Origin of the sequence: Solidesulfovibrio carbinolicus, from assembly GCF_004135975.1 — a bacterium.
Classification (GTDB): Bacteria; Desulfobacterota; Desulfovibrionia; order Desulfovibrionales; family Desulfovibrionaceae; genus Solidesulfovibrio; species Solidesulfovibrio carbinolicus.
Genome location: NZ_CP026539.1, coordinates 1 through 115,343, shown reverse-complemented (window position 1 = coordinate 115,343; position 115,343 = coordinate 1). Strand labels below are relative to the sequence as shown.

Below are 115,343 nucleotides of genomic sequence, written 5' to 3'. Positions count from 1 at the left end.
TTAAGGGATAGAGTTCGTAGCCGGCGTAAATTTCGGCCACGTCCCGCAGCCACTGGGGCGTGAGGGCTTTTTGCACATGGCCGCAGCGCCGGCACAGGCGCAGCTCCCCGGCCCGGGGCCAGGGCTTGCAGTCCGAGGTGACCCCGACCAGGCCGGGTGGGGAGACGTCCAGAAAGGCGTCATGGGCGCACAGAAGGCAACGGCTGTGGGGCATAGGGATGCGGACTCCGCCGGTCAACGGCTTTGGCCGGCCTGGCGGCCGCGGGATTGGAGATAGTCGGCCAGGGCTTCGCGCCAGCCGCGCAAGGCGGGGAGTTTGACCGAGCGCATGGCCGTGCGCAAGGGCTTGGGCACGCGGGAAGGAAAATCCGCGTCCTTGGCCCGATGCAGGGTCGCCTGCAACCCGGTCATCTCGCGCACGGCGTCGATGAAGTCGTAATAGCTCACGCAGCCGTCGTTGGCGGCGTGGTAGAGGCCGTAAGGGGCCTTGTCCGAAAGCAGGCCGATGGCCGTTTCGGCCACGTCCAGGCTGTAGGTCGGCGAATCGATCTTGTCGTCGGCCACGCGCAGTTCGCGCCCCTGTTCCATGAAGGCGAGCATCTTGTCGACAAAGCCCAGGGAGTCGTTACGCCGGGGGCCGAACATGGCCGGCACGCGCAGGACGTAGTGGCTGGGGCACAGGGCGGCGTAGACCTCGCAGGCGTATTTCGACACGGCGTAGACGCTTTGGGGCCGGGGCACGTCGTCCTCGGTGTAAAAGCCTTCTTTCTGGCCGTCGAACACGGCATGGGAGCTGAACTGCACCATGGTCATGCCCCGGGCGGCCGCTTGGCGCGAGACGTAGAGCGCGCCCAGGGCGTTGACGGCGGTGCAGTGCTCGGGATCGTCCTCGCAGGGATTGATGCTGACGATGCCCGTGCAGTTGACGACCACGTCGGCGGGATGGGCGGCGAAGGCCGCCGCCACGGAGTCGGCCGATTCGATGCGCAAGTCCCGGTGCCCCAGGGGGGTGAAGGGAAGGCCTTTTTCGGCAAATTTAAAAGCAAAGGCCGTGCCGAGCATTCCCGTTGCGCCAAGAAGCAGGACGTGCATGGCTCCTCCCCTAGATGAAGTTGATGTGGTCGGGCTTGTCGGCCAGCATCTGCAGGAAGTTGTTGATGTAGTGCTGCCGGCAGTTGCTTTCGCAGTCCCTGTTGACGTTGACGTTCTTGATGGCCCGCTGGGCGTCGGCGTAGCGCTGGGACGCGACGATGTCGGAAAAACGCTGTTCGATGATGTTGCCCATCAGGTATTTGTCGTCGGCGTACTTGAACCAGTGGCCGCAGGGATAGACGTTGCCGTTGCCGCTGATGGCCAGCAGGAACTCCGTGCCGTAGCAGGTCCGGTAGGCTTTGACGCCCTTGTTGCCGATTTTCTGGCGCTTGACGATGACGTTGTAGCCCTCGCCCGAGAAGCCTTCGGCTTCGACGAAATCGGTTTCCAGCTGCTCGTAGGCGTCAAGGGGCGCGCCCAGGGCGCTGTCGTAGGTGTCGGAGCAGGGTTTGACGACCAGATAGTCCACGCCAAGCTCCCGGCCCAGCCGGGCCAGGGGGACCACTTCCTGGAGATTGCCTTGCAACAGCACGGCCTGCAGGCCGATGGCGACGCCAAGCCCCAGCGCGCGCTTGCGCTCCACGCAGGCCCGGATGTTGGCCAGCACCCGGGCGTGGTCGGCCGGGCCGACGCCGTGGATGGCGGCGTAGCCTTCGGGCGAGGCGGCGCTGATGTTGAACCGGATCCAGCGCAGCACGGACAGCGCCTCGTCCAGGCCGGCAAGGGGCAGCTCCAGGCCGTTGGTGGCCAGGCTCAGATCGAGGTCGATGCGGCCGGCGTGGGCGATGGCCGGATAGAGGGCGGGGTTGAGGGTGTTTTCCCCCTCGCCGATAAGCGCGATGGAGCGCACGCCCACGGCCTTGGCGTCGGTGAAAAAGCGCAGGATGGCGTCCTGGGGCATATGGAAGGCGTTTTTCTTGCCTTTTCGGCCCTGCAACATGCCGTAGCAATAGCGGCAGGCGAAGTTGCAGCCCGTGGTGATGCCGAAATCGATATGCAGCGGGGCGATAGGTTCACCGCGCTGCCAGGCCAGGACGCGGTCGAGGTGCCAGTAAAGCTTGTGGCCGTCCATGCGGTAGGCGTCGTTTGGGGTCGTGTGCTTAGACATAGACGTTCTCTTCCCAGGCGGTCAGGACCATGGCCCGGCCGGCGGCCAGGGCCGCCGCCTTTTGGCGCATGAGTTCCTTGTGGCTTGGATTCATGGTGCAGACGATGACGGCGAAATCGCCATGGGCAAGGCCCTGGTCCGGGGAGACGATGGGGATGCCGCGAAAGGCCTTGCCGATCTTGGAGGGCGTGTCGTCGAGAATGACCGGGCCGGCGGCCTCGAAGACGCCCGGGGGCAGGTGTTTTCGCAGTTCGGCCAGGACGCAGAAAAACACGTTGCCAAAGCCATAGAAGGCCGGCCGGCGTCCGGCCTCCACGGCCTGGCGGATGCGCTCGACGCAGTAGGCGATCTTGGCGGCGTAGCCGTCGATGTGGCGGCGCTCGATGGCCATGGCCTCGGGCAGGTCGTGGCGCGTGCGGCAGGCGGCGTCCTCCGGGGCCTGGGTCTTGCGGGCCAGCAGGCGCAAGCCCTCGGGCCGGGAGTCATCGATGTGGACAAGCTCCAGGCCCGAGCAGGACAGCAGGGTTTTAAGCGAATGCAGGGAAAAGTGGTGGATGTGTTCCGGGATGAAGTTCTCGATGCCGCGCGGCAGGTCGTAGTGGAGGTTGGGCACTTCGAGAAACAGCAGCCCGTCGTCGCGAAGGCAGCGCGCCGCCTGGGCCATGAAGGGGTGGGGCCTGGCCAGGTGCTCCACCACGTGCCGGGCGATGACGACGTCAAAGGGGGCGTCGAACCGGCAATCCTCGAAACATTGGTTGATGGTCGGCACGCCGTGGAAGGGCAGGGCCGAGGGCTCCACGCCCTGGACCCGGATGCGGGGCAGGGCCTCCTTGAGCAGGAAGAGGAAATCGCCCCGGTTGGAGCCCACGTCCAGGACGGACAAGGGCTTGTCTCCGGGGGCGGCTGCCTGGACGAAGAAATCCACGGCCGCCAAATAGTGGCGGTCGCGCTGGGGAAAGGGGCGCACGGCCTGCTCGAGCAGGGCGTAGCGTTGGTAGAGCCGGCGGGCCAGGGCCTCGTAGCGGGGATTGTCGTAGGCGGAGCGCAGGAAGATGTGGCAGCAGGTCGGGCAGAAGGCGAATTCCACGTCGATGCCGGGGATGTCCTCGTCGGCCAGGAAGATGCTGAGGAAATGGTCGGGCCGGTGCAGGAAGGGCGCGGCGTCCCGGGCGCTGCAGACAGGGCATGGAGTGGGGGAGGGCATGAATGGCTCGTCCTTTGGCGGTGGTGGAGTGTTCACGGCGCGTTGGCTCAAAGGAGCAGGCTTCGCACCTGGCGCGCCAGCCGCCGGGCTTCGGGCGCGAGTCCCGGGCCGTCCGCCTGGCGCAGGATGACCGTGTGGGCGCCGAGCAGCTTGTTGACGGGATCGATGGCGTGCCGCAGCCAGTTGGCGCAGGCCGCCATGGGGCATGGGCCGGGAATCTGCCGTTCGCCGGTGTCGGCGTGTTCGCTGGTGAGCTCCAGCAGCAGGAAGTCCGCCGTGTCCGTGACGTAGCGGAAATTGCCCAGGCCCCCGTCCGTGACGCTGTAGCCGAGATCCGCGTCCAGGGTGGCGGCGATGGACACGGCGGCAGGCTGCGGGGCGATGAAGATGGGGGTGGGGGCGAAGAAATGCTGGTAAATATTCCCGTCGGCGTCGGCGGCGAAGTAGGAATTGGGATGCAGCTCGGCATGGTCGCCGCGGATTTTGCGCTGATAGATGGGGTGAATGGCCTTGGCGGCGTGGGCAAAAAGGGTCTTGGCCGGGGCGATGATGGCGTCGTCGCGCGACAGCTGGGGAACGGCTTCCCGCAGCAGGCGCTCCTTGGCGTAGCGCATGCCGGCGAAAAAGATCGTGTCGTAGCCCGCCTCCAGCCACTCCAGGCCGCGCTGCAGGAAATGCGACGAGAACAGGAGATCGGCCAGGGGAAAAAAGGTGAACCGGTTTTCCCGGCCTGACGTCGCCAGGGCATGGTCCTGGCATCGGGACATGCGGTCGTAGCGGTTGCCGCCGGGGCCGTCGCTCTGGGCCAGGACGTCGTCGATGCGTTCCAGGCGGACGTCGGCCAGTTCGTTCAGGCGTCGCCACTCCGGATAAGCCCGGATGCGGTCGACGTCGGCGGGGTCGGTGTAGATGGTAAAGCGCACGGGGTGGCGCCCGACGGCGTAGGGGAGGTTGCCCGGCGCGAACAGCGAACGCAGCGTCACCCGCATGAAGAGATCGACAAAGGCCTCGCCCCAGACCGGCACGGCGCAGTGCAGGGCGACCTGGCGCGGCTGCAAGGGCGGGCGCAGGGGGCGGGCGCGCCATTTTCCGGCCACGGCCTCCCGGGGCTGGGCGGCCAGGAGCTCGTAGTCCCGGCGCAGCCGGGAACCCGAGGACACCAAGGGCGTGGCCCGGGCCGCGCACTGCCGGGCCTGTTCCCGGTCCCCGGCCAGCAGGTGCAGCTCGGCGAGCTTGGCCAGGGTCCGATGGCAATGGGGATAGCGCCGCACGGCCGGGGCCAGGGCGGCCACGGCCTGGCCGGGACGGTCAAGGCGCACCAGCAGGCAGGCGGCGGCGTCGCGGGCGATGGTGAAAAAAGGATGGCGGTCGGCCAGTTCCAGCAGCCGCCGGACTTTGCCCTGGTCGTCGTCGGCCTCGTCGCGCAGGATCGCTGAAAGGGTCCGGTCCAGGGTCTGGCCGAGATCGTCGCTCCCCTCCCCCTCGGGCGCGGCCGCCTCCCGCCACTGCCGGGAAGCGGCCGCCAGGTAACTGTGGCGCACGGCCGCGGCCAGGCTCGCGGCGGCGGGAGCGGGCTGGGGGGAGAGGGCCTCGAAATAGAGATCGTAGGCGTCGTGGGCCGTTTCGACGTACTCGTGGGGGTCGTGCCACAGGATCATGTCCGCGTCCGGGGCGGCCTGTTCGATGCAGGCCGTGGAGGCCAGGACGCCGCGCGGCGGGGCGCAGTTGACGACGACCCGGGGCGGCGGCGAAGCCAGCTCGGAGACGGGCAGGACGGCAAAGGCGTCGCTGGCCGCCGCGCCGCGCAGATCGTAGGCGGCGACGTCCCAGTGGGGGCGGTTTTCGGCCAGGTCGCGGCGGATGCGCCGGCCGGCCGGGCTCATGCCGTAGACGGCGACGCGCCGGGACGCCTGGCCAGCCGGCTCCGGCAAGCCGTCGAGCAGGCCGTCGAGCCGGTGGCGCAAGGCGGCCAGATCCTGGTCGGCGGGTTCGGCCAGCCGGTCAAAAGGAATGTTGAGGGCGTGTATCCGCATGGCGTGTCAAGGCCGGGTCCGGTGGCCGGCGGCGGCTGGTGCGTTTTTCCTGGTGCGGCGAAAACATAGCAAAAATCATTCCTGAGCCTGTCCGTCAACCGCCTCCGGGAGCAGGACCGGGGCGTGGCGGCGCAGAAAATCGGCCCCGATGCGGGCGACGAAGCAGCTGTTGTAGACCGAGGGCGTAAAAAGCCCCCAAAAGCGCTTTTGCAAGGCCGCGTCGCCGGGCTCTTCGACCCAGGTGCCCTCCAGCCGGCGGTGCATTTCCACGGCCGCCTCCCGGATCTCCTCGGGCGTGTTGCGCAGCGCCCGATAGCGCGTGCTTTCGGCGAACCGCTCCACCCCCCAGTCTCCCAGGCCCAGGGCCAGCACTTCATCGACGCGCAGGATACGTCCCAGTTCGTTGTCGCGGATCAGCTGCGGCAGCAGGATGTTTTGCGGCGAGCAGGCCTGGAGCAGTTCGAACTGGAAGCCGTTGATGAGCAGGCAGGGGACGCGGAAAATCACCGGCACTTCCTGCAGCCCGCTGCCCGAGCCGACAAAGAAGCGGCAGGTGGCCGAAAGATAGATGTCCATGAAATCCGAGCGGGCCGGATGCTTAGCGTAGTCGATGGCCCGGGGGTTGTCCGTGGCCAGGGCGGCCATGACCTTGGAGCCCATGCGCAGCACCGTGCAGCCGGCTCCGGCCAGGGCGTCGACGGTGGGGAGATAGTCGTTGATGTCGATGTTGCGCGGTTCCTGGAGCCGGCTGTCGTTGCCCAGGGGCTTGAGCCACTCCAGGTAGGCCGGGTCCCGGCCCAACAGGCAGACGTAGGGCCGGTCCCGGGGAATGCCGAGGGCGGCCATCTCCCGCGCGGCCCGGTCGTGCTCCCCGGGGCTGAAGGCGATATGGGGGGCGGTGGCCGGTATGAGGCACTCCGGGTCCCGGGCGGTCCCCAGGCGGCGGGTGACCAAGTGCAATTCGTGGCCCTCCAGGCCGTAGCGGCGGACAGCCTCGTGGATGTGGCGGGCCAGGGGGGTGATGCGCATGTGGCGGGCGAACAGGGCGAAAAGGGTCTGGTTGGCCGCCTGGCCGTCCTTGAGATGGAACAGGTCGAAACAGCCTTTGTGGTAGCCAAGCTCCCGTTCACACAGATAGATTTCGCAGTCGTAGGCCAGATGGCCGATCCGGGTGGAGAAGATTTCGCCGGCCCGGACCGTGGTCAGCGGAGCCAGAAGCCGGAGAGCCGCCGCGATGCCGAGGTGGAGCAGGGCGGTCAGCAGATGCCGCCACAGGGGCAGGCGCGGCAGGCGCGGCGGGTCGCAGAATTCCCGCTGGACGAACAGGGAGACCCGGGCCCGGCGTCCCATGGCGGCCAGCAGGGTTTCCACGGCCCCGACGACGTTGTCGTGGTCGTAGTACAGGCCGCAGACGATGCAGACATGGTCCGGCTTGGCCGCCGCCAGGGCCCGGGCCAGGGGCAGGGACAGGGGGTGCAGGGGCTTGGCGAAATAGTGGAGTCGGCCCACCCTGGGGTCCGGCTCGAAATGCCCCCGCTCCCGCTCCAGCAGGAGCAGGGACAGGCGCGAGCGGGGCTCGGCGGCGGCCACGGCCTTCAGGGCGTCCCGGATGTGTCCGTGTTTGGCGGTGGCGATAAGCAGCGTGCGTGTGGCCATGGCGAGGGGCGGCGTTTAGACGAGCAGTCCGGCGACGGCGCAGGACAGGTCGAGCTCGGCCTGGCCAAAGGCCGGGCGGTCTTCGGTGGCGGTGAAAAGGGTGGAAAAGGCGGCCAGATGCCGGTTCAGGGGGTCCATGTGGCGGTAGGCCCAATAGGCGTAGGCCTTGTGGTCGGGGGTGCCGGGAAAGTGGGTGGCGGCCTCTTCGTGTTCCTGGGTCAGTTCGAAAAACAGCATGTCGCGATTGTCCCGAACGATGTGGTGGTTGTCCAGGCCGGCGTCGGCGGAGTTGTAGCCGAGATCGACGTCCAGGGTCCGGTGGATTTCGACGTTCTCGTCGCAGGGGCCGACGAACATGGCGTTTTGGGCAAAGGTGTGCTGGATGACGTCGCCAGGAGCGGTGCGGGCGTAGAGGGAATTGGGGGTGCGCATCACCTGGCCGGGCAGGAAATGCTTGCGGTAGGCCGGGTGCAGGTGGCGCTCCCCCAGGCGAAACAGCTCCCGGGATGGCACGGCCAGGCGTCCATGCCGGGTGAACCCCGTGGCCAGGTCCTGGCGCATCTGGTCCTCGCAGGTGCGCAGGCTTTGGAAAAACAGCGTGTTTGCCCCCTGGTCCAACCGGGCCAGGACGCTGGTCAGGAATCGGTCGGACAGCACGAAGTCGGCCAGCAGCAGGAAGCTGTGGGCGCCCTCGCCAAGGGCGCGTTGCAGGCCGTCGGTCTGGAGCAGGGACATCAGGCCGTACTTGTGGTTGTGGCTCCACTGGGGCTGGGCCAGCACGTCCTCGATGCGCAGCAGGTCCACGGGCACGCAGTCGGTGAGGGCCTTGTAGTTGGGGTGGCGCTCCAGGGCGGCCACGTCGGCTTGGCGCGTGTACAGGGTGTAGCCGATGTCGTGGCCGGCCGCCGCCTGGGGCAGGTTGCCCTCGGCCAACAGCGAGGCCACGGTGACCTCCATGAAGGTCTCGATGTAGGCTTCCCCCCACACCGGCGTGATGATGCGCAGGCGCGTCTGGCGCGTGGCCGGCATCGGCCGTGCGCGGCGGGCCATCCAGCGGTTCAGGACGCGCTGGCGCGCCCGGCCCGCGTCCCGGGGCGAAGCCGTGTCCCGCATAAGGGCCGCGATGCGCCGGGAGCCGGGCATGGCGGCGGCGGCGCGGGCGAGCAAGGCCGCCGCCTGACCGGCGTCGTCGGCCAAAAGGGCCAGTTCGGCCGCCTTGGTCAGGGTGTGGTGGCAAAAGGGATAGCGCGTGAGCGCCGGGGCGAACAGGGCCGCCGCGTCCTTGGGCCGGCCGTCCTGCACGAGCTGCGTAGCCGCCGCGTCCCGGGGCAGGACGAAAAAGGGGAAGGCTTCGGCCAGGCGCTCCAGGGCGGCGATGCGTTGGTGCGGGGGCTGGGCCAGGGCCTGGCCCAGTTCTGCTTCCAGGTGGTCGCCGAAGCTGCGGCGCATTTGGGCCAGAATCGGGCGCAGGCGGTCCACGGCGACCGGGCCGGCCGCCTCGTGCCAGCCGTGCATGGCCGCCAGGGCGGCCTCAAGCAGCGTCTGGCCGAGCCGGGCGGCTTCGGGCGTGGTCTGGCGCGGGGTCAGGCAGGCGCACCAATATTCATAGTAGAGCCGCTCGGTGTGCATGTGGGCCAGGGGATCGTAGAGGCTTAGCATGTCGCAGCCGGGCAGGGCCCGGCCCACGGCCGCCGCCACGTCGAGCTGATGGATGGGCGGCGTGGTGTCGATGAGCAGTTCCAGGCCGCCAAAGGCGGACAGCCGGTCCGGGGCGTGGACGCCTTTCCCGGCCAGGGCCGGGCCGCGCGCGTCGAAACAGGCGGCCACGACGAACCGGGGATCACCCTCAAGGAGCCGGCGCACGATCTGGCCGGCCTGTCCCATGCCGTAGACGCCGACCGTGCGCCGGTTCGGCCCGGCCCAGGCGTCAAGGGCCGCCAGCAGGTCCGGGATGCGGGCTTCGGGGAGCCGGTCGGCGGAGTCGTAGTCGAGACGGACGTTTAAAAGCGTGGTCATGTCCGGGTTTCCCAGGGCCGGCGCGGTCAGGCCGCCAGCCGTTCGCAGATGAACAGGTCCGCCGCCTGCCGCCAGTCGCCGCAGGCGGGCCAGGTGACGGAGCGCAGCCCCTGGTCGGCCGGCGGGGCCAGGCCCGGGGCGTGGAAATCCGCGCCCCGGGCCGGCACGGGGCCGGGGCGCAGGCCCAGCCCGGCAAAGACGTAGGCCGCCAGATCGTACAGGGACACGAGGTCCCGGCTGGCGACGTGGACAACGCCGTTTGGCGCGTCGTCCCGGCAACATTGGGCCAGCATCCGGGCCGCCCAGGCGGCGTGGACCACCGAGGTGCGCTGGTCGGCCGCCGCCCGGACCGGCTCGCCGCGCGCCGCCAGTTCCAGCAGCCGGGGGATGAGCTGGCCGTGGGGGGCGCGGGGATTGAGGCCCAGGGCCATGCTGACGCGCACGATGCGGTAGCGCCCGGCCCGAAGTTCGCGGGCCACCAGCCGTTCGCCCAGATATTTGCTCAGGCCGTAGTCGTCGACCGGGCACGGCGGATCGTCCTCGGCAAAAGGGCCGACGCCCTGGCCGAAGACGCGGGCGGTGCTGATGAAGACCAGCCCCGCGCCATGGGCGGCGCAGGCCCGGGCCAGCTCCCCGGCGGCCAGGGCGTTGGCCCGCAGCTGGCTTTCCAGCCCGCCCCTGGCCGTGCCGGCGCAGTTGATGACCCAGTCCACATCGCCCCGGGCCAGCCGTCTTTCCACGGCGGCCGCGTCCGTGACGTCGAGCTCTTCCCGCGACGGATACCGGCCCGCCTCCCCGAGTTCGGCGCGCAAATAGCGGCCGAACAGGCCCTGGCCGCCGGTGACGAGAATGATTTTGTCCATGGCGCGTCCCGCTAGGCCCCGGCTCCGGGTTCGTGGACGGCCAAGACGCCGCCCGAGGCCGGGAACAGTTCGATAAAGGCCGTGCCGTTTTCGGTAAGGCCGGCGAAACGGCCCATGATGGCCGTTTCCACGGCCTTGCCGTTCATGGGAAAGAGCAGGCAGTAATCCGCTGGCTGGCGGCGCAGGGTTTCGCTTGGCAGGATGGGCAGCCGGCTGCCGGGCAGAAACCGGCCGGCCTTGTGGGGGCTGTCGTCCACCACGTAGTCGAGCAGGCCGCCCAGGCCGGCCAGGTTGATGACCATGGCCCCGCGTTCCCCGGCCCCGAAGCCGGCCAGGCGCTTGCCCTTGGCGCGCAGGCCGGCGGCCAGCTCGCCGATGGCCGCCGCGCTGTAAAGGACGTTGGCGGCCAGGGCCGTCCGGGAGACCGGGAGGGCCGGCGGCGGGGCGTCGCCGGCGGCGATCCGGCACAGCAGGGACCCGCCGCCAAAGGCGATCCGGCGGGCGTCGGCCACGGCCAGCCCATGCCGCCCGAGCAGGCGGCCCAAGGTGGGGAGGTCGAAATAGTTGACGTGCTGTTCCCAGATGACGCTGCAGTCGCCGCGTTCGGCCGTGGCCTCAAGGTCCGGGGTTTCCAGGATGAGGGCGGCGCCCCGGGCCAGGAGCGCGGCCAGCCCGGCCACGAAGTCGTCCAGGTCCTGGACGTGCTCGATGACGTGGCGGCACACGACCAGATCGGGATGGCCCCGGGCGGCGATGAAATCCCGGGCCCAGGCGTTGGTGAAGTAGCCGCCGGCCACGTCGAGGCCGAGTTCCCGGGCCGCCAGCCGCATGTCGGAGGGCTCGACGCCGTGCAGCGCGCCAAAGCCGGCCTGGCGCAGGCTGGCCAGCAGCCGGCCGTTGTTGGCCCCGATGTCGAGGATGCGGGCCGTGGTCGGCCAGGCGGCGGCGATCTCTCGTACCAGCTCGTCGAGGTGGGGCGGCGGCGAGGTCAGGGTGGGCTGCTGCACGCTGGTGTAGAAGGCGTCGGCCGGCATGGGGTCGGCGATGAAGACGAAGCCGCAGGCGGCGCAGGCCCACAGGACCAGGGGATGGGTCTGGAAGGGCTCGTCGGCGCGCGCCAGCAGGCGCATGGAATTGGGCTGTGGCCCGAAGTCGAGCAGGGGGGCGGCCCGGTCGGATCGGCACAGTCGGCAGGCGACGGTCATGGCGGCTACACGAAGGGCAGGTGCCGGGGGTCGGCGTCCAGGTATTCGTGGACCAGCCGGTTTTTGCCGTTGGCCACGCAGTGGTGGTTGCAGTCCCGGGCCGGGTTGATGGCGAAGAACTTGTCCTTGCCGTCGCGCCAGAAGTCGGCGAAACGCCGGTCGCGGATGGAGCCGAGCAGGCCGCAATCGAGGTTGTAGGCCTTGTCCTGGCAGGAATAGACCCGCTGGTCGGCCGCGATGACCGGCAGGATCTGCAGGTAGGGGCACCAGGAGTAGGATTTGGTGAATTTTTCGTCCAGCCGGTGGTAGGAGTCGAAGATTTCAAACCCCGCGTCGGCCAGCTCCGCGGCGGCGCGGGCGGTCTGCTCCTTGACCTTGTCGAAGATGGGAAGGTGGTAGGCGTTGTTTTCCCGGCCGTCGTTGCTCACCACGCAGGGCGAGTACTTGAGGCTGGCCACGCCGACGTCCTTGAGGCGGCGTCCCATCTCGAACACGTGGTCGGCGTTTTCCTGGCCGACGATGAAGCTCACTCCGAGAAAGCAGGAGCCGCCGCGCCTCTGGAAGGCCTCGATGTTGTCCATCACCCGGGCGAACTCGGTTTCGGGCACGTTGCGGTAGCGGGCGTAGCTCGGGCCGTCCCAGCCGTCCATGGACAGGCGCACCCAGACTCCGCGATGGGCGAACACGTCCGCCGCCGCGCCTTGCAGCAGCGCGCCGTTGGTCAGGGTGGCGATGCCCACGCCGCCGTCGGCCAGGGCGTTGGCGGTCTTGACGATGTGCGGGTAGCACAGCGGCTCCCCGCCGCCGCTGAAGGTCACGGCCTTGACGCCCAGGGCCACGCAGTCCTCGACGATCTCGGCCATCTTGGCTTCAGGGATGCGGTCGCGGATGTTCATGTGTTGGCCGAGCTGAAGATTGTCGGCCCGGTAGGCGCAGTAGGAACAGTTGTGGTTGCAGGCGTTGGTCGGCTTGATGCGGATGTGGATGGGCGGCAGGATCGCGGGCTGGTCTTGCGGCAGGGAATCCAGCTTGTTCTGGTAGTGGAAAATCTTGAGCCCCGTATACAGTCGCATGTCTTCTCCCGCTACTCGAAGTAGATGAATTCGTAATCGCCGGTGTAGCCGAAATGCTCGTAGAGCCAGACCCATTCCGCGTCGTCGAAAAAGGATTCGCAGGTCAAAGCCCAGCACTGGAGGTTGAACAATTCCTGCTCGTCGCGGTAGCTCTCCACCAGGACATAGGCGTTATCGGCCAGGCGCTGGATTTCCCCTAGGGCCGTGGACAGTTCGAAAACGCGCAGGTTGTGCAGGCAGCCCATGGACACCACGAGATCAAAGGCCTTGTCGCCAAAGGGCAGGGGGTCCTGGGCGCGGTGGTGGAAGAGGTCACCCCGGACCGATTCCGGGGCCTCCCGCAAGGCATGGCGCGAGATGTCGCAGCCGGCCAGCCGGATGCCGGGCAGCAGGGCGCGCAGCTCGTGGAGCAGGAAGGCCTTGCCGCAGCCCACGTCCAGCACGGCGCTGTCGTTGGTGAGGCCGTAGTGGTCGATGACGCGCCGGGCCAGGGGCTGCCAGCGGCCGTCGTAGCGGTAGCCGCCGTAGCCGTAGCGCCGGTCGCCGTCCCAGTAGTCGGCTTCGTATTCCTTGGCCTTGCGCATGCAATGGACTTTGTCGTCGATCATGCGCGGCAGGTATTCCCGTTTGGTGCGGGTATGCAGCGGCGTGAAAAAATCCAGGCGTTTGCCCATGGTCGGTTCTCCCTTGGCCTGGGGCGTGGTCAGGGCCGGTTCGGGGCGCGCCCCAGCAGGCCGAGCACGGCTGCGGCGATGCCTTCCCCGCTGATGCCGACACGGTCGAAATGGTCCTGCTGCGAGCCGTAATGCTTGGAAAAACGGTCTTCCAGGCCGATCCGTTTGAAGCGCAAGGGCCTCTCCAGGCAGGCTTCGGCCAAGAGTTCGGCCACCGCGCCGCCAAGGCCGCCAAGAACGGTGTTTTCCTCCACCGTCACCACGCAGGCCGCCCGGGCCGCCCGGGACAGCACCGCCTCGGCGTCCAGGGGCTTGATGGTGGGCAGGTGCAGCACGCCGGCCTCGACGCCCTGGGCGGCCAGCCGCTTGGCCGCCTCCTGCATGGGGCCAAGGACCACGCCGCAGCCGACGATCAGGGCGTCGCCGCCTTCGCGGTAGCTGTAGGCCCGGCCGATCTCGAAGGTCTCCTCCCGGGTCACGACGGGATCGTAGCCCTTGGCCAGCCGGATAAACAGCGGCCCCCGGTGGTCCAGGGTGGCCGGCATGAGCCGGGCCATTTCCTCGGCGTCGGCCGGGACCAGGACGGTCATGTTGGGGATGACGCGCAGGATGGAGAGGTCCTCCGTGGCCCAGTGGGTCGGTCCCAGGGGGGCGTAGACCATGCCGCCGCCGTTGCCGATGAAGCGGACGTTTAGGTTGTGCAGGCAGGCGTCCAGCACGATCTGCTCGTAACAGCGCCGGGTGAGGAAGCTTTGGATGGTGTTGAGGTAGACGATCTTGCCCTCGTGGGCCAGGCCGCTGGCCATGCCCACCACATGCCCCTCGGCGATGCCTTCCATGAAGAAGCGTTCGGGCATTTCCCGCCGGAACTGGTCCAGCACCCCGGCCCCGAGGTCGGAGCCGATAAACACCACCCGCTCGTCCCGGCAGGCCAGCTTGTAGACGTGATCGAGACAGGTTTTACGCATGGCGTCCCTCGATGCAGCAGACCATGTCGGCCAGTTCCTCGTCGGTCACCTTGGTCTTGTGGTGCCACTTGGGATTGTGTTCGGCAAAGGGCAGGCCCTTGCCCTTGACGGTGTGGCAGATGAGCAGGGACGGCTTGCCCCGGGTGAAGGGCAGCTCGGCCAGGTTCGCTTCCAGCTCGGCCACGTCGTGGCCGTCGGTTTCCCGCACGGCAAAGCCGAAGCTGGCCCATTTGGCCGCGAAGGGCTCCAGCCCCGACACGGCCTCGGTGTCCCCGTAGGACTGGAGCTTGTTGTAGTCCACCAGCGCCGTCAGGTTGTCCAGGCCGTGCTTGGCGGCCCCCATGGCCGCCTCCCAGATGGTGCCCTCGCCGCATTCGCCGTCGCCCAGGAGCACGAAGACCCGGTGGGCCGCCCGGTTGATCCGGGCGGCCAGGGCCATGCCCACGGCCAGGGACAGGCCGTGCCCCAGGCTGCCGGTGGCCATCTCCACGCCGGGGATATCGCCGGTGGGATGGCCGCCCAGGCAGCCGTCGTAGCGGCAAAAGCCGAACAGGGCGTCCTTGGAGACAAAGCCTTTGTCTTTTAAAAGCACATACTGGGCCAGACAGCCGTGCCCCTTGCTCAGGATGAACCGGTCCCGGTTGGGGTCGTCGGGCCGGGCCGGGTCGTAGCGCAGCACGGAATCGTAGAGCACGCGCAGGATCTCAACCAGGGACAGGGACGGGCCGACATGGCCGCGCCCCGCCGCGTGCAACACCTCGATGATCGTCTTTCGCAGCTCCCGTGATCGTTGGTCCAAGGTCGCATCCTCGCGCTGACGGCTGTCCCTGGTTCCCGTTTCGGAGCCTGGGCGGGAGGCCGCCGGCTGTGTCGCGGCGGGGTTCGGCCGGGCTGTCCGGCCGTCCCGCCGGGACGGTTGGGGGTCAGGCCGCGTCCTGGCGCAGCAGGGCGACGGCCTTTCGCAGCTGATCGCGGCGTATGGCCGCCGCGTCGGGCCGGTCGTCCCCGGCAAAGCGGCGGCGCTGGAGGTCGGCCGCGATGAATTCATTGAGCATGATGGTGCACCATTTAAGCCGGTACAGCGGAAAAAGGCAATCAAATCGGGCTGGCAGGCCGGGATCGTCGGCGTAGAGCCGGCCCGCGCCCCGGCGGAAGCGCCCGGCCAGCTCGGGCGGCAGGCACATGGCAGGATGGGGGTGGAGCAGGACGTCGGCCATGGTCTTGGCCGGGTCGTCCCAGCCGAAATACTCGAAATCCACGAACAGCAGCCGGCCCTCCGGGGCGCGCAGGGCGTTGTGGAAGCCGAAGTCCGAGGGGCTCAAGGCGCGGCGGGCTTGGGGCAGGGGCGCGTCGGGCAGCACGCGCCGGGCCGCCTCCACGGCCTGGTCGCGGCGCGCGGCAAATTCGCCGCCAAGCCAGTCCTGCATGTCGCGGGTGACGGCGTCGCCGGCCGGCAGGGCGGCCAGGCGGCGCACCCGCCCGTCGAGGCCGGCCACCACCTCGTCCAAGGTGAAGCAGGCATCGGCCGCCCGGTCCAGTTCCCGGGCCTCGGGGGTTTCTCCGGCCCGGCGCAGCCGCTTCAGGAAGCCGACCAGGGCGTCGATGTCTGTAGTACCCGGGGCCAGGGGCGCGACGCCGTCCAGGAAGCCCAGCACCGAGGCGTTGGCCTCGGGAAAGGTGGCCAGGGGTTCGGGCACGTTGTCGATGCCCTGGCCGCGCAGAAACGTCAGGGCGCGCCATTCGTTGGCGCGCCGGCATTTCCCCTCGGCCGTGGGCTGGCAATAGCACTTGACCACGTAGCGCCGCCCCGAGGCGCAGGCCACGGCGAAAAGCCGGCTGTTGCGGCCGGCCACGATGCGCCGGCAGTGGACCGGGGTTTCCCGGAAATGGGCGGCCACCAGGGCCTGGGCCTGATCGGGTTCCATGGGGCGTCCGGTCAGACGGCGGCCTCGCCCAGCACCGCCCGGGCGATGGCGGCGAAGGTGGGCAGCAGGCGCGCGTCCGCGGCCCGGGTCGTGGGGGCCGGAGAAAAAAGGATTTTGAGGACGCCCGGCGGAAAGCCGGGGTCCAGGAACACTTCCTCCAGGTCGTCGATGAACACCGTATGGCCCAGGCGGGCGATGGCGGCCGTTTTGTCGGCCCGGGTGTCGCAGAAATGGACGTCCCGGCGGTCCATGCCCAGGCCGTCGGCCCGGAAAAAGCCCTTGGCCTCCAGGAATTCCATGGCCTTTTGGCGCAGGTCCACGGTCTGGTCCCCGGCGGCCGGCCGGCGGGTCTTGTGGCTGACGATCTGGAAGGGCAGGCCGCGCCGGCGCAGTTCGGCCAGGAAATCCCAGACGCCGTCGTGGAGTTCGGCCTCGGCCACGGCCTCGCCGTAGAGGCGGGCCTGGAGTTCGCGCCAGGCCGTTTCCCCGTGGCGCTGGCGGACATGGTCCCGGATGGCCTGCTTGTTTTCGGGCATGGAGGGCGGAACGCGGCCCTGGGCCAGGGCCAGGCGGCGCAGCAGCCCGTCGTAGCGGATGATGGTGTTGTCCAGGTCGATTCCCACGTTCACGGCGGCCTCGTCGGTTGCGGCAAAAAGGGGGTCAGCGGGCCGGGGCGTCGGCCAGGGCCTGGCGGAGGTTTTCGGCGACGGCCCGGACGTCGGCTTCGGCCATGGCCGGATGCAGGGGCAGGCTGAGCAGCCGTTCGTAGGCGGCCTCGGCCGTGGGGCAAAGGCCCGGCCCGGTCTGGAAGGTGCGGCGGTAAAACGGGTGGAGGTGGACCGGAATGTAGTGGACGTTGACCCCGAAGCCCCGGCGGCGCATGTCCTCGAAAACGGCCTTGCGCCGGGCGGCGGGCAGGCGCGTCACATAGAGATGGTAGGCGTGGTCGATGCCGGGGCGGCGGGCCAGGGGTTCAATGCCGGGGCAGTCGGCGAAAAGGGCGTCGTAGAGCGCGGCGAAGCGGCGGCGAAGGGCCAAAAAGCCGTCGAGCTTGCGCAGCTGGCTGTGGCCCAGGGCGCATTGCAGGTCGGTGATGCGATAGTTGTAGCCCAGCTCCTCCATGGCGTACTCCCAGGTCCCGAAGGGGCCGTGGGCGCTGCGGGCGGCGGCGTCCTGGCTGATGCCGTGGCTGCGGAAGGCGCGGGCCCGGTCGGCCAGCGCCGGGTCGTTGGTGAGCACCATGCCGCCTTCGCCGGTGGTGATGTGCTTGACCGGGTGGAAGCTGAGCACCGAAACGTCGGCAATGGCCCCGGCCCGGACGCCGGCTTCGTCCCGGGCCCCCAGGGCGTGGCAGCAGTCGGCGACCAGGGCGATGCCGCGCGGGGCGCAAATGGCGCGCAGGGCGGCGTAGTCGCAGGTCTGGCCGGCGTAGTCCACGGCGATGACGGCCTTGGTCCTGGGCGTGATCCGGGCGGCGACCTGGCGCGGCGACAGCAGCAGGGTCTCGGGATCGACGTCGGCGAAGACGGGGGCGGCCCCGACGTAGACCGCGCAATTGGCGGTGGCGGCGAAGGTGATGGGCGGCACGACGACTTCGTCGCCCGGGCCGATCCCCAGGGCGTGCATGGCCGCGTGCAGGGCGGCCGTGCCGCTGGACACGGCCACGGCCTGGGACACGCCGACGTAGGCGGCCACGGCCCCCTCGAAGGCGGCCACGGCCGGTCCGGTGGTCAAAAAGTCCGAGCGCAGGGCCGAGACCACGGCGGCGACGTCGTCGTCGTCGAGGCATTGCCGGCCGTAGGGAATCATGATCCCTCGACCAGGCGCAGGAGCTCCTCCCGCGTCAGCCATGCCGTGTTGGTCTCGGAACTGTATTCGAAATTCTCAGGCACTTTCGTGCCGGCGAAAAATTCCGACGTGCGCTCGAAGAAACGGTAGGCGGGCTTGATGACGTAGTAGTTGTCGAACTCGTAGGCGTTGCGCGCCTCGTTTAAGGGAATCATGACCTCGTGGATTTTCTCCCCGGGCCGCACGCCGGTAATGACGCGCCGGCAGCCGGGGCACAGGGCGTCGGCCATGTCGCCGACGGTCATGCTGGGCAGCTTGGGGATGAAGATCTCGCCGCCGTGCATGACCTCGATGCACTGCAGGACGAAATCCACCGCCCGATCCAGGGTGATCCAGAACCGGGTCATGCTCGGGTCGGTGATGTGGACCACGCCTTCCTCCCGGGCCTTGATGAACCGGGGCACCACGCTGCCCCGGCTGCCCAGGACGTTGCCGTAGCGCACCACGGAAAATTTGGACCCTCCGGGGCCGGAATAGCTGTTGCCGTTGATAAAGAGCTTGTCGGAGCACAGCTTGGTGGCGCCGTAGAGGTTGATGGGGTTGGCCGCCTTGTCCGTGCTGAGGGCAAGCACGTGGGACACCCCTTCGTCGATGGCGGTTTCCACAATGTTCTGGCCGCCCAGGATGTTGGTCTTGATGGCCTCGTAGGGGTTGTACTCGCAGGCGGGCACCTGCTTGAGGGCGGCGGCGTGGACCACGACGTCGATCTTGCGAAAGGCGCGCTGGAGTCGGCCAGGGTCCCGGATGTCGCCGATGAAGTAGCGCAGGCAGGGATGCTTTTCCGGTGAAAGCGTTTGCTGCATCTCGTGCTGCTTGAGTTCGTCCCGACTAAGGATGACCAGCCGTTTGGGGCGATAGCGCGACAGCACGATTTCGACGAAACGCCGTCCGAAGGAGCCTGTGCCGCCGGTGATGAGGATGGATTTGTCGTTGAGCATGGATCACTGCCCTGTTGTGGTGTGCGGCGTCATGGAAAACCCCGTGGAAAAGGCAAAGCCGGCGGCCGGGCAGGTTGCGTATTCCCGGGTCTCGTCCAGCTCGTGGGAGGAAAAGGCGATGCGGACAAAGGGCGCGGGGGTGGCCTGGCGGCAGGTCGCCAGGGCCACGAAGGCATGTTCCGCGCAAAGCGGTTCTATGGCCACAACCCGTTCTTGGCCGTCCGCCAGGCGTCTCCCGCCAAGCAAGACTCGGGAATCCGTCATACCCACGGCCTGCTGGCAGGATACCAGGAACGAAACGTGATCGCCATGGTCAAAATCCTTGCCGGCCAGGGAAAAATATTCCCGCTGCCCGCCGTTGGCGGCGGCGTAAAATAAACTTTCCGGGTCCAGGGGGGCGGTGAGCAGGGTGACGTGGCCCAGGCGCAGATAGCCCGGGGGCGGCGCGGCCAGGCGCAGGCCGTAGAGGACGTCAAGGCGCTGGGCGTTTTTGTGCAGCCGCACGGCCTTGTCCAGCCGGCCCCCGGCTAGGGCCAAGGAACAGCAGACCTCGATATAGCTTTCCGTTTCCCTCAGCAAAGGCGTGATCGCCGCGAGATCGGTGGCCTTGGGCGCGCCCGGGCCTTCCATGACGAGATGGCCCGAGAAAAAATCGGCTCCGAGATGGATGTCGCGGAAAAAGCCGTGCTCAAGGGTGCCGAAGGCCGGATCGAAGTCGTGGTCGGCAAAGGCGGCTTCGTGGACGGCCAGGCCCTTGGCCAGGTTGAGCACGGCCCGCACGCCTGGGGCACGCACGGTCAGGAGCCGCCCTTGGACGGCGACCGGCTCGCCGGCGCAGACCACGGCGGGCTGGCGCACGACGGCGCCCGCCCGCCCGGCCAGGGCGTCGAGGCGCCGGGCGGCCTCGTCGAAGCGTTCCGGGGTGATGTGGGTGCGCAGGTCGCTGGACCAGCAAAAGCACAGTTCGCGCCACAAGGCGTCGTTTGCGACCGTCGGCTCGCCGGCGCATTCCTCCAGCCGGGCGGCCACGGCCCGGCACAGGGAGTTGAGGCGAAAGTCGTCGCGCCCGGTGACGGCCCAGCGCGTCACGTTGTACTTGCGCTGCTTCTTGACCGGGATCGGCTGTTCGGCCGACCCCAGGGACAGTAGCCGCCCCGGGTCCCCGGCGGTGAGATCGTCCAGGGCCCGGCCGGGCAGGCGAAAGACGTGGCCGCGCTCCCGCAGGGCACTAAAGGCCCGGGCCACGGCCGCCCATTCGCCGTCCGGGCGCAGCGGGGCTTCGGCCTCGAAGCGGCCCGGCCGGAAGTCGAAGATTTCCGAGTCGTTGCCGTACACCGGCAGCCAGCCCGGGCCTTGCTGCTCCAGGTAGTCGAGATACGCCTCGGCTTCCAGTTCGCCGTGGGCCAGGCGCTGGAGCTTTTGGAACACCATGGAGCGGCCCCAGATGACCGGAATGTTGTCCCCGGCCGCGCCCAGGGCCCGCTGGGGCCGGCGGGCCGTGGCCTCGGGCCAGGGCGGGGAGGCGTAGCGGGCCGGGTTGTCGTAGTCCATGAACACGCCCGCGTAGCCTGCTTCGCGGTAATGGGCGACAAGTCCGGCCGCCCAGGCCTGTTCGTTGACCAGGGCCAGACGCGGCCGGACCCCGAGGATGCGCTCGTAGGCCTCGTGGCCCAGGCGCAGATTGGCCCGGTTGACCGAGGCCGGGACCAGGGGGCCGATGAGCTGGCTGTAGCCGCTGCCGACGAGTTCGCAGGCCCCGCGCCCGATCAGGCCGCGCAGATCGGCGATCCAGTCCGGGGCGATCTCGGCCAGGAACTCCAGGGTCAGGCCCGTGGCCTCGATGCCCAGGGGAAAGCCATGCTCGCCGACCAGGGCCAGCAACGGCCGGTAGCAGCGCCGCACGACCTCTGGCCGCAGCCGCTCCGGGATGGAGGAAAACATCAGGTTGCAATGAAAGATGGCGAACAGCTTCATGGGTGAGGCTCGCTGACGAAGACGACGCGCGAAACGGCCTCCTCGGCGGCGGCCACGGCCTCGTCTCGGCTGTCGGCCACGGCCATGACGACCCCGGCCCGGGCCGGATGGCTGGTGACCCCTTCGATTCTCGCGCCGGGCCGAACCCGCAGCTCCACCAGGCGCACGCCGGCCACGGCCCGGGCCTGCTCCACGCCTTCGATGCGCGCAATGGTCCCCGTGGGCGCGAACAGGTAGCGCTGGGCCACGCCCCGGTCGTGGACCGGGGTCAGGTCGGCGGCCTGGGGCACTTCGCCCACGGCCAGGCGGATGGCCTGCTCCACGAAGCGCACGCCGGTATTCCAGGGGATTTCGTGGGTGCAGAAATAGCCGCCGGACAGCCGGGCCGCGATCTCGATGACGTAGGGCTTCCCCTGGTGCACCACCATGTCGCCCTTGTAGACCCCGTGGTCGATGCCCAGGGCCAGGGCGGCCCGGCCGGTGAGATCCTTGACCGCCTGCCGGACGTCGGGAGCCAGGACGGAAGGCAGCTCGCCGCCGTTTTCGATGACGCTCGGGGCGAAGCGGTCCAGGAATTCGTAGTTGCGGTCGGAAAAACCGGGCGTGTAGGGCGTGCCTTCCACGCACAGCCCTTCGGTGCTGACCTGGGGGCCGTCCAGATACGCTTCCACCATGACCCGGCCCGTGGGCGACTCCTTGGCGGCCGCGTCGTAGGCCTCCCGGGGCGAGGGCGTGCGGGGCGAGCCCGGAACCAGGCGCAGCACCCCGCGCGCCCCCCGGCTGTCCACGGGCTTGACGATGAGCGTGCCCGGGCGGGCGGCAATGATCTCGGCCAGCTCCTGCGGCCCCGAAACAGCCTGATACCAGGGCACGGGGATGCCCCGGGCGGCCAGCCGGGCCTTCATGGCCAGCTTGTCCGTGGCCAGGGCGGCGGTTTCCCGGCTCGCGGCGCGCAAGCCGAAGTATTCGGCCACGGCGGCCACGGTATGGGGGGCGTCCACCGCCGCGCACATGACGCCGTCGGGCCGGCCGCCCCGCCGGGCCCAGGCGGCCAGGGCGTCCACGCTTATTTGCGGGGTGTAGACGCAGCCGGCCACGGCTTCGTCGGCATGGGCGTAGCCCGGGGCGTTGGGGTCGGCGTCCACGGCGACCACGCGAAGCCCCAGCGCCTTGGCCTTGATGATGGCCGGAACCGTTTCCAGGCCCGCGCCGATCATGATGAGGGTTTTGGTCATGGCTTGCGGCTTTCGACTGCTTCCGGGGCCGGCCGGCGGCACAGGAGCATCGTGTTTTGCCCAAAGGGATCGCCGGGAAAGACGATGCGGCCCTGCTTCACGCCGATGACGGCCTCGACGGCAAAATGCGGCCGCACCAGGGCCAGCAGTTCGTCCAGGGAATATTCCCGCCGGTGCTGGGCGTTGACCGGGATATGGCCCAGCCGGTTTTGCGGGGTGCTCAGCGCCAGCAGCCCCCCCGGGCGCAGCGTGCGTCGAAGCTCCCGGAAATACGGGTCGGGCTCGACATGCTCCAGGGTCTCGAAGCTCGTGACCATGTCCAGGCAGGCGTCGGCCAGGGGCAGGGCGGTCACGTCGGCGGCCAGAAAGCCCAGGTTCGGGGGATCGCCCGGCCGGCGGGCCCAGGCGGCCACGGCCGCATCGAGGTCGGCCCCGAAGACGCGCCCGGCCCGGCCGGCCAGCATCCGGGAGCCGTAGCCCGGGCCGCAGGCCACGTCGAGGACGACGTCGCTTGCGGACACGTGCTCCAGGGCCAGCTCGTAGTGGAAGGTCAGTTGGTCGCCGGCGGCGATGCGGCTCCCGGCCTGACCGCCCTCGGCCACGCGCATGCGGCCTTCGGTGTAGACGTCGCGGGCGATATCCCGGCAGCGCCGCAGCCAGTCGTCGGGAACGGGCGGGGCGTCGGCCAGGCGCAGGCAGGCAAAGGCCTCGGGATGGGCCAGCATGAAGAATTTGGGGTGCACGTGGTAAAGCGCCGCCTGCCCATGCCCCTCAAGCAGGGCCAGGGCCCGGCGCAGCGCGCCGTGGCGGTAGACGTCGGCGGTGAGCTGGACCGGGTAGTCGTCGGGCATTTTCACGCAGTCCAGGCCCAGCTCCCGGGCGCGGGCGAGCATCAAGGCGGCGTGGTCGGGCCGCCAGCCGAAATGCAGCCCGTCGATGCGCAGGCACAAGGCGTCCTCGGGCCGGCCGGAAAGGACGGCCAGCATGCGCCGCAAGGGGCTGGCGTCATGGCCGTAGACCACGCCCAGGTCGGCCCCGGGAAACAGGGCCGGCAGGTCGTCGAGCCGGCCGCCGGCGTCGAAGGCCGGGGCGGCGACGCGCACCGCCGCCCCGGGGAAATGCTCCAGGACCCGGGCCACGGTCAGGGCCACCACCGGCCGGCCGTCCACCTCGTTGAGGCACCAGTCCGGCGCGCCGCTCCAGGCCCGGGAGGCGGCCTGCACCACAACGACCAAGCCCTCCATCTCAGCCCTTGCGCCGCAGGACCGCGCGCACGGCGGCCATGATGTGGTCGGTGGTCAGGCCGTACTTGGCGGCCAGGTCGTCCGGGTCGCCGGATTCGCCGTAGACGTCCTGGATGGCCACCCGCCGCAGGGGCACGGGATGGCCCTCGCCGACGATTTCCGCCACCGCTCCGCCCAGGCCGCCGTATTTGTTGTGGTCCTCGCAGGTGACCAGCGCCCCGGTCTCCCGGGCGGCGGCCAGCACGGCGGCCTCGTCCATGGGCTTAAGCCAGGACATGTTGAGCACCCGGCAGCCGACGCCTTCGTCTTGAAGGCGCCTGGCGGCCGCAACGGCCCGGTGAACCATGACGCCCACGGCCAGGATGGCGGTGTCGCGGCCTTCGTGGAGCACCTGGGCCCGGCCGTGGTCAAAGGCCGTGTCCGGGGCGAAAACGTCGGGCAGGGGGCTGCGGCCGGTGCGCAGGTAGACCGGGGAATCGCCGTCGAGCAGGCGAGGCAGGACCGAAGCCAGCTCGTGGGGGTCGGCCGGGGACACGACCTGGATGCCGGGCACGGCCCGGTAGATGGCGATGTCCTCCAGGGCCTGGTGGGTGGCCCCGTCGGGGCCGACGTCGAGCCCCAGGTGGCTGGCGGCGATGATGACCTTGAAGCCGGGATAGGCGATGGAGTTGCGGGCCTGTTCCAGGGCGCGCATGGAGGCGAACACGCCATAGCAGGTCACGATGGGGATGACGCCGGTGGAGGCCAGGCCGGCGGCCATGGAAAACATGTTCTGCTCGGCGATGGCGCACTGGATGAACCGGTCGGGATAGGCGGCGCGGAAATGGTGGGTTCCGGTGCCGCCGGCCACGTCGGCGTCGAGCACCACGAAATCGTCGCGTTGGCCGGCCAGCCGGGTCAGGGCCTTGCCGAAGGCGTCGCGCATGTTTTCCATCACAACGCCTCCGTCAGGCCGCATTCGCGCAGGGCGCAGGCCCGCTCCTCGCCGCTGGGACACAGGCTGCCGTGCCATTTGGGCACGCCTTCCATGAACGACACCCCCTTGCCCTTGACCGTGTGGGCGATGATGACCGTGGGCCGCCCCGCCATGGCCCGGGCCCGGGCAAAGGCGTTGGCGATCTCCCGAAAGTCGTGGCCGTCGATTTCCAGCACATGCCAGCCAAAGGCGGCGAACTTGGCGGCCAGGGGCTCCAGGGCGGTGATCCGGGTGCACAGGTCGTCGCTTTGGAATTTGTTGTAGTCCACCACGGCCACGAGGTTGTCCAGGGCGTGGTGGGCGGCGAACATGCAGGCTTCCCAGACTTGCCCCTCGCCCAGTTCGCCGTCGCCGAGCAAGGCGTAGGCGCGGCTGCGCCGGCCGGCCCGCTTGGCCCCCAGGGCGCAGCCCAGGGCAAAGGAAAAGCCCTGGCCCAGGGAGCCGGAATTGAATTCCACGCCCGGGGTCTTGAGCCGGTCGGGGTGGCCCTGGAGCATGCCGTCCACGTGGCGCAGGCTGCGGAAGGCGTCCTTGGAAAAAAAGCCTTTTTCGGCCAGGGCCGCGTAGAGCGCCAGGCAGGAGTGGCCCTTGGACAGGATGAAGCGGTCCCGGTCCGGATCGGCCATGTTTTCGGGAGAAAAGCGCATTTCCTGGTCGAACAGCCAGGAAACGATCTCCACGCAGGACAGCGAGCCGCCGGGATGGCCGGAGCCGGCGTGGCAGTTCATGACGATGATGGAGGCGCGCAGCTCGGCGGCAAACCGCCGCAGGCGCGCAAGCAGGTCGGGATTCATGGGCGCGTTGTCCTGTTGCGGCGGGCCTAGAAGTAGAGGCCGCCGTTGACGTTGATGGTCTGGGCCGTAATGTAGGCGGCCTCGTCCGAGGCCAGGAACACCACGGCGTCGGCCACTTCCTGCGGGGTTCCCAGGCGCTTGGCCAGCACGTTTTCCACGGCCTTTTGCACCACCGGGCTTTGCAGGCCCGCCTCGCCCATGTCCGAGGCGATGACGCCGGCGGCCACGGTGTTGCAGCGGATGCCCCACTGGGCCCCGAACCGGGCCGTCACCTGGCCCAGGGAGATCAGTCCGGCCTTGCTGGCCGCGTAATGGGCCGTACGGGGGCCGCCGTACTGGCCGCTGACCGAGCCGATGTTCACCACGCTGGCCCCGGCGCTTTGGCGCAAAAGGCCCAGGCAGCGCTGGGTGCACAAAAACGGCCCCCTGAGGTTGACGGCCATGACGGCGTCCCATTCCTCGGGGGTGATGCGGTCGAAATCGTTGGGATGGTTGATGCCGGCGTTGTTGACCAGGATGTCCAGCCGGCCTTCCCGGGCGGCGATGTCGGCGGCGGCGGCGTCGATGGAGGCGGGATCGACGACGTCAAGGGGCAGGGTCCGGGCCTGGCCGCCCCGGGCGGCGATGTCGGCCGCCGTGGCCTCGGCCCGGGCCGGGTCGGCGACCCAGGAGAGGATCACCGCGGCGCCCTGGCCGGCCAGGGCCAGGCTGACGGCCCGGCCGATGCCGCGTCCGCCGCCGGTCACCAGGGCGATCTTTCCTTGCAGTCTGTTCATGGCGCGTCCTGTTGTTGTTTGCGGCCGACCACAAGGAGCGTGCGGCCCATTCCGGCCCTGGCGAAACCTTCGTGCAGGGCCTCAAGAAGGCGGCTGTTGCCGCTGCCAAGAAGCGCCAGCTCCAGGGCTTTGCGCATGGCGTGACATTCCCTGCCCAGGGCCGGATCGTCCAGATAATTTTTGCCCATGAGCAAAAAGAGTTCCATGGGAAAGGAAACAGCGGCGTGGCAGGGCGCAAATCCCGTGCGGCGAAACAGTCCCTCAAGGCTGTCGCGGTCGAAATAGTTCAGGTGGTGCGGCGGGGCCACCCACCAGGGGCGAACGCCCAGATCCTGGTGCAGGACGCGCTGGACGGCGGTGTAGTCGTTGGGGACGCTGACGGCCAGCAATCCACCGGGATTAAGGGCCGTGCCGCACAGGCGCAACATGCCGGCGGGGTCGGGCAGATGCTCCAGCACCTCGCCCAGATGGACCACGTCGAACCGGCCAAGCCGGGCCGCGCAGGCCGGGCCGAAGGTCTCGCAGTCCACCGCCAGCCCCAGGGATCTGGCGTGGGCGGCGGCCTTGTCCGAGGGCTCGACGCCCCGGGCGGCCCAGCCCAGCGCCTTGGCCCGGGCCAGGAAAAACCCGTTGCCCGCGCCCACGTCCAGCAGCGAGCCGACCCGGCCCAGCAGCCGTTCCAGCACGGCCAGCCGGGCGTCGCCCGTGGCCTCCAGCCATTCCCGGTCCTCCAGCTGGTGCTGGAGCATGAGCGGCTTGTCCTTGACGTGGTAGTCGTGCTTGTAAATGTCGCGCAGGGCGTCCTCGTCGGGAATGGGCACGACATGGCGGAAGCCGCAGGCGGCGCAGTCGATGACGTCGAAGCCGTCCCGGCTGTGCAGCACCGGGCCGTGGTGGCCGTTCCAGCGCCGGGGCGCGTCAGGGTCGTTTGTCACACCCGTTCTCCAGATGCCGCGTCAGGGCGGCGGCGATGTTGGCCGCGCCGTCGCCAAGCCCCAGCGCCGCCGCGTTTTCGCGCAGCCGCGCCCGCAGGTCGGGCCGGCCGAGCAGCGCTTCCAGGGCGGCGGCGATCTCCCGGTCCGTGACCGTGTCGTGGCGGCCCAGGGACACGGCCGCGCCGGCCCGGTCCAGGGCCGAGGCGGACAGGGCGTGGTCGTCGGTCAGACACAGCAATAGTTGCGGGACGCGGCAGGCCGCCAGTTCGTAGGCGGTCATGCCGAAGGCGGCCACGGCCAGGTCGCTGGCCCGCATGAGCCCGGCCATGTCGCGCACATCGCGGCGCACCACGACGTCTGGCCCGGCCAGGGCGGCCAGCTCCCCGGCCCGGGCGTCCAGGGCCCCGGCCACCACGGTGGTTTGCCGGGGCTGGGACAGCGGCCCAAGCACGCGCAGCACGCGCCCGGCCAGGCCGCAGGGATCGCTGCCGCCCATGGCCACGAGCAGCCTGGGCCGCCCCGGATCGGGTTCGGCCGTCGGCGCGGGGTCCTTGGGGCGGGCAAACTCACGGCGCAGGGGAACATATTCCCAGCCGCGCAGCACGATCCCGGAAAATCCTGCCCAGTCCAGGGCTTGGGTTTGGGGCACGGGCGGATAAAAAACCAGGTCGCAACGTAACCTGTTGGCCGTGGGATCGTCGAGGGCGGCCAAAAAGACGCCCCGGGCCCGCAGCCGGTCGAAAAAAGCCGGGTCCAGGTCGTGGCGCAGGTCCAAAACCGCCGCCGCCGGGGCGCGGTCCGGGTTCCAGCGGGAAAAATCGTCCGCCCGTTCCAGGCGCGTCACGGCAAATTCCCCCAGCCTGGGCAGGACGTCGTCGTCCCCCCGGAACACGAACCGGCAGGCCGCGCCATGGCCGTCGCGAAGGGCCCGGGCCACGGCCAGGCAGCGTTCCACGTGGCCAAGGCCCAGGGCCCGGGAGCCTTCGCAGAAAAAGGCGACCTCGGGGCCGGGGGGGGCCGCCGCGTCAGGGCTGGCGGAAAGCCTGGAAGAGCCGTTCGGCAATGGTCCAGTCCTCTTCGGTGTCGATGTCCACGGCCATGTGGCGGGGCACGACGTAGGGGAGGTTGCGGGGCTTTGTCCGGTCGGGCGGAATGTCCGCGAGTTCGTGCCAGTAGAATTGGGCCGCGTCATGGTAGAACGTCGGCAGATCCTGGGACCGGCTTTCCCGGTATTCGGGAAAGGCGTAGCCCACGCCGCCGGCTTCGTCCAAGGCCAGGGCGCGCAGGATCGGGTAGGCGAAAGTCGTGACGGCCAGGACCACGTTGGCCCGTTCCCGGCGCAGCAGCGCCTGGCCGCCGGCGAGGTTTTCCGCCGTGACAAAGGGGTTGGCGTAGAGCTGGCAGAACCGGTCCGGCCGGCCCCAGTGGCGGGTGGCCCAATCCAGGGCGTGGTCCACCACCGGGGCCGTGGCCACGTAATCCCCGGCCAGCTCGGCCGGCCGCAGAAAGGGCGTTTCGGCCCCGTGCTCGCGGGCCACGGCGGCGAACTCCTCGCTGTCGGTGCTGACGAGCACATGGTCGAAAAGCCCGCTTTGCAGACAGGCCTCTATGGCATAAGCGATCAGGGGCTTGCCCAAAAAGGGGCGTATGGACTTGCGCGGGATGCGTTTGCTGCCGCCGCGCGCGGGGATGATGGCGATTTGCATGGCAAAGGGCTCCCTGCCGGTGGTTGTGCGGGCCTGCCTGGCCTGCCTATGCAATATCCGATCCGCGTAAAAAAGTGGCATTCGTTATGCATGTTGCGTAGCGGCCGACACGCCGGGCAGCCTGGCGGGCCGGCCGGGGCGGTTTGCCCCGGGCCCCAACAATCCGGCCGGACCTGGAGAGGCGCCATGCCGACGCCGATGTTTATCGCGGAAGTATCCAGCAACCACGCGCGCGACTTCAAGCGCTGCGTGGCGTTTATCGAGACGGCCGCCGCCATCGGCTGCGACGCCGTCAAGTTTCAATTGTTTAAAATTGATGCCTTGTTCGCGCCGGAAATTCTGTCGCGCAGCCCCGAGCACCGCCGCCGTCGGGAGTGGGAGCTGCCGGAATCGTTTATTCCCGACATCGCGGCCTGCTGTCAAAACCATGGCGTCGCTTTTTGGTGCACGCCCTTTTACCTGGAGGCCGTGGACCTGCTGGCCGGCCATGTGCAGGCCCTCAAGGTCGCGTCCTACGAACTGCTCTGGACGGACCTGCTGCGGCGCTGCGCCGCGACAGGCAAACCGGTGGTGCTGTCCACGGGCATGGCCGACCTGGAAGAGGTCGGCCGGGCGGTCGCCGCCCTGCGCGACGCCGGTTGCGACGACCTGTCCCTGCTGCACTGCGTGTCGGGCTATCCCGCCCCGGCGCGGCAGGCCAATCTTGCCGCCATCGCGACCCTGCGCGAGGCCTTTGGCTGTCCGGCCGGCTGGTCCGACCATACCGTGGAGGAAGGCGTGGTGCACCGCGCCGTCCACCGCTTCGGCGCAAGCCTTGTGGAATTTCATCTCGACCTGGACGCCGCCGGGGCCGAATACGCCGCCGGGCACTGCTGGCTGCCCCGGCAGGCCGAGGCCATGATCCGGGCCGTGCGCCTGGGCTGTCTGGCCGACGGGGACGGCGTCAAGGCCCCGGTCGCGGCGGAAGCGGCGGACAGGCAATGGCGGGCCGATCCCGTTGACGGGCTGCGGCCGCTGCCGTGCGTGCGCCAGCTTTGGACCTGAAGGCCGCCCGCAGGACGCGGGCGGCGCAACAAGGAGATTGAGGATGTCCGCTGTCGAAAGAAAGATCAAAACCATCGCGGAGCTGGGAGAGATCGCGGCGTCCTTGCGCAAACAGGGCAAGCGGGTGGTGCTGTGCCACGGCGTGTTCGACCTGCTGCACATCGGCCACATCCGCTACCTCACCCAGGCCAAGGAGCACGGCGACGTGCTCATGGTCAGCCTCACCCCGGACCGGTTCGTGGACAAGGGGCCGGACCGGCCGGCCTTCACGGAATCCCTGCGCGCCGAGGCGCTGGCGTCGCTTGGCGAGACCGACTATGTCGCCGTCAACGAATGGCCCACGGCCGAACAGACCCTGCGGATCATCCGGCCGGCGGTCTACGCCAAGGGCGACGAATTCAAGGACGTGGCCTCGGACCCGGCCGGCAAGATCGGCCCCGAGGCCGAGGTGGTGCGCGAAATCGGCGCCGAGCTCGTCTTCACCTCGGACATCGTGTTCAGCTCCTCCAACCTCATCAACAAATACATCGCCAAATACGGCGAGGAGATGGACGAATACCTGCGGATGTTCCGCAAGCGCTACCCCCTGGCCGAGCTGCTGGGCAAGCTTGAGGCCATGCGCGATCTCAAGGTGCTGGTGGTCGGCGACACCATTTTGGACGAATACCAGATCACCGCCGCCCTGGGGAAATCGTCCAAGGACCCCATCCTGGCGCTCAAGTACCTGTCCCATGACCTGTACGCCGGCGGGGCCCTGGCCGTGGCCAACCATGTGGCCGGATTTGCCGGCGAGGTGGGGCTTTTGACCATGCTCGGCGAGACCCAGCGGCACGAGGGCTTCATCCGGGACCGCCTGCGCCCCAACGTGACGCCGCATTTTTTCACCCGCCCCCAGGCCCCCACGACCCTCAAGCGTCGATTTATTGACGAAGGTTCCCTCAACAAGGTGCTGGAAATCTACGTCATGAAGGACGACCCGCTGCCGGCCGAGCTCGACGCGGCCCTGTGCGACAGGCTGCGCCAGCTTCTGGCCGGCTACGACATGGTCATTGTCGCGGATTTCGGCCACGGCATGGTGTCCTCGGCCATGGTCGAGGCGCTGGCCGCCCAGGCCCCGTTTCTGGCCGTCAACACCCAGGCCAACGCCGGCAACCGGGGGTTCAACACCATCGGGCGCTATCCGCGGGCGGATTTTTTCGCCCTGGCCGAGCACGAGCTGCGCCTGGAAACCCGCGACCAGGTCAGCGAGGTGCGCCCGCTGCTGGTCGAGGTCGGCGGCCGGCTGGGCGTGCGGGCCGCCCTGGTCACCCAGGGGGCGCGGGGCTGTTCGCTGTGGACGCCCCAGCGGGAGTTCGTCCGGGTGCCGTCATTTTCCTCCACCGTGGTGGACCGGGTCGGGGCCGGGGACGCCTTGTTCTCCGTGGCCGCCATGGCCTGCTTCATGGACGTGCACGAGGAGCTTGTGGCCTTTTTCGGCAATGTCGCCGGCTCCCTGGCCGTGCGCATCCTGGGCAACGACAAGTTCGTGGACCGCAGGTCCATGAAAAAATACATCACCGCCACCATGAAATAGGTTGCCGCCATGCCCAGCAAGTACTCGCGATTTGACCGCGACGCCCTGCGTCTTTTGCCCCTTTCGGAGCGCCGCAGCCTGCTTGGGGTCGATGTCGTCGCCGCGCCCACGGCCAGCGAATGCGTGCATCCCGCCTTTGAACGTGTGGCCGAGGCGCTTGGCGAGGCCCGGCGGCGCGGCGCGGCCCGCATCCTCATGCTCGGGGCCCACGTGCTGCGCTCGGGCATGCAGCGTTACCTGTTCGATCTGATGGAGCAGGGCTACGTCGACTGCGTCGCGGTCAACGGGGCCTGCGCCATCCATGACTTCGAATTCGCCCTGGCCGGGCGCACCACCGAATGCGTGGCCACGTACATCGCCCAGGGCCAGTTCGGCCTGTGGCGCGAGACGGGACGCCTCAACGACATCGTGGCCCAGGGCGTGGCCGACGGCCTGGGCTTCGGCGAGGCCGTCGGGCGGCACATCCTGGAAAGCGGCCTGCCCCACGCCGACCTGAGCCTTTTCGCCCGGGCCTACGCCCTGGACATTCCGGTCACCGTCCATGTCGGCATCGGCTACGACATCGTCCACGAGCACCCCAACTGCGACGGGGCCGCCCTGGGCCGGGCCAGCTACGACGATTTCCTGATTTTCGCCCACGCCGTCCAACGCCTGGAGCACGGGGCGGTCATGAATTTCGGCAGCGCCGTCATGGCCCCGGAAGTGTACCTCAAGGCCCTGGCCATGGCGCGCAACGCCGACCAGGCCCGGGGCGACGGCCAGGGCATCCGCCGCTTCACCACCCTTGTGTGCGACATGCACGAGCTTCCGGAAGACTTCGGCGTGGAAGCCCCGCGCACCAGCGCCGCCTACTATTTCAGGCCGTGGAAGACCATGTTGGTCAGAACCGTAGCCGACGGCGGGAGGAGTTATTATGTACGAGGACTGCATGCCCAAACCATCCCCCAACTGTGGACTGCCCTCAACGGCGGCTGACGCGGCCATGTGGCGGCAGCATACCGACTCCCTCCAGGCCTGCCTGGGCGCTCTGGAGGTCACCGGCGCGGCGGCCAGGCCCCTGGCCGGCGACGCGGCCTTTGCCCACTGGCGCGACGTGACCGTGAACCTGCGCCGGGCCGGCCGGGTGATCTATCTGGTCGGCAACGGGGCCAGCGCCTCCATGGCCAGCCATTTCGCCGCCGACCTGGCCAAGAACGCCCAGGTCCATACCCAGGTGTTCACCGACCTGGCCCTGCTCACCGCCGTGGCCAACGACGTGTCCTTTGACCAGGTCTTCGTGGAGCCGCTGCGCTCGCGTCTGGTGGCCGGGGACATGCTGGTGGCCATCAGCAGCTCGGGCAACTCGCCCAACGTGGTCAACGCCTGCCGGTACGCCAACGAGATCGGGGCCGCCGTGGTCACCATCTCGGCCATGGGGCCGGACAACGCCATCCGCGCCCTGGGCGACCTCAATTTCTGGATTCCGGCCAACAACTACGGCATGGCGGAAACGGGCCACGCCTGCATTCTCCACTACTGGATGGATTCCGTTTCGACGAAAAGCACCTTCTAGCCAGGACAGGGCCCAATGGCGCGCGATGCATTCCGGATAGACTCCCACAAGCTCTTGCTGCACCCCCGCCGCGTCGCCGACTGGCTCGAAGGCGAGGCCATCTATCCCCTGTACATGGAACTGAGCCCGGCCGGGGCCTGCAACCACCGCTGCCGGTTTTGCGGGCTGGACTTCGCCGGCTACCGCCCGGACTTCATGGACGCCGATATCCTGGGCCAACGCCTGGCCGAGATGGGGCGTCTTGGCGTCAAAAGCATCATGTACGCCGGCGAGGGCGAGCCGTTCATGCACCGGCGCATGGCCGACATCGTCCGCCAGACCAAGCAAGCCGGCATCGACTGCGCCATCACCACCAACGCCGTGCTCATGAAGCCCGCCGTCAGCGAGGCCATCCTCGGGGACACGAGCTGGATCAAGGTCAGCCTCAACGCGGGCAGCCCCGAGACCTACGCCGCCGTCCACGGGACCAAGGCCCGGGATTTCGACACGGTCATGGGCAACCTGGAGGCCGCCGTGGCCATCCGGGCCCGCCAGGGCGCGGCCTGCACCCTGGGCGCGCAGATCCTGCTGCTGCCGGAAAACGCGGCGGAAATCCCGTCCCTGGCCGGCCGCTGCCGGGATCTGGGCCTGGACTACCTGGTGGTCAAGCCCTATTCCCAGCATCCCCAGGGCGAACAGGCCGCCTACAAGGACATCGTCTACGGCCAATACGCCGCCCTGGCCGAGGAAGTGAACGCCTACGCCACCGACGCCTTTTCCGTGGTCTTCCGCCTCGACGCCATGCGCGCCTGGGACGCCAAGCGCCGCCGCTACGACCGTTGCCGCGCCCTGCCGTTCTGGTCCTACATCGATTCCCGGGGCAACGTCTGGGGATGCAGCGTCTACCTGGGGGACGAGCGCTTCCGCTACGGCAACATTTTCGAGGAAACCTTCGAGGCCATCTGGACCGGTGAAAAACGCGCCGCCTCCCTGGGCTGGTGCGCCGAGAGCCTTGATCCGGCCGCCTGCCGGGTCAATTGCCGGATGGACAAGATCAACGATTACCTGTGGGAACTGCGCCATCCCAACGCCCACGTGAATTTCATCTGAACCCGCGCCCGAGGGTTTCGCCAGCATGACCGGAGACCGCATGAACCTTGCCCTGATAAACGTCGTCATGGATGGAGACTACCAATACGAACAGGAAGTGCCGCTGGGCATTTGCAGCCTCGCCGCCTTCCTGCGCCAGAAGGGACGCCAGGCGTCCATCCACCAATGCTTCGCCAGCCGGGGCCAGGAGCAGATCGACCGGGCCGCCGCCGTGGAGGCCGACGTCTACGGCTTCCAGCTGACCATGGTCAATTTCGCCGCCGTGCGGCAGGTGGCCGCCGCCGTCAAGGCCCGCCGGCCCGAGGCCCGCGTGCTGGCCGGCGGCCCATTTTTGTCCATGCTCTACGAGGACATCCTGGCCAGCGAGTCCGCCATCGACGCCATCGTCATCGGCGAGGGCGAATACACCACCCTGGAATTCCTGGAGGCCCTGGACCGGGGCGAGACGGATTTTGCCGGCATCCAGGGCCTGGCCTGGCGCGACGGGCACGGCGGCGTGCAGACCAATCCCTTCCGCAAGCCCTGCGAGGATCTCGACGCCCTGCCGTTTCCGGCCCGGGACTTCCTGGAGCAAGGGCAAAAAGATCCGGTGGACGGCGGACTGCGCGAAAGCGTGCGGGTCATCACTTCGCGCGGCTGCATCGGCAAATGCAGCTTTTGCTGCGTCAACCTGTATTCGCGCATGTACAAGGGCAAACGCTGGCGGGGCCGTTCCCCGGGCCATGTGGTGGACGAGCTGGAACTGCTGGCGCGCGACTACAAGGCCAGGCTGTTCAATTTTTCCGACAGTTCCTTCGAGGACCCGGGCGAAGCGGGCAAGCGGCGGGCCAGGGCGATTTGCCAGGAAATCATCAGGCGCAAGCTTAAGATCTCCGCCAAGGTCTACATGCGCTGCGAAACCATGAAGACCGAGCAGGACATGGCGCTTTTGCGCCTGTACAAGCAGGCGGGCATCGACGTGGTCATCATCGGCGCGGAAGCCGGCTCGGACCAGGAGCTGGCCATCTACGAAAAGCACGCCAGCGCCGAGGACAACTACCGAACCGCCCTCATGCTCAAGGACATGGGCCTGTTCTATGTCCTGGTGGGCTTTATCATGTTCGGCCCGTACTCCACCGGGGAGACCCTGCGCGCCAACATCGAGTTTCTCCGCAAATGCGGCCTGGCCTGCAGCGTGCGCTCCCTCACCAACGTGCTCATGCTGGTGCGGGCCTCCAAGCTCTACCATCGCCTCAAAAGCGAGGGAAAGGTGATCGAGGCGAAAAACTACTGGGAACAGCCCACCTACGTCATCGAAGACCCCGTCGGCCGCCGGGTCTCCCTGCTGTGGGAAAACATGTTCGCCCGCTATCCCCACGTCCTGGAAATGGATTCCCTGCAAATCAACATCGGCAACCTCGTCGCCCGCATGACCAATCCCATGAACCGGGCGGTGCTCGACGCCTTCCGGGAGGAGTTCCAGGCCTTCAAGGCCAGCTTCAACCAGTACGAGCACGATCTGGGCGAGCGCAATTACCGCCATTTCCTGGCCGTGCTCGACGGCGTGGCCCGGGGCGACTCCGACGAAGCCTTAAACGCCCTGTTCCACCAGTTGTTCGTGGTCGAATACGCCGAGATCAAGCAGCGCTATGCCCGGCTCTACGAGGCGTTTTTGGGCAGGATCAGCGACGCCGGATTTGGCCTGAGCGGCCTGGTGTTTAAGAATTTCACCTCAGCCCTCAGCATGGACGACACCAAAAAAGTCGCCGCCGCCGGCTAGTGTCGCGCCCCTTAGAAAGTCCGAGTTTTTTTCAAGAAATTTACAGGACTTAGGCTGTTGTCCGCGAATTGTCCCCTGAGCCGTTCGTGGAAGCGGCACGAGACGCCGCCGCGCCCCCGGCCCCGGCCGACAAGGATGTCTGCATGAAAATCCTCTTTGTCTTCTATGAGATCCCGGCCGCGCCGCCGAGCTATCCCCTCGGGCCGGGGTTGCTCTCCGCCTTGCTGCGCCGCGAGGGGCACGAGACCCGCGGCCTGCACGTTCATGAGGAACTGACCGAAGAGGCCCTGGCCGGGATTGCCGAGCAGGCCGCCGCCTTTGGCCCGGACCTGCTGGCCTATTCGTTTTCCTCGCCGTCCTTCCCCTATATCGGCCTCATCGCCGAACGTCTGCGGGCGGCCCTGGATGTGCCTTCGGTGTGCGGCGGGGCCCATCCCACCCTGTATCCCGACGAAACCCTGGCCAGCGGGCTGTTCGACTACGTCGCCGTGGGCGAGGGCGAGATCTCCATGCCCGCCTTTGTCGACGCCCTGGCCTCGGGCCGGGACCCGGCCGGCGTTCCGGGCATCTGGTCCAGGCGCGACGGCCGGGAGGTGCGCAACCGCCTAAACCCCCTGGTGCAGGACCTGGACGGGCTGGCGCACACCGACTACGAACTTTTCGGACCCGAGTTTCTCGAAAAGACCACCAAGGACGGCTGGCTGCGGGCCATTTCCTCCCGGGGCTGCCCCTATTCGTGCAGCTACTGCCACACCCCCCTTTTCCGGGAACGCTATTCCCGCCACATCGGCCTGCCCCAGTCCAAGCTGGGCTACCTGCGGATGCGCGGCGTGGACGACATGATCGACGAGATCAACGCCCTGGCCGAGCGCTACGGGGTGACGGTGATCAATTTCATGGACGATCTGTTTTGCCTCAACCGGGAGCGCACCCTGCGTTTTTGCGACGCCTTCGAGACACGGGTTCCGGGGCACGTGGGCTACTCCATCCAGACCCATCTGCTGCACATGGATGAGGAGGTGGCCCTGCGGCTGCGGCAGTCCCGCTGTCTGCGCGTGGTCGTCGGGCTGGAAAGCGGCAGCGACAGGATTCTCAAGCTGCTGCGCCGCAAGGCCAACGTGGCCCAGTCCCGGGCCAAGCTCGAACTGCTGGCGGCCACGGGCTACCGCCTGGGCGTGTGGACCCTCAACATGCTCGGCATGCCCACGGAAACCCTGGACGAAATGCTCCAGACCCTGGCCCTGAACGCCCAGGTGCTGGCCGACCGGGTCAAGGCCAACGTCTTCACCCCCTACCCGGGCAGCGCCATGTACGCCTTTTGCGAGGAACACGACCTGTTTGACGGCAGCGGGTCGGTTGAATTCCAGGACCGCTGGGTCACCAAGCTGCGTTTTCCCCCGGCCGAATATGCCTTTTTGGAAAAATTCTACGACATCGGCCACTGGTACATGAACCGGCTCGCCCCCCTCGGCCTGGAACAGGAATTTTCGGCCCTGATCCATGAGGCGGAGCAGATCGGCCCCGGCCAATGGGACGGCGCGCGCCACGACCTGCTGCGGCGCGGCGACGCGGTCTGCGACCGGCTGGCCCGCCACGACAAGCAGCATTACCGCTTCGTGCTCCAGGGCAAGGTCACGGCCGGCACCATCGGCCTTTACGGCTGCCCCGAGCAGTGAGCCGGGCGGAGTCTCCATGCTGTTGCACCATTTCCATTTTCCTTACGACAGGGCCGTGCGCGTCACGGCAGAGCAGCTCGACGCCGTGGTGGACCACTGCCGTGCCCAGGGCTATCGCCGGATCGGCGTCTACGGCCTGGGCGAGGCGGGCCTGGCCCTGATCGCCCGGCTGGACCGGGAGGCGGACCTGGACGCGGCCGCCTGCTTCGACCAGCGCCACGACGTCGTGGCGGGCCAGACGCCGGGACGGACCGTGCTGCCGCCCGAGGCTCTGGCCACGGCCGGCCCCCTGGACTGCCTGGTCAACACGGTTCCGCCGACCTACCTCGTGGACGTGGCCGAAACCGTGGCCGCCCTCGCGCCCGGCCTGCCGTTGCTGAGCCTCTACGATCCGTGGCGCTACCTGGACGAAGCCCCCGACTATCCCTACAAACTCTATCTGCAGCTCTCCCGGCCCGTGGCCGGACCGCCGGAAGTCGCCGCCCTGGCCCGGGCCATGCGGGACAGGCTGCGCCGGGCCATCGCCCGGGCCCACGAGGCCAAATCGCCGCCGCCCGGACCGTTGGCCGCCGCCTGGGACGCTGTTGTCGCCGCCGAAGGCCGCTCCCTCGGGCAGCATCTGGAATCTCGTCTGCGCCAGTGCCTGGAAGCGCCGGACGGCCAGCGCGCGCCGGCCCTGCTGGCCCTGGCCGAGGCTTTTCCGTTTTTTGTCGTGGCCAGGGACGCGGCGGCCTGCCTGCTCGTCCAGGCCGGGGACCACGCCGGTGCGGCGGCGGCCTTCCTGCCGGCCCTGGACGAATATCCCTGTTGCCCCCGCACCCGGGCAAAGGCGGCCGAGCTGCTGCTGTTGGCCGGCGACGCCGACGGCGCGGCCCGGACGTCCCGCCAGGCCCTGGCCCTTGGCGCAAGTGCCGACGGCCCCCTTGCCCCGGACGACCGGCCGGCCGTGTTGGCCAAATGGCGGCGCCGGCGCGTCTCGCCGCCGCTGGAAAAGCGCGACGCCGTCAAGCTGCGCATCACCGCGCCGGTGTGGGGAGCGCCCTATCTCGACCTGTTCATGGGGGCCACCGTGCCCTCCTTGCTGGCCTCGGGCAACATCCCCCAGGCCGCCGCCCGCCACGACGTGTGCTTTACGCTCTACACCCGCCGCGCCGACCGAGGCCGCGTCGAGGCCTACCCCGCCTGGCGGGAGCTGGCCTCCCTGGTCCCGGCGGAAATCGTCGCCGTCGAGGAGGTGGCCGCCGCTCCGGGATTCGAGGCCGGCAAGTACGGCTCCATGTCGCTGTACCAGGCCGACGCCCTGCGGCGCTCCAGGGAGGAAGGCCGCTTCACCTTCCTGACCCTGGGCGATTTCCTGTTTTCCGACCGTTTCTTGGAACGCGCCCTGGACTATGTCCTGGACGGCTGCGACACGGTGTTTTTCCACTCCACCCGGTTCCGGCACGACGAGCTCATGGCCCGCGTCGCCGCCCGCCACATCCGGGGCAACCGCATCGAGATCTCCGCCGCCGAGCTCATGGCCCAGGCCCTGCCGCTGTTGCACCAAAGCCAGGTGAACTACCTGCGCCGGACCGACCTGCCCCATGTGCCCAACACCTATTACGCCGAGGGCGCCGGCGGGGCGCTTATCGCCCACGTGTTTTCCCGCACCCCCCTGCTGTTAGCCCCCCTGGCCGAGAACCTCCGGAGCCTTGTCGGCCTGGACGTGGATCTGCCCTATGCCGCAACCGACGGCGGCCTTGGCCGTTACGCCCTGGTCGGCGACACCGGCGAGCTGGCCTTTGTCGAACTTACGCCGTCCGAGGCCGAAACCGCGACCCACGCCCCAGGCGAACCCGACGACCGGGCCTGCGCCCGCTGGCTGCGCGACAACACCGATCCCTTGAGCCGCTATTTCGGGGCCCATGCCTTCGTGTACGCCCCCCAGCCCGGCCCGGCCGCCTTTAGCGCCGCCCTGGCCGCCCGCATCAACCGCCTGCTCGCCTAGGGCGGCATCCAAAGGACCGTCCAATCCATGGCCGACACGATAACGCCGCCCACGCTGCCCCCAAACGCGTCCATGATCCAAATGATCGAGGCCCTGTGGCGGTTGCCCCGCGACCTGGTGTCCGAGGGCTACGACGACGCCCTGCGCGCCCTGGCCGGCCAGCTGCCCATGACCATCCACGAGTATCCCACCGGCACGCCCTGCTTCACCTGGACCGTGCCCGAGAAATGGCATTGCCGCGAGGCCCGGCTGGAGACCCTGGACGGCCGGGTGCTGCTGACCAGCCGGGACAATCCCCTGCACGTCGCGTCCTATTCCACGCCCTTTCGCGGGGAAATCACGCGCGAGGAACTCCTGCCCCGGCTCCATGTCCATCCCCGGTTGCCCGACGCGGTGCCGTTCCGGTTTTTCTACTATACCCGGGACTGGGGCCTGTGCTGCACCCAGGCGCTCAAGGACTCCCTGGCCGAGGCGCGCTACCGCGTGGTCATCGACGCCGCCTTCTCGCCGGGAACCCTCAAGGTGGGCGAGGCCGTGCTGCCCGGCCAAAGCGACGACTGCTTCGTTTTCTGCGCCCACCTGTGCCATCCGGCCATGGTCAACGACGACCTCTCGGGGGTGGCGGTCGGCATCGACGTCATGCGCCGCCTGGCCCGGCTGCCGCGCCGCCGCTACACCTACCGGCTGGTGATCCTGCCGGAAACCATCGGCTCGGCGGCCTATCTCAGCCACAACGAGGCCTTGATTCCGACCATGCGGGGGGGATTGTTTCTGGAGATGCTCGGCACGGGGCACGGCCACGTCCTGCAGAAGTCCGCCCCCGGCGACTCGATCATGGACCGATGCGCCGCCCTGGCCCTGCGCGACGACGGCCGGGAGCACGCCGTCGGGGATTTCCTCACGGTCATTCTCAACGACGAGCGCATGTTCAACGCTCCCGGGATACGCGTGCCCATGGCGTCCTTGAGCCGGACCCTGCCCCAGGGGCACCCGGAGTATCCCTTCAACGAGTACCACACCAGCCTCGATTGCCCGGAACGTCTGGTCCCGGGCAGCCTGGAGGCCTCGCGGGATCTGGTCCTGGCCATCGTGGACATGCTCGAATACGACCATGTTCCGACGCCGCTTTTCAAGGGGGAGCTGTGCTTTTCCCGCTACGGCTTTGATTACGCCCGGCTCAAGATGAGCCTCATGCAGGTGCTGTTCAGCCTCGACGGCCAGACGTCGGCCGTGGACATCGCCCGCAAGACCGGGTCGCCCTTTGCCGTGGTCAGGGAATGTCTGGAAGGCATGGCGGCCCACGGCCTCATCGACAAGGCCTGGCCGACGCCGGTCTGACGGGAGTTTCGACGGCTACGTGCGGGGCAAGGCCTCGGCGCACAGGTCCTGCATCAGGCGCAGGAAACGGCCCTTGGCCAACACCGTGCCGCCCAGCCGCCGAAACGGCTCCAGCTGGGCCATGATGGCCCGCTGGTGGGCTTCGGAGGCCACGACCAGCACGTCGACCTCCTCGGCCAGGGTCGCGGCGTCCGGCAGCTGCCGCACCGTGATTCCCTCAAGGGTGGTTCCGGCCTTGGCCGGATCGTTGTCGTAGATCCGGCCAAGCCAGGTCTTGAGAACAGGCTGGCGCGCCAGCATGGCCGCCACCTCGCCGCCGGCGGGCAGGCAGGCCGCCCGGCCGGACAGGATGGCGCGCAGGACGTCGCCGTCCACCCAGGGCACGATGTCGGCCCGCCCCAGTCCCATGAGGACCGGATCGTCACGGTCGGCGATCACCAGGGTGGAGCAGGCGGCCTGGAGTTCGGCCAGGGTGCGCGGCGCGGGCCGGGTCGGAATCGGTCCCGCTTCCGGTCCGGCCGGGGCGCGGGTGGTCCACAGGCAACGCGTGCGCGCGGCGAGATGCGGAAAATCGGCCAGCAGGGCGCGGGCTTGGGGCCCGTCGGGGCCGATGGCCAGGCCGGCCCGAAGGCCGGGTTCCACGCCGATGAAGACATGGTCGCTTGGCGGGGCGAAGGGGACGTCGGCGTCCTTGCGCAAGGCGACGTGGATGGAGGCCTGGGAACAGGCGTGGGAGGCGGCGACGCGGTCGATATCCGGCTGGGAGGCGTTGTCGCGGATGATGGCGTCCAGGCGCTGGACAACGTCTTCGTCGGCCACCTGGAAATCGGTCACGGCATAGCCGTTGTGTTCGGCCAGGCGAAAAAAGAGCTTGGGCTGATAGTTGAAAAAGCCATGGTGCAGATAGCCGCTAAACGGCAGGATGTGCAGCATGACGCCGCCGACAGCGCACAGCTCGTGGACGGATTTAAAGAAATTATACTGATTAAGGATGTGTTCGGACGTGCCTAGATTGAAAATGAGATCGTATCGCCCCTGCTGATCCTCGGCCACGCTATCGCGGTTGAAGTCGAAAAACGTAAATGGCTGCTCGCCGCAAACCTCGTAGCAGACATAGTCGATGCCGAAACGCCGGCAAACGTCCCCAAGATAGCAATGCTCCAGAAACGGCGCGAGGTCGTCGGCCGCACGCCCCGTGTCCGGGGCCAGGGCGTCCAGGAATCCGGCCAGGGCCGCCGCGTCGCCATGGCAACGCAATTCGGAAAGCCCGATGTCGAGCAGACGCGCGCCCGGCCGCAATCCGAGGGCCGCCTGCTTCCCGGCGAGATAGCGAAGCGTGGCGTTGGTCAGTCCCATGGGCGTCTCCTTTGGCGGCGCTCGGCAACGGTTCGGGGCGTCGTCAGCCAGGGGCCGGCCTGCCGGGCGACGTGAAGCTCACTCCCCAAACGCCCCCCGACACGTGCCCTCCCGCAAAAAGGCATCCACGACAGGGAACCAGAGCTCGCCATGGCGCGTCAACCCTTCTGCGCCGAAATCGGCCACACCGACCCAGTCAGGATTGTCGCGGATGACGTCCGTATCCGGGCCGGCGCAGGCCAGGCCCTGGGCGGCCAGGGCCGCTTGGGCCTGACGCACTGGCTGCTGCGCGTAAGGTGTTTCGTTTTTTAAGGAATTATGGGCGACAAACCAGGGGATGCCCGGCGCAATTTTGCGGCTGGCGGTAATCAGGCTCTTGATGTTTTCAAAGCTCTTTTCCTGGGAAAAGTTCCACATCACATCGGATTCGCCCTGATGCCATAAAACAGCCCGATACGTTCCCCGGGCCAGGGTCTGTTCGAAAAGCGGCCAGCATTCCCCTGACGCCGGATTCCAGCAGTCGGAGTTGGTGGCGTCCCGGGCCACGTTCACGAATGCCACGGGAACCTGATATTTCGCAGCGAGCAGGTCGCCAAGGCGCATCCAGCAGACATTGGCGGTGATGGCGGCATCGGGTCCGGTAAAGACCAGGCGGTCGACGACGGGCTTGCCTTCCTCGGCTTTTACCTTGTCCAAATCCCCGTGGTAGTCGTTGACGGCCACCATGCCCGTCTGGCTGGCGTGGCGCTTGTGGCTCAGATCGGTGCTGACGGCGTTGGATTGGCCCGCCACCAAAAAGACTTCGCCGACGCCGACGCGCCGGCAATCCTTGGCGGCATCCGCCTTGTCCAGGGGCCGCGCGCACAGGTCGTAAAGCCCCCCGGAAACCTTGGGAAAAGTCCCCGTGGTCTTTCCCTTGCCCAGGGTTTGCCGCAATAGCGGCGGCTTTTGCCCGGGACGCGACAGCGTCACCTCGGTCTTGGGCCCACCTGGCGCAAGGGCGAAGCGCAAATCGGCGACGCCGTCGCCGTTTCGCTGCAAAATGGTGTTGGCTGGCGGGGTAGTCCACCCAGCGCCTGCGGCCGACGCACCCTGGGCCGCGAAAGAGAGAACAGCGACGAACAGCGCAAGGCCGGCGACGTATTTGTGAGCATGCTGCATGGGTTGCCTTCTCATTCGCCGTAGGAGTCCGGCGTCACGGATAGATCGAACAATCCGACGGTTTCCAGATTGCCGCCCCAATACTTAGGCTGGTTTTGCGGAGCGATCATTTTAATGGTCATGACATTTTAAAAAAATACTATATTATCCTTATGCCAAAGCTGCGCTCCCTGTCCCTGCAGCTCGATTTCCACGGTCACCTCGAACTCTTCGTCCGACCAGCCGTTTTCGACGCAGCGCAAACACAGGGACTGCTGTTCGCCGATCGCCGTCCAGCCTGCGTCGGTCCGGGACATCCGGAACAATTCCCGACGCATGTCGCCCATGGCCTCATTGACGGCGATCACCGCCCCGGGGCCGCGCAAACGCGGATAGAAAACGGCCCCCTCCGTGCTCTTGCGCAGCCGCACCCGCACGACCGCCTTGTCGCCGCGCGGTGAAAGCACCGACCAGCCGTTCTCCGAAGCCGGCGTGTCCACGGCGTCGAAGGCCTCGAAGTCCTGCTCAATGTTGGAGCAGGCCAAGAGCCTGGTCTTGGCCGTCGGCGCGCTCCGGCCGGGAAGGACCAGCAGACACCACGCCTCGTGCCATCCCGGTCCCGAGGCGGTCAGAAAGACCAGACCCACGACGAGCAACCCCAGCAGGAAAAAAGCTTGTCGCGTCGCCCTCACGTCCTGTCCCTCATTTCCCGGCAAAGCCGAATGCCACGTCGTTGCGGTACAATGCGCCGTGAGCGGTGTCGGCCACGTGCGTCAGGGCGTTGGCCTTGGCGGCCAGGGCATGGGCCTTGGCGTCCAGCAGCACGAAGCCAGCCCTAAGGGGCGCGTCCAGGCTGGACGGGACATAAACCTGAACGCCGTAGCAATCCGGGGCGGCCAGGGAAGGCAGGGTCTCATCTCCCGAGACAACAGCCAGGGTGCGCAGCCAGGGCGAGGGCGCGTCCTTGGACAGTAGCAGCGCCGGGGCCATATCCCGGCGAAGGGCGTCGATCCGGCGAGCGTAGCCAGCGTAGTCGTCATAGGCGGGACGCACGAAGATAACGAAGGATTTTAGTGACATGGGCAACATGCCCAGGCAGGCGGCCAAAATCGGCCCGGCCGCCCAGCGCGCCGCTCCGGCCGGCGCGCCAAGCAGGAACATGGCGAAAGACAGCAGGAAATGGGCGGAGAGCAGCCGCGTCAATTGATAGCCCGTGCCGTTGTAGGCGACGACATAGAGGGCCAGGGGTCCGAAAACGTTGCAGACATGAAAGGCCGCCAGGCCGAACCGGCGGGGCTTCCCCAGGCAGGAGACGGCGGCCAAAAGCCCCGTGCCTCCGGCGATGATGAGGAGATTGAGGGTGTTGACGGCATTGTCCTGGAAATTGAGCAGGCTGGCCAGATTGCCGCCGGCCTGGTGCAAGAGCGGTCCGAAATCCAGGCGGGCCAAGGCCTGGAGCATGCCCGGGCCGCTGGCGACGTGCCAGGGCGAGGCGAACAGGGAAAAGGCCCCGTACGTCGCCGCCAGCAACCCGCCGCCGCCGGCCAGGGACCAGGCCAACCCGCGCCAGCCCGGTTTGGCCCGGGCCCACAGCAGGGCCGGAAACAGCACCGCCCAGGTCGGGCGCGACAGGCCGGCGAGAAAGACTAGGCCCAGGGCCCAGGCCATGTCCCGGCCGCTGGCCGCGCCGGCGGCGGCCTTGAGCAGATAGCCGCTAAGGCCAAGGGCCAGCAGCAAGGCCACGGCGTATTGGAACGCCTCCTGATAGGACAGGGGCAGGTACAGCAGCGTCTGGGGGAACAGGCAGAAAAACGCCGTCAGACAGGCGAAGCGGCCCAGGGACAGCTTGCGGCCCAGGCCGAGCAAGGCCAGGGTGACAAAAGCCAAGTTCAGGACCGGAACCAGCCAGTCCCGCCAGCCGCCCAAAAGCTTGGCCAGGCCGCCGTAGACCAGCGCATGGACCGCGCCATGAGGGCCAAAGCGCAGCAACTTGGCGGTCTGGCCGCCGCTGCCGTAATAGCCGCCGGAAAACCCGGCCGCTGCAAACGTCCGCGCCTCGACGACGTACATGTATTGGTCCACGTCGTAGGCCGGACAAAAGGCCGTCAGATCGGCCTGGAAATAGTGCGCCACGAGCCCCATGGCGACAAGGGCCGGTACAAAGGCCAGCAGTACGGCGGCGAGACGGGCAAGCAGGCGTTTTTGCATGGCGTACGCGCCGTCAGGCGGGATCGACGAAGCGGCTTTGTCCTTCCTGATGGGTCTTGCGATGGTACCCCTTGATGCCCAGAAGGGTCAGGGCGCCTTTGGCGAACAGGGCCAGCTCGCCGAACCGGCGCACCCGCAGGAGCTTTCGCAGGATGGACAGGGGACGGAAATAAAAGCGCCGGTAGCACTGCTTGAGCAGTTGCGACAGTTCGGCCCTGGAGAGATGTTCCTCCCAGATGGGTTCGACGAAGTTGGGCACCGGCGCGGCGGCGTGCCCGCGCCAGATGTCGGGCGAGAAAAGGCCCTTGGCCACGCCTTCCTGGAAGATCGCCGTGCCGTCATAGGCGATCATGATGTTGAACTGGGCGAAATCGGAATCAATGGACACGGCCGTGTCGATCAGGTGCAGGACGTCTTCCCGGGTTTTGTGGTGCGGAAAGCCGATGATCCAGTTGGTGCTGGTGAGGATGCCGCATTTGCGGCACAGGCGCACGGCCCGGCGCACCTGCTCCACGGTGATCTTCTTGTTGATCCGCTTGAGACCCTCGTCGGTGGCGTCTTCCACGCCGAAAAGCGCCTGGCGGCAGCCCGACCGTCTGGCCAGGCGCAGCATGTCCTCGTTGATGGCGTCCACCCGGCCGCGAAATGACCAGACAATGGAAAATCTCCGGTCGATAATGCCCTGGGCAATGGCCGACACCCGTTTGGCCGAGGCGTTGAACAGGTCGTCGAAGAAAAAGAATTCCCGAATGCCTTGGGCGTAATAGGCCGCGATCTCGTCAAGAATGTTGTCCACCGAACGCGAACGGTAGGTGGAGTAGGGCTTGCAGCAAAAGGTGCAGTGGAAGGGGCAGCCCCGGGAGGAACAGATGGTGCCCACGGGCATTCCGGTGCCGATGGCGCTGAAATAGCGCTTGAAGGGCAGCAGATCGAAGGCCGGGAAGGGGATGGCGTCGATGTCGCGGACGTAGCCGGGTTCGCCGGAGCGGCGCACGGTCGCGCCCTCGCGCCAGACGATGCCCGGGATGTGGTCGAAGGGTTGGCCGTGCTCCAGGGCGTCAAGAAAGGCCGGAAAGGATTCCTCGGCCTCGCCCAGCACCAGGTAGTCAACCTCGGGCTGGGCCATGGACTCGTCGGGATACAGCGAAACATGGGGGCCGCCCCAGACGATGCGGGCCCGGGGCAGGCGCTCGCGCAGCCGCCGGGTCAGGATGAGGGCGTCGTACAGGGTCGGGGTATAGACGGTCAGGCCCACCACGTCGGGGTCATGGGCCGCCGCCCGGGAGACCGCCTCCTCGGGATCGAGGCGGTCGAGGATGCAGTCGATGAGCGCGACCTCGTGTTTTCCCCCGGCCTGCAAGGCTCCGGCGATGTAGAGGATGCCCATGGGCGGGAACACGCCGATGTCGGTGGCCTCGAGATCCCAATCGTCCGTGGTTTTGCCGACGTGGGCGTCGGGAACATTGAGCAGGAGTATTTTCATGGTGTTACCCGGGGCTTTCGCTGAGGTGAACGCGTTCGCGGCCGGCGCGCACGCGGGAAACGGTCCGCCCTGCCGACGACGGCGCTCGTGGCGGCTGGAAGGTCAACAACCCCGTCGACGGCCGGCTGGCGCTCGCGGCCGCTGGAAGCTGGAGGTGAGTCGAAGGCGCGGCCTCCGACCGGCGGCCGGCCGCTCGCCAGACGCCGCCCGGCTCGGCTGGGGGCCGTTTTGGCCGCCGACGACCTTTTCGATGATAAAGAGGGGGCGCGTCCTGGTTTGTTCCAGGTTGTTCCATAGATAGCCGCCAAGGATGCCGAATCCGAGGAACAGGGCGGCCACGATGACGAGTTCCAGCACGATGACCGAAGCCCAGCCCTGAATGGTGATGACGCCGGCCAGGGTGGCCACCACGGCATAGACGATGCCGCAGGCGCTGAGTAGCGACATCACCAGCCCCAGCAACACGAACACGCGCAGCGGAAACGACGAAAACGCCACCACGGAATGGAAGGCGTAGGACAGCTTCTTGGCAAAGGTCCACATGGACCGGCCATGGACCCGTTCGGCCCGGTCGTATTCCAGCACGGCCCGGTCAAAGCCGGCCCAGACGATCAGCCCGATGAGGCTCGTCTTCTTCTCCGACGACTGGAGAATGACCCGGGTCACGCAACGGTCGATGAGGCAGAAGTCAAAGCCCCCGGGCGGCATCTCGGGCATGACGGCCTTGCGGTACAGCCAATGGAAGGCCTGGGCCAGGAATTTGGTCATCCCTGGGTCCTGGCGGGTGCGCCGGGAGCACAGCACGACCTTCTTGCCGGCCCGCCACTGGGCGGCCATGGCCGGGATCATTTCCGGCGGGTCTTGCAGATCGGCCGAAAGGATCACGGCGGCGTCGCAATCGGCGGTCTGGGCCAGGCCGGCGGTGATGGCCGTGAACGAACCGTGGTTTCGCGAGAGCAGCAGGACGCAGACCCGGGGATCGGCGGCGGCCAGGGCTTCCAGCACCGTCTGGGAATTGTCCGGGGAACGGTCGTTGACGAACTGGAGCACGAACTCGAAGCCCAGGCCGTCCACAGCGGCCACGATGCGCCGGTAGAGTTCCGGCAGGCTGCCCTCGTTGCCATAGACCGGCACCACCACGGCCAGACGCGGCCGGCCGCCCCGGCGGCGCGGCGCGCTCACGCCGACTCCAGGGCGCGGCAAACCATGGCGGCCGAGGGCGCCCGGCCCGTCCAATCGCCAAGCAGGCAGCGGAAACCGTCGCCCGTGGGCTCCAGGCGGCCGCCGCAGCGGCACACCAGCCCGGCCGGCCGGGCCGGATTGCCCATCACCAGGGTAAAAGGCGGCACGTCGCGGGTCACCACCGCCCCGGCCCCGACCATGGCCCACTCCCCGACGACGACGCCCGGCGTCAGCACCGCGCCGGCCCCGATGGAGCAGCCGCGCCCCAGGGTGGTGGCCAGGGCCGGCACGTACCGCCTGCTGCGGGGGTGGCGGTCGTTGGCGAACACGGCGGACGGCCCGATGAACACGTCGTCGGCCACGCGCACGCCGTCCCACAGGGCCACGTGGCACTTGACCGTGACCCGGTCCCCCAGGACGACCCCGCCCTCGATGAAGACGAAATCGCAGATGTTGGCGTCGCGGCCGATGACGGCCCCGGGCAGGACATGGGCAAAGGCCCAGATGCGCGAACCTTCCCCCACGGCGTCGGACTGGCAAATCCCCTGGGGATGGACGAAGACACCGGGCGTCACCAGTAATGCTCCTGGTTGGCGCGGTAAAATTCCAGGGTCTCGGCCACGCCCTCGGCCAGGGGCGTGGTGGGCCGCCAACCCGTCACCCGGGTGATCTTGGCGATGTTGGAATAGAAATCCCCGGGCTCCTGGGCCTTGCGTTCCGGGGAAAAGGGCGTGAAGGCGATGTCGCCGGTCCCGGCCGCCTCGATGATGCACTGGGCCAGGGTCAGGAAGTCGGACGGGGCGTCGTGGCCGATGTTGAAAACCTCGCCTTCGGCCTCGGGGGTGACGGCCAGGGCCAGCAGGGCGTCGACGCAATCGTCGATGTAGAGGAAATCGCGCTTGATGCGGCCGTCGCCGAAAATGGGGATAGTCTGGCCGTCCAGGGCCAGGCGCATGAACCAGTTGGCCACGCCGAAGCGGTTGTGGCGCATTTGGGCCCGGGGGCCGTAGATGTTGGTCAGCCGGGAGAGCACGCAACGGATGCCGTGGTTGCGGCTGTAGCTGGAAATGATGTGTTCGGCGGCCAATAGCGAAATCTCGTAGATGCCCTTGGGATCGGGGCGCTCGTCCTCGTCGGCCGGAAGTTTGAGCACCGAACCGTATTGGCCCCGCGAGCCGAGCTTGATGAGCTTGCAACCCGGATTGAAGCGCCGCAGGGCTTCCATGACCACGGCCGTCCCGCGAATGTTGATGTCGATGTCCGGGAAAGGATCGGACAGGCTTTTGAGGTGGCAGACCTGGGCGGCGCTGTGAAAGACGTAGTCCTGGTCCCGGACCAGCCATTCGATGGCGGCGCGGTCGCGGATGTCGCAATAGTTGATGACGACGTCGTCCCGGATGGGCGCGATGTTGCGCGGGTTGCCGCCGTATTCCTCGATCATGGCGTCGGCCAGGGTGATCCTGGCCCCGCAGGCCGCCAGGCGCAAGGCCAGGCTCGAACCAATAAAGCCCAGGCCGCCAAGGATCAACACGCGGCGGCCGGCGAAGGCCTCGCAAAAAAGTTGTTGTGGGGGGATTGCTTGCATAGTGCGGTGCAAGGCACATAGCACCGAGGGTATAGCGAGGCAACACCTATGCCCCCTTTCCCCCGGCAAACGGTCCGACGTCGCTGCCGGACGCGACCGGGACCGCCGTCCCGAAACCTGCAACCCGCCAACGGCCGCGCCGCCGTTATGATCCCACCATGACAGAAAGCCTTCGCGACTACATGGGCCAGGCCGACGCCTCGGCCCTTTCCGCCTATCTGCGGACCCGGGCGGCCACGCCCGGGCGCTACGTCCTGGAACAACTTCCCCAATGGCTCCTGGGCTGGATCCCGGGCCTGCCCGGCATCGCCCTGCGCCATGTGGCCTACCGGCCGCTTCTGGCCCCGGGTTCGGCCCGGCCGGTCATCGAGGACGGGGTGGAGCTGTTCCATGCCGCCACCATCCGCCTGGGGGCCTCGGTCTACATCGACCGGGGCGCGCGGCTGCACGCCTCCCGGGCGGCCATCGAGATCGGGGATTGCTGCCGCGTCATGCGCGGGGCGTATGTGTGTTCTTACGTGTCCCGGGCCGTGCCCGGCGAGGGCATCCGGCTGGGGCCGCGCTGCTGGGTCGGGGTGGGCAGCGTGCTGGCCTCGGGCCAGGGCGGACTGTTTTTAGGCGAAGGGGTGCTGATCGGGCCGGGGGCGACCCTGGTCACCGGGGACCATGATTTCAGCCGGCACGACCTATCCTCCATCGATCAGGACTATGTCGGCTCGCCCATCGTCATCGGCGACAATGTGTGGATCGGGGCCGGGGCCACGGTGGTGGGCGGGGTGACCATCGGCGACCGGGCGGTCATCGCCGCCGGCGCGGTGGTGACCCGGGACGTAGCCGGCGGCGAAGTGGTCGGCGGCGTGCCGGCCCGGCCGCTGGCCAGGTAGCCGGGGTACGCCGGCCCGAAAACAGGTGGAGCCGCTTGGACCGCCGCCTGTTGCCGAGCGGGCGGCATTGGTCGACGCGGCGGGCTCAGCCGCCCGTTTTGAGATACTGATACAAGGTTTCGCGGCTGACGCCGAACTCGCGGGCGAGCTGGGCTTTCTTCTCGCCGGCGGCGGCCCGGCGGCGCAGTTCGGCCCCCTGCTCGGACGAGAGCTTCTTCTTGCGGCCCCGGTAAGCGCCGCGCAGCTTGGCCAGGGCGATCCCCTCGCGCTGGCGTTCCCGGATCAGGGCTCGTTCGAATTCGGCGAACGCGCCCATCACCGACAGCAACAGCTGGGCCATGGGCGAATCCTCGCCGGTGAAATGCAGGCCTTCCTTCACGAACTCGACGCGCACGCCGCGCCGGACCAGCCCCTGGACCAAACGGCGCAGATCGTCGAGGTTGCGGGCCAGGCGGTCCATGCTGTGCACCGCCACCACGTCGCCCTCGCGCACGAAATCGAGCAACGCTTCAAGCTGCGGCCGCCGTGTGTCCTTGCCCGAGGCCATGTCGACGAACACCTTATCCGCCCGGACCAGCTCAAGCTGCCGTCCCGGGTTCTGGTCCAGACTGCTGACACGGACGTAGCCGATGCGTTGGCCCTGCACGATGCCTCCCGACGCCAAAGCGTCAGGAAAGACTCTATGACTTCGTTGGTTTTATGTCAATAAATGGAAACGGAAACTCTAATCGGACAATGTATGAGGCGTATTTCTGACGTCAGGATAAGGTACAGTCCAAATGGACATATTAAACAAAATAGTTCGTTGAGGTCACTTGCGAACGAATCGCCCCACACGCGTTGAGCCACAGGCGAATAAGCAGCGTCCCGCAGGACAGGACGGAAGGTACTTGTACCTTACCTGTCCTGCCTTCGCGCACTCTGTCATCATTTCGACCTTATTTGCCAGCGACACTATCGGCAAGTATGGGCTTGAATAAGATCGGTTATGCTCACTTCTAATCGGATAAACTGCTACCAGTTGTCATTGACTACTAACGGATCATAAAATATGATAAAAGAATAACCAGGAGAGAACCATGGCTAAATCAGGTCGCATTGCCCGATGTATGGGCCGTGTAGAATTTAGATCTTGCCAGATCGAGATTCTGGATATGCACAATAAAGGGTACGCCAATAAGCACATCTACGATAAATTGGCAGATCAGGGGAAGTTGACATTGGCATACTCAACGTTTAATGCCCATCTTCGCAAACTGTTGCAGGCAAAAGATTCAAAATCAATAGAAATACAATCAATTGATCGGAAGAAAATATTTGAAGTGCCCCACAACACTGAATTGATCTAGTCATTCCTAAATTGATCGTTTGACGCTCTGCAGAGGCAGTGTCCGTGCATCCTGACGAAGTTTTGGAGGCTTATCAGCGAGGACGAGAGGTAAAACGACATTTCGAGGGTTGGATGTGAGTCCAGGGATGTCGTTTGCAGGGAAATGTTCTGCTTGTGGCTGGCGCAAGACGCAACTCTCCCGTCAGCTATCGCGTGCAATCGGATCAGCGATCAGGACCAAGCAAATTTCGGAGCGCTGAGACAAAGCTTCCACAGTTCTTTGAAATGAAGGGTCTCCATGACCACATCTGTGAGCTTGAGGATGGTCCTGCCGGCATGTGTGACGATCTTGGCGGCGACATCGACGAGCTTTCTGCGCAGGGTGACTGGCATGGCCGTTACCGGGACGACTGGAGTCGTGACGTCCTCTTTGAAAGCTTCGAAGAGGAAAAAGGCCACCAGCATGCAATAATAGAAGGCCGCGTTCGGGGCAAAGCGCAAAAAGGGCAACTCCTCGAAGCCAAAGTCCTTAAAGGAGCGATGGACGAGTTCATCCGCACCCCGGCCATGATAGGTGGCGATAACACCTTCCGCCTGGACCATGCCGGAGAGTCCAGCCTTTTCGAGCTGTTCGTCCACGGCGAAGCCCATACCGAGGTTGGTGTACGCGAGTGTGCCTGGCCGGCTTCCCGGGAGAAGGAACTGTTTTTCTTCAAGGAACGGTCGCCAGAAGATCACCCGCCGGAAGCGGTTCCAGGTTCCCCGCCGATCGCCGAACTCAAAGAATTCCCAGATGTCCTCGTCGGAGCGGCCAAAGTGGCGCTGAAAATTTTCTTGCGGCGTGGATTCAATAAGCCCTTTTATTTCGGCAAGAAAGCGCCCGCCACAGACATAGCCAACGTCGAGCGCTTCTATGGTTTTCATGAGCTTTTGGTCGCAGAAGCCTGAATCCATCCGGATGATGATGGGGACGTCCGTAGCGTAGCGGGTTCTGATGAGGTGCACGGCATGCTGGATCATTTTTGCCGCCGTGTCTCCGTGGTTGGAATGCTTGTCTCCACCCCGGAATACGGCATCAATGATGTACCTTCCCCAGGTCATCTGAAGAGGCTGGAAACCGAGAACTTTTTTGTAGGTCGGCTTGACGCCATGGCGCTTGGGGGCATCATCGTTGTCCATGACCATAGTGTCGAGACCCAAAATGACGACAGGCGGTTTGATCATCTTGAGCCGCCAGAGAAAAAGTTGAAGAAGTAGGCGGCGAAACAGAAATATGCGAGGCCAAGAAAACGCTTGAAAAAACCGCTTAACAGAATGGGATGACACCATTTCCTGCGGAGCGAACTCGATAGTGGCAGCGTATCCTGCGTCCTTGGCCAAGCTGTCGAAGTGGGTCAGGTGTCGGCTGGTCCCGTCGAAGAAGAAACAGAATACCTGGATGAAGAGGTCGATGATCGGATGTCCTTTGGAATGCTTCCGCATGGAGCCAAAGAGCCGGTCAAGATGCGGGTAAAGCTCAATCCCGCGCATAACGAGCAAAGAGATGGAGTCCGGCCCGCCCAGTCAGGCAATCGGATGTGACTTCAACGGCATCGATGCGACGGGAACTTTTGAATTTGGACCGGGACATGGACAGCTCCACCTGTTGGGTGACGACAATTGCGCCATGGCGACGGAACTATTTGTAATATATTTCGGCGTATTGGGAAAGATTTTCTGTGCCGACAGAAGTCTGAATCGCTCAGGTTAGGTAAAAGACACCTTTCAGCGAGGGGTTGAATTTGCGCTCGCGGTATTGAAAAAGTTCAGATGGTAATCCCCTCGAAAAAAGGTTGTTCTGAAAAGTAGAATTTTTCGTGATGGAAAGGCCAAAGACAAGCCAGAGCTGAAGGGCAAGCTGAGAGGCTTCCTGCGCAGTCTGCAGCGTTGTCCGCACATAGTGAAGAAGTATTTTGAAGGGAAATACGTCGCCTATGCCAAAGCCGCTTAGTTAAATATTTTACGCTCTGAGTAATAAGTCGCCAGCGAAAAAACTGAAGAAGCAGGGTAGCCGTCAAAAGACCCCCTTCTTACGCCTCCTGAATTTTCTGGCATGGAGTGTCCCCAGGAGGGACGACCATGGTAGTCTCAGCAACGGAGCATAGATCCGAAAAGGCGGCGTATTGGGCTGGACATATTGAGACATGGCGAAGCAGGTGGCGAACATAGAAAATCAATACCGCGACATGTATATCGAGACCAATGCACAGTAAGTTTCAATAAAGTCTTGTAAAAATACATAGTTAGCGTATATTTTTTCCATCGAATTCGATGGAGGCGAGCATGAGCGAACGCACTTCTTCCAAGCCCGGCATTGCTGACTACGTTGTTGCCCGTCGCAAGCGCAAAGAGTGCTTTCTCGACGAGATTGATCGCCTCATCGACTGGAACCCGCTGGAAAAGCTTTTGCGCAAAACGCTCAAACGGGTGGCCAACGCCGTTGGCAATCCGGCCTATCCGCCGCTTCCCATGTTCAAAATCCTGCTCCTCCAGCGTTGGTACACCCTCAGCGACACGGCGGTGGAAGAGGCCCTGTACGACCGCTTCTCCTTCGTCCGGTTCGTTGGCCTCTCCCTGGATCACGACGAAGTTCCCGACGCCACTACGATCTGCCGCTTCCGCCAGAGCCTCGTTGAGCGCAATGTGCAAAAACGCCTGCTGGACAAGCTGAACCACCAGTTGCAGCGACGTGGCCTCCTCGTCCGGGAAGGAGCCATCGTCGATGTCAGCGTCGTTTCGTCCGCGCGCCGGCCGTTCAAGGTGCTCGACGTGCTCCCGCAGGATCGCCAGGAAGACAACGAGGGCGGGACGGATGTGACGATCAGCTACTCCGATGACGCCGAGGCAGCCTGGCTACGCAAGGGTAATCGCGCGTATTACAGGTACAAAATCCACGCCGCCACGGATACTCGGGACGGCTTTGTCCTCGGCGGCCATGCCACGCCGGCAAACCGGTCCGACACAGAAGAATTTGTCGCCGTCCTGGATGAGGTCGATGCGAAAGCCGGCGAGAGTATTTTCGCGGACAAGGGATACAGCAGCCAACTCAATCGCTATGTGCTTCAGGTTCGAGGCCTTGCTGACGGCATCATGCACAAGGCCGCTCGTAACCGGGAGCTGACTCTTTCGGAAAAAATCGCCAACCGTCAAATCAGCAGCGTCCGCGCGAAAGTCGAGCGAGTTTTCGGCACCCTCAAGCGCGGCTATGGATTTCACCGCGCGAGGTATCTCGGACGGGCCAAGGTCGAGCTGGAGTTTCTCCTCAACGCCATGGCTTTCAACCTAAAAAAAGCCGTTCTAAAGGCTGCATGCTGAGGATAAGTGCTTCCTTTGGCGGCGAAAGCAGCCAAAGGAGGTGATAAATCGCCTGAGATCGGCGGAAAATCACGCTTAACTGCCGATCTTCCCCTCGAAAAAGACCAGAAAGACGGAATTCAGGGACCTCAAAGAATTGTGCAGTGGTCTCATATCTGACGCCAGGAGTCTTAAAGATGCGCTCTGCCAAAAAACTATCATTTATAATATTTTTCGTCGTCGCCGTTCTGATTATTATTTTTAGCTGGCGATACTTATTGCCGCCACAAGAAAAGATATTACGAGATTCATTTACTCAGGTAGATCGTAACATGTGGTCTGTAGCCATTCCATTTTATAGACTATACTCTGATAACCTTCCTCTTTCATGGAATAGCATTTGGCAGGTGAACTTATATGAAGAGAACATGCTTCTTGGGCCACCTCATTCTATACATTTAAATATAATTCAAGATGGGAAAGGTCGGTATTCGCACTGGGGGGATGAACTTTTATTTTCTACCAGTGACAATAGTGACCCAAATACGAATGGTCGTAAATATAGCATCGTTTTGGCGTACACTCCATCACATACTATCTTTAGTATGATAGCAATTGCGACCATTTTTTTATTGATTGCTGGCCTAGTTGTCGTCCCAGCTGTTCAAGCTGCGTCCATCCCTGTCAAAACAAAAATCAGATTTGCAAAGTTCATGCCTTTCTTTGGTGTTTTTGTTCTGTTGTTATATCGTTCCAATGTTGTCAATGTGTCCGCATGGTGGGGGATAGTTTTTTATACCGCTATGCTATTCCTATTTACGCTTTGGACTGGTTTTGGCATGTATTTATCATATCTATGTTATTCATGTGCAAAAACAAACAAATTTTTGTATGTGTTGCTAAATGTTTGGTTTATGCTTTCAGTTTCAACAGTAATGATAGAAACCACAGCTCGCATTTTTCCTGTTTACACGTCTTGGGCTAACAATCCAGGCGAAAAATTTTTTTGGCCTGATCGAGTATATTTCCCCTTAAACAACTTCGGCCATCGTGACCGCGATTTTATTATTCCAAAGCCTGACAATACGTATCGTATCGTTTTAATTGGTGATTCATATACTGAAGGAGCTGGATTATCGCGCCAACAGACCATGGGGTATTTATTGGAGAGGCAGATCACTAAACTCCTACGAGATACAGCAAACGTAGAGGTTTACAACCTAGGGCACTGCGGAATGAACACCAAAGAAGAGGTTGATGTCCTTTTGCATGATGGTGATAAATTGCAACCAGACCTAGTTTTTCTTAACTATGTGATGAATGACGCCGAAACTCACCCATTAACAATAACACCAGCCGATGAACCAATGTGGTACAAAGAGTTAAATCGCATTCTAATAACAAGTGCTGGTTCTTATGCATACTACAGATTCATCAAGAGCTTTAGACTAATAGAAGAACATTTCGCCACAACATCGGACTATCTTGCTGCGCAACATGACAAGAACAAGGCAGGATGGCAGGACGTGAGTGCGGCACTTAGAAGAATGGAATTATGGTTAAATGAACATCGATGTGAAGGCATTGCGCTTATTTGGCCAATATTCCAAAATGATTGGACTTCTTCTGCGGCCAAAATAAATAAGCAGGTTGAGGAAGAACTGAAATCTCATCAATTAACGGTCTTTGATTTAAATGATTTGTTTCAACAAACAAACGAACCGCTTGTAAATTTTGCACTTAGCAGGGTTGACCATCATCCAAATGCCAACGCCAATCGTTTGGTGTCAAAGTTAATGGAGCTTATAGTTGTTGATACAAAATCGTTTCAAAGCTTTATAAAAAGCAAAGATATCGGTCGCATGTCAATGATAACTAATCGTCATTGAAAGGTCGCGGTAGGGACCACCCTTTCGGATGGCCCCCGCACAGATCCCAGCGAGCGGAACTACCGCACTAGGCTCCTGCCTCGGGTGTTTGGCGTAAAAGCACTGGTTTGGATGAGGATGCATGACTTTGAGCGTGGGGATCCACAGGCTGACGATTGGACTGAAGGCTTGCCAGTTGATGCGCCGCTTCTGGCCTCGGCGACGAAGTCGCCTTATACCAGTTACTGTGTAACCGGTCAATCAGGCCCTTCTTACGCCGCTTGAGTTTTCTGTCATGGTTTATCCCACAGGAGGACGACCATGGCCACATCAGCAGCAGAGGGATGTTCCAAGAAGGCGGCTTACTGGTCTGAACATATTGCGGCTTGGCACAAGAGCGGCCTGAGCCAAGGAGCATACTGCCGGCGGCATGGTCTGTCTCAGAGTTCCTTGAGCTATTGGCGGAAGCGTTTAGGGGCAACGGACGACTGTGGAGTCGCGTCTTTCGTCACCATCGTCCCCGTGCCGCTGCTCGCGTCGGCTCAAGCAGACATGGCAACCGCGCCTGAACCGATGTTGTTGTCCGGACGCAGTCGGCCGTCTTCCAGGTAGACGACCAACCGCTCCCACTGTTTGATGGCATAGCCGATGGCCTTGCCGAGCAGACTCTTGGGCGGGGTGGTGGCAGCGCGGGCATCGAGCAGCGCCTTGAGCTTGTCCAGGATCGGCCTGGATTTTTCGGCTCGCAGGACCTTGATCTGCTCCGGATTGAGCTGCTGCTTTTCGGCTTGGCGCTCCACGTCGTAGAGCTTGCCGATCAGGTCCAGGGTGGCATGGGCCGTACCGCCCTTGCCCTTCTTGCCGGCAGTCTTCTCGACCTCGACGAATTTGCGCCGGACATGGGCCATGCAGCCGAGGTGGCGCAGACCTTCCCGTTCGCCCAGAGCCTCGTAGCCGCTGTAGCCGTCGGTCTGTGTCAGATAGCCTTTGAAGTCGCCCAGAATTTCCGCAGCCACGTTGCCGGCCCGGCTCGGATGATAGCGAAAGAGCACGACCGGTTTTCCCGGTGTTCCGCCTCGGCAAAACGCGTCAGCGGCCGCTCATGGGTGGTGCCGTGGACACGGTTGCCGGCCGTGCCCATGATCCACTCTAGCAACTGGCGGTTGGCGTCGGCGATGTCTCGGAAGTCACGCAAGGGCAGGAAGTTGTTCTTGATGTACTTGACCCCGGACTCGACGATTCCCTTTTTCTGGGGGTCCCGTGGCGGACAAGGGGAGATGAGGAAGCCGTAGCCCTCGGCTATCTCGGCATAGGCCCGCTGTACCTCTGGATCATGGTAGCAGGCCTTGGTGATGGCGCACTTGGGGTTGTCGATGACAATCCGCGCCGGGACGCCGCCGAAGAACTCAAAGGCCCGGCGGTGGCAGCCAAGCCAGGTCTCGACCTTCTGGTCCCAGACCACCTCGGCGTACTCCCCATTCCTCAAAGTCCAGATTGCTGGTGATGATCGTCGGGTGCTGTTCGTAGCGCTCGGCCACCACGTCGTGAAAATCCTCATCCTGGTTCAAGGACAGCGGCTTGAGGCCGAAATCGTCAATGACGAGCAGGTCCACCCTGGTCAGGTACTGGAACTTTCGGTCATAAACCGTGCTTGCGAATCAGGGCTTGGTGGATCGTGCAGCCGGCAACGCCCTGCTTGACCCAGTCCCGGACGTCGTCTTGGAAGGGGATGATACTGGAAGTGGATGGCTGCTTCGATGCCCGGCCAGGAAAAAACGAAGCAAGGTCCGCGTCAGCGGGCACGGACGCCGCTGGATTGAGCCATCCTTGCGATTCGGCTGTCTCACGGACGTGGGCGAGTTTTCTGCGCCCCATCAGGCCGGTCTTTGCGATCTGCCTGTCGGACTCGCCAAGGCGCATCCGAACAAGGGCTTGACGATACTCGTACATCTCGAACCTCCGATTAGACATCCCGCGCTCCTCCCGTTTGTGAATCGGGAAAAAGTACGCGGCGTCTCGAAGGTCCGAAACCCGGTCGCTTACGGCTGCCCTGGCTCCATTAGATGAGCACGGAATGGCTCCATTTGGATTGGCCTAGGGTTTTCTTGGACACCAACTTGGCGGTATGAATCTGCCGCTCGGGAGGTGTCGTATGCAGAGAGAGGAAGGAGCGCCCAAGCGATTTTGGGCGCGTCATAAGACCCAGGCCGTGCTCCGGCTGCTTCGAGGCGAGGACATTGACTTGGTGAGCCGGGAGTTGGGGGTGACCGCCGCGACGTTGTCCCAGTGGCGCGACACCTTCCTGGAGGCCGGGGAATCGGGTCTCAAGCCGCAGCCAGCACGGGAATCCATTGAAGTCGGCCGACTCCGGGAGAAGATCGGCGAGCAGGCCATGGAAAACGAGCTGCTTCGCGAAAAGATCGCCCGGCTGGAGCAAAACCGCCCTTTAGCCCGAGGGAGGTCGAGGAAATGAGCCAAGCCGCCTCGGCCTCCACAGGGAAGAACTACGGGCTGGCGCTGGTCTGCCGTGTCTGGGCGCTCTCTCGTTCCACGGTATATTGGCGACGTCGGCGCGCGGTCGAGGCTACTGCGTCCAAACGACGTGGCCCTCAAGGCGGGCACAGCGATGCGGTCCTGGTTGAGCGCATCAAGGCCGAGATTCGGGAAAGCCCTTTTCACGGCGAGGGGTATCGAAAGGTCTGGGCTGGCCTTCGGGACAAAGGAATCAGGACTTCCCCGGCGCGGACGTTGCGCCTCATGCGCGAAAACGCGCTCTCGGCCTACAAGCGACCTGGCCGGCCCCATGGTCCCAAGGCCCATGACGGGACGATCAAGACCCAGCGGGTGGACGAGATGTGGGGCACGGACATGACCGCAACGCTTACCGTCGTGGAAGGCAACGCCGCCATATTCTTCGCCATCGATCATTGCTCGCTTGAATTGGTCGGCATCCATGCCGCCAAGCGCGGCACGCGGTTCGAGGCCTTGGAGCCGATCCGGCAGGGCGTGCGTCACAGTTTTGGGGCTTTCGGCCAGGATGTGGCTCGGGGGCTGACCTCGCGGCACGACCACGGCAGCCAGTTTATCGCCGATGATTTCCAGCAGGAGATCGCCTTTCTCGGCATCAAGGACTCGGCGTCCTACGTGCGCGAGCCTCAGGGCAACGGCATCGCCGAACGCTTTGTCCGTATCCTCAAGGAAAATCTTCTCTGGATTCGCAGCTTCCAGACCGTCGAGGAACTCCGGCTGGCGCTTTTGGCCTTCAAGGAAACCTACAACCGCAAGTGGCGGATTGGTCGGCACGGCTACAGATCGCCGGCTCAGGTCAGGGAAAAGCAGAAAGCCGAGGTCGCCAGGGCGGCATAACTTTCAGGGCGAAACTGTCCAAGAAACCCTAGACCGCTACACATTATGGGAGCACGCCGTGGCTCCATTAGCTGAGCACCCAGTGGATCCATAGGGGCGGTCGCCGACATGTTCCCCTGCGCCTGCACGTGGGCGAACGATTCCAGGTGGATATCGCCGAAGATTTTGTCGCGCCAGTACTGCGAAGGTTGCTTGATGTCCTGGCCGGGATGGAGCGCTCGGCGTGAACATCCTTGGTCCAAGCGCGAAAGTCTTTCTGGTGCTGGGGACGACCGACATGCGTAAGGCCATCAATGGGTTGTCGCTGCTGGTGGCTGAGCATCTGGAGATGGACGTCTTTTCCGGACATTTGTTCGCCTTTTGCAACCGAGACCGCAACATCATCAAGATTTTGTATTGGGATAACAACGGATTGTGTCTCTGGCAAAAGCGACTGGAGAGGCACCGCTTCACCTGGCCGGAGTCCGTCCAGGAGGTTCTGGAGCTGACGTCCCGCGAACTAGGGTGGCTGCTCGAAGGGCTGGATCCGCTTCAAATTCGAGGCCACCCCGGCCTGCGATATTCGACGCTTTATTGATAAAAGTCTTTACATTTCAAACAATTGACTGCATATTTTGCAGGCCATGGACATCGCTTCCCTGCCCAACGATCCCGCCGCGCTCAAGGAACTCCTCGTCGACAAGGCCAGCTACATCGCCCAACTGGAGGAGCAGGTCCGCCTGCTCAAGGCGATTCTCCATTTGGCCAAGTCGGAACGCCAGGCCAAGAGGCCTTCCAGAACAAACTGCTCGGCGCGGCGACCATCGATCGGCTCCGCCATGGTGCCTACCGGCTTGTCCTCAACGGGAAGAGCTACCGATCGCCAAGGCTCGCGGAAAGCGCTTGCGAAAGCGTGGCATAACTATCAAACAACGAGGGAAAGTCCGAGCCGACTGGCAACGAAACGACTGGCTCCATTAGCCCGCCCCATGACACCTGTTGCTCTCCGCCATCCTCGCCCCTCCTTGCTTGGGGCAAGAATGCCAGATACAATGGGAGCTCGGTAGAAGGGGCGGAATTTGCGCTTACCCAGTTTCATGGACGAAACCGAGCACGACGTGCTGGCCTACATGACCTTCCCGGCACAGCACCGGGTTAAGCTGCACAGTACCAATCCGCTGGAAAGGTTGAACAAAGAGGTGAAGCGGCGAGCGGACGTGGTCGGCATCTTCCCCAACGAGCAGTCCATCATCCGGCTCATCGGGGCCATCTTGCTGGAGCAAAACGACGAGTGGCAGTTGCAAAGCCGCTACATGCAGGTCGAGGCCATGGCCGAACTCAACACCCGACCCAACGAGGCGCAGCCAGCCTAAATCCCGCCCAGGGCAGCCTAACCGATTGCCACCTCAAGCACACCGGAATTTACACCACGTTGACGGACGTGACCCTCTAAAGGCTGTTTGCTGAGGAGAGGTGTCTCCCCTTGGCTTCTAAAATCGCAGTCCTCGGGGAAATCACGAAACATTGCCGGTTTTATGCTCGAAACAGCCCCAAAAGACGGTGACAAGAGAACTCAAAGGATTTATTACTCAGGGGATGAAATGCTTAGCACTCCACCGCTGAACAATGGTGTCCCGCCTTGATTCCTGGCGAACTGTGTACAAAGTGTTAAATATTATGTGCTCCCAGTAATATATTCCAGCCATGACAGCCTTCACCAAAGCCACCGAATGCCGTAGCGAGTGAAATTAACCCATTACAAAATTATGTGTATCGATGAAATTTTTTTATGACGACATGATATTAAAGAGTCTTTCTTGCTTGGAGAGCATTCTATTATTGCTCAAGAAGTATGTTGCTTGGGCGGCCAACTTATATATTTTTTTTAAAAAATATAGACCTAGTTTTGTTGCTGAAATAGTTGCGTCGGATGCTGCTTATCTTATAAGCGTCGTGCTGAGTCGGAAAATTTTGACCTTACCCTACTTAGAAACGGGTGACAGTCAAGCTATTAACGCGCCATCTCCTGCCAAATCCTTTACATTGACGAGGAAAAAATCTCACAGCTTATATTGCGGCAGCTTGGCATCGGGTGGAGCGGAAAGGCAGGTTACTGCTCTTGCCTGTGAATTGAAAGCACGAGGTCAGAATGTAAGTGTTTATTGCCAACAGCTGAAAAGCGCAGCGCACAAGCATTATTTGTCACACCTTCAGGAAGCAGACGTTCCAGTAAAATCACCAGGATTATACGCAATTGTTAGAGCCTTGTTGCATTTGTTGTGGACAAAGCGAGATATCTCGATTTTTCAATACATACCACCAGCAATCCGCATTAACGTTCTAAGACTTTATGGGGAATTGCTTTCTTCGCCGCCTGACATCTTGCATTGCTGGCTTGATCATACGAATTGCTCTGGGGGATGGGCCGGACTCCTGGCCGGTGTTCCATTGGTCCGCCTTTCCTTCCGAAATATGAATCCTACCCGCTTGCCCTACCTGTACGCGCCCTGGATGCATGCGACCTACCGCGTTCTCGCCATGCATCCCAATGTAACGTTTGAAGCCAATTCCACCTTAGGCGGGCACGATTACGCTGACTGGGTCGGCATCTCTCGCGACCGTGTCAGCATTATTCCCAATGGTGTGTATCAAGCCGCTTTCCACAAACCGCACCGACAAGAAATATCGGCGACTCGGCAGTCCCTCGGCATCGCTTCGGACACACCTTTGGTCTGTTGCGTCTTCCGTTTATCTCCGGAAAAACGCCCTCTAGACATGATTTCCATCCTGCTGCAACTGCGTAGGCTCCTCCCAAATGCGCACCTCATTCACGCCGGCGTCGGGCCAATGGAGGAGGACATCAAGGAAGCAATACAGCAAAATAATCTGGCGGACTGCTTCCACCTGCTGGGCAGACGCAAGGATATTCCGAGACTACTTTGCGCTTCCGATGTCTTGTTGCTACCTTCCGAATACGAAGGCATGCCGAATGTCATTCTGGAATCGTTGTTTTTCGCGCGCCCTGTGGTGGCTACCTATGCCGGAGGCGCTCCCGAAATCGTTATACCAGGCGAGAACGGATTTCTACATCGTCCAGGTGATATCTCCGGCCTTACGCAGAGCCTGCACAAGTTGTTGGTAGATCGTCAATTGAATCGACAGTTCGGCACCGCCGGTCAGCAACGGATTCTCTCTGATTTTACGAGTTGCCGTATGGCCGAGATGACTTTACGCTCCTATGACTATTCACTGGCAAAGATTTATGGCTGATACCTCCTCTCCCTTTATCAGAAAAGAACTGGGAAGGGTTGTTTCGGAGCGGACCCAGGGCTGCACAAAGAGCGGCCTTTCTGAAGCACCTAGCCTATTCAGGATTACGCTCCTAAATTGAGCTTCGCGCACAGAAAGCAACGGCTCGTGGCGATTTGTAACAGGTTAGCACATTTGGGACGAATCTTCTGTCGGAAATGTGTTGATACGATCCTAAGGCGGTGCGCGAACTGAGTTTCGGCCGCCTTTTATCGGTTTCGTTGGTCACAAGGGAGGACCTATGTGTGGCATAGTTGGTTTCTGGCAGCATAACGGCTCGGTCGGTGGCGAAGAGCTTGAGCGTGCGACTAGGCAAATGACAGACACTCTGCACCACAGAGGACCCGACAGCAGCGGCGTCTGGTGCGACGCCAAAGTTGGGGTCGGACTCGGACACCGTCGACTGGCCATTTTGGATCTGACACCCACCGGGCACCAACCTATGATTTCTAAGGACGGACGCTATGTGCTCGTTTACAACGGCGAGATATACAACGCCGAAGCTCTGCGGCGTGAACTGCTCCGGGACGGTGCCTCCTTTACCGGCCGGTCCGACACTGAAGTCCTGCTTGAAGGCTGCGCCGTATGGGGGGTCGAGCCCTGCCTACGGCGTGTCAACGGCATGTTTGCCTTCGCTTTATGGGATGCGAAAGAGCGAATCTTGTTCCTGGCTCGCGATCACCTAGGCATAAAGCCGCTGTACTGGGGCCGATTCGGACCATTGTTCCTTTTTGGTTCGGAACTTAAGGCCCTGCGCCGGCATGACGGCTGGACTCCATCTATTGATCGGGAGGCGTTAGCCGCCTATGTGCGCTACTGCTATATTCCAGCACCACGAAGCATTTATCAAGGAGTACACAAGTTACCGCCAGGCTGTTTCCTAGCCATGGGTGAGGGAGCGGAACCCGCCATCACCGCGTATTGGGACGCACGCACTGTAGCCCTGGACCGCATGCGTCACCGCCGGACCGAGTCCGACAATGACTTGGTCCTCGCTCTGGAACACCTTCTGCTCGACTCGGCTCAGGGCCAGATGACTGCAGACGTTCCCCTAGGGGCCTTTCTTTCTGGGGGTATCGATTCTTCCCTGGTCGTTTCCCTTATGCAGGCCCGATCCGTCCAACCGGTGCGCACCTTTTCCATCGGTTTCGAAGAGAGCGACTACAACGAGGCGCCGTTCGCCAAGGCTGTGGCGGAACACCTAGGCACAGTCCACACGGAATGCTACATGACGCCAAAGGACGCCTGGGGAACTATTCCGCTCCTCCCAAGCCTCTATGACGAGCCGTTCGCCGACTCATCGCAGCTTCCCACCTATCTCCTGTCGAAAATTACGCGACAACACGTCACTATTGCTCTATCCGGCGACGGTGGAGACGAACTCTTCGCTGGCTATAGTCGTTATTTCCATTTTCTCCAAAACTACCGTAATCCTCTTGGTACTCCAATCTCCAAATGGGTTCAGCCCGCACTGAGAAGGTTGCCTCCTGGTCTGTGCGAGCGAGTTGCGAGGTTTGTGCCGTTACGCTGGAAGGGATGGTCGCTTGACGAGTGCGTGCGCGAGTTCTTCAAGCAGACCGGCAGTGGGGCCATGGAATTCTATCAATCCTGCATGTCCCATTGGCAGACCCCAGAGGATCTGGTACTTGGCGGTCGAGAGCCCAAGACTGTGATACTCGACCGTTCGCTGGAACAACTTGTGCCTAACCATGTAGAGCGGATGCAGCTCCTCGACGCTCTAACTTATCTTCCGGACGATATCCTCACTAAAGTGGACAGGGCCAGCATGGCTGTCTCCCTGGAGGTCCGGGTACCGCTCCTTGACCATAGAGTCTTTGAATTCACTTGGGGACTGCCGGATCGGATGCGGGTCCGGGATGGCATGGGCAAATGGATCTTGCGACAAATTCTGTACAAGTACGTGCCCAAGGAACTCGTGGATCGCCCGAAAATGGGCTTTGGCGTGCCCATTGACGTTTGGCTGCGGGGCCCGCTACGGGACTGGGCGGAATCACTCCTCGACGAAGGTCGGCTGGCCAAGGAGGGCTATTTCAATCCCACTCTTGTCCGGGACTACTGGAAGCGGCATCTAGAAGGACAAAATCAACAATACCTGCTGTGGGACATCCTCATGTTCCAGGGCTGGCTAGAAACCATGGTCTAAGAGGAGACGGATGGAGACAAACCGTCACCCTTTCTCAGCCTGAAACGCCCGAAGGCTTGCACGCTCGACAGCGGGCAGGGTCAAACGACGTGGCATGCGTTTCCTTGTCCCTAAAAACGCAGGTTTCAGGGCTGTCATGGGGCGGGCTAATGGAGCCAGTCGTTTCGTTGCCAGTCGGCTCGGACTTTCCCTCGTAGTTTGATAGTTATGCCACGCTTTCGCAAGCGCTTTCCGCGAGCCTTGGCGAGCGGTAGCTCTTCCCGTTGAGGACAAGCCGGTAAGCACCGTGGCGGAGCCGATCGATGGTCGCCGCGCCGAGCAGTTTGTTCTGGTGTCGGCGGGCGCGCATATGGAGCCAAAGCCGGGGCGGGTTAATGAGGCCACCCCATGGGCGGGCTAATGGAGCCAGCCTCGGGGCGGGTTAATCGAGCCACCATCGTTTCCAGCCTTCGCTCGGACTTCCGCGACGGGCTATCCACTCCACGAGCAACATCGAGGAGGAAAGGATGGCCAACCGGAGGTTCGCAGTGCATGAAATTCGTCACGTTATCGCCAGGATGCGCCTGGGTGAGTCCGACCGCCAGATTGCCACGGCCGGCCTTATGGGCCGGGCCAAAGCGGGCAAGCTCCGTCTGTTGGCTCAGGATCAAGGCTGGCTGAACAAGGATTCGCCGCTGCCCGACAACGAGGTCATCGAGCGGCTGACCAGAAAGACGTCCCCAACAAAACGCGGACAATCCCAGGTCCTCCCCTTTGCGAACCAAGTCCTGGCCTGGGCGGGACAAGGCATTGCTTGGACGACGATCCACCAGACGCTGGTCAGGAAGTTCCCCTTCGCTGGCAGCTACGACGCGGTCAAACGCTTCTTGCGACACCACAAGCAGGAGCGGCCGGCCACGGTTATGCTCGACTGTCTACCAGCATGGAATATTGACCCCATTGAGGGCGAAATCAGCGTCGAAAATTGACCCCCTCGGCAGCCCCCTTAGATGTCTTGGATCACCAGAGGCACAAGGGGTACCACGAGGAGATGCTGATAGTGGAGACGATCAAAAAGGTCCGGCTGGCGGCGCGACGAGATGGAAAATCCATTAAACAGATCGCACGAGAACTGAGGTTATCCAAGAATACCGTTCGGAAGATCCTCCGAGAGGATGTTATTAAGCTGCACTACGAACGCCGTATCCAGCCAAGGCCCATGCTTGGCGCGTTTGTTCCTTCTTTGGAAAAACGCCTCGAGGAGGATAAAAATCTTCCACAAAGACAGCGTCGTTCTGCAAAGCGACTTTACGAGGAGATCAAGCAAGAAGGTTACGCTGGTTCCTACGACAATGTTCAACGCTACGTCAGAGCATGGCGACGTGAACAGCAACTCTTGACGAATCAAGCTTTTGTTCCCCTGGTTTTCTCGCCTGGAGAAGCGTTTCAATTCGATTGGAGCCATGAGGACGTCCTGCTTGGCGGATTGCCGGCGCGGGTGAAGGTGGCGCATGTCCGGCTCTGCTACAGCCGGATGTGTTTTGTCGTCGCCTACCCTCGAGAAACCCAAGAGATGGTTTTCGACGCTCACATGCGGGCTTTCGAGTTTTTTGGTGGCGTAACGAGGCGCGGCATTTACGACAACATGAAGACGGCCGTGAAGAAGATCCTTATCGGCAAAGATCGAGACTTCAACGAGCGCTTTGAACAGCTCTGTTCCCACTACCTGTTTGAGCCGGTGGCCTGTACGCCTGCCGCCGGTTGGGAGAAAGGCCAAGTGGAACGGCAGGTCGGCCTGGTCCGGGAACAGTTCTTCAGTAATCGTCAAAAGAACCCCTTCTTACGCCTCCTGAGTTTTCTGACATGGAGTGTCCCCAGGAGGGACGACCATGGTAGCATCCGCAACGGAGCATAGATCCGAGAAGGCGGCGTATTGGGCTGAACATTTTGAGGCTTGGCGAGGGAGTGGTCTAAGCCAGGGGGCTTACTGCCGGCGGCATGGCCTTTCCCAAAGTTCATGGGGCTATTGGCGGAATCGTTTGGCGAGATTGGCCAACGAAGAGGCAGCGCCTTGCTTCGCAATCGTCCCTGTGCCGCTGCCTGCGTCGCCCCAGGCGGACATGGCAACCACGCCTGAACCGATGTTGGTGCACGTGGGCAACGCCTTTCACATCGAGATCAGAGGCGACTTCGCCGCGCCGGTGCTGGAAAAGCTTATCCGCACGCTGACACGACTATGATGCTGCCGGCAAACGACGTCCGGGTTTACTTGGCCTTGGGGGCCACGGACATGCGCAAGTCCATTGATGGCCTCTCCATCCTGGTGTCACAGCAGCTTACGCTCGATCCGTTCGCCGGCCACCTGTTCGGATTTTGCAACCGCAGCAGGACCATCATCAAACTGCTCTACTGGGATCGCAACGGCTTTTGCCTGTGGCACAAGCGCCTGGAGCGTCATGTATTCCGCTGGCCGACCCGCGAGGCCGAGGTGCTGACCATCGACTCCAGGCAGCTCGCTTGGCTGCTCGACGGTCTTGATCCCCTCGCTGTAAAAGGCCATTCCCGCCTGGAGTATTCGACGGTCTTTTGACCAGTATTGCCTTGATTAAATTGGATAATACTGGCATATTGTCCGGGCTGTGGACATTAATTCTCTTCCTGACGACCCCGCCACACTGAAAGGCCTGCTCGCCGAGATGGCCACCAGTCAAGCTGACCAGCAGCAACAGATTGCCCAGCTCGAACAGCGCATTCGGCTTCTGAACCTGATCATCTACGGCTCGAAGTCCGAGAAAAAGCCCCGTACCGGCCAGGAACAGCAGCTTTCCTTGTTGGGGTCGTCTCAGAAAACGGAAAATAAAGCACGCTAAGCGTTCGTCGAGGCCGGCACCCAGCGGTAGAGCGTCGGAATGGACACGCCGAGGTTCTTGGCCACGTCCTTGGGCGGGACGCCACTGGCTAGGAGTTTCTTGGCTGACTCGATCTTGCTGGCGGTCATCTTGGGTTTGCGGCCACCCTTGCGGCCCAGCTGACGGGCGACTTCCAGCCCGGCGCGTGTGCGCTCGACGATCAGCTCGCGCTCCATTTCGGCGAGGCTGGCCATGACATGAAAGAAGAACCGGCCTGACGGCGTGCTCGTGTCGATGGAGTCCGTGAGGCTCTTGAACTGGACGCCCTGCTTGTATAGTTCGCCTACCAAATCAACCAGTTGCTTGACGCTCCGACCAAGACGATCCAACTTCCAGACGACGAGGGTATCCCCCTCGCGTAACATTTCCAGCGCTGTGGCCAAGCCGGGCCGTTCGGCACGGCTGCCGCTCACTTTGTCTTCAAAAACCTTCCGGCATCCAGTCTTGATCAAGGCCTCGCGCTGAAGCTCAAGGTTCTGGTCTTGTGTTGAAACACGTGCGTAGCCGATGAACACAATCCCCTGACCCCCTTCGTTCCTTCTCAAAACTCATTGAAATGATAAAAAACGAGAATAGTATTTCAAGAACTATTTTCGAGAAGAGTAACACCTTGATTTTCCGTGCCGCGCCTGTTGCCTCGGCAGGCTTGTCACAAACCTACGTCTTCAAGAAGAAGGAAACCGCATGCCCCGACGTTCGATCCTGTCCGCCGCCGAGCGCGAAAGCCTGTTGGCGTTGCCGGACACCAAGGACGAGTTGATCCGTCACTACACATTCAGCGAAAGTGACCTCTCTATCATCCGGCAGCGGCGCGGTCCGGCAAACCGCCTGGGTTTCGCCGTGCAGCTCTGCTACTTGCGCTTTCCCGGTGTCATCCTTGGCGTCGATGAGCCACCATTCCCGCCCTTGCTGAGACTGGTTGCTAACCAGCTCAAGGTCGGCATCGAAAGCTGGGAGGAGTACGGGCAGCGGGAACAGACCCGGCGCGAGCATCTGGTCGAACTGCAAACGGTATTCGGCTTCCAGCCATTCACCATGAGCCGCTACCGGGAGGCCGTCCAGTTGCTGACCGAGTTGGCCATGCAGGGGTAAACCCAACATTCATGTCACCAGGTATCAAGTAGCTTCGAGCAGGCCCCTGGACATGAGGGGTCTGACAAGCAAATCATAAAATTTCAAGTTGTTGCATCGCACTGGGCGTTCCTGTGCCGGTGGACGATGCTCATCACCGTGTTTTTGCTGAGCTTCAGCTCCTTGGCGATGTCTCGATAGGACCAGCCCTCCTCCACGAGGCGGAGCACCTTGGGGGCCAGGCGGTCGGCCTTGGGGCGATGGCCGGGCCTGCGCCCAAAGGTCTTCCCCCGCGCCTTGGCTGCGGCGATGCCGGACCGCACCCGTTCCCGGAGCAGATCCCGTTCGAACTCGGCCAGCGCGGCCATCATGGACGCGATCAGCTTGCCTTGGGGCGTGCTCAGTTCAAACTGGAGGCCGGTCTGCGCGATCAGGGAGACATTCCAGGCCTGAAGACCGTGGAGGGTCTGGACCAGATCCGTGGTGCTGCGCCCCCAGCGGGTCAATTCGGTCACCAATACGGCGTCGATGCGCCGGTCCTGGGCTAGGGCCATGACTTTCTGTCGTTCCGGCCGTTGGTCCTTGGTCCCTGACGAAATCTCCCTGCGGATATCCACCACCTCGAAGCCCGCCCGAGCCGCATAGGCCAGGAGGTCCTGCTCCTGTCGGGCACAGGACTGATCGGCCGTTGAGACCCGGCAGTAGATGGCCACTTTCTGTCTCAATTGAACCTCTCGGATTTTGCGGCCTGGGAATCCTTGTGGGGCGTGGCTCGCCTTGTGTATCATTCTGGGTAGAGTTCAATGTGCACAATCCGGAGGTTTTTGTGAAGCGATGCTGGAGCCGGGACGAGCTGGAGCTGCACTGGGGACTCCTGCCTCCGGAATCGGGTCTGCTCCGCAACAAGAGCGGGGCCACTCGCCTGGGATTCTCGCTGCTGCTGAAATTCTTCCAGCTGGAAGGGCGTTTTCCGACGGCTGCTCACGAGATGCCAGATCAGGCCGTCGCCTTCCTTGCCGAGCAAACCCAGGTCCCTGCAGCGGACTGGCGGCAGTATCCCTGGGATGGCCCCACCATTCGCCGGCATCGAGCCGAGATCCGCAGCTGGGCCGGGTTTCGCGAAGCCACCGTTGAGGATGCGCGGGCGCTGGAAGCCTGGCTCCTGGCGGAGGTGCTGCCTGCGGAGCAGCGCTACGACCGGCTGAAGGAAGCGGCTTTGGACCGCTGCCGGACCCTGCGGATAGAACCGCCTGCTCCGGAGCGGCTCAAGCGCCACATCCGGGCTGCAGCCCATGCCCACGAAGTCCGCTTCAGCCAAAGCATCCACCATCAATTGCCCCCGCCCGTCTTGGCGCGTCTCGCCGGGCTGTTGACGCCCTTGCCGTCTGCGGCTGAGGCCTCCGAATGGACGGCTTGGCAAACCCTGAAAGCCGATCCGGGCAAGCCGAGCGTGGCGAGCGTCAAGGAGGCCGCCGCCCGGCTGCTGCTTGTGCGGGAGGTCGGGCTTCCGGCCGGACTCTTCGCAGGCGTCCAGCCCAAGGCCTTGGACAGGTACGTCAAACGAGCCTCGGTCGAAGAGCCCCATGAGCTTCGCCGGCACAGCGGGCCGCTCCAGGCCACGCTCATGGCCGCCTTCCTGCATCGCAGGGCCGAGGAGCTGACCGACCATCTCGTTGATTTGCTTGTGGAACTCATCCACAAGATGAGCAAGCGGGCGGAACACAAGGTTGAAGAGGGGCTGGCCAGCCAGTTCCAGAAGGTCCCCGGCAAGCTCGGGCTGCTGGCCCGCATGGCGGACGCATCTCTGAACGCGCCGGAAGGCGTGGTCAACCAGGTCATCTTTCCAGTGGCCTCGCAACAGCTCCTGAAGGCCCTGCTTCAGGAGATACAGGCCTCCGGGCCGGGCTACAAGGAGACCGTGCGAACTGTGCTCAAGCGCTCATACCGGTCCCATTATCGCCGGATCCTGCCGGAACTGCTGGACGTCCTGGAGTTCAGGTGCGGGAACGCCCGACATCAGCCGGTGATGGAAGCCCTGGCCGTGCTCAAGGCCCACCTGTGGTGCAAGGGATCGTCGTACCCCAAGGGGACAACGGTGGTCACCGAGGGCGTGGTCCGTCCCGCCTGGATGCCGCTGGTGCTCGACGACGACGGCACCCCGCCCAGGATCAACCGTATCGCCTATGAAATCTGCGTGCTCAAGGCGCTGCGGGAGCAACTGCGGTGTCGGGAAATCTGGGTGGTGGGCAGCCGCCGCTACCGGAATCCCGAGGAGGATCTGCCACAAGACTTCGAAGCCCGACGGGAGGCCTACTACTCGGATCTGGGCCTCCTCCTGGATCCCAAGGCCTTCACCGCAGCCCTCAGAGAGGAGATGGACCACTCGTTGGCGGCCTTGAATGAGGGGATGCCGGCCAACCCAAGGGTCAAGATATTACAGAAAAAAGGCGGCTGGATCGCGGTCTCGCCCTTCGAGCCCCAGGCCGAGCCGGAAAATCTGGGGGCGCTCAAGGCCGAGGTGGCGCGACGCTGGCCGATGACCAGCCTGCTCGATGTCCTGAAGGAAACCGACCATCAGGTGGGCTTCGCGCAGTGCCTGAGGAGCGGCACGGAGCGCGAGCACCTGGACCGCCGCGTGCTGCGTCGTCGCCTCCTGCTTTGCCTCTACGGGCTTGGCACCAATACCGGCCTCAAGCCCATGGCTACCGGCCATGCCGACGACTCGGCCAAGGACCTGCTCTATGTCAGGCGGCGCTTCCTTTCTCTCGAAGGCCTGCGCCAGGCCATTGCCCGGGTGGTGAACGCCACCCTGGAGGTCCGCCTGTCCCAAATCTGGGGCGAGGCCACCACGGCCTGCGCCTCGGACTCCAAGCAACTGGGTGCCTGGGACCAGAATCTGCTCACGGAATGGCATGTTCGTTATGGAGGGCGCGGCGTAATGGTCTATTGGCATGTCGAGAAGCGGGCCACCTGCATCTACTCCCAGTTCAAGCGTGTCTCCTCCTCGGAGGCCGCCGCCATGATCGAAGGCGTGCTGCGGCACTGCACGGAGATGGAGGTGGAGCGGCAGTTCGTGGACAGCCACGGGCAGAGCGAAGTCGCCTTCGCCTTTTGCCGGCTGCTGGGCTTCGAGCTGATGCCCCGGCTTAAAGGCATCCACCGGCAGCGACTTTATCGGCCCGAGCCCGGAAAAGTCTACCAGAACCTCGCCCCGGTAATGGCTGCCAGATCCATCAACTGGGAGTTGATCGAACAGCAGCTCGATGCCATGGTGAAGCACACCATAGCCCTGAAGCTGGGAACGGCCGATGCGGAGAGCATCCTGCGCCGCTTCACCCGGACGAATATCCAGCATCCGGCCTACAAGGCTTTGACGGAGCTCGGCAAGGCCATCAAGACGATCTTTCTGTGCCGCTACCTTGGATCTGAAGCGCTGCGACGCGAGATTCACGAAGGCCTGAATGTCGTGGAAAACTGGAACAGCGCGAACAACTTCATCTTCTACGGCAAAGGGGGCGAGCTGACCACGAACCGGCGCGAGGACCAAGAGATGGGCCTGCTGTGCTTGCATCTTCTCCAGTCCAGCCTGGTCTTCGTCAACACGCTGATGATCCAGCGGATCCTCACCGATCCTGCATGGACAACGCCGATGGAGACGCGGGACCTGGCTGCACTGACGCCCCTGGTCTACCACCACATCAACCCCTACGGCCTCTTTGAACTGGACCTGGACGCGAGAATCCCTCTCGGAGATATGACAGCGGAGCCAGTCCCCGCTACTTGATACCTGGTGACACGAATGTTGGGTTTACCCCATGCAGACCGACAAGGGCATCGTGCTGGCCAGCGCCTTGATCGAACACCTGCGGCGGCAATCAATCATTCTGCCTGCCCTCAACGCCGTCGAGCGTGCCAGCGCCGAGGCGATCACCCGCGCCAACCGGCACATCTACAAAGCCTTGGCCGAGCCTCTGTCGGACGCGCATCACCGTTGTCTCGATGGCCTGCTCATGCGCCGCGACAACGGCAAGACGACTTGGCTCGCCTGGCTGCGCCAGTCACCGGCCAAGCCGAACTCTCGGTGCATGCTCGAACACATCGAGCGCCTCAAAGCCTGGCAGGCGCTCGGCCTGCCTTCGGGCATCGAGCGGCTGGTTCATCAAAATCGGCTGCTCAAAATCGCCCGCGAGGGCGGCCAGATGACGCCCGCCGACTTGGCCAAATTCGAGCCGCAGCGTCGTTACGCCACTCTGGTGGCGCTAGCCATCGAGGGCATGGCGACCGTCACCGACGAGATCATCGATCTGCACGACCGCATCCTTGGCAAGCTGTTCAACGCCGCCAAAAACAAGCATCAGCAGCAATTCCAGGCAGCCGGCAAGTCGATCAATGCCAAGGTACGCTTGTTCGGCCGCATCGGCCAGGCCCTGATCGAAGCCAAGCAAAACGGCGGCGATCCCTTTGCCGCCATCGAGGCTGTCATGCCCTGGGACGCCTTCGCCGAGAGCGTCAACGAGGCGCAGAAGCTCGCGCAGCCCGAGGACTTCGATTTCCTACATCGCATCAGCGAGAGCTACGCCACGCTACGCCGCTACGCGCCGGAATTTTTCGCCGTGCTCAAGCTGCGGGCCGCGCCCGCAGCCAGGAACGTGCTCAATGCCATCGAGGTGCTGCGCGCCATGAACACCGACAACGCCCGCAAGGTGCCCGCCGATGCTCCGACCGATTTCATCAAGCCGCGCTGGCAAAAGCTGGTGATGACCGATGCCGGCATCGACCGGCGTTACTACGAACTGTGCGCACTGTCGGAGTTGAAGAACTCGCTGCGTGCCGGCGACATCTGGGTGCAGGGGTCGCGTCAATTTAAGGACTTCGAGGATTACCTGGTGCCACCGGAGAAATTCGCCAGCCTCATGCAGGCCAGTGAATTGCCGCTGGCCGTAGCTGCCGACTGCGACCAGTACCTGCACGACCGGCTCACGCTGCTGGAAACGCAACTCGCTACGGTCAACCGCATGGCGCTGGCCAACGACCTGCCGGATGCCATCATCACCGAGTCGGGCTTGAAGATCACGCCACTCGATGCGGCGGTGCCCGATACTGCGCAGGCCCTGCTCGACCAGACGACGATGATCCTGCCGCACGTCAAGATCACCGAACTGCTGCTGGAGGTGGACGCGTGGACGGGCTTCACCAGCCACTTCACCCACCTGAAATCGGGCAACCGGGCTAAGGACAAGGATCTGCTGCTGACAACCATCTTGGCCGACGCGATCAACCTGGGCCTGACCAAGATGGTCGAGTCCTGCCCCGGTACAACTTACGCCAAGCTGGCTTGGCTGCAAGCCTGGCACATCCGCGACGAAACCTACTCGACGGCGCTGGCCGAGCTGGTCAATGCCCAGTTCCGGCATCCCTTTGCCGAACATTGGGGCGACGGCACCACATCATCATCGGACGGCCAGAACTTCCGAACCGGGAGCAAGGCCGAGAACACAGGCCACATCAACCCGAAATATGGCAGCAGCCCAGGACGGACATTCTACACCCATATCTCCGACCAGTATACACCGTTCCACATCAAGGTCGTAAACGTAGGCGTGCGCGACTCAACCTACGTGCTTGACGGCCTGCTATACCACGAATCCGATTTGCGCATCGAGGAGCACTACACCGATACGGCAGGCTTCACCGATCACGTCTTCGCCCTCATGCATCTGCTGGGCTTCCGCTTTGCGCCGCGCATCCGCGACCTGGGCGACACCAAGCTCTACATCCCGAAGGGCGACTACGCCTATGACGCGCTGAAACCTATGATCGGCGGCACACTCAACATCAAGCACGTTCGCTCCCATTGGGACGAAATCTTGCGGCTGGCCACCTCGATCAGACAAGGTACGGTGACAGCATCCCTGATGCTGCGCAAGCTCGGCAGTTACCCGCGCCAGAACGGACTGGCCGTGGCGCTCCGTGAACTGGGCCGTTTCGAGCGAACCCTGTTCATCCTGGACTGGTTGCAAAGCGTGGAGTTGCGCCGCCGAGTGCATGCCGGGCTGAACAAGGGCGAGGCTCGCAATGCGCTGGCCAGGGCGGTCTTCTTCAACCGCCTAGGAGAAATTCGCGACCGGAGTTTCGAGCAACAGCGCTACCGGGCCAGCGGCCTCAACCTGGTGACAGCCGCCATCGTACTGTGGAACACGGTCTATCTGGAACGGGCGGCGAACGCCTTGCGCGGCCATGGCCTGATGATCGATGACGCCCTATTGCAGTACCTGTCGCCGCTGGGCTGGGAGCACATCAACCTGACCGGTGATTACCTGTGGCGCAGCAGCGCCAAAATCGGCGCGGGTAAGTTCAGGCCGCTACGCCCACTGAAACCGGCTTAGCGTGCTTTATTTTCCGTTTTCTGAGGTGACCCCTTGTTCGACGAGGCCGAGCAGACGGCGGAGGAGCAAAAGTCGCAGACCTTCGAAGAGGTCTGCGCCCCGGCCCACACCCGCCGCAAGCGCGGACGCCGCCCCATCCCCGCCGACCTGCCCCGGGTCGAAATTATCCACGACCTGCCGGAATCGGAGAAGGCCTGCCCTTGCGGCGCTGAGCTGGTCCGCATCGGCGAGGAAGTTTCCGAAAAACTCGACATCGAGCCGGCCAAGATCCAGGTCATCCGCCACATCCGGCCAAAGTACGCCTGCCGGGCCTGCGAAGGCGTGGAAGATGACGGGCCGACGGTGAAAACCGCGCCCATGCCGCTCCAGCTCATTCCCCAGGGCATCGTCACCCCGGGCCTTTTGGCCCATGTGGCGATCGCCAAATACGCCGACGCGCTTCCCCTCTACCGCCAGGAAGATCAGTTCGCCCGCCTGGGGCTGGACATCTCCCGGGGAACCCTGGCCGGCTGGATGATCCGGGTAGCCAAGGCCTGTGATCCGCTCATCGACCTGATCATTGAGGAGATTCGTTCCGGCCCTCTCGTCAACATGGACGAGACAACAGTCCAGGTGCTTGCCGAACCGGGCCGGGCCAATACCACGAAATCCTTCATGTGGGTCGCCCGGGGCGGAACGCCGGGAAAACCGGTCGTGCTCTTTCGCTATCACCCGACTCGGGCCGGCTGTGTGGCCGCAGAAATCCTTGGAAACTTCCAAGGTTATCTGCAGACCGACGGATATAGCGGCTACGAGGCCCTGGGCGAACGGGAAGGCATCCGCCATCTCGGCTGCATGGCCCATGTCCGGCGAAAATTTGTCGAGGTCGAGAAGACTACCGGCAAAAAGGCTGCGGGGGGCACGGCCCATGCCGTCCTGGACCTGATCGGCAAGCTCTACGGTGTGGAGCGCCAAGCCGAAAAGCAAAAGCTTGCGCCGGAGCAAATCAAAGCGCTACGAGCCGAAAAATCCAGCCCGATCTTGGACAAGCTCAAGGCGCTGCTTGATGCTCGCGTCGCCACCACCCCGCCCAAGAGTCTGCTTGGCAAGGCCGTCAGCTATGCCCTCAAGCAGTGGGACCGGCTGGTCGTGTACCTGGAGGACGGCCGGCTGCGCCCGGACAACAACCTGGCTGAGAACGCCATCCGCCCCTTTGCCGTGGGCCGCAAGAACTGGTTGTTCTCAGGCCATCCGCGCGGAGCCGACGCCTCGGCCACTCTGTACACCCTCATCGAGACCGCCAAGGCCAATGGCCTGGAGCCATATCACTATCTACGCTACCTCTTCGAGCACTTGCCGGCGGCAACTACCGATGCCCAACGCAAGGCCCTCCTGCCCCAACATCTCGAGCCCTGCTCCCTGATCATCCCTGCCTGAGCTTCTGCCGCTTCCTGCTCGCCCTGACAAGACGCGCCTTATTGAGCGCTTACAGTACAGCGTTCCTCAAAGCCTCATCATACCTGCCTGAGCTTATCCTGCTCGCCCTGACAAGACGCGCCTTATTGAGCGCTTACCCAGCGTCTCGATTCAAAGACCATCTCGGCTTAGCCGGCAAACCCTCATAGCCCGTAGACGGACCGCCGTGAAGGTGGGGTCGCCTTTGCGCTTACATCAGCTCTGGCTTGTCTTTGGCTTTTCCATCGCGAAAAATATTGCGCTTGATGTCCTGATTCGCAAGCTCGTCCGGATTCAACTCCGGGCTGTAGGGCGGTAGAAGTAAAAGTTTGATTTTGTTCTCATGTTCGACCAGCCACTCTTGAACTTTCTTCACTTTGTGTACCGAATGTCGGTCCACAATCAGTTGCCTAACCCTTTGTCGTGTCGATCGACTTCAACTCGAAAATATGACAAGCGCTTCCGAGCACTCGTGAAATTCTGGCGCGACGTTCAAAACTCCAATTTGAATTGAATACCATATTGCCGGTATAAAACAACCCCATCGGCTTATCCATGATGATGTTGAAGCCGTTCGTCTTGAAATTGCGACGCCACCATTCTGGGTTGAATAGCCACGTTTCCGACAATATGTTGCCCCGCGCTCCATGACGACGTTGAAAACAAGGGGCCAATAAATGTCGGCCGGCGATGCCCCAAGCGGCGGCGAATTGCTTGATGGAAGCTCTGGTAATGGATCGCGGTGGACTGAGCTGTGAGCCGAGCGTGCTCGCGTACTGGAAAGCAGCGGCGAAGGCGGAAAGGGTCGTCCAAAATCTCCACGAGTGAGTTGGCAGAATATGCAAAACGTATCCGGTGGGCTTCAAGACTCGCCGGATCTCCTGATGAATTTTGACGAGATCCGGGACATGCTCCAGAACGTTCGACGAGAAAACAATGTCGAAAGTGTTGTCTTCAAAAGGAATATTACGTCCGTCAAAGTTGACGATGGGGAAGACTCTTTCGTCGGAATAGATAGAGTCGCACACCTCAATGGCGTCGACCTTGAAGCCACGTCGCTCTATCTCCCGTGCTTGTTGCCCCGTTCCGGCACCGATCTCAAGTAAGTGCGCTCCAGCAGGGCGAAGATGAGCCATGATTATATCGATCTCGACAGCTCGCAACTCTTGAAGATACTTGAGAGAGAACATATGCGTGGTCCTTTTGTCCTTAAGTTGACGATCTTTATCAGTAATGTGTCTGTGTAAAGCTGGTATGGCGCAGCCATAAAACTTGTTTCAGACTGATCGTGTCAGCATTGTTGTGTTCTAAATTTAATGCGTGAATTTTGACATGTTAAAACAGTATTATTAAAAAGTTTGCACTATTGCTAACGCCAAGTTGTTAAAAGATTCTTTGCCATAGCTTCAGGTGAAAGGTACTTTTCAGCGTAGTTTCTGCTCTTCTGGCCTACTGTTTCCAGTAAGTCACTATCCTTTCTAATCGCCATCAAGTGTTCGCAAATCTGCTCTGGGGAAACCGCATCAAATCCAGGCAAAGGCTCGGGGAACAGTTTACCAAAAATTTCGTTACGCATTTTAGCCATCACTGGACGGCCTAATGCAAACGCATCCGTCGTTACCATGCCGGGGAACGAAGTACCGAATTGGTCACAAACCAGATCAGCTGCGGACATCTCCTGATAAAAGCGAGCCAGAGGCATCGCGTCTAGCCAATCGATATGCTTCTCAATTCCAAGGTCGGAGATCAGCGTGATGGCTGCATCGAGATCCTGCCCTTTTCTCGGCAATCTTAAGATCCCCTGTTCGCCTGATCTGATATATTGCGCAAAACCCTTGATCAGAATATCCGTGCCCTTAAAGTCGATGGCACCGAGAGCAGGGTGTTTGTCTGGCCTATAGACGATTCGGCACCCACAAAGAATCGTGAGGCGTTCGTTCCTTGGCGCTCTTTGGGGCTGAATGTCTACTGTGTTAGAAATAAAAAGCATTAAGCGACGGTGATCCTCAACTCCAATTTCATCAAGCAATATATCTCCAGACGGTATCAATCCTCGCTTGCTATAACAGACTAACTCGGCAGCAAGAATGCCATCCCGCTGTCGAGCCACAAAATCAGAAAAACTTAGTAGCCATCTCCTTCCTTGGAGAGAGCGCTTGAATTCGTTGCTCCAACATTTTGTTCGAATTTGCAACGAATCGAAGCTGGCATAAAATGCGAGATCACTTCCAGTCAGCACAACAATATGTGGTGAATGCAGAGCCCACGCCAGAGCAGGCCCAACATCGTTTAGAATAACCAGATCTACTCGGTGTGTAAGAAGACGAATGGCTTGATCAAGTTGTCGTGTTTGACAAGCAACGTCATCATCCGTGATATTTGAACAATCAAAAATCCAGTCGGGATAGCGATTTATCCAATTAGGATAACGCGACTCTGGCCGGTGAAGTATTTCCTTCCGATTAATTACTAAGCGTACTTTATGCCCAAGGGCTTTCAGTCCCTGTGCGAGCAACAAAGGATAATTATTAGTGTTGCCGAAAATAGCTATGGACAGAGGCTCTTTTATCACTTTGGAACTACCACCCTGTCTGGAGTACGGCTCTGAAGGAATTTTTTTGCATCAGCCCCACAATTGGCAACCAAGTCCAGCACGGTCACGTCGCCAATGAATTCACCCCACAACTGGGGGTAGGGAGTATAATCATAGGATTTGTACTCGAGTTGAATGCCGTATTCTCTGAACAAATCTTTGTCCAGGTAGGCATCGGCATTGGGTCCGCTCAGATAGGTTGTGGCATTCAGTTTTTTTAATATCTCAATTAGGCGTTCCGTTCTTCTGCCTTTTAGAGACAACTCGCTGGACAGGATCATCGGCGTTTTGATTTCAAGGTAATCACAAATGCGGTGAATAAGTTTGATGTTTAATTTGCTGATGGTCGTTTGCTCTGGATCATTAATTTCTGCAAGTAACTCTGTCGCAATGTTGAAGTTGGGAGATTTTCGATAGTTCAACTCCCAAGTTCGCAAGTGTTTTTTGGTCCAGGGCGTAGTGAGATCAATCAGCGTTTCACAGATAAGTTTGCTACGACTTTGGTGAGAAACCGGCACAGTGATCCATTCTGTACCTCTTGGCGTCTTGAGCCTGTTTCGATTTCGCCAGTCACGCGTCGTGTACTGAACGTCATCATAAAAAACGAAGATATCCACGCTAGCGATGAAGTCGAAATAACCACGCCACGGTATATAGGACGATTGAATGATGCCAACCTTCACCAACTCACCTCAAAAAAATTCTGTAGGATTGTTACGCCAAGAGTGCAACATGCTCCAAAGCAATCAGCGTCGACTCGTAAAGATCAAGGTCAAAATCTAGTACGGAAATACACACACCATTCCTCTTGTCCCTTACTAGCATGGGAGTCATCTCACAAACCACACTCTTAACAAATTCGATACGCGTCTTGTGGCGCATGCGATAATGATGTATCACTTTACGGGGCTTATTAGAGGTCATCGATTGAGTCCGTATTAGCGCAACTGTGCCACAAAAAATTTTCGCGTTAGTTGCTGACATAAGTGATAACGTCCACTGCCAAGTATGTGTTTCTCTATGGCCTGGTTGACGCCTTCGTAATTTGAGAAGGCATCATCAAAGCAAATCCAGCCGCCGGGAAGTAGGTACTTTTCGACAATCCTAATGTCCTCAACGACAGCTGTGTAACTATGGTCTCCATCGATGAATGCCATTCGTAGTGCTAAAGTTTTCTCAATGCTGGCTGAAAAAGACTGAAGATCACCTTTAAAAGGTATAACCAAGTCAGAAAGTCCGTTTGCTGTGATAGAACTCTCAAATGCTTCAATGGTTCCTGAAAAACGCTCATAAACGGGGACAATATCTCGTAGATAAGGCTCCTTCCATACGGTTTGTTCTCCGTAAGCACCCACTTTTCTCCCGTCAATGGTAACCGCAAACGAGTAGGTTTCATCGTCGTTCTGGTACCAATCACTTTTCTCAGGGAACAGGTCAACACAGTGGACTTTGGTATCCCCAGCCAATCGAGCCGCCATGCCAAGAGCTACTGCTGAGCGCCCGCACCAAGACCCAAGCTCCAGAATGTCGCCTGGCAAATGCGCACAAGAAAAAGCCAGTGTAAATAAACTCTGAAGTTGATCCAGTGGGGACCAACCCGGGATGTCCCTGACCGCATCTTCGATCTGTGTGGCAATTGGTTTTGTAATGTTAATCATCGAAAAAATTCTCTTGATGAGTTAATTCTTCAACCATGTCAGCGTAACTACGCCCCTCATGGGGCCAGCGAGTCGCTGACCAGTCTGGACACTGCCCGCAGAAAGCATGGTTGCTGAAGTTGTTGCTCATGTGCGCCTCACGCAAGCGGCGATAGAACTCGCCCTGCCACTCGGCCTTGATTGTCGTATTGTGGTAGTCCGCGACAAAGGAACCGTGCACCCAGTCTGAGGGGCAGAAGGCTAGGTCCCCGCGCGCGTTAATCACGACACGCTCCCAAGGGTAAAGGCATGGTCTTCGTTTCAAAGAATGCAGCGACTGGCGTCGTTGAGTGGCCAACTCCTCGATCGCCCCAGAGCAGGAGTGCAAGCGCCGAAGAATCACATAGTCGGCACCCTGATTTTTCCAATATGACTCAAAATCCAAAGTTTCTGAGGCGTTCTCTGGCTGCTCAATGAAACTGACCACGATCTTTGTTTTCGCCTTTGATTCCCGTGCCCAGCGGATTAATCGCAACACGTTTTCTCGTGTAACGTCAAGATTGCCTTTGACGCGAATTTTGGCGTAGGTCTCAGCTTTGAAAGCATCTATGCTGATGTCAATCAGATGTACGCCTGATTCAAGCAAGCGTTGCGTACGCTTCTCATTCATAATCTTGCCATTTGTGGTCAGGGTAACAAAAACACCAGAATGATCCACCGCCGCCTGAATCATTTCATAACCATTGGGATGCAGCAATGGCTCGCCGTTGCTGGCATAACGAATATATTGAGTACGCCCTCCCCCGTATCGGCATACTTCCTCAATCATCTTTTCATTCAGCGCAGGGTTGAGGTGGCGGCCGGCGTAGTGCTTGGATTTTGTAAATGCCGGATGCGGGCAATGGGTGCATGCCAGATTGCAAGTCTCAGTAATGTCCATCAAGATTTGTGAAGGAAATTCAGCCGTCAAACGACTGCCAAATTCGTATTCAGTTTTTGTGACTATCTGCGCTGTACTACTCATTATTACTCCTTTATCAGTAGAGCGGCCAGTTGCTCGACGACATAATCAACTTGGGTCAATGTCATCTTCGCACTGATGGGCAAGGTCATGATACTCTCGGCCAAAGATTCAGTGATGGGCAAAGACGGGACGCCGTGGCCTGCATAAAGCGGTTGGCTGTGCAATGGTCTGTAATGAATGCTTGCGCCGATATTTCTGGTCCGAAGTGCCAACAGCAAGTCATCGCGTTTAATTCCGGTCTTAGTTATATCGAACATGGCGACAAACAAGTGTCGCGCATGACTTTTATCAAAAACGCCACTTTGGAACGAAATATCCATCCTAAGTTCATCGATTCTCTGCTTGTAGCGCTTTGCTATCTCAAATCTGACGTTTGCCATTTCGCCCAGACGACGAAGTTGCACACGACCAATAGCAGCTTGTAGGTCGGTGAGGTTCATTTTATAACCAAGTTCGGTCAAGCTTGCGACAAAAACCGTGGATGCTTTAGTATAGCGAGACCACGCGTTGGAATCCATGCCGCTCATACGCAGCGATCGCAAACGTTCCGCTTTGCAGGGATCGAAAAGCGCTATAGCCCCACCATCGGCTGTTGACAAATTCTTGTTGGCGTAGAAACTAAAACAAACTAGATTTCCCGAAGCCCCAACGCATTTTTTGTTGTTATAGTAGGAACCAAATGCGTGGGCGGCGTCTTCGATTATTGCCACATGTTTTGGTAATGTTTGGCGTAATTCATCTACATCAACAGCGTAGCCACCGTAGTGAACAACAATAACTGCCTTTGTTCGCGAGGTGAGCTTTTCGGCAACCGTTTTCGGCGTCACACACATGCTCTGCGAATCTACGTCGCAGAATACAGGCTTAGCACCAAGATAGAGTGCCGCATTGGCTGTGGCACACCAGGTCAAGCTCGGAACAATTACTTCATCACCCGGACCAATGCCTTCAATCAATAGGGCAAGAAAAAGAGCGGAAGTGCATGAATTGACTGTAACAACTTCATGTGCACCGATGTAGTCGCTCAGTTCCTTCTCGAAAGCGATGGTTTCCTTTCCCATCCCAACCCATCCTGAGCGCATGACACGGGTAACCGCTTCGATTTCTGCCTCAGTGAAATCCGGAGTACCGAAAGGGATGTAGTCTTTTGTCATCGCAAATCCCCAAAATAGTATGAACGAGGGCTCCATGTTTTCAGAAGCCCCGCTTTGAGGCGCCTCTAGTGGACAAAACGGCCTTTGCCGCTGAGCTTTAGCCTAGATTGGACAGTTTTTTTGTACAATCGCAGGCAGATGTTACGCATGCCACCGATATTATTCTTAAAAAATTCTATCGAGGTTAAGGAATGGGCTCTTCCGAGTATTCCGTGGGCCCCTCATCTACGAGCTGACTGGGTAGGAGTCCAGGCCGCCGCAGGAGAAATAGATGGCAGTCTTGAAGTGGTCCCGATTCCTGTAGCCGCAAACTTTCCGTTTGATGGCCATGATCTCGCTGTTCAGCTCCACGCCCACGCCGTTTGTGATCCGGTGGCGACAAAAGGTCAAGATGTTCCTCAGATACCGTTGGGTCAGCCCGCTCACCTTGCGCATTGAGCCAGCTAGCGCTTCACGAAACGCTCGGCCCAGCCCGTGCTGAGGTATTCCCAGGCACCGTTCAGACTTTCCTTCATTGCCAGCCTGAGCCACTTTCAGGTTCGTCGCCTTCAAGACCTCCAGAGCTGGTCGAACATGTCCGGCAGATTCTCCTCGCGGTAGAGTCAGAGGTATTTGGTCCCTTTGAGAGTGTGGTCTTCCTGTCCCATAAGCTCACGGTGCTTCTGCTTGCGTACCCGGTCCACCGTTTCGCTCACGTACTTCATGATAGAGAGCCGGTTATGACGATCTTTCCAGCCTCGCCGGGCACATGCTTGAGTGTGGCCTTGAAGTAGGGCTCCCACATGCCCACGGCCACCGCCTTGATTTGCGCCAACTACTCCTTGATTAATTGGATCTAGATCCCTCAAAACGCTCGGTTTTCCGTTAATCGGCCACCTACTCCACGGCGCTGCTGATAGGTCGCAAACCACAGTCACGTATTCGTGCCCCTTGCGGAACGCTTTCTCATCTACGCCAAGATATCGCGCGGGTGCGATTGCTTACGTTCCAGGCCTCTGCGTACAGCTCACGCCATAATGCCCCAGGCCTCGTCCCAAGTGAGATACAGGATGCGCTGCGCTCTCATGACGCTGGCACACTCGGTTAAAACGTCAATGATCAAGCGTTTCCTCAGCAAGGGAAGCGGTCCTTGCTTTCAGCCCATGGCACCTTGACCTGCAACACACCATGCTCGGAGCAGTCCACTCGCGGAATCTGCGCGTGAAAGAACGCCTTGAACTGGCACGTGTCCCGATGACGCCAGACCCGAGGTTCGGCATGGTCACGGTAAGCCAGTTCGCGGCCCATGTGGGGCAGGTTCACCGGACACCGGTGCCATGCTTCACAGGAATGTCCACCCGGCCATCAGCCACAGTCAGTTCAATCGCTTCAACACCATGACTGGTCAGGCCGCGAATCCGCGAATACAGCTCCGTGTCCTTGACAGGGGGCCTCCGGGGAGGAACATAACCGGCCAACTATCCACGAAAAACCCTGAATGATCAGAAAAATGTTTTCAGACGGATGGAAGCTTAGATGTAGAAATTTAAAGATTTAAGCAAATTTCATCAACGATGTCTAGTGGTACATCCTTGAAAGAAATCCATATATTGGTTTTTGGTTAAGGCAGCCAGTATGGGCTCTGATAAAAGTTGAGTTGACGGAGGAGCAAGCGGCGACGTTGCGCATGTAGGCAGGGTTCGGCAAGACCAAGGGTACTACACCGGCAAACCGCTGTTTGAGGAAGCGATACTAGATTTGTGTTATGCGCTCACGGGATAAGCAGCGCCTGAATCCAATCCAGGCTCGGAGACCGAGTTTGAAAAGCGGCCGCCATCGCATCGACCAGCACCGGGAAGGTTCGCCTTCCCTGAATTCTGCACGTCTGGCGCAAGCTGAGGATGCGTTCAACCCAGTTGTCACCACTTTCACTGGCGGTTCCGAGACTTCTCTTGCGCCAGAGCACCCCGAATCGCAACGTCCGCTCCGCGAGGTTGTTCGTCGGCTCAACGCCGGCCTCTTGGAGGAACAACCACAAATGCTCTATCTCACGTTCCAGGTGACGGACCAGCCTACCTGCGGGATCCTTGCGATCGCCGTAGATCGAAATCAAGCGATGGAGTCGCGCGATGAACGCCCGCCATTCGCCGACGGTAGGCGGGGCTTTGGCCATATGGCACAGCCGCCTAAGTTCGTCTCTCGCCCAGGTTCCACACTGGGCCAAGGCTGCGTCTTTGCGCTCGGCCAACCCCTCAGCCTCGCGGATCAGGTGCGCCAGACAGGCCTGTCGCAGCCCCACCCATTGGCGATACACGGCGTAACCGTCGGCGACCAGAATGCCGGACCATCCCTGGACAAGCTCCTCGAACGCGGCTTTAGAGCGCCTGGGATGGATCATGAACAATGCGGCGCGGGAACTGGCCAGAACCCAAAGCCAGACCAGTCTGGCCTTGCGACGCCAAGAGGTCTCGTCAACATGTCCAACCGGCGCGCTCCTCGCGACCTTGGCGATGCTATCGTAATGTGGCTTGATGGCTTGAGAGACCCGATCAATGACTTTCTGAATCCCGCCTTGGCTGATGGGCAGGCCGAAGACGGACAAGAGGTAGTCCTGCACAGCGCGACGGCTGTCCCCATGGATGCCGCAAAGCTCGGCGATGTTGGCCGAAAGCCGGGGGTCCAAAGCCCGTGCGTTTCTCTGGCGGGACCAGAGCTTTGATCATTCGGCCGCACCGAGAGCAACGGCCTTGGTAAAGGATGATGTGTTCCACATCGAGCCTGGGCTCGGGAATCTCGATGTGTTGATGGATGTAGTAGGGCTCGGGATCAATCAGGTCGGGGCAGCCGCATGCACACGGACCGGGATGAAGTTCCGTGATTTCCGTGGGCCGAAGACACTGCTGGCGGACACCGATGCGTTTTTTGCGGGGTTCGGTCTTGTTGGTCTTCTTCGCCCTGGGCTTGAAAGGGCTGTCTGATGACGGCGGCTTGTTGGAATTAGCGGAATTCTGATTGAGCTTGGCCTGAAGTGCTTCAATTTCGAGCCGGAGCTTCCGGTTCTCGACAGTCAGTTCATGGACGAAGCCCAGCATGGGCCACGGTGTGTGCCTGACCACTTCAGGCGTAATGAGCTTGGCAGACGCCATGGCGTGATCCATTTTGAAAACAATGGGCATTTCATAGAAAATGTCCAGAGGGTGTGAGCGGGTACAGATTTGTTTCAGCGCTGCAACATCCTCAATCTCGTTGATCCTCAAGCAAAGCGAACAAAATTAGTGATATTAGGCAGATATCTTTTTTTGTATAGCTGGACATGAATGTGGTCTAGAGGCAACTTTGAAAGTCGATTTATGTGATGTTTTGAATTGTACGCTGAAATAATTTCATCGACAGACCCTTGTTGTTTTATTTTTCCTCTTTCCAGTAAGATAGCTTTATTGCAAAAGCTGCGAATCAGAGGTTCATCGTGCGATGCGATAATCATGATATCCGTTCTTTTGTATAAATCCTTGGCTCGCTCCTGGGCCTTACGGATAAATCTCGCATCACCAGCACCAATCCCCTCATCTAAGACAAGTATCTCAGGCTCAATAGCCGTGGCAACAGCAAAGGATAATCGCGTGGCCATACCGGCCGAATACGTCTTGACTGGGAAATTGATAAATTCACCGAGCTCTGTGAAATCAATGATATCCTGTAGTTTCATACGAATTTGCTTCTTGGTCATACCAAGAAGCAATCCCATCAAGAAAATGTTATCGTAACCGGACAGATCGTAGTCCCATGCCCATGCCAACTGAAAGAAATGAAGAGATGTTTCCTTCAACTTCTATAGAACCTAGTGTTGGGAGGAACAAGCCGGAGATAACACGAAGCAAAGTACTTTTTCCCGCGCCATTGTGTCCAACAAGTGCCAGAGAATCGCCACTATTTATTTCGAGGGTGATATCATCAAGCGCAAGGATGGTCGCAACATTGTTTAGTTTAGATATCATTCCGCCCAGAGCAATGTTCAACATTTTATTAGCAAAGGCGTCGGACGTTTTTTCAAATACGGGGATTTCTAGGCTTAGGTTATTAATTCTTATGAATGACATGTTCTTTCTCCACAACTCACAGCCAAAAAATAAGGCTGTTTCTGTTCTTATTAAAGAATTTACCGGCAATATAAAAACCGGCACAGGCAATTGTTATACTAATGAAGTAGGCTGGTATGTTTGGCGGTTGTCCCAGTAGAGGGTCTCTGAGTATTGCTAGCATGCAATATAATGGATTGAGCAAAAGATAGGGTTGATACTTTCCTAGGGATTCAACTGTCCAAAATATGGGCGTTAAATACATGGAGATTCCGAATAGCATGCTCACTATTTGCGCCAAATCTCTGTATCGAGCACAAATCATTCCGAATAGTATGCCAAACCATATGCCATTCGCCATAACCACCAAAAAACTTGGAACTATAAACCAAGTATATGAATTAAAATTAGTTGAAAAATAAATTGCGACAAGAATATATACAACAAGAAGATGTATCAACGATATGACATTTTTAAACAATAGTCTGAATACGTGCAGAGAAATTGGAAGTTTAATAGAAAACATTATCGGTCTTGCGTTTACGAAAACATTTGTCGATTCTGTTATTATGGAACCGATAAACGTCCACATCGTCATGCCTGCTGCCAGATAAGGAACAAACGTGTCAATTTTTTGATTGAAAATTTGCGAAAATATGAGTGCCATGGCAGCAACAGTCAGCGCATTGCTCAGGCTGATCCAAAATGGCCCTATAATGTTACGTCTATATTTTTGACAAATATCTTCCCAGGCAAGACTCGTCCACATAGGCCAGCGCAAAAAACCAAGAAAAAGATCATTAAACATACAATGGTCCTTTATGTGCTAAATTCTCTTTGTATGACGCTAGGGTGTGTACGCCATGACCGTACTATTGTAGTTATATAAAGGTAAATACGCGACATAGCATCACCCAAAATTTCCGCGCTAGTTTAATAGTGTGGTGCTAATAGCCGAATATTATTGCATGTCCGCGGATCAGTCCAATGGACTCAGCCCCGGGCGCGCCGGTAGTGAGTAGCATTGGTGATCACCTCGCCATAACGGGCGGCCACGACGGAAATGTCGAATTTTTTCTGAACGGCGGCCCTAATGGCGGCCCGATCGAACGGCGTGCGGCTGGCCTGCTCTACTGCCCTGGCCAGGGATTCCGGCGTTCGTTCAGTCACCACCAACCCGGTTATCCCCTGTGTCACGACTTCGGATACTCCGCCGAGCCCGACGATGGTCACGACCGGTAAGCCCTGGCACCCCGCCTCCAACAAGACGTTGGGAAACCCTTCATAGGCGGAACTCAGCACCAGTAGGTCCGAAGCGGCCATAAGACGGTCCGGTTGGGACACAGCACCCAGGAACTCAACCCGAGAGGCGACCCCCAGGGCCTGGGCTGCCCGCTGGAGACGTTCCTTTTCTTCGGGGCGGCCGTCGCCGGCGATGCGAAGATGGAAGGAATCGTTCAGGCAAGCCATGGCGGCGAGCAGCAAGTCGTACCCTTTAGCCGGGGCTAAGTTGCCTACCGCCAACAGACGCACACGGCCGTCCGCCGCAACCGGCGACAGCGGTGCTTCGGGCGGGACTGGGGCGGGATTAGGAATTACACAGATGTTCCGGGGAGCCATCCGAAACGTGTTTATGACGTCCTGGCGCATCTCACTGGACTGGCACACGAGGATGTCAAAGAGCGGATAGAGCAGCCTTGCAGCCGGAATCATGACATTTTTCCAGCTATCCAATTCCAGGTGGCGGCTGACGATGGTAGATTCTCGGCCGATGAGGGCCGTTTGCCGGGGTATGAAAGGCCGCAAGCCGGCCATGAGAATGTTGAGATGCGTGTGGGTGCAGACCACTGCGTCGGGCCGTAGCTGGCGCAGGAGCCGCACTATGGGCCAGGGAGCTGTTGCGTGATTACAGCAGGCGCAGTTGAAGATCTCCACATCCGGCCGTAAGTGGGCCGCGAAGGGCCCTGGGCCCTTGACTACGGCCATAGCTGGGCTAAACAGGCTGCGATCAAGATGATTGGCCAGCCGGACAAAGACGCGCTCCGCCCCGCCGACGGATAGGGATGGAAGAAAAAAAAGAACTGTTAACATGCCGGAAAATGTTCCGTCGCTTGCTGGGCCGCAAGGTCCTTTGCGGAATGTGTGCGTGAGTGGACAGGGGACCGGAAACGTTCAAATATTTCTGGCACTGATGTCCACCCTGCACCTTTTGAGACCGTGTCGTCCGCCTTCCCGTTGGTGTAGTTTCGCCCCGTGGAGGAGATAGGAAGACCCACGAATCGCAAAGCCAGCGCGCCGTTTGGGATAGCAGTGTCTACAAGATCGGCCTGAAACGGTCTTGCTAGAACTAAATGCGCGTCAACCGTGCGGTATCTATCCGAGGAGATTTGTGAAGTCAAGGATTCTCCGGTCGTGGTCAAAGCGGGGACCCATTCTTAGCGCGTCCTCCAGGCGTCAACAACTCGATGTTTGGAGGGAAGCGCCAACTGATCCGCTGTGCTCCGGCGTTTCTGTTACCGGGCAGCGCGAGTCAGGGCCTTTGTCGTGCGGCTGGCGAACTAACGGTGTCCAAGGCCAAACGCAGAAACATTGGATTGGGATCCTCGCTGGCCTCCAGCAGCTGTCTTCCCTTCGCGCGTCCTTTGGACTCGAGTTCAGGGTCGGCCAGCATTTCTAGTGCTGCTGCGAGGCCCTGGGCGTAGCGCCTGGGACCGCCAAAAGACCGCACAAGACCGAAACGTTTTTCCTGTTCGGCCAGATAGCCCAGAGGTAGAGGGTTAAGGTACACTGAGTGGACGCCAAAGCACTGAGGCTTCCGAGGCCATGGTAGCACCTTCTCCCACGTACAGGGCGGCATGGGCCAACAAATGATGCATACGCGAAACGGGCAGACGATAAGCGTACTGGGTCAGCTGTTGTGGCAACTCTCCTTCACAGGAGACCACAACCTGGGCTACCTGTGAAAGCTGCTCGACAATGCCCAACTGTTCCTGTGGCGACAGGCCTTGTAGCCCGAAATCATGGCTGGCCGTCCAGGCCACGAAACGCAACAGCACAAAGGGCCGGTCCGGGTTCAGTCCCTGTTCGGCCACGGCGGCGACGTCTGGCCTGAAGACAGACGGGTGCAGGTAGAACAGTTCCTTGTAAATCGGCTGGCGTATCTGTTTGGGACCGAGGTCGCGCGTAAAGGACTGCGGCGTGATGATGGCGGTGGAAAACAGCTGACAAAAGAACAAGGAAAACCGCGAGTGTTCGGTATCCTCGAACAGGATGTGCGGGATACGCAGGAAAAAAGCGCACACGGCAAGCATCGGCGAAGCCCGCCCCAGCAGCACGTCGGGGCGGTAGCGGCGTAACACCCAGTACATCCGCACAGTAGTTAAGAAGAAGAGCCAGCCCTTTTGCACCACCCCCACGCCCGTGGTGGGCGCGATCCGGTCGTAGGCATAGCCGAAGGCGTCGAGCAGGGCGTAGCTGTGGTCTTTGTCGATGGCCAGCAGGCGGACGTCATGCCCGTGTTGGCGCAACAAGGCGACAAGATGGCGAAATTGGTAGGCCCAGGCCGGATGTTCGATGGAAAGCGCGATACGCATGGGTCGCATCCCCTTACAGTCTTGTAGTGACTGGAGCCTGACGCCGCGCCGCGTGCAGCCGCCAGGCAAAAAATAGCAACAGTCCGAAAACGAGCAATCCCTGGGTCCAGTAGAAAGGAAAGGGCATCCAACAGCCCGTGCTGCTGACGTACCAGGGAAACGAAAAACTCCCTAGCGGATCGGCCGGGTTGGCGCTAAATCGCATCCAGCCCTTGGAAATAAACAGGCACAGCACGGCCAGCCACGTCCAGGCCCGGGGCGTCAAGACGGGCGGCTTTTCCATGGCCTGAAGGCACAACCAACATAAAAAAGGCGTCGCCGCAATCAATTGGCGGGAAAGCGGCGTCAGGGACTGGGCGACGGTCATGGCGCAAACCAGCGTTAGGCCAAGCCCGCCTTCCCGGGCAAACGCCGCAGCGCGCGGGAAAAGCAACAACAACAACAGCAGCCAGGGGCCAAAGTAGAGCGTGTGGCTGACGATGAATTCCCCGGGAAACCGCAATCCCCAAGAGACGGACGTCAGCAGGTACCCTTCGGCTTGCTCGAAAAAACGCACGGAGGTGCCGGTAACGCGCAGCAACACCAGGGTCGCCGCCAGACCGCATCCGAGAGCCAGCAGCAGTCGCGTCGGGCTGGTGCAGGCCAACAGCGCCCGAGGGGAATAAAAGGCCTTGGCGTCGGCCAGATAGCGCAGGGCCAGCAGACAATACAGGATGACGATAATGCCGCCGGCCCACGGCGCGACGGCCCCGTCGGCGGCCGAGCGGCCAAGCTGGATGAAGCGCCACGTGGCGACGGCCGTGACGGCCGTGGCCAGCAGCCAGGCCTTGGCCGGCGCCGGCTCGGAGGCGATGGGACGGCGGGGGAAAAGCAACAGCAGCCCGCCTTGGGGCAAGAGCGTTGGCCAGGTGGCGGCACCGGCCAGGGCGGCCAGGGCCAGGACCGCGTCGCGGCGCTGCAAATAGGCCCACAACATGAGGCAGCCCAGGGTAAACGCCGTCACATCAGTCAGGGACGCATAGTAGACGTTGTATTTGAGCATGGCGTGGCCGCAAAAAAGGGCCACGAAACCGAACCATCCGGCGCGCAACGAAAAGCCCGAACAGCGGGCGGCGGCCGCCCAGAGGCCGGCGGCGGCGGCGGCCAGCAGGACGTTGTACCAGGTGTAGAAACCGACAATGGCCTTGTCGGTGAGTTCCAGGCCCAGGCCCAGCAGCGTCAGACGACACAGCAGCGACGGCAGAAAACGGTTGTAGTACAGCGGATCAAGCCGCCAGGTTCCATTGAGGATTCTGTCGAATCCCCGAGTGATTTCCGCATAGGCCAGGCCGTCGTAGCCAAGGGAGTTGGCCAGGGGGATTTTTTCTGCGGCCAGGGCCAGCGCGCCAAAAAGGATCAGGGCGGCTACGGCCATGACGGCCGGCCGGCCAAGCGGCGACTCATGCATGAGGCGGACTCCATTGCAAGCCATCGGCCTGTTGCAAACGGTGTTTGCCGTTGCTCCGGGAATTGTCACTCGGCGGACACCGTGGGCCAGGCGGCGAGGGCGGACAGCCAGGCGGCGGTCTGCACATGTTTATAGCTCAGATCCGCCTGGCCCGGCTTGGGGCCGGCCGGCGTGAACACGCCGGGAAAGCGGGCGGCAAGAAAAGCGTAGGAGTCTGCGGCCAGCCGCTGCCAGGCCGGGGCGCGCAACCAGACGTCCCCCGGGGCGGCGAAGCCGATCTTGTCCTTACGCGCAACGATTTCCGGCAGGCTGTAGCGGCCGACGGCGCGTTTTTGCAGCACCTTGGTTTCGCCCCGGCGCAGCTTGTGGGCGTCGGGCAGGCCCAGGAGGTATTCCACCAACCGGTAATCCAGGTAGGGCAGGCGGGTCTCCAGCGAAAAGGCCATGGAATTGCGGTCCTCGGTGCGCAGCAGATGCTCAAGCTTGTATTGGAAATGCCGGGCCAGCCCCATGTTGAGGCTGTCGGCCGTGAAGAAATCCCGTTCGATGAGGCTGCGCCCGAGGTGTGCCCAGAAAAAATCCCGGCGCACGCACGGGGTGGCCGCGAGCAGCAGCCGGGCGCGCACGGCCCGGGGCAGGCTCAGATAGGCAAAGGTCTCCAGGGCCGCCCGTTCCTGGCGTCGGGCCACCACCCGCAGCAGCTCCAGGCCCAGTTCCCCGAACCGACCCTGCTTCCACAGCCGCCGCAAGTTGAAGCCGTGCAGGTATTGGTAGCCGGCGAAACCTTCGTCGCCCCCCTGGCCGTCGAGCAGCACCACCACGCCGCAGGCCTTGGCCAGGCGCATCACTTCGTGCTGGGCGAAAAAGGAAAAGCCCGTGGTGGGTTCATCCAGGGTCCAGGCCAGGGAGGCGGCCTGGTCCAGGGCGTCGGCCGCGCTGGGGCTGGTGCGGCGACCGCAGAAGGGATAGCGCGCGGCCAGAGCGTCCACGAAGCCGCTCTCATCCAGGGGATGGCCCGGGAAAACGGCGCTGAAGGCCTGAAAAGCCTCGCCGGGGTCATGGTGGGCGTAGACGATGCCCAGGATCACCGAGGAGTCGAGGCCGCCGCTGAGACAAACGCCCACGGGCACGTCGCTGCGCATGCGAAGGGCCACGGCCGAGACCAGCAGCTCTTCCACCGTCCGGGCGGCTTCCTGTTCGTCCACGTCGGCGTGCTTGTCGAGGTGGTCCAACGGCGACCACCAGCGGCAAACGCGCAGGCCCTGGGCGTCGCACAGGGCGTAACAGCCCTTGGGCAGGCGCGTGACGTCGGCCAGAAACGTTTCGTCCTGAATGTCGGTGCGGTTAAAGACGAGATATTCGAACAAGCTCTGTTCGTTGACGGCGCGCGAGACGGCGGGATCCAGGAGCAGGGCCTTGATCTCCGAGGCAAAGCGCGTCACCCCCGGCGCGGTCGTATAGTAGAGCGGCTTGACCCCGAACCGGTCCCTGGCCAGGAAAAGCGTGCCCGCCGCCGTGTCGTGGACGGCGAAGGCGAACATGCCGTTGAGGCGGTGGAGGCAGTCGGGGCCAAAGCGTCTGTAGGCGGCCAGCAACACCTCGGTGTCGGTCTTGGTCCGAAAGACGTCGCCGGCCGCTTCGAGTTCCTGGCGCAGTTCGATGTAATTGTAGATTTCGCCGTTAAACACCAGCTGGTAGCGGCCGTCGGGAGAGGCCATGGGCTGGCGGCCGTCGCGGGACAGGTCGATGATGGACAGGCGACGGTGGCCAAGCACGCATTGCCGGCCCTGAAACAGGCCTTCGTCGTCCGGGCCGCGATGGCGCAAAACGTCGTTCATGGCCGCCACGAGCCTTGCGTCGTGGGGCGTCGCCCCCGACGGCCGATAACTGCCGCAGATCCCGCACATGGTGGTCCGCTCCGGGTTTAGGCGGAAAAGCCCAGTTGGTCGAACAACGCGCGCCAGGCGGCGACGATGCGGTCCGGCGTGAATTCCGGGGCCAGCTCCCGCACGCGGACGGCGGCCGCCTGGCCCATGGCCTCGAAGCCGTCGGGGTCGGCCAGCAGGGCGGCGATGGCCGCGGCCATGGCCGCCGTGTCGCCGTGGGGCACAAGGCGGCCTTCGCGTCCGTCACGCACAAGCCAGGGCAGATCTCCCACGGTGGTGGCAATCACGGGCAGGCCGTGGCTCATGGCCTCCACGGCCACCATGGGCAAGCCCTCGGCCTGGGAGGTCATCAGCAGCGACCGGCTGGCGGCATAGGCCGCGTCCAGGGCCTTGGGGCCAAGATGGCCCAGAAAGTGGACCCGGTCGCCGCAAGCGGCCCGCATCCGGGCTTGAAAGGCGTCGGGAAACAGGCCGCCCAGGGCCAGCCGGGGCCGTATGCCCTGGGCGGCCAGGGCCTCGAACACCGTGGCCAGCCAGGGATAGTCTTTCCAGGTGTTGAAATTGCCGACGGCGATGCAGTCGAAGCGGCGCTCGGCGGGCGTGGCCATGGGCTCGGGCAGGGCGTAGGGATTGTGGATGATGGCCGCCGGCCGGGCATAACCGGCCTGGCGCAGTTCGAGCAGGGTGCGGGGGCCGCGCACGCCGCAGCCGGCAGCGGCCATGATGGCCGTTCGGGACGGATATTGCCGCAAATTGCCGGGCAGGTTGTCGATGACCAGCTGGATGGTCGGGCGTCGCCACAACCGGCCGGCCAGATGAGCCCAGAAGCCGTGATACAGCTGGAAACAGCCGATGAGGGCCTCGTAGCGCCAGCCTTCGGCCAAAAGCCGGGCGAGCTTGGCCGGCTCGCCGGCCAAGGCTCCGGGCGGAAGCGGTTTCCAATGGATCTTCGGCAACGCCGGCGGCGGCAGGCGGCGATAGACGTCAATGGCGTCCACGCCCTCCAGCCGGGTCAGGGGCAGCAGTTTTTGGACCAGCTTTTTGTCGGAGAGTCCTCCGACAAAAGCCAGCCGTCGCCGGCCGGCCATCAGGCGGCCTCCTGGCCGACCGTGCGACGCCACAGCCCCCAGGCGATCACCGACCACAGGCGCAGGGCGTGGTCGGCCCAGCCGGATTGATGCTCCTCCCACAGCCGGGACACGGCCTGGGGGCACAAAAAAGCTTCCCAGGCTTCGGGCGCGTCGAACAGGGCGGCATGGCTCCAGTCCCGAAGCTCCCGGCGCATCCAGCCGGCCAGGGGCAGGGTAAAGCCCCGCTTCGGCAGGCCGGCCACGTCCGGCGGCAGCCGACGGGCGGCCAGGGCCCGAAGCGGGAGCTTGCCGACGGCGCCTTGGCGCTTGCGGCCAAAGGCCATCCGGTTGACCATTTCCACCAGCCGGTGGTCCAGAAAGGGCGCGCGGGTTTCCAGGGAAACGCTCATGGAGGCGATATCGACCTTGGTCAGGATGTCGGCGGGCAGGTACAGAGCTTGGTCGGTCTCCAGAAAGCGGCTGCGCGCGTCCTGGCCGGCGGCGGCGGCGTAGCGGGCCGGGCCGGGGCCGGGCGCGGTTCCGCCGCCAGACAGGAAGGCGGGCGTGAAACAACGTTCCCGCCAATAGGGATGGTAAAAGGTGGACGGCGTTTCCAGCCGGACCGGGATGGGGCCGGCCACGCGCAGAAAGTCGGCCAAATGCGTGCCGAAGTCGCCCCCGGGAAAGCGTCCGGCCAGGGCGGCGGCCAGGCTGCGGCCCGGTTCCGGCAACAGCCCGCACAACGACGCGGCCCAGGCGTTGCCGTAGCGTTCGTAGCCGGCGAACAGCTCGTCCCCGCCGTCGCCCGACAAGGCCACCTTGACGCGGCGGCGCGTCTCCCGGCTGACGTAGTAGGTCGGCACGGCGGAATAGTCGGCGAAAGGCTGGCCGTAATGCCAGGCCAGCTTTTCGGCCACGGCGACAAAGTCCGGCTCGACCCGGAATTCATGGTGTTCGGTCCCCAGGTGGGCGGCGATGCGCCTGGCCGTGGGGGATTCGTCGCCGTCCCAGTGCCCCGAAGCGATGGTGAAGGTCAGCGGCTTGCCTCGCTTGGCCATGGAGGCGGCGATCAGCGAGGAGTCGAGGCCGGCGGACAGGAAGCAGCCCACCGGCACGTCGGCTTCCAGGCGCGAGCGCACGGCTTCGTCCAGGGCGTCTTCCAGGGCGTCCAGATCGCAGGCGTCGACATCTCCCCGGACGTCGGGACGCCAGTAGGGCTTGACCACCGTGCGCCCGCCCCGGCGCACGAGGACATGTCCCGGCGGCAGGCACCGGGCGGCGGCGTAAATCGTGTCGGGATGGGGCACGTAGCCCGTGGCAAAAAAACGGGACGCCGCAGCTTCGTCCAGGGCGTCGCGGGGGAACCCCTCCAGCAGGGCCAGGGCGGCGAGCTCCGAGGCGAAGGCGAAGCCGTCGCGGCTTTCCCAATAGTAGAGGGGTTTTTCGCCAAACCTGTCCCGAGCCAGGAACAGCGTGTCCCGGTCCACGTCGTAGACGGCCAAGGCGAACATGCCGTTAAGGGCGGCGGGCAGGGCTTCGCCCAGGCGTTCCCACAGGTGGACGAGCACTTCGGTATCGCCCTTTTCCCGCAGGACATGGCCTTGGCTGGCCAGTTCCCGGCGCAGCTCCCGGTAATTGTAGATTTCGCCGTTAAAGACCGTCCAAACCGCGCCGTTTTCATTGCACAGCGGCTGGGCCGTCCCCTGGAGATCAATAATCGCCAGGCGGCGATGGCCCAAGAAGACCTCGGCTTCCTCGTCGGGCAGGCCTGCCGTGGCCGGGGCGAGCCGTCTGCGGCCGGGGCGCAGGGCCACGTGCCCCTGGCCGTCGGGTCCCCGGTGGCGCATGGCCCTGGTCATGCGGCCAAGTTCGCCGCCCAGGCGTCCGGGCGTGTTGCAAAGAATGCCGGCTATGCCGCACACGGCGGGAAACCTTGGTTGCGGCGCAAGAGACGCGGCGGGCGGCTCACGCGGTCCGCTCCCGGGAGAGGGGGTAGAGTTTGGGCATGGCGTTAATGGCGCTGAGCGCCATGTCGAAATCCACGCCGATGAGTTGGCAATAGTTCATGATTCCCTGGTACCGGGGACGGTTTTCCTCGGCTGCCAGGGCCAGGGCGCGTTCCCTGGTGATTTGCCCCTCACGGATCTGGTTGCTGCGGAAGGTGTCGTTCTCGGTGAACCCGGCCACGGTGTAGTAGATGAAATTGTAAAAGGCGGCCGTTCCATCGCCGATACGCCAGGTCGTGGTCGATTCCGGATCAAGCTCCCAGTCGTATTGATTAAACAGGATGTCGTTGACGCTGTTTTCTTCCCAGCCCACGTAATCGTAAAACCACGTATAGTCGTGGGGGATGACGTAGTAGGAAATATACGAGGTGATGGTGTCCAGGATCGAAGAATTCAAGTAGGCCGGATTTTTGAGGAAGTTTTTGCTGTAATAGGCCGCCAGCCGCATGCGGTCGGCGGCGGACATTTTATAGATCCGCTTCTTGCAATTGCCTGAAGCAATGCGGCAAAATCCGACCTTGAAGTGGGTCCGCTCCAACTGGTTCTCGGCCCAGATGGAATTTTCGATGCCCGTTTCCTTTTTGAGCACGTTGGCCCAGTAAAAGAATTGCTTGTCCCCGGCCATGAAGAGCGGAATGAGCCCCAGGTCGGGTTTGCGCAGCCAGGCCTCGACGTTCATGCGGATGTTGCGGCGCTTGCGCTTGATGTCGGCGGAAATGATGATGTGTTCCACGCCGAGCTTGCCCGTGACCCGGGCCTGATTGCGCCGGGCCAGGTCGTTCACCATGCCCCAGTCGTAGGTGTAGGCGATGCAGCGCAGCCCCAGTTCCTTGACGGCGTAATGCAGGCAATAGCTGCTGTCGCGCCCGCCGCTGAAGGCCACCACGCAATCGGCCGTGGCCCCGGGCTTGAAGCCGCGAACCACCCGTTCCAGGGCGGGGCGTCCCAACCGTTCGATGGGCTTGTAGCCGTGGCAGTAGTTGCACACGCCTTGTTCGTCGAACTCGATGTACGGCATGGTCTCGGGCAAAATGCAGCGGGTGCAGCGGGGCAGTGAACGGCGGGCTTCTTCCTCGGCCTCGATGGTGTCGAAGAGGGCGACGGGACGCGAGCGGACATGGATCTCCGGTCCGGTCCGGGAATCCCGGTCCAGGCCGAACCAGGTCGGCTCCAGGCTGGCGAGGTCCAGGGCCAGGGCCTGTCCGGCCGCGACCTGGCGCACGGTGTGCCCCCCCAGGGCGTCGGCGATGGCTTTTTCGGCCAGCAAGCCGTCAAGAAAGGGGCCTTCGGAAGCAAAAAAGGCCAACCGCCGGTCGTCGGCCAGGCAGACGTGGAGGGAACCGGTATTGGAGGCCAGGGCCAGGGCGTCGCGGTCTTCGAACAGCAGGGCCACCGAGGCCGAGCCCTCGATCTCCCCGTAGACCCCGGACAGGGCGTCGGCCAGGGATTCCCCTTTCCCCAGGCGATCGCCGAGCAGGGCCATGAACAATTCCGTGTCGACGTCGGTGTGGCGGGTCAGTTCGGGATGGGCGCGCCACAGGGTGTCGACGTTGACGATGATGCCGTTGTGGATGCCGACCACGCCGCCGGCGGCCACGGGCTGGTTGTTGCCCCGGATGCCCTGGAAACCGTTGGTGGTCAGACGGGCATGGCCGATGATGGCCCGCAGGGAGCCTTGGGCCTGCGGGAACGCCTCGGGGATGGCCGCATCCAGAAACGTGGTGACCTCGGGCCGGGTCAGCAGGCGGGAGGCGGTCAGCGGCGCTTTGTGCAGCCAGATCCGGTCATCCAGACGGGCGGCCAGACCGGAGGCCTCCCGTCCCCGGCGTTCCGACAGGCGAACCAGGGTTTGCAGAGCCTTTCGCGCCTGCTCTTGTCCAAGCGTACTGTCAGGCCGCGCGACGAAACCGAAAATCCCGCACATGGATCATCCTTCCAGGACCAAAGGGGGTCACTTGTAAAGCCGTTCGTTGTCGAGAATATCCATCCACATGGCAAAAATCAGGGACTGGAAGCCACTGATGGACAGCACGGCCAAAAGGGCCAAAAGGGATATGGGGTACGGTCCGCCGTTGACCGTTCTGGAACACAATTCCAGCAGAACGGGGATATCGACAAGCAGGAGAAAGAAGGAAAGGTGGTAAAGAATGAACAGCGGGTGAAAATCCCTGAAAAAATACTTTATATATAGTCTTTTGAAAAATGACTTTACAAGCAGGGCGCTGATGCGCGGTATGACGCGCATAATGTTCATTTTTGACTGTTCGCCAACATTATACAGTGGCGTTATTTCGATTTCCCGAATCGTACAATAGGCAATGTTGAGTTTTACGAGCATGTCGTTGGGCATGCCGTAGCTTTTGTAAATATCTTCAAGGCGCAAGGCATCCATGGCTTTAAGCGAAATGGCCGTGTAGCCGGTCTGGGTGTCGGAGATGCGCCAGTAGCCCGAAGCGATCTTGGTCAGCAGCGACAGGATGGAGTTCCCGATGTAGCGGACCTTGGGAATGACGAGCCAGGCCGAACGGTGGATCAGCCGGTTGCCTTTGACGTAATCCACGCCGTCGTCGACGACCGGGCCGCAAATCGACTCCAGTTCCTCGGGGTCCATCTGGGCGTCGCCGTTCATGACGGCGGCGCAGGCGATGCGATGTTCCCGGCACCACAGATACCCCCGGGCCACCGCCGCGCCGACGCCGCCGTTTTGGACGTTGCGCAGCAAAATGATGCGGTCGCGCAGGGGGTCCGGGCTGAGCACGTCCGCCGGAATCATCTTCGCCTCGGCCTCGGCCGTGGACGGGGTCTTTCGGCTTTTGACGGCCATGGGCAGCACGCTCGTTTCGGGGTGCTGCTCCATGAAACGCAAGACCACCTCGGACGTCCCGTCGCTGGAACAGTCGTCGACCACGACGATCTTGTCCACGAAAGCGGGCAGGGCGCGCACGACCTTCAGTATTTGCTGGGCCTCTTGATAGGCTGGGATAACGACCGCGACTGTTTTTCCATGAAGCATGAGAAATCCTTGACGTCCGCCAGGACGAACGCTCCCTGTTTTACTTATGCTTACTGGCAGCAAGCGAGTTACATGTTTGGTCTAAAGACCAGAGGCGCGTTGGCAAACGGTCTTCTGTCTTTTCTGCCCAAATATTCAACGCCTTGGAACGAGCTATAAACGGTCGGCAATGAAGTGACTACCAGGAGGCGTTTGGCTGAGATCGTCGCTGTGCAGTTTATTATCCCAACTCGGAACGCAACCGTTCGGGCCGACAGGTTTGACGGTCATTTTACCGTGTTCCAAGCAATCAATTCAGGTCGTAATACTCCAGATACCATGCAACGAAATGGGCGATGCCCGTCTCAATGTCCGTGCCGGGTCGAAATCCGACATCTTGGATCAGATCGTTTACATCTGCCCGGGTGGCCGGCACATCGCCCGGCTGTAGCGGTAACATTTCCATGAGGGCCTTCTTGCCTACGGCGTCTTCGATAGCCGCGACGAAACGAATCAGCGTGACGCTGTTGTTATTACCGATGTTATAGAGCCGGTACGGAGCCGTGCTGGACCCCGGGTCGGGCGCGGCGGGATTCCAGGCCGTGTTCGGCACAGCCGCATTTTGCGTAACCCTGACCACACCTTCAACAATGTCGTCTATGTAGGTAAAATCCCGTTCCATCTTGCCATGGTTGAAGACCTGGATAGGCTTATTCTCCAAAATCGCCTTGGTGAACAGAAACAGTGCCATGTCGGGCCGGCCCCAAGGACCGTAGACTGTGAAAAAACGAAGTCCAGTACAGGGCAGGCCGAAAAGGTAGCTGTAGGAGTGAGCCATCAGCTCGTTGGACTTCTTCGAGGCCGCGTAGAGGCTTATTGGATGGTCCACATTGTCGTGGATGGAAAAGGGCATCTTCGTATTCAAACCGTAGACGGAACTCGAAGAGGCGAAAACAAAATGCCCGACCTTGTGCTGACGACAGTTCTCGAGGATATTGAAGTATCCGAGAATATTGGCGTTGATGTAGTCATCAGGGTGCGTCAGACTATGGCGGACGCCAGCCTGGGCGGCAAGGTTCACCACATGAGTGAAGCCGCCGGCGTTAAAGAGCCGATCCATGGCCTGACGGTCGGCCATGTCGGCTTGAACGAAAGAAAATTTCGCGTTGGGCTCCAGCAGAGCCAGCCGGTCTTTTTTGAGTGTGACCGAATAATAGTTGCTCAGGTTATCGAGGCCGGTGACGGCGTAACCGAGGGAGAGGAAGCGACGGCAAAGATGAAATCCGATAAATCCAGCCGCGCCAGTAACAAGAATGTTCATGATTCCTTTCGTAGCGGTACAAATTTCCGCAGTTTTCAAAACTTCGTGGAACGCAAGTGCCCCCGTCATGTCGTGCTGTCCGGGGCTCCCTTCTGGTAGTTTCCGGCTTATTGAACCAGCCTCCTGTCGATGCAGATAGGCTTTAAATAAAGCGATGCGTTGCTTGTTGAGCCTGTCTCACGAAGGTTGTTCACCCATTCAGCGACGATCCCATTTTCGTGTCCATCTCCAAAAAACTATAAGGGCCGCTCGGGCTCTCGTGCCGTGCAGTCATGGATTCTAGATCGTTATTTACGGAGCAATCGGGTCGATTCCTCCGTTTCGATGTCTACCCGACAGCGAGTTCATACCTGTTAAAGCTTGAGCAGGTATGGGGCAGGCACCAGGGTTTAATACTCCCTTTACCTTGGCCAACTCGCACAGAAGGAACCGGGCAAGCCCAGGCAGTCCTTGGCTTAGCCGAATACTGCTTCCACGACCTGCCCCGGAGCTTATACATCTTCTTGCCCACTCTAGTCATGAACTTACGCTCGATGTGCTGCCGGCGAGTCAGATTTTTTGGAGCCGGCTCCTGAGCTAAGGTTCGACTTCCACCCGCTACTTATGACCTTGCTTCGCGGCAACGTACGGACCGGGCAACTCGGACCTGACAGGCTCCCCAGATTATCCTCGCTGTAATAACCTGTATCGGTCAGTTGACTACCCTATTTCTCACGGATATCGTATAGGTTTCCCTTGGCCGATTCTACCATCGACGCCAATTGGCCGAAGTCGTTGTGCTCTTGCACTAGGTTAAAAGCCACCATAATCCGGTCTTAACTCACCATGGCCTAGACGTTGCACCCTTATATGAACCCCTTGTGCGTCTTCATAATCTGCCGTTCCGGGGCCGTCAGTTGGGCCTTGTGCGCGTTCTCCAGTTCTCATCTAGTGATTTGGTCTTTCACTTGTTATTGTCGACCTCCAGCTCTTTTTGTTCTCTCTCCTTGAAAGTGGCTTCCTACTCCCTGGTCCGTTCCCTTGTCTGGCATCAAATTCAGCCTTGACGCACTGAATCAGAGCTAAGACGCCCATGAGCCGTAACGCCCTTGGCGGTATTCTCGGCGCGCCAAAGCAGGGACTCCACCTCGGCAAAAAGCGACTTGTCCTGCTCGGCAAGATTTTTCCAGGTCCAGTTCGATCCAAGGCGGCATCGGCTCCAACCTAGAGTCACGATCCTAACCCTGACCATCCCGGCCTGTATGCACATGAGAACATATTGAAGAACAACGACTTGATATTCTCAAGGTGCTCGCGACGAAACGTAGCGATGGTCCGGAAGTCGGGGCAGCTGTTGGCCAACAACCACCGGAAGGCGACCTCATCAAAGACTGCCTGGGAATTTTGCAACTGGAGGGAACAATTACGCATTAAGTGTAGAGCACGATCTTGAGAAGTCGAATGAAGGCTGCACTGCTCTGGCCATTGTCGCGAAACCGATGAAGGCACGGCTTTAGATCAAGGGTATCAACTATATAAAAAATGGTCCAAGCAAGTACTCCTGGTGAAGCCAGTTGTCTAGGTTGGGGCGGGCAGCAGGAGGAGTTTGTTCGTAGCGTTGTTCCAAAAGTTGTAGTTTTTACAACATCCTGCCACTCAACATGCCGTTTTCAAAGAACAAATATCATGCAAGAGGAAATTTCACAAAGGCCTGGAGCCAGATTCATAGGGTAGGCTCTGTTATCATGAAAAAAAGCATACGAGAAATCAAGCAAAATATCACTGACTAACAAATCCAAACAGTTGCCCTCTCTGAGACCACTGCACAATTCTTTGAGGTCCCTGAATTCCGTCTTTCTGGTCTTTTTCGAGGGGAAGATCGGCAGTTTTGCGTGATTTTCCGCCGATCTCAGGCGATTTATCACCTCCTTTGGCTGCTTTCGCCGCCAAAGGAGGCACTTATCCTCAGCATGCAGCCTTTAGAACGGCTTTTTTTAGGTTGAAAGGTAAGCGCCAAGGCGGCCCCACCTTCACGGCGGTCCGTCTACGGGCTATGAGGGTTTGCCGGCTAAGCCGAGATGTCTACCAGCATGGAATATTGACCCCATTGAGGGCGAAATCAGCGTCGAAAATTGACCCCCTCGGCAGCCCCCTTAGATGTCTTGGATCACCAGAGGCACAAGGGGTACCACGAGGAGATGCTGATAGTGGAGACGATCAAAAAGGTCCGGCTGGCGGCGCGACGAGATGGAAAATCCATTAAACAGATCGCACGAGAACTGAGGTTATCCAAGAATACCGTTCGGAAGATCCTCCGAGAGGATGTTATTAAGCTGCACTACGAACGCCGTATCCAGCCAAGGCCCATGCTTGGCGCGTTTGTTCCTTCTTTGGAAAAACGCCTCGAGGAGGATAAAAATCTTCCACAAAGACAGCGTCGTTCTGCAAAGCGACTTTACGAGGAGATCAAGCAAGAAGGTTACGCTGGTTCCTACGACAATGTTCAACGCTACGTCAGAGCATGGCGACGTGAACAGCAACTCTTGACGAATCAAGCTTTTGTTCCCCTGGTTTTCTCGCCTGGAGAAGCGTTTCAATTCGATTGGAGCCATGAGGACGTCCTGCTTGGCGGATTGCCGGCGCGGGTGAAGGTGGCGCATGTCCGGCTCTGCTACAGCCGGATGTGTTTTGTCGTCGCCTACCCTCGAGAAACCCAAGAGATGGTTTTCGACGCTCACATGCGGGCTTTCGAGTTTTTTGGTGGCGTAACGAGGCGCGGCATTTACGACAACATGAAGACGGCCGTGAAGAAGATCCTTATCGGCAAAGATCGAGACTTCAACGAGCGCTTTGAACAGCTCTGTTCCCACTACCTGTTTGAGCCGGTGGCCTGTACGCCTGCCGCCGGTTGGGAGAAAGGCCAAGTGGAACGGCAGGTCGGCCTGGTCCGGGAACAGTTCTTCACGCCTCGACTGGCTGCAAAGGATTTTGTGGAACTCAATGAAATCCTGCGCGAAAAGTGTCTCGAACAGGCCCGAACCCGTCGCCATCCGACCCAGCAGGACAAGCTGATAATGGAGGTGTTTGCCGAGGAACGACGGCATCTCCTGGCGGTCCCCCGTCCCTTCGACGGGTATGCCGCCGATGAAGCTCGCGTTTCACGCACATCCCTGGTGCGCTACGATCGCAACCACTACAGCGTCCCTGTCAGCGAGGTCGGTCGGACCGTCACTGTTCGCGCTTATGCAGACAAGATAAAAATCATCAGTCAGGGCAAGGCGATAGCTTTCTATGACCGTCAGTTCGGCCGAGGCAAGACGATGTTCGATCCTTGGCACTATCTGCCGGTGCTGCAGCGTAAACCCGGTGCGTTGCGCAATGGCGCACCGTTTCAACACTGGGATTTGCCGCCGGAGCTGACCCGCATGCGCGAGGCGCTTTCCCGGTTTTCGGACTGGGATCGTCAGTTCGTGGCCATTCTGTGCGCGGTACCGCAATATGGCTTGCTCGCCGTGGCCGATGCCTGCGGCAGGGCGTTGGCCGCAAACACCGTCAGTAAGGACGTGGTGCTCAGCCTGCTTTCCCAAGAGGGGAAACGTCCTGAGGAGGCGGTGGTCGTCCTGCCGCAAAAACTGATGCTCAACCAGGAGCCGGTGGCCGATTGCTCCCGTTATGACAAACTGCTGCAGGAGACTCGCCATGTCGCGTAGCGCCATCCTAGAGCATCTGCGGGAACTCAATCTGACCGGCATGCTCGCCGGATACAAAGAGCTGTTGGATCGGCCGGGGCCGGTCACCGTGGAACAGGCGTTGCTGGAACTCCTGGAGGCCGAAACCGCGCAACGACGGTTACGGGCTATCCGCTACCAACTCGGCCAAGCCCGGTTTCCTGTCTACAAGGACCTTGATTCCTTTGCCTTTGCCGCCTCACCCGTCGATGAACTCCACATCCGCTCCCTTTATGAAGGAAGCTTCCTGGAAGCCCGCAAGAACATCGTTTTCGTCGGCGGTACGGGCACCGGCAAGACGCACTTGGCCATAGCCATCGCCGGCCAAGCGGTCCGGAATGGCGCGCGCGCCAGGTTCTTCAACCTCGTGGACCTCGCCAACCTCCTGGAGCAGGAGAAGCTTGCCGGCAAGGGCGGCCGCCTGGCCAACCAGCTGTGCCGAACGGATATCGTCGTGCTCGACGAGCTTGGCTATCTGCCGTTTTCCCGCGTGAGCGCACAGCTGCTGTTCCACCTGCTCTCAAAGCTCTACGAACGGACGTCGGTCCTGGTGACGACCAACCTGACCTTTGGCGAGTGGGGCCAAGTCTTTGGCGACGCCAAGATGACCACGGCGCTCTTGGATCGGGTGACCCATCATTGCGAGATCATCGAGACCGGCAACGACAGCTGGAGGCTCAAACACAGAAGCCAATAAGCTCCCCCCCCCCCGACCACGAGGAGAAGCCATGGCGCTCAATTCGAGGGGGTCAAAATTGGACGCTGATTGGGGGTCAATTTTCGGTGCTGTTTGACACCATGAACTTTGGGAAAGGCCATGCCGCCGGCAGTAAGCCCCCTGGCTTAGACCACTCCCTCGCCAAGCCTCAAAATGTTCAGCCCAATACGCCGCCTTCTCGGATCTATGCTCCGTTGCGGATGCTACCATGGTCGTCCCTCCTGGGGACACTCCATGTCAGAAAACTCAGGAGGCGTAAGAAGGGGTTCTTTTGACGATTACGGTTTTATACTCTTACTTGGTTCCCTGCCTTCTGATAATGATTGAGTAAGGTTGACGTCCTTCTCTGGCATCTGCGTACCTGCTTGCCAGGATTTTTGTCTGGAGTACCATCCCTGTTGGGGAATAGCATCTCCAGTGGAACAATTTGTTTTTATACTAACACAAATTGTCGAATAAAGCTTATTATCCATTTTTCCGTAGCCAACAGTGTCAAATTGGCCTGGATAGTAATCCGTAAAAAAAATGGTTCCGTCTCTTGGTTGTGTGAAAATTGTACGACCTGAATAGATTCTATGTCCCAATTGTTTGTGAAATAAAAATCCAAAAAAAGCGTTGGTTGAAGCATATAAAATCCATGGTCAAAGAAACCATTCCCTGGAGAACTTGTAATGGCCCTACCCCCAATTTTTAAGAATTGAAAGACGGCATAAAGCGCATTTGGGAGATGAAAAACGTGTTCAAGAGACCATGATCAATCACCACATCAAACTGCTGTACCAAATCTTTCGGAACGTCTGGGGAATTAAGGTCATGGATAATATCTGCCCCCTCGAAATCCGAATAGTCCAAAGCATGCACCTCAGTGAAACCCAACCGCTTGAAGACAGATTCAGTGTCAAAATAACCTTTTGAGGCAAACTCAGGTTTATAGGAGAGGCTTGGCAATATTGCTCTATCTAGCTCAACCCCCAGCGTTTCTGCCATAAGCCGATAATCAGCATCTGAAAAATAAATATCCCCCTGCCCAAGAAGTAGTAACTTTCCAGCAAATGGCTGGCGTTTATGCTCTCTGAGAATTGGAATCATGTTGCCTCGAATAAATCCCATATCTTTGCCCCCCCCTCAAAGTGGTACTTCCGGGTCATCCGTGGGCAACCGGGGTCAGTCCTGTTTGAGAGGTCCACGCCGCCGCAGAAGAAGTAGATGACAGTCTTAAAGTGCTCTCAATTCCGGTACCCATAAACACTTCGCTTGATGGCCATGATCTTGCTGTTGAGTCCAACACGTCAATGATCAAGCGCTCCATGGGCAAGGTAAAACGCCCCTTGGCCTCGGCCCAAGGAACTTTGACCTGAAGAAGGCCGTGCTCGGGGCACTCCACGCGCGGAATCCGGGCATGGAGGAAGGTCTTGAACTGGTAAATGTCGAGCTGACGCCACACCCGGGGCTCGACATAATCCCAACAAGCCAACTCGCATCCACAGGTCGGACAGCCCACCGGACACCGACAGCGTGATCAACATGGACATCCACCTAGCCTCCGCCTGTATCCAACTCGACATCGGCAACAAAACACGGGTCGCTCAGCCATAGAGTCCGCGAATGCAGGTCCGTGTCTAACTCCAATATATAGTTATATTTTCATTTTGATAACTGGCCGTAAAAAAATAACGTTTCGCTCAGCATCCGCTCCAGCCCAAACCGTTCAAGGATAAACTCCGGACCGCTCTTTCGTACCGCGAGGCGCCAAGCGTCGTCGTTAAGCGTCTTTGACACCAGGGAGGCGAGGACGTCGGGTTCGGCAAAATCTGAGATGAACCCGGTACGTCCGGCGTCTATTGTCTCAGCTGTGCCACCGGCGTTCGTGGCGATCACGGGAACACCCATCAACCCGGCCTCAAGAACGACATTCGGCGTACCCTCGAATTGGGATGTCAGCATGAAGACATCCATGATCAAAAGCCCCAATGCCGCGTTGATGATGGTTCCGGGAAGGTGCAATCGATCGGCGAAACCTAGAGACCGCGCGAGGTCGATCAGATCATCTCTCATTGGCCCGGTGCCGAAAATAACAAAATGACAATCTGGATGTGCCGAGGCGACGCGGGCGGCGGTTTCAATCCACAGTAACGGACACTTCTCAGCGTAAAACCTGAAGATTGAGCCGACGACCGGAACCTTGTCCGGGAGACCGAGGCTATCCTTCAGGCGTTTCACCGCGTCTTCGTCGGGTCGTCTGATCTGAACCGTGTCGATCCCATTGCGAATGATGTGAAAGCGTTCTCCTGGCAGCCCTAACCAATCGGCGTAATCGGTGGCACCGGCTAAGCTGTTATTGAGCATAACTATGTTGGAGCACTCGGCGAGTTCGCGATAGGCATCCGCCATGTGGGGGCGGTGATAGGCGAAGTGCTTGGCTGCCATATTCCGGCTTGAGATAAGAATCCTCGGAACTCCAACCATCCGAGCCGCGTAGCCGGCGGAGATCGAAAGCGCGTCCTGCCAGATATGCGTGACCGCAGGCTTGAGGCGAACAAAATCGCCTGCGAACCGGAGTATCTCCTCCTGGACATCGGGTGGAAGCCAAGCCACAGCCTGGATTATCCGATGCTCCAGACCTGGATCAACACTCGCGAGATGACGCCGAGCCTCTTCCAGATCGACGACGTTTCGAACCTCGCCGGGAAAATCCTCCAGTGAACTCATATAAAAATCAAAGTCCGGTCCGTGGCCTAGCCGCATGCAGAGTAGATGGGGCGGCTGCGGTAGCTGATCAACCAAGCCCCGTAGCGTGTAGACGACTTGGCGCTCGACCCCGCCCCAAGCCAACGCGTTGTTGCACAGAACCACCGGGCCGTCCTCGAAGGTGGCCGAAGGGAACGCCGGAGGGAACGAATTTAAAGGACTTGGTTTCGCAGCAAATAGTTTCTGCTCGAACTGTCGCTCGACGGCCATCGCGAGTTTCGACAGGCGAAATTTCAATGATTCGGTAAGCATCACCCGAGCAATCGGCAGTATCACTGTGTACGTACGTCGTAACACGCGATAGGAGATGCTTCGAATATACTTTCCTGCGCTGAACATCACGCATATTTTCAGGACTATATGTTTAGTCATTTTGGCTTCCTCGGCCTAAAGTTATGTGTTTGCGCTGATGCTCAAGAATAACTGTGTATAATCCTGGATCCGTAAACAGCTTCAGTTCAACTTACTTTGCCGGTACAGTTTGTTATTAAAAAAAATGTAATATTTTAGCATGTTGACTTCGCAGGTCTAGGCAGACGTCTTTCACCCGCGAGGTGCGCCACATGGGAAAGCTGACCCTTGAGATCACCGAAGAACCGATCGTCGGCAATGCCGGGCTTGTAGCCATGGGCGAACTCATGCGCATCAGCGACATCGACTCCACCTGCGCCAAACGGGAGTCCCCGAACTATCAGGTTGCTGAGAAGGACATTCTGCGGAGCCTTGGCGGTCTCATTGGAATAGGCAAGGTGGGTTTCGACCACGTGCGGCAATTCAAGAATAGCGAGTTCTTCGTGACAGCCCTGGGGGTTGGTCGTGTGCCGTCGGAAGCCACTCTGCGCCAGCGTTTCGAGGCCATGAGCCTTGATCGGAACGTCCACGAAGCCATGCCCATGTGATCTGTGCGCATGCTGCGCAAGCTGGATTTCAAGCCCCGGATCGTCACCGTACCTCACTTTGTTGGCGTGCGGATCGACACCGACTCCACCATCCTTGACAACAGCGACACCAAGAAGGAGGGCGTCGCCAAGGGCTACACCGGGATTCTCGGCTACGCCCCGGTCTGCTCGTTCCTCGAAGGCGGCCTGATTGTTGGAGCCAAGCTTTGTCCAGGGAGCCATCACCCCCTGCATGAAGGGGCCTTGGACTTCCATGCCGGGGTCCGCTCGCGGGTGCGCAAGCTGACCAATGCCCGTCTGCTCTGGGTGGACGACGCAGCCTTCGATGATGGGGCACTCATGGCGGCGCGGCTCAAGGCCGGGGACAGTTTCATCACTCGCCACAATCTGCGCCGAGAAAAACCAGAGATTTTGATCAACCTGGCCATGCACGAAGGACAAGTTCATTCTCCCAGGCCCGGCAAGACTGTTTACACGGGAAGCACCCGCCGTGAACGTGAAGAAATCGGAGAGGTCCGGCTGGTGTATGAGATGACCGAGAGGACCAGCAAGAAAGGGCAGACCCTGCTCTTGCCAGAGTACAAAGTCTTCAGTGTCTGGACGAACCTCGAGAAGGTGTCCGATGCCGACATCCTGCGGTTGTACCGAGACCGGGGTACGTGCGAGCAGTATTTCGCGGCGCTGAAAAGCGAACTCGACCTGGAGCGCCTTCCGTCCGGAAAATTCAGCGTCAACGAGTTGTTCTTCCAGCTCGGGGTCCTGGTAAACAACATGCTGCGCGTGCTGGGCGAGTCGCTTCTCGACTCCGGGGTCATTGGGCTGAAGAGGGCAACGCGCCGCCGTTTGCGCACTATTATGCAGGGGATGATGTACTTGGGCGGACGGTTCGTCCGGCATGCGCGGCGAGTTGTCGTGAAGGTGGTGTCCAACGGCGGCTTCGGCGAAGCGCTTGTTGGTATGCAGAGACGGTTGGCGCAAGCCTAAAAATACGCGGAGTAACTTCCGTACCCGGGAGAGGTGTGCCCGAAAATCGCTCAAATCCACCCTGACCTCTGCTCCAAAGCTGAAATCAGGAAAAAAGCAACCCATACTCGGCTGGGGCTGAGCAGAAAGGGCTGAAAGGAGCATCAAAAAGCACCTCGTCGGTGGCATAGAGAGATTTGGGGCTGCATGCCTACGGATTCAGGGTTTTTAGTCAGGCATAAGGTGCCCCTCGACCACCCTACTCTCCTTCTGCCGGGCCAGTTCCCTCAAAATTTCACCCATATGCACGCGTAGTTGGCCATACAGAACCTTTTTGCGGCACTTTGGGATCCAAACCACGTGGTACTTGCAGTCCCATACCGAGTGGCTTAGGCTTTCGTAGTCGTTCACAGGAAGCCTCCGTCTGTTTGAACTTTGAGTGGTTCAAGCGATGGAGGCTTCCGATTCCCGGAAGTGCCAAACTTTGTGAGTCCCCCGGCAGAGCCGGGGGTTTACTCGTTACTATTATTCGAGTCAGCTACCACATGACAGAGCTATTGACATGATGATGCCCACTCACAGGAGGCTTTCACCCCGCCCGGGTATGCCCCCCTGCTGTTCACCCTGACGGCCAAGCCCTATCAGATCACCTCCGGAACCGCGATGGCTGGATTTTCGGTCACTTGGCGGAGTTATTCAACACCCTATTGGGAGAGGGTTGTCGAGACCGTAGACGTCTAGCGTCTCACTCAACATGCGCGCGAGACCAAAACGCCGCGCCACAAAAGCTGGGGCTACCTCGGACGCCCGTTTGCGCCAAACCCCATCCGAAAGGACGCGCTGGACAGCGGCAGCGCAGTGGTTCGCGTCGCGTTCCTGAACGACAAAACCGCTTTCCCCGTGAAGAACGGTTTCCGGTGTACCCCCGGCCGCCAGGGTGACCACGGGTACGCCCTGTCCCTGGGCCTCGATCAAGACATTTGGCGTGCCCTCGGTAGAGGAGCACAACAAAAAAACATCAAACAGACCCAAAGCAACAGCCGTCTTGTCCGTGCGTCCCGGCAGATGAAAGCAGCTGGCAAATCCTGCCTCCCGGACGACAGATCTAAATTGCCGCAACAAGGGACCTTCACCGAAGATCACGAAATGGCACTCGGGGGATGTTGTCGCTAGTTTTTTAGCAGTTTCCAGCCACAACCAGGGATCCTTTTCTCGAGACAAACGGAAAATGGAACCAACCACGGGCGCTTGAGCTGGAATGCGCAGCCGGGTTCGTAGTGCGTCTACTGCCTCGGGCTCGGGACACTGCAGAAATGTCGGGTCCAAACCGTTGCGCAAGACCCTTATCCGGCCGGGATCTATGCCCAGCCAGGCCGCATAATCGTTCCTACCAGCCTCGCTGTTGTTGAGCATAACGAGCCCAGGTTGGTCGGCCAATAACCGATAGGCCGGTTGAAAATAGGCGTGGTTGTAGCCAAAATGTGGAGGGCTCAAACTACGCCAGGACAACACCGTCAAGGGGATGCCGACAAGTCTGGCCGCCAGGGCCGCCAGGGGCATGTCCTGCCAAATGTGGATGATGGCGGGCCGCCAAGCAGCAAAAACCGCGGCAAATCCCAACGTCTCTTCGGAATAGGGCCACGGAAGAGGCTGCAGCCAATGACGCAAAGCACCAACCAAAGACGGCGGAGTCTGGGCGGCCACGGCTTCGGCCAAATTGAAGGTAATGATGCCGTTGCGCTCCAACAGTTTCAAATAAAAGCTGTTTTCTCGACCTTGCAAACTCCGGCATAGCAACCGGCAGTCGTCATAGCCCAAAGCGACCAAGCCTGACAAGGTGTTACACGTTTGCCGCTCGCTTCCTCCAGCCCCCAGACTCGGACTGCAATGCACGATACGGCCGGGGACGAAAGCCTCAGCAGGGAGAAACGGCTGCTGTGAGAGCAGTCGCAGGAACGTTTGTTTCGTAAGGAATGGGGCCATCAGCCGCTTGCCAAGTGCTCTGAGGAACAAGTCCATCATCTCGCTTTTCTCGCGATTTGAAATAGGCGTCGGCGTTTTATCATAACCGAAGCGCTTGTAAAACAGCAAAAGAGCGGCTGGCCGAGCAACTCATGCATGACAACTTAAATAATGTTCTTTGCATTGTTAAGATGGTTCTCCAAGTTTGACCCAAAAATTTTTCAACCAGATCTCTTCCGGTCCACGCCGGCCTTCCAGGGCTTTTTCCCGCGCTTCCCGGCTCAGCCCCTGTTCCCAGGCTCGGAATCGGGCTAGCCGGGCTTGTTCGCGGCTTTGGGCCAGGGCCTTGGCTTCGTTGGCCGCGTCGAGTTCGGCCTGCTCCTCGGCGCTGACGTAGCCGGCCGGGCGGCGATAATAGCCTTGGCTGGCCAGGGAGCGGAAAACCCAGGCGCAGGGATCGGCCACGGGCTGCCCGGCCTTGTCCAGCATTTTTCCCTCGGCCAGTTCCCATTCGGCGTGGTCCAGGCCCTGGATGATCCGGTCGGCGGATTTGCCAAGCTGCGCCAGGGCGTCGTGGATCTGTTCGAGCTGGGCCAATCCGAAACCGGCCCGGGCCAGGCAGGGCCAGGACGTGCGCACCGTCTCCGGGGAGATAGAAAGATTCTTTCTTTCTATCTTAAGAGGGGCGTTTTCGCTGTTGAATTCCACAGCTAAACTTGACTGCTGAGCTCGTCCTTTTGGTTTGTATGGTTGCTTTGTCTGCTGGCTTTGTATGTAAATTTTGTCTGCTTGACTATCGCGCGTGACAGCGGCCAAGGCCTCGGTGGGGGCCAGGGAAAGGGCCCGATTGCGGCCGGCGCCCCACTGCTCCTTGCGCAGCCAGCCGGCGGCGACGAACTTGTCGATGATGGTGCGCGCCGTGCCCAGGGGAACGCCGGTTTCAGCAGCAATGACGGCGTAGGTCGTGACCACGGGGCCGGTCTCCAGGAAATGGGCGGCCAGGGTTTTCTGGGCCATGGTGGCGATGGGCAGGCGCGGCGGCAGCCGCATAGCCGGGGCGGCGAGTCCGCTTGGTTTTTCTGTCTGCTTTGACTGTTCCTTTTGACTGCCTACTTTTAGCGCTTTTTTTGGCTGCTGACTTTCTATGCTTGATTTGTTTGTTGGTTTATACTGCTTTATTTGTGTGCTTGGCGTGTCTGTCTGCCCGCTGATTTTGTCTGCCTGCTTTGTCTGCTCGGCTGTTTGGGCCAGCGGTTGAACTACTCTTACGAGCTCAACTGTCGGCTTCAACTGTTGAGGCAAGCTGTCGAGTTCGTCAGTCTGGTTTGTCTGATTGGTTTTTATAAGTGCTTTATCTGCTGTGTTTGTCTGCTCTATATGGGGAACGGCGTCGGCAAAAACCTCCCGACGGCCCTCCGGAGCGGCGGCTGCCGCGGGCGGCTGCCCGGCCATGCGGCTTTGGGCCGCCTTGCGCAGGAGTTGTGTCATCGACGTGGCCATGGCCTGCTCCCGAAGTTATTGCGACAGGATGCCGAGCAGTTCCGTGGCCAGGGACCTATAGGCCTGGGCGCCGGGGCTTTTCGAGGCGTGGCGCAAAACGGTCTTGCTCAGCATTTCGGATTGCTGAATGTCGGTATTGACCGGGATGATCGTGGAAAACACTCTCCCGGGGTAGCTCTGCTGGATCTGTTCGATGGTCACCTTGCTGACAGCGGTGCGGCGGTCGGCCTTGTTGATGAGAAGGCGCAAGAAACGACCAGAGGGGTTGTCCGGGTCGGCCTGGGCGATGCCGCCGATGGTTTCGATGGTGCGGTCCAGGCCGTCCATGGCGTAGCGGCTGCCGGCCTCGACAGGCACGAGGATGAAATCGGACGCGATCATGGCCTGGATGGAGAACAGGCCGAGGTTGGGCGGGCAGTCGATGAGGGTAAAATCGAAAGTTTTGGCGGCGTGGAGGCGCAGTCGGTCGCGCAGCATGTACCAGCCGTAGTCCTCGCGGCGGGCCAGGGCCGGCTCCAGGGCGGCGCTGTCGGTCTTGTTGGGCAGCACGTGGAGGCGTTCGTAGTCAGGGGCGGGGATGATGCAGGCTTCCGCCGGGACACCGTCGCCGTCGAGCAGCTCCAGCAGGCTGTTGCCGCCCCAGGGGCTGCCCAGAAAGGTGCTGGTGAGGTTGCATTGGCTGTCGGCGTCCACGATCAGGACACGTTTTTTGCGGGCGGAAAGGGCATGGGCCAGGTTCGCCGTGGTGGTGGATTTCCCGACTCCCCCTTTGTTATTGGACACGGCAAGTATGATTCCCATGGGCTTTTGCCTCCCTGTGTGAGTCTGCTCCGTGCCGTGG

The 115,343-nt window shown here is 61.6% G+C and carries 88 protein-coding genes and 16 pseudogenes (1 of these 104 running past the window's edge); 32 read left to right on the top strand and 72 right to left on the bottom strand.

Annotation, left to right across the window (positions count from 1 at the left end; translation table 11 throughout):
- The 26 genes and pseudogenes from C3Y92_RS21745 to pseF all read right to left on the bottom strand — a co-directional run.
- Nucleotides 1-214, bottom strand: the 5' end (the start) of a protein-coding gene (locus C3Y92_RS21745; protein WP_129356131.1) for a class I SAM-dependent methyltransferase. 920 nt of this gene lie to the left of the window's left edge; 214 of the gene's 1,134 nt are visible here — the first part of the coding sequence; its start codon is at nt 212-214; its stop codon lies beyond the left edge, outside the window.
- Nucleotides 215-234: 20 nt separating this feature from the next.
- A complete protein-coding gene (locus tag C3Y92_RS20755; protein ID WP_129356129.1) occupies nt 235-1,092 on the bottom strand; it encodes an SDR family oxidoreductase in 858 nt (285 codons plus the stop codon).
- Nucleotides 1,093-1,102: 10 nt separating this feature from the next.
- Entirely contained in the window at nt 1,103-2,200 is a 1,098-nt protein-coding gene (locus C3Y92_RS20750; RefSeq protein WP_129356127.1) for a radical SAM/SPASM domain-containing protein, read from the bottom strand.
- Nucleotides 2,193-3,404 (bottom strand): class I SAM-dependent methyltransferase, encoded by a 1,212-nt coding sequence (locus C3Y92_RS21235; protein WP_165352189.1) that lies wholly within the window; start codon nt 3,402-3,404, stop codon nt 2,193-2,195. Before C3Y92_RS21235 ends, C3Y92_RS20750 begins: the two co-directional genes overlap by 8 nt.
- A gap of 47 nt (nt 3,405-3,451) precedes the next feature.
- A complete protein-coding gene (locus C3Y92_RS21230; RefSeq protein ID WP_165352188.1) occupies nt 3,452-5,437 on the bottom strand; it encodes a hypothetical protein in 1,986 nt (661 codons plus the stop codon).
- Between the two features lie 75 nt (nt 5,438-5,512).
- Nucleotides 5,513-7,093, bottom strand: a complete 1,581-nt coding sequence (locus tag C3Y92_RS20740; RefSeq protein ID WP_129356125.1) for a TIGR04372 family glycosyltransferase — start codon at nt 7,091-7,093, stop codon at nt 5,513-5,515.
- A gap of 15 nt (nt 7,094-7,108) precedes the next feature.
- Nucleotides 7,109-9,109, bottom strand: coding sequence for a hypothetical protein (locus C3Y92_RS20735; protein ID WP_129356123.1), 2,001 nt, complete (start codon nt 9,107-9,109; stop codon nt 7,109-7,111).
- 26 nt (nt 9,110-9,135) lie between these two features.
- The gene (locus C3Y92_RS20730) at nt 9,136-9,972 is read right to left on the bottom strand and encodes an SDR family oxidoreductase (RefSeq protein WP_129356121.1); all 837 of its coding nucleotides are present in this window, start codon (nt 9,970-9,972) and stop codon (nt 9,136-9,138) included.
- An 11-nt stretch (nt 9,973-9,983) separates the two neighbouring features.
- Nucleotides 9,984-11,177 carry a class I SAM-dependent methyltransferase gene (locus C3Y92_RS20725; protein ID WP_129356119.1) on the bottom strand — a complete coding sequence of 398 codons (1,194 nt, stop codon included), beginning with the start codon at nt 11,175-11,177 and terminating at the stop codon, nt 9,984-9,986.
- 5 nt (nt 11,178-11,182) lie between these two features.
- Nucleotides 11,183-12,250, bottom strand: coding sequence for a radical SAM protein (locus C3Y92_RS20720; protein WP_129356117.1), 1,068 nt, complete (start codon nt 12,248-12,250; stop codon nt 11,183-11,185).
- Nucleotides 12,251-12,261: 11 nt separating this feature from the next.
- Nucleotides 12,262-12,924, bottom strand: coding sequence for a class I SAM-dependent methyltransferase (locus C3Y92_RS20715; protein WP_129356115.1), 663 nt, complete (start codon nt 12,922-12,924; stop codon nt 12,262-12,264).
- A gap of 29 nt (nt 12,925-12,953) precedes the next feature.
- A complete protein-coding gene (locus C3Y92_RS20710) occupies nt 12,954-13,892 on the bottom strand; it encodes a transketolase family protein (RefSeq protein ID WP_129356113.1) in 939 nt (312 codons plus the stop codon).
- Nucleotides 13,885-14,724 (bottom strand): annotated as a pseudogene (locus C3Y92_RS20705) (transketolase); the annotation flags it as partial. The pseudogene C3Y92_RS20705 and the gene C3Y92_RS20710, both read right to left, overlap by 8 nt.
- A 91-nt stretch (nt 14,725-14,815) precedes the next feature.
- A complete protein-coding gene (locus tag C3Y92_RS21640) occupies nt 14,816-15,817 on the bottom strand; it encodes an aminoglycoside phosphotransferase family protein (protein ID WP_235669723.1) in 1,002 nt (333 codons plus the stop codon).
- Nucleotides 15,818-15,828: 11 nt separating this feature from the next.
- Entirely contained in the window at nt 15,829-16,446 is a 618-nt protein-coding gene (locus tag C3Y92_RS20700; protein ID WP_129356109.1) for an HAD family hydrolase, read from the bottom strand.
- Between the two features lie 31 nt (nt 16,447-16,477).
- Nucleotides 16,478-17,626: a UDP-4-amino-4,6-dideoxy-N-acetyl-beta-L-altrosamine transaminase gene (pseC, locus tag C3Y92_RS20695; protein ID WP_129356107.1), complete on the bottom strand. Its 1,149-nt coding sequence runs from the start codon at nt 17,624-17,626 to the stop codon at nt 16,478-16,480.
- Nucleotides 17,623-18,603 carry a UDP-N-acetylglucosamine 4,6-dehydratase (inverting) gene (gene pseB / locus C3Y92_RS20690; RefSeq protein ID WP_129356105.1) on the bottom strand — a complete coding sequence of 327 codons (981 nt, stop codon included), beginning with the start codon at nt 18,601-18,603 and terminating at the stop codon, nt 17,623-17,625. The genes pseC and pseB overlap by 4 nt, the downstream gene beginning before the upstream one ends.
- 3 nt (nt 18,604-18,606) lie before the next feature.
- Nucleotides 18,607-20,577, bottom strand: a complete 1,971-nt coding sequence (locus C3Y92_RS20685; protein ID WP_129356103.1) for a glycoside hydrolase — start codon at nt 20,575-20,577, stop codon at nt 18,607-18,609.
- A complete protein-coding gene (locus tag C3Y92_RS20680) occupies nt 20,574-21,812 on the bottom strand; it encodes an ATP-grasp domain-containing protein (protein WP_129356101.1) in 1,239 nt (412 codons plus the stop codon). The genes C3Y92_RS20685 and C3Y92_RS20680 overlap by 4 nt, the downstream gene beginning before the upstream one ends.
- On the bottom strand, nt 21,809-23,056 hold the full coding sequence (locus tag C3Y92_RS21740) for a class I SAM-dependent methyltransferase (protein ID WP_129356099.1): 1,248 nt from the start codon (nt 23,054-23,056) through the stop codon (nt 21,809-21,811). Before C3Y92_RS21740 ends, C3Y92_RS20680 begins: the two co-directional genes overlap by 4 nt.
- Nucleotide 23,057: 1 nt before the next feature.
- Nucleotides 23,058-23,990 (bottom strand): transketolase family protein, encoded by a 933-nt coding sequence (locus tag C3Y92_RS20670; RefSeq protein WP_129356097.1) that lies wholly within the window; start codon nt 23,988-23,990, stop codon nt 23,058-23,060.
- Nucleotides 23,990-24,826, bottom strand: a complete 837-nt coding sequence (locus C3Y92_RS20665; protein ID WP_129356095.1) for a transketolase — start codon at nt 24,824-24,826, stop codon at nt 23,990-23,992. Before C3Y92_RS20665 ends, C3Y92_RS20670 begins: the two co-directional genes overlap by 1 nt.
- A 26-nt stretch (nt 24,827-24,852) precedes the next feature.
- Nucleotides 24,853-25,602, bottom strand: coding sequence for an SDR family NAD(P)-dependent oxidoreductase (locus C3Y92_RS20660; RefSeq protein ID WP_129356093.1), 750 nt, complete (start codon nt 25,600-25,602; stop codon nt 24,853-24,855).
- Nucleotides 25,599-26,537: a class I SAM-dependent methyltransferase gene (locus C3Y92_RS20655; protein WP_129356091.1), complete on the bottom strand. Its 939-nt coding sequence runs from the start codon at nt 26,535-26,537 to the stop codon at nt 25,599-25,601. Before C3Y92_RS20655 ends, C3Y92_RS20660 begins: the two co-directional genes overlap by 4 nt.
- Nucleotides 26,521-27,600 carry a PseG/SpsG family protein gene (locus tag C3Y92_RS20650; protein ID WP_129356089.1) on the bottom strand — a complete coding sequence of 360 codons (1,080 nt, stop codon included), beginning with the start codon at nt 27,598-27,600 and terminating at the stop codon, nt 26,521-26,523. Before C3Y92_RS20650 ends, C3Y92_RS20655 begins: the two co-directional genes overlap by 17 nt.
- Nucleotides 27,563-28,243 carry a pseudaminic acid cytidylyltransferase gene (pseF, locus tag C3Y92_RS20645; RefSeq protein WP_129356087.1) on the bottom strand — a complete coding sequence of 227 codons (681 nt, stop codon included), beginning with the start codon at nt 28,241-28,243 and terminating at the stop codon, nt 27,563-27,565. Before pseF ends, C3Y92_RS20650 begins: the two co-directional genes overlap by 38 nt.
- Nucleotides 28,244-28,429: 186 nt before the next feature.
- Between pseF and C3Y92_RS20640 the strand changes: the two genes are divergently transcribed.
- The 9 genes from C3Y92_RS20640 to C3Y92_RS20600 all read left to right on the top strand — a co-directional run bounded on the left by C3Y92_RS20640 (nt 28,430) and on the right by C3Y92_RS20600 (nt 40,261).
- Nucleotides 28,430-29,287, top strand: a complete 858-nt coding sequence (locus C3Y92_RS20640; protein WP_129356085.1) for an N-acetylneuraminate synthase family protein — start codon at nt 28,430-28,432, stop codon at nt 29,285-29,287.
- Nucleotides 29,288-29,330: 43 nt separating this feature from the next.
- Complete coding sequence (locus C3Y92_RS20635; RefSeq protein ID WP_129356083.1) at nt 29,331-30,860, top strand: PfkB family carbohydrate kinase; 1,530 nt, start codon at nt 29,331-29,333, stop codon at nt 30,858-30,860.
- 9 nt (nt 30,861-30,869) lie between these two features.
- Nucleotides 30,870-31,835, top strand: a complete 966-nt coding sequence (locus C3Y92_RS20630) for an ornithine cyclodeaminase family domain (RefSeq protein WP_129356081.1) — start codon at nt 30,870-30,872, stop codon at nt 31,833-31,835.
- On the top strand, nt 31,789-32,412 hold the full coding sequence (locus tag C3Y92_RS20625) for an SIS domain-containing protein (protein WP_235669722.1): 624 nt from the start codon (nt 31,789-31,791) through the stop codon (nt 32,410-32,412). The genes C3Y92_RS20630 and C3Y92_RS20625 overlap by 47 nt, the downstream gene beginning before the upstream one ends.
- Nucleotides 32,413-32,427: 15 nt before the next feature.
- On the top strand, nt 32,428-33,501 hold the full coding sequence (locus C3Y92_RS20620) for a radical SAM protein (protein ID WP_129356079.1): 1,074 nt from the start codon (nt 32,428-32,430) through the stop codon (nt 33,499-33,501).
- A 40-nt stretch (nt 33,502-33,541) separates the two neighbouring features.
- Complete coding sequence (locus C3Y92_RS20615; protein ID WP_165352187.1) at nt 33,542-35,260, top strand: B12-binding domain-containing radical SAM protein; 1,719 nt, start codon at nt 33,542-33,544, stop codon at nt 35,258-35,260.
- Nucleotides 35,261-35,403: 143 nt separating this feature from the next.
- Entirely contained in the window at nt 35,404-36,936 is a 1,533-nt protein-coding gene (locus C3Y92_RS20610) for a B12-binding domain-containing radical SAM protein (RefSeq protein WP_129356075.1), read from the top strand.
- A gap of 16 nt (nt 36,937-36,952) precedes the next feature.
- Nucleotides 36,953-38,923: a hypothetical protein gene (locus C3Y92_RS20605; protein ID WP_129356073.1), complete on the top strand. Its 1,971-nt coding sequence runs from the start codon at nt 36,953-36,955 to the stop codon at nt 38,921-38,923.
- A gap of 27 nt (nt 38,924-38,950) precedes the next feature.
- A complete protein-coding gene (locus tag C3Y92_RS20600) occupies nt 38,951-40,261 on the top strand; it encodes a DUF4910 domain-containing protein (RefSeq protein ID WP_129356071.1) in 1,311 nt (436 codons plus the stop codon).
- Nucleotides 40,262-40,276: 15 nt separating this feature from the next.
- Here C3Y92_RS20600 and C3Y92_RS20595 read toward each other — a convergent pair whose 3' ends face one another.
- The 8 genes from C3Y92_RS20595 to C3Y92_RS20560 form a co-directional block, all read right to left on the bottom strand.
- Complete coding sequence (locus tag C3Y92_RS20595; RefSeq protein WP_129356070.1) at nt 40,277-41,617, bottom strand: class I SAM-dependent methyltransferase; 1,341 nt, start codon at nt 41,615-41,617, stop codon at nt 40,277-40,279.
- Between the two features lie 78 nt (nt 41,618-41,695).
- Nucleotides 41,696-42,778: a sialate O-acetylesterase gene (locus C3Y92_RS20590; RefSeq protein ID WP_165352186.1), complete on the bottom strand. Its 1,083-nt coding sequence runs from the start codon at nt 42,776-42,778 to the stop codon at nt 41,696-41,698.
- Between the two features lie 128 nt (nt 42,779-42,906).
- Nucleotides 42,907-43,449: a hypothetical protein gene (locus C3Y92_RS20585; RefSeq protein WP_129356066.1), complete on the bottom strand. Its 543-nt coding sequence runs from the start codon at nt 43,447-43,449 to the stop codon at nt 42,907-42,909.
- A gap of 10 nt (nt 43,450-43,459) precedes the next feature.
- Nucleotides 43,460-44,965, bottom strand: coding sequence for a hypothetical protein (locus tag C3Y92_RS20580; protein ID WP_129356065.1), 1,506 nt, complete (start codon nt 44,963-44,965; stop codon nt 43,460-43,462).
- A 13-nt stretch (nt 44,966-44,978) separates the two neighbouring features.
- Nucleotides 44,979-46,448: a B12-binding domain-containing radical SAM protein gene (locus C3Y92_RS20575; protein ID WP_129356063.1), complete on the bottom strand. Its 1,470-nt coding sequence runs from the start codon at nt 46,446-46,448 to the stop codon at nt 44,979-44,981.
- 102 nt (nt 46,449-46,550) lie between these two features.
- Nucleotides 46,551-47,630: a glycosyltransferase gene (locus tag C3Y92_RS20570; protein ID WP_165352185.1), complete on the bottom strand. Its 1,080-nt coding sequence runs from the start codon at nt 47,628-47,630 to the stop codon at nt 46,551-46,553.
- A complete protein-coding gene (locus C3Y92_RS20565; protein WP_328591082.1) occupies nt 47,627-48,205 on the bottom strand; it encodes an acyltransferase in 579 nt (192 codons plus the stop codon). Before C3Y92_RS20565 ends, C3Y92_RS20570 begins: the two co-directional genes overlap by 4 nt.
- The gene (locus tag C3Y92_RS20560) at nt 48,202-49,215 is read right to left on the bottom strand and encodes an NAD-dependent epimerase/dehydratase family protein (protein ID WP_129356059.1); all 1,014 of its coding nucleotides are present in this window, start codon (nt 49,213-49,215) and stop codon (nt 48,202-48,204) included. Before C3Y92_RS20560 ends, C3Y92_RS20565 begins: the two co-directional genes overlap by 4 nt.
- A 158-nt stretch (nt 49,216-49,373) precedes the next feature.
- Here C3Y92_RS20560 and C3Y92_RS21775 point away from each other — a divergent pair, with 158 nt between their 5' ends.
- Entirely contained in the window at nt 49,374-50,099 is a 726-nt protein-coding gene (locus C3Y92_RS21775; RefSeq protein ID WP_129356057.1) for an acyltransferase, read from the top strand.
- A gap of 85 nt (nt 50,100-50,184) precedes the next feature.
- Here C3Y92_RS21775 and C3Y92_RS20550 read toward each other — a convergent pair whose 3' ends face one another.
- Complete coding sequence (locus tag C3Y92_RS20550; RefSeq protein ID WP_129356055.1) at nt 50,185-50,745, bottom strand: recombinase family protein; 561 nt, start codon at nt 50,743-50,745, stop codon at nt 50,185-50,187.
- A gap of 433 nt (nt 50,746-51,178) precedes the next feature.
- Here C3Y92_RS20550 and C3Y92_RS20545 point away from each other — a divergent pair, with 433 nt between their 5' ends.
- Nucleotides 51,179-51,448 carry a TraK family protein gene (locus tag C3Y92_RS20545; protein ID WP_129356053.1) on the top strand — a complete coding sequence of 90 codons (270 nt, stop codon included), beginning with the start codon at nt 51,179-51,181 and terminating at the stop codon, nt 51,446-51,448.
- A gap of 212 nt (nt 51,449-51,660) precedes the next feature.
- Here the strand turns inward: C3Y92_RS20545 and C3Y92_RS20540 are convergent, their stop codons facing one another.
- The gene (locus C3Y92_RS20540) at nt 51,661-52,959 is read right to left on the bottom strand and encodes an IS1380 family transposase (RefSeq protein ID WP_408021681.1); all 1,299 of its coding nucleotides are present in this window, start codon (nt 52,957-52,959) and stop codon (nt 51,661-51,663) included.
- 792 nt (nt 52,960-53,751) lie between these two features.
- On the opposite strand from C3Y92_RS20540, the gene C3Y92_RS20530 reads away from it, so the two are divergent.
- The 3 genes and pseudogenes from C3Y92_RS20530 to tnpA (C3Y92_RS21860) all read left to right on the top strand — a co-directional run.
- The gene (locus C3Y92_RS20530) at nt 53,752-54,783 is read left to right on the top strand and encodes an IS5 family transposase (RefSeq protein WP_165352184.1); all 1,032 of its coding nucleotides are present in this window, start codon (nt 53,752-53,754) and stop codon (nt 54,781-54,783) included.
- 176 nt (nt 54,784-54,959) lie between these two features.
- The gene (locus C3Y92_RS20525) at nt 54,960-56,651 is read left to right on the top strand and encodes an SGNH/GDSL hydrolase family protein (protein WP_129356049.1); all 1,692 of its coding nucleotides are present in this window, start codon (nt 54,960-54,962) and stop codon (nt 56,649-56,651) included.
- A 300-nt stretch (nt 56,652-56,951) separates the two neighbouring features.
- Nucleotides 56,952-57,212: pseudogene (tnpA, locus tag C3Y92_RS21860) on the top strand (IS66 family insertion sequence element accessory protein TnpA); the annotation flags it as partial.
- On the opposite strand, the pseudogene C3Y92_RS20515 reads toward tnpA (C3Y92_RS21860), so the two are convergent.
- The 4 genes and pseudogenes from C3Y92_RS20515 to C3Y92_RS20500 form a co-directional block, all read right to left on the bottom strand.
- Nucleotides 57,188-57,709: pseudogene (locus C3Y92_RS20515) on the bottom strand (IS66 family transposase); the annotation flags it as partial. The pseudogenes tnpA (C3Y92_RS21860) and C3Y92_RS20515 overlap by 25 nt on opposite strands.
- Nucleotides 57,700-58,104: pseudogene (gene istA / locus C3Y92_RS20510) on the bottom strand (IS21 family transposase); the annotation flags it as partial. The pseudogenes istA (C3Y92_RS20510) and C3Y92_RS20515, both read right to left, overlap by 10 nt.
- A pseudogene (locus C3Y92_RS20505) lies at nt 58,103-58,273 on the bottom strand (ATP-binding protein); the annotation flags it as partial. The pseudogenes istA (C3Y92_RS20510) and C3Y92_RS20505, both read right to left, overlap by 2 nt.
- Nucleotides 58,269-58,580: a hypothetical protein gene (locus tag C3Y92_RS20500; protein WP_235669737.1), complete on the bottom strand. Its 312-nt coding sequence runs from the start codon at nt 58,578-58,580 to the stop codon at nt 58,269-58,271. The pseudogene C3Y92_RS20505 and the gene C3Y92_RS20500, both read right to left, overlap by 5 nt.
- 175 nt (nt 58,581-58,755) lie before the next feature.
- Between C3Y92_RS20500 and C3Y92_RS20490 the strand changes: the two are divergent.
- The 10 genes and pseudogenes from C3Y92_RS20490 to C3Y92_RS20435 all read left to right on the top strand — a co-directional run bounded on the left by C3Y92_RS20490 (nt 58,756) and on the right by C3Y92_RS20435 (nt 68,297).
- Nucleotides 58,756-59,996 (top strand): annotated as a pseudogene (locus C3Y92_RS20490) (IS3 family transposase).
- A 223-nt stretch (nt 59,997-60,219) separates the two neighbouring features.
- A complete protein-coding gene (gene tnpB / locus C3Y92_RS20485) occupies nt 60,220-60,573 on the top strand; it encodes an IS66 family insertion sequence element accessory protein TnpB (protein ID WP_235669734.1) in 354 nt (117 codons plus the stop codon).
- A gap of 484 nt (nt 60,574-61,057) precedes the next feature.
- A pseudogene (locus tag C3Y92_RS20475) lies at nt 61,058-61,348 on the top strand (transposase); the annotation flags it as partial.
- 448 nt (nt 61,349-61,796) lie between these two features.
- Complete coding sequence (locus C3Y92_RS20470; RefSeq protein WP_165352183.1) at nt 61,797-63,245, top strand: glycosyltransferase; 1,449 nt, start codon at nt 61,797-61,799, stop codon at nt 63,243-63,245.
- Between the two features lie 280 nt (nt 63,246-63,525).
- The gene (gene asnB / locus C3Y92_RS20465) at nt 63,526-65,448 is read left to right on the top strand and encodes an asparagine synthase (glutamine-hydrolyzing) (protein ID WP_129356039.1); all 1,923 of its coding nucleotides are present in this window, start codon (nt 63,526-63,528) and stop codon (nt 65,446-65,448) included.
- A 506-nt stretch (nt 65,449-65,954) separates the two neighbouring features.
- Nucleotides 65,955-66,416 (top strand): hypothetical protein, encoded by a 462-nt coding sequence (locus tag C3Y92_RS20455; RefSeq protein ID WP_129356037.1) that lies wholly within the window; start codon nt 65,955-65,957, stop codon nt 66,414-66,416.
- Between the two features lie 62 nt (nt 66,417-66,478).
- Nucleotides 66,479-67,258 (top strand): annotated as a pseudogene (istA, locus tag C3Y92_RS20450) (IS21 family transposase); the annotation flags it as partial.
- 58 nt (nt 67,259-67,316) lie between these two features.
- Entirely contained in the window at nt 67,317-67,667 is a 351-nt protein-coding gene (gene tnpA / locus C3Y92_RS21855) for an IS66 family insertion sequence element accessory protein TnpA (RefSeq protein WP_129356033.1), read from the top strand.
- Complete coding sequence (tnpB, locus tag C3Y92_RS20440) at nt 67,664-68,017, top strand: IS66 family insertion sequence element accessory protein TnpB (protein ID WP_268932651.1); 354 nt, start codon at nt 67,664-67,666, stop codon at nt 68,015-68,017. Before tnpA (C3Y92_RS21855) ends, tnpB (C3Y92_RS20440) begins: the two co-directional genes overlap by 4 nt.
- Nucleotides 68,018-68,066: 49 nt before the next feature.
- Nucleotides 68,067-68,297, top strand: a complete 231-nt coding sequence (locus C3Y92_RS20435) for a hypothetical protein (protein WP_235669732.1) — start codon at nt 68,067-68,069, stop codon at nt 68,295-68,297.
- Here C3Y92_RS20435 and C3Y92_RS20430 read toward each other — a convergent pair.
- Nucleotides 68,294-68,851, bottom strand: coding sequence for a recombinase family protein (locus tag C3Y92_RS20430; protein WP_129356029.1), 558 nt, complete (start codon nt 68,849-68,851; stop codon nt 68,294-68,296). The genes C3Y92_RS20435 and C3Y92_RS20430 overlap by 4 nt on opposite strands.
- 169 nt (nt 68,852-69,020) lie before the next feature.
- On the opposite strand from C3Y92_RS20430, the pseudogene C3Y92_RS20425 reads away from it, so the two are divergent.
- Nucleotides 69,021-69,422 (top strand): annotated as a pseudogene (locus C3Y92_RS20425) (DUF4158 domain-containing protein); the annotation flags it as partial.
- 89 nt (nt 69,423-69,511) lie between these two features.
- Here C3Y92_RS20425 and C3Y92_RS20420 read toward each other — a convergent pair.
- The gene (locus C3Y92_RS20420) at nt 69,512-70,132 is read right to left on the bottom strand and encodes a recombinase family protein (protein ID WP_129356027.1); all 621 of its coding nucleotides are present in this window, start codon (nt 70,130-70,132) and stop codon (nt 69,512-69,514) included.
- Between the two features lie 101 nt (nt 70,133-70,233).
- Here C3Y92_RS20420 and C3Y92_RS20415 point away from each other — a divergent pair, with 101 nt between their 5' ends.
- The 3 genes and pseudogenes from C3Y92_RS20415 to tnpC (C3Y92_RS20405) form a co-directional block, all read left to right on the top strand.
- A complete protein-coding gene (locus tag C3Y92_RS20415; protein ID WP_129356025.1) occupies nt 70,234-73,191 on the top strand; it encodes a Tn3 family transposase in 2,958 nt (985 codons plus the stop codon).
- A 31-nt stretch (nt 73,192-73,222) separates the two neighbouring features.
- A pseudogene (locus C3Y92_RS20410) lies at nt 73,223-75,793 on the top strand (Tn3 family transposase); the annotation flags it as partial.
- A 33-nt stretch (nt 75,794-75,826) separates the two neighbouring features.
- Nucleotides 75,827-77,209 (top strand): annotated as a pseudogene (tnpC, locus tag C3Y92_RS20405) (IS66 family transposase); the annotation flags it as partial.
- Between the two features lie 229 nt (nt 77,210-77,438).
- Here tnpC (C3Y92_RS20405) and C3Y92_RS21735 read toward each other — a convergent pair.
- From C3Y92_RS21735 to C3Y92_RS20295, 22 genes and pseudogenes are all read right to left on the bottom strand, one after another.
- A complete protein-coding gene (locus C3Y92_RS21735) occupies nt 77,439-77,627 on the bottom strand; it encodes a transposase (RefSeq protein ID WP_165352181.1) in 189 nt (62 codons plus the stop codon).
- 10 nt (nt 77,628-77,637) lie between these two features.
- Nucleotides 77,638-78,417, bottom strand: coding sequence for a class I SAM-dependent methyltransferase (locus C3Y92_RS20395; protein ID WP_129356021.1), 780 nt, complete (start codon nt 78,415-78,417; stop codon nt 77,638-77,640).
- Nucleotides 78,418-78,596: 179 nt separating this feature from the next.
- On the bottom strand, nt 78,597-79,799 hold the full coding sequence (locus C3Y92_RS20390) for a glycosyltransferase family protein (protein WP_129356019.1): 1,203 nt from the start codon (nt 79,797-79,799) through the stop codon (nt 78,597-78,599).
- On the bottom strand, nt 79,796-80,503 hold the full coding sequence (locus tag C3Y92_RS20385) for a WbqC family protein (RefSeq protein WP_165352180.1): 708 nt from the start codon (nt 80,501-80,503) through the stop codon (nt 79,796-79,798). The genes C3Y92_RS20390 and C3Y92_RS20385 overlap by 4 nt, the downstream gene beginning before the upstream one ends.
- 255 nt (nt 80,504-80,758) lie before the next feature.
- Complete coding sequence (locus tag C3Y92_RS20380; RefSeq protein WP_129356015.1) at nt 80,759-81,478, bottom strand: class I SAM-dependent methyltransferase; 720 nt, start codon at nt 81,476-81,478, stop codon at nt 80,759-80,761.
- Nucleotides 81,471-82,481, bottom strand: coding sequence for a radical SAM/SPASM domain-containing protein (locus tag C3Y92_RS20375; RefSeq protein ID WP_235669731.1), 1,011 nt, complete (start codon nt 82,479-82,481; stop codon nt 81,471-81,473). Before C3Y92_RS20375 ends, C3Y92_RS20380 begins: the two co-directional genes overlap by 8 nt.
- A 2-nt stretch (nt 82,482-82,483) precedes the next feature.
- The gene (locus C3Y92_RS20370; RefSeq protein WP_165352179.1) at nt 82,484-83,635 is read right to left on the bottom strand and encodes a DegT/DnrJ/EryC1/StrS family aminotransferase; all 1,152 of its coding nucleotides are present in this window, start codon (nt 83,633-83,635) and stop codon (nt 82,484-82,486) included.
- Nucleotides 83,636-83,860: 225 nt separating this feature from the next.
- A pseudogene (locus C3Y92_RS21880) lies at nt 83,861-85,092 on the bottom strand (transposase).
- A gap of 293 nt (nt 85,093-85,385) precedes the next feature.
- A complete protein-coding gene (tnpC, locus tag C3Y92_RS20360; RefSeq protein WP_235669739.1) occupies nt 85,386-86,255 on the bottom strand; it encodes an IS66 family transposase in 870 nt (289 codons plus the stop codon).
- Nucleotides 86,164-86,760: a DUF6444 domain-containing protein gene (locus tag C3Y92_RS21605; RefSeq protein ID WP_235669728.1), complete on the bottom strand. Its 597-nt coding sequence runs from the start codon at nt 86,758-86,760 to the stop codon at nt 86,164-86,166. The genes tnpC (C3Y92_RS20360) and C3Y92_RS21605 overlap by 92 nt, the downstream gene beginning before the upstream one ends.
- 107 nt (nt 86,761-86,867) lie before the next feature.
- Nucleotides 86,868-87,320 (bottom strand): ABC transporter ATP-binding protein, encoded by a 453-nt coding sequence (locus C3Y92_RS20350; protein ID WP_129356011.1) that lies wholly within the window; start codon nt 87,318-87,320, stop codon nt 86,868-86,870.
- A gap of 118 nt (nt 87,321-87,438) precedes the next feature.
- Nucleotides 87,439-87,609: pseudogene (locus C3Y92_RS21850) on the bottom strand (ATP-binding cassette domain-containing protein); the annotation flags it as partial.
- Between the two features lie 118 nt (nt 87,610-87,727).
- Nucleotides 87,728-88,498: an ABC transporter permease gene (locus C3Y92_RS20340; protein WP_129356007.1), complete on the bottom strand. Its 771-nt coding sequence runs from the start codon at nt 88,496-88,498 to the stop codon at nt 87,728-87,730.
- A gap of 185 nt (nt 88,499-88,683) precedes the next feature.
- Nucleotides 88,684-89,781 (bottom strand): glycosyltransferase, encoded by a 1,098-nt coding sequence (locus C3Y92_RS20335; RefSeq protein WP_129356005.1) that lies wholly within the window; start codon nt 89,779-89,781, stop codon nt 88,684-88,686.
- Nucleotides 89,782-90,467: 686 nt separating this feature from the next.
- Nucleotides 90,468-91,283: a hypothetical protein gene (locus C3Y92_RS20330; RefSeq protein ID WP_129356004.1), complete on the bottom strand. Its 816-nt coding sequence runs from the start codon at nt 91,281-91,283 to the stop codon at nt 90,468-90,470.
- A 13-nt stretch (nt 91,284-91,296) separates the two neighbouring features.
- Entirely contained in the window at nt 91,297-92,730 is a 1,434-nt protein-coding gene (locus tag C3Y92_RS20325) for a hypothetical protein (RefSeq protein WP_129356002.1), read from the bottom strand.
- A 65-nt stretch (nt 92,731-92,795) separates the two neighbouring features.
- Nucleotides 92,796-94,637 (bottom strand): asparagine synthase (glutamine-hydrolyzing), encoded by a 1,842-nt coding sequence (gene asnB, locus C3Y92_RS20320; protein ID WP_129356000.1) that lies wholly within the window; start codon nt 94,635-94,637, stop codon nt 92,796-92,798.
- A 17-nt stretch (nt 94,638-94,654) separates the two neighbouring features.
- Entirely contained in the window at nt 94,655-95,704 is a 1,050-nt protein-coding gene (locus C3Y92_RS20315) for a glycosyltransferase family 4 protein (protein ID WP_129355998.1), read from the bottom strand.
- Nucleotides 95,704-97,608: an asparagine synthase (glutamine-hydrolyzing) gene (gene asnB, locus C3Y92_RS20310; RefSeq protein ID WP_165352178.1), complete on the bottom strand. Its 1,905-nt coding sequence runs from the start codon at nt 97,606-97,608 to the stop codon at nt 95,704-95,706. The genes C3Y92_RS20315 and asnB (C3Y92_RS20310) overlap by 1 nt, the downstream gene beginning before the upstream one ends.
- Nucleotides 97,609-97,651: 43 nt before the next feature.
- Entirely contained in the window at nt 97,652-99,616 is a 1,965-nt protein-coding gene (locus C3Y92_RS20305; protein WP_129355994.1) for a 7-cyano-7-deazaguanine synthase, read from the bottom strand.
- 27 nt (nt 99,617-99,643) lie between these two features.
- Nucleotides 99,644-100,705: a glycosyltransferase family 2 protein gene (locus C3Y92_RS20300; protein ID WP_129355992.1), complete on the bottom strand. Its 1,062-nt coding sequence runs from the start codon at nt 100,703-100,705 to the stop codon at nt 99,644-99,646.
- Between the two features lie 289 nt (nt 100,706-100,994).
- Nucleotides 100,995-102,005, bottom strand: a complete 1,011-nt coding sequence (locus C3Y92_RS20295) for an NAD-dependent epimerase (protein WP_129355990.1) — start codon at nt 102,003-102,005, stop codon at nt 100,995-100,997.
- 2,177 nt (nt 102,006-104,182) lie between these two features.
- Between C3Y92_RS20295 and istA (C3Y92_RS20290) the strand changes: the two genes are divergently transcribed.
- Nucleotides 104,183-105,694 (top strand): IS21 family transposase, encoded by a 1,512-nt coding sequence (gene istA, locus C3Y92_RS20290; RefSeq protein WP_129355988.1) that lies wholly within the window; start codon nt 104,183-104,185, stop codon nt 105,692-105,694.
- Nucleotides 105,684-106,409 (top strand): IS21-like element helper ATPase IstB, encoded by a 726-nt coding sequence (gene istB, locus C3Y92_RS20285; RefSeq protein ID WP_129355986.1) that lies wholly within the window; start codon nt 105,684-105,686, stop codon nt 106,407-106,409. Before istA (C3Y92_RS20290) ends, istB begins: the two co-directional genes overlap by 11 nt.
- A gap of 66 nt (nt 106,410-106,475) precedes the next feature.
- Here istB and tnpA (C3Y92_RS21845) read toward each other — a convergent pair.
- The 4 genes and pseudogenes from tnpA (C3Y92_RS21845) to C3Y92_RS20265 all read right to left on the bottom strand — a co-directional run.
- A pseudogene (gene tnpA, locus C3Y92_RS21845) lies at nt 106,476-106,640 on the bottom strand (IS66 family insertion sequence element accessory protein TnpA); the annotation flags it as partial.
- A gap of 480 nt (nt 106,641-107,120) precedes the next feature.
- On the bottom strand, nt 107,121-107,519 hold the full coding sequence (locus C3Y92_RS20275) for a hypothetical protein (protein WP_129355984.1): 399 nt from the start codon (nt 107,517-107,519) through the stop codon (nt 107,121-107,123).
- A 94-nt stretch (nt 107,520-107,613) separates the two neighbouring features.
- A pseudogene (locus tag C3Y92_RS21875) lies at nt 107,614-108,020 on the bottom strand (transposase family protein); the annotation flags it as partial.
- A 54-nt stretch (nt 108,021-108,074) separates the two neighbouring features.
- The gene (locus C3Y92_RS20265; RefSeq protein WP_129355980.1) at nt 108,075-109,550 is read right to left on the bottom strand and encodes a glycosyltransferase; all 1,476 of its coding nucleotides are present in this window, start codon (nt 109,548-109,550) and stop codon (nt 108,075-108,077) included.
- Between the two features lie 191 nt (nt 109,551-109,741).
- Here C3Y92_RS20265 and C3Y92_RS21220 point away from each other — a divergent pair, with 191 nt between their 5' ends.
- The gene (locus C3Y92_RS21220; RefSeq protein WP_165352176.1) at nt 109,742-110,077 is read left to right on the top strand and encodes a hypothetical protein; all 336 of its coding nucleotides are present in this window, start codon (nt 109,742-109,744) and stop codon (nt 110,075-110,077) included.
- A gap of 9 nt (nt 110,078-110,086) precedes the next feature.
- Complete coding sequence (locus C3Y92_RS20255; protein ID WP_129355978.1) at nt 110,087-111,061, top strand: IS1380 family transposase; 975 nt, start codon at nt 110,087-110,089, stop codon at nt 111,059-111,061.
- Nucleotides 111,062-111,271: 210 nt separating this feature from the next.
- Here the strand turns inward: C3Y92_RS20255 and tnpA (C3Y92_RS20250) are convergent.
- From tnpA (C3Y92_RS20250) to C3Y92_RS20235, 4 genes and pseudogenes are all read right to left on the bottom strand, one after another.
- Nucleotides 111,272-111,451, bottom strand: a pseudogene (tnpA, locus tag C3Y92_RS20250) (IS200/IS605 family transposase); the annotation flags it as partial.
- Nucleotides 111,452-111,736: 285 nt separating this feature from the next.
- Nucleotides 111,737-113,131, bottom strand: coding sequence for a glycosyltransferase (locus tag C3Y92_RS20245; protein ID WP_129355976.1), 1,395 nt, complete (start codon nt 113,129-113,131; stop codon nt 111,737-111,739).
- A 57-nt stretch (nt 113,132-113,188) separates the two neighbouring features.
- Nucleotides 113,189-114,502, bottom strand: a complete 1,314-nt coding sequence (locus C3Y92_RS20240) for a hypothetical protein (protein ID WP_129355974.1) — start codon at nt 114,500-114,502, stop codon at nt 113,189-113,191.
- A gap of 15 nt (nt 114,503-114,517) precedes the next feature.
- Nucleotides 114,518-115,303 (bottom strand): ParA family protein, encoded by a 786-nt coding sequence (locus C3Y92_RS20235; protein ID WP_012750603.1) that lies wholly within the window; start codon nt 115,301-115,303, stop codon nt 114,518-114,520.
- Nucleotides 115,304-115,343 lie beyond the last annotated feature (40 nt).

Bases quoted from the DNA above. Each gene is read 5' to 3' on its own strand.
- C3Y92_RS20755 (WP_129356129.1), bottom strand. From the start codon at position 1,092: ATGCACGTCCTGCTTCTTGGCGCAACGGGAATGCTCGGCACGGCCTTT.
- C3Y92_RS20750 (WP_129356127.1), bottom strand. From the start codon at position 2,200: ATGTCTAAGCACACGACCCCAAACGACGCCTACCGCATGGACGGCCAC.
- C3Y92_RS21235 (WP_165352189.1), bottom strand. From the start codon at position 3,404: ATGCCCTCCCCCACTCCATGCCCTGTCTGCAGCGCCCGGGACGCCGCG.
- C3Y92_RS21230 (WP_165352188.1), bottom strand. From the start codon at position 5,437: ATGCGGATACACGCCCTCAACATTCCTTTTGACCGGCTGGCCGAACCC.
- C3Y92_RS20740 (WP_129356125.1), bottom strand. From the start codon at position 7,093: ATGGCCACACGCACGCTGCTTATCGCCACCGCCAAACACGGACACATC.
- C3Y92_RS20735 (WP_129356123.1), bottom strand. From the start codon at position 9,109: ATGACCACGCTTTTAAACGTCCGTCTCGACTACGACTCCGCCGACCGG.
- C3Y92_RS20730 (WP_129356121.1), bottom strand. From the start codon at position 9,972: ATGGACAAAATCATTCTCGTCACCGGCGGCCAGGGCCTGTTCGGCCGC.
- C3Y92_RS20725 (WP_129356119.1), bottom strand. From the start codon at position 11,177: ATGACCGTCGCCTGCCGACTGTGCCGATCCGACCGGGCCGCCCCCCTG.
- C3Y92_RS20720 (WP_129356117.1), bottom strand. From the start codon at position 12,250: ATGCGACTGTATACGGGGCTCAAGATTTTCCACTACCAGAACAAGCTG.
- C3Y92_RS20715 (WP_129356115.1), bottom strand. From the start codon at position 12,924: ATGGGCAAACGCCTGGATTTTTTCACGCCGCTGCATACCCGCACCAAA.
- C3Y92_RS20710 (WP_129356113.1), bottom strand. From the start codon at position 13,892: ATGCGTAAAACCTGTCTCGATCACGTCTACAAGCTGGCCTGCCGGGAC.
- C3Y92_RS21640 (WP_235669723.1), bottom strand. From the start codon at position 15,817: ATGGAACCCGATCAGGCCCAGGCCCTGGTGGCCGCCCATTTCCGGGAA.
- pseC (WP_129356107.1), bottom strand. From the start codon at position 17,626: ATGATTCCCTACGGCCGGCAATGCCTCGACGACGACGACGTCGCCGCC.
- pseB (WP_129356105.1), bottom strand. From the start codon at position 18,603: ATGCTCAACGACAAATCCATCCTCATCACCGGCGGCACAGGCTCCTTC.
- C3Y92_RS20685 (WP_129356103.1), bottom strand. From the start codon at position 20,577: ATGAAGCTGTTCGCCATCTTTCATTGCAACCTGATGTTTTCCTCCATC.
- C3Y92_RS20680 (WP_129356101.1), bottom strand. From the start codon at position 21,812: ATGACCAAAACCCTCATCATGATCGGCGCGGGCCTGGAAACGGTTCCG.
- C3Y92_RS21740 (WP_129356099.1), bottom strand. From the start codon at position 23,056: ATGGAGGGCTTGGTCGTTGTGGTGCAGGCCGCCTCCCGGGCCTGGAGC.
- C3Y92_RS20670 (WP_129356097.1), bottom strand. From the start codon at position 23,990: ATGGAAAACATGCGCGACGCCTTCGGCAAGGCCCTGACCCGGCTGGCC.
- C3Y92_RS20665 (WP_129356095.1), bottom strand. From the start codon at position 24,826: ATGAATCCCGACCTGCTTGCGCGCCTGCGGCGGTTTGCCGCCGAGCTG.
- C3Y92_RS20660 (WP_129356093.1), bottom strand. From the start codon at position 25,602: ATGAACAGACTGCAAGGAAAGATCGCCCTGGTGACCGGCGGCGGACGC.
- pseF (WP_129356087.1), bottom strand. From the start codon at position 28,243: ATGCAAATCGCCATCATCCCCGCGCGCGGCGGCAGCAAACGCATCCCG.
- C3Y92_RS20640 (WP_129356085.1), top strand. From the start codon at position 28,430: ATGCCGACGCCGATGTTTATCGCGGAAGTATCCAGCAACCACGCGCGC.
- C3Y92_RS20635 (WP_129356083.1), top strand. From the start codon at position 29,331: ATGTCCGCTGTCGAAAGAAAGATCAAAACCATCGCGGAGCTGGGAGAG.
- C3Y92_RS20630 (WP_129356081.1), top strand. From the start codon at position 30,870: ATGCCCAGCAAGTACTCGCGATTTGACCGCGACGCCCTGCGTCTTTTG.
- C3Y92_RS20625 (WP_235669722.1), top strand. From the start codon at position 31,789: ATGCCCAAACCATCCCCCAACTGTGGACTGCCCTCAACGGCGGCTGAC.
- C3Y92_RS20620 (WP_129356079.1), top strand. From the start codon at position 32,428: ATGGCGCGCGATGCATTCCGGATAGACTCCCACAAGCTCTTGCTGCAC.
- C3Y92_RS20615 (WP_165352187.1), top strand. From the start codon at position 33,542: ATGAACCTTGCCCTGATAAACGTCGTCATGGATGGAGACTACCAATAC.
- C3Y92_RS20610 (WP_129356075.1), top strand. From the start codon at position 35,404: ATGAAAATCCTCTTTGTCTTCTATGAGATCCCGGCCGCGCCGCCGAGC.
- C3Y92_RS20605 (WP_129356073.1), top strand. From the start codon at position 36,953: ATGCTGTTGCACCATTTCCATTTTCCTTACGACAGGGCCGTGCGCGTC.
- C3Y92_RS20600 (WP_129356071.1), top strand. From the start codon at position 38,951: ATGGCCGACACGATAACGCCGCCCACGCTGCCCCCAAACGCGTCCATG.
- C3Y92_RS20595 (WP_129356070.1), bottom strand. From the start codon at position 41,617: ATGGGACTGACCAACGCCACGCTTCGCTATCTCGCCGGGAAGCAGGCG.
- C3Y92_RS20590 (WP_165352186.1), bottom strand. From the start codon at position 42,778: ATGCAGCATGCTCACAAATACGTCGCCGGCCTTGCGCTGTTCGTCGCT.
- C3Y92_RS20580 (WP_129356065.1), bottom strand. From the start codon at position 44,965: ATGCAAAAACGCCTGCTTGCCCGTCTCGCCGCCGTACTGCTGGCCTTT.
- C3Y92_RS20575 (WP_129356063.1), bottom strand. From the start codon at position 46,448: ATGAAAATACTCCTGCTCAATGTTCCCGACGCCCACGTCGGCAAAACC.
- C3Y92_RS20560 (WP_129356059.1), bottom strand. From the start codon at position 49,215: ATGCAAGCAATCCCCCCACAACAACTTTTTTGCGAGGCCTTCGCCGGC.
- C3Y92_RS21775 (WP_129356057.1), top strand. From the start codon at position 49,374: ATGACAGAAAGCCTTCGCGACTACATGGGCCAGGCCGACGCCTCGGCC.
- C3Y92_RS20545 (WP_129356053.1), top strand. From the start codon at position 51,179: ATGGCTAAATCAGGTCGCATTGCCCGATGTATGGGCCGTGTAGAATTT.
- C3Y92_RS20540 (WP_408021681.1), bottom strand. From the start codon at position 52,959: ATGCGCGGGATTGAGCTTTACCCGCATCTTGACCGGCTCTTTGGCTCC.
- C3Y92_RS20530 (WP_165352184.1), top strand. From the start codon at position 53,752: ATGAGCGAACGCACTTCTTCCAAGCCCGGCATTGCTGACTACGTTGTT.
- C3Y92_RS20525 (WP_129356049.1), top strand. From the start codon at position 54,960: ATGCGCTCTGCCAAAAAACTATCATTTATAATATTTTTCGTCGTCGCC.
- C3Y92_RS20500 (WP_235669737.1), bottom strand. From the start codon at position 58,580: ATGTACGAGTATCGTCAAGCCCTTGTTCGGATGCGCCTTGGCGAGTCC.
- asnB (WP_129356039.1), top strand. From the start codon at position 63,526: ATGTGTGGCATAGTTGGTTTCTGGCAGCATAACGGCTCGGTCGGTGGC.
- C3Y92_RS20455 (WP_129356037.1), top strand. From the start codon at position 65,955: ATGGCCAACCGGAGGTTCGCAGTGCATGAAATTCGTCACGTTATCGCC.
- tnpA (WP_129356033.1), top strand. From the start codon at position 67,317: ATGGTAGCATCCGCAACGGAGCATAGATCCGAGAAGGCGGCGTATTGG.
- tnpB (WP_268932651.1), top strand. From the start codon at position 67,664: ATGATGCTGCCGGCAAACGACGTCCGGGTTTACTTGGCCTTGGGGGCC.
- C3Y92_RS20395 (WP_129356021.1), bottom strand. From the start codon at position 78,417: ATGTTCTCTCTCAAGTATCTTCAAGAGTTGCGAGCTGTCGAGATCGAT.
- C3Y92_RS20380 (WP_129356015.1), bottom strand. From the start codon at position 81,478: ATGATTAACATTACAAAACCAATTGCCACACAGATCGAAGATGCGGTC.
- C3Y92_RS20375 (WP_235669731.1), bottom strand. From the start codon at position 82,481: ATGAGTAGTACAGCGCAGATAGTCACAAAAACTGAATACGAATTTGGC.
- C3Y92_RS20370 (WP_165352179.1), bottom strand. From the start codon at position 83,635: ATGACAAAAGACTACATCCCTTTCGGTACTCCGGATTTCACTGAGGCA.
- C3Y92_RS21605 (WP_235669728.1), bottom strand. From the start codon at position 86,760: ATGGCGTCTGCCAAGCTCATTACGCCTGAAGTGGTCAGGCACACACCG.
- C3Y92_RS20350 (WP_129356011.1), bottom strand. From the start codon at position 87,320: ATGAAACTACAGGATATCATTGATTTCACAGAGCTCGGTGAATTTATC.
- C3Y92_RS20340 (WP_129356007.1), bottom strand. From the start codon at position 88,498: ATGTTTAATGATCTTTTTCTTGGTTTTTTGCGCTGGCCTATGTGGACG.
- C3Y92_RS20335 (WP_129356005.1), bottom strand. From the start codon at position 89,781: ATGTTAACAGTTCTTTTTTTTCTTCCATCCCTATCCGTCGGCGGGGCG.
- C3Y92_RS20330 (WP_129356004.1), bottom strand. From the start codon at position 91,283: ATGCGTATCGCGCTTTCCATCGAACATCCGGCCTGGGCCTACCAATTT.
- C3Y92_RS20325 (WP_129356002.1), bottom strand. From the start codon at position 92,730: ATGCATGAGTCGCCGCTTGGCCGGCCGGCCGTCATGGCCGTAGCCGCC.
- asnB (WP_129356000.1), bottom strand. From the start codon at position 94,637: ATGTGCGGGATCTGCGGCAGTTATCGGCCGTCGGGGGCGACGCCCCAC.
- C3Y92_RS20315 (WP_129355998.1), bottom strand. From the start codon at position 95,704: ATGGCCGGCCGGCGACGGCTGGCTTTTGTCGGAGGACTCTCCGACAAA.
- C3Y92_RS20305 (WP_129355994.1), bottom strand. From the start codon at position 99,616: ATGTGCGGGATTTTCGGTTTCGTCGCGCGGCCTGACAGTACGCTTGGA.
- C3Y92_RS20300 (WP_129355992.1), bottom strand. From the start codon at position 100,705: ATGCTTCATGGAAAAACAGTCGCGGTCGTTATCCCAGCCTATCAAGAG.
- C3Y92_RS20295 (WP_129355990.1), bottom strand. From the start codon at position 102,005: ATGAACATTCTTGTTACTGGCGCGGCTGGATTTATCGGATTTCATCTT.
- istA (WP_129355988.1), top strand. From the start codon at position 104,183: ATGCTGATAGTGGAGACGATCAAAAAGGTCCGGCTGGCGGCGCGACGA.
- istB (WP_129355986.1), top strand. From the start codon at position 105,684: ATGTCGCGTAGCGCCATCCTAGAGCATCTGCGGGAACTCAATCTGACC.
- C3Y92_RS20275 (WP_129355984.1), bottom strand. From the start codon at position 107,519: ATGATTCCAATTCTCAGAGAGCATAAACGCCAGCCATTTGCTGGAAAG.
- C3Y92_RS20265 (WP_129355980.1), bottom strand. From the start codon at position 109,550: ATGACTAAACATATAGTCCTGAAAATATGCGTGATGTTCAGCGCAGGA.
- C3Y92_RS21220 (WP_165352176.1), top strand. From the start codon at position 109,742: ATGGGAAAGCTGACCCTTGAGATCACCGAAGAACCGATCGTCGGCAAT.
- C3Y92_RS20255 (WP_129355978.1), top strand. From the start codon at position 110,087: ATGCTGCGCAAGCTGGATTTCAAGCCCCGGATCGTCACCGTACCTCAC.
- C3Y92_RS20240 (WP_129355974.1), bottom strand. From the start codon at position 114,502: ATGGCCACGTCGATGACACAACTCCTGCGCAAGGCGGCCCAAAGCCGC.
- C3Y92_RS20235 (WP_012750603.1), bottom strand. From the start codon at position 115,303: ATGGGAATCATACTTGCCGTGTCCAATAACAAAGGGGGAGTCGGGAAA.